The organism is Croceitalea sp. W27 (assembly GCF_055693185.1).
This window is the reverse complement of the sequence record NZ_CM146327.1, coordinates 2860248-2975590: the sequence shown is the minus strand read 5'-3', so window position 1 is coordinate 2975590 and position 115343 is coordinate 2860248. Positions and strand designations below refer to the sequence as shown.

The following is a 115343-nucleotide window of genomic DNA, read 5'->3' as shown; positions in this document are numbered from 1 at the left end:
CCTTGGCTTGCGAACCGAAACCTACAATTACCACTTCATCTAATGCCTGCGCATCAACCTGTAAAACCACATTCATAGAAGTTTTACCAGCAACTTGAGCTTCAAATGTAGTATAGCCAATGTAACTGAACACTAGAATAGCATTATCACCTACAGTTATCGTATAGTTTCCGTCAAAATCTGTAGTAACACCATTTGTGGTTCCTTTTTCAACAATATTAACACCAGGAAGGGGGCCATCGGCGTCAGATACCGTTCCTGTGATAGTGTTCTGTTGTGCAAATGCGCTATTCGCATAAATGAACACCAACAAAACCAGAAGTTTTTTAAGATGGCTTTTTTTCATAAAGATTGAGTTTAGATTAGTTTTTAATATGCTATGATAGTCTATGCTATTAAACAAAAATATAAAAGTTTTGTTAATATCAAAGTTTAAAGGCTAAAAAATACGGTTATCGTAAAATTTAAATTAAAAAAATATGATTTTGATTTTTAAGACCCTTATAAAGAACCTCTATCGATAAGGTTGGTAGGCACCACCGACTTGGAGTAGTTCAACTTTTTAATGTTCTTTGCCGTCAAGGTGGCCATTTCATTAAAATTTGCAGAGATAGAGGTGATACCTCCAAAAACTATTTCCTTTACCACGTGATCATTGAAAGAAAGAACACCAACATCAATACCAACGTTTAAATCTGAATTCTTGCAATCCTTAAGGAGGGACCATAAGTCAGCATCGCCAATAAAAAGATATAAATAGTCTTTTTGCACAGTATTTGAATCATAGCTCTCAACAACTTTCCCATTAAACCCATACTCCTTTATAAATTTTAAATATCCTGATAAGATACCTTTGGGGTAGTCAAAATCATTCCTATAAAAAAGCACGATTTCTTTATACTTCCTTACTTTGGGCAAAAGATTAATTAAATTAGTATAGGTACTTTGCTCAAATTCTTGCGTAACATAAGTATATTCATTGCCCACATTAAGAAATCTATCCACAATCAGTAATTTCTCAGGGCTTAATGTGTTGAGTAAATGCTTTATACCGTCACTTTCAATAGGGGCAACCACATATAGACCATACTTCGCTCTTATATTCATGAAAATAGTCTGAAAAACCTCTTCATTATTATGGTGAAAGAAAACATCGATTTGTACCTTGGCACCTAACTCTTTTCTGAGCGTATTGTAAAATTCTTGTTGAAATCGTTGAAAAGAATACATTAAAAGGGCAATCTTTAAAAAGACTTTAGTCTTATCACTTACTACAAAATAACCCTTGGTTTTTTTTGACTCTACAAGACCTCTATCTTTTAGTTCTTCATAGGCCTTTACAATAGTTTTTCGGGCGAAACCTACTTCATCTACCATTGTATTTATTGATGGCATTTGGTCGCCCACTACAAGATGACCTGAATCAATTGCCTCAATAATACCCAAGACCAGTTGTTCATGCTTGGACAACGAATTAATCTCTTCAAGTTTTTTGATGAATTTGGCTAGTTTCACAAAAATTGATTGGATTGGTTGTTCACAGTTTGAATAATACGAAAAAAATAAGCCTTTCAGAAATTTTTAAAGAAATGATGTAGAAATTAAACGATTAATGTTAATTCTGAGCAAACATGTTAAAGAATTATTACCTGGGGTCTAAACCTAGAATTTCTTCCAAAAACTTGTTGGTTTCAACTCTTACCGATTTTAAGTCTTTTGAGGTAATATGTGAAGTCATTACATGGTCGCCCACCTCAGAAAATGCTTTCTTTCTCTTTTTTTCATTAGTAGTACCAAGCTCATTATACATTTTTAGCATTGCAGGCACCGAGACCACATTATCTTGAATTGAATCATTCTTATAATAATAACCCAAGAAAACAGGCTGCTTAATCTTTTCAAAAGTTTCAGGAACCATGGTATAATCCATCATAGCCTGCAAATGTGTTAACGCTTCTAATCGATATCTAGTAGTCCAATATTGATTTTTTAATTCAATATCTGTATCAAACTCGTGGTAATCAGAATCTTTAATAAACTTTGCCAATTGTAAACCCCACGGCTTAGATAAAAGCTTTGCACTGCCATCATAAATTTCAATATTTGGTGAATAAAGAAGTAATGCAGCAATATCTGAATCATTACCGGCTAAATGTAATGCCAATGTACCACCCGTAGAAGTACCCATTAAAATGACCTTCTCACCCAACTGCTTGCCAATCGCAATAGCTTCTTTTGCAGAGCTTATAACTTTGTCTGCAGTTAAGTCTTTCATTGGTTTTTTTTCATCCAAACCATGCCCTGCCAGTCTTGGTAAATACAAATTACATCCATAACGCTTTGCAGTATCCATATGAATAGGGTCTCCTTCTTCTTGGCTTGCAGACCAACCATGCAGATATACGATACTATATGCTGTTTTTGAAGGAATACTATCATGCCAAATTATCCTTGCTTCATTGTCTGGTCTGATATTCTTATTTTGAGCTTCCGCTCTATTAATTTCATATTCCAAGGCGGCCAAATCTGAAGTAGCTATTGGTAATGCAGTATCTAAATTCGGAGCTTCAACTTTGGGACCTAAAAAATAGGTTAATGCAAGCAAAGCAATAAAAATGAGTAAGGCTTTAAGCATCTTTGAAATTATTCTCATAATCAACTATTTAAATACAAAGAATGCTAATATACCATTTCTTTGATTCTATAAAAGAGCTATTTTAGTTTCTTAGAATCTGATAAAAACTATATGTCTTCATTAAAAATCTTATTAAAAAATCTAGGTCCTGGGCTACTTTTTGCAAGCATGGCTATTGGCACATCTCACTTGGTGCTATCTACAAAAGCAGGAGCGCAATATGGCTGGATCATGATAATACCCATTATTCTTGCGAATGTTCTCAAATATCCATTTTTTGAATTTGGTGTTCGCTACACCAATGTCACCAAAAAAAGCCTTATTGAAGGATATTTAAATATGGGGAGGAAATACCTCTGGCTATATGCCTTAATAACCTTGATCAGTGTATTTACAATCTTAGCTGCCTTGTATGTAGTTACTGCCGGACTACTAATTAACCTTTTTAAAATTTCAAGTGTCAACTTAAGTTTAACAGCATTTGGACTCTTTATTTTTATTAGCACCTTACTAATTATTGGTCGCTATCGTTTTTTAGAGATTTCATTAAAATTAGTTGTCTCCGTTTTATTTATTGCCCTTATTATTACTACAATTTTGGTTATAAACAAAGGCCAAATTACCCCGGTTTACAACTTTCAAAGGCCAACGGTTTTTAATGAAGTAGGAATCCTATTTTTAATTGGCTTGGTTGGCTGGATGCCTACAGCGGTAGAAGCCTCAGGCTGGGTTAGTATGTGGAGTATGGAAAAGCTCAAATCAATGAAAAAGACTCCTAGCTTAAAGGAATCTTTATATGAATTTAATTTAGGTTATATACTTACCGCTTTGCTAGCTGTTTTATTTTTGGTGATTGGCTGCATGACACTTTACGGAACAGGTGCCGAGCTTAGTGGAAATGCGGTGACTTTTGCTGACCAAGTAGTACATCTTTTTACATTGCATATCGGTTCTTGGGCTTATTTTTTAATCGCAATCGCAGCATTTGCAACTATGTTCAGCACATGTATGACAGCACATGATGCAGTATCAAGAGTTAGCTTAGATGTTATTAATAAACTATATCCAACAAACACGCTATTCACTAAAAATCGCTCCTTTGCCTTTATGGTTATTTTTCTTGCCCTAATTAATTGGATAGTTATAAGTTCATTTGGGGCAAATATGGGAACCTTAGTTGCTTTGGCCACCTTTGTTTCTTTTGTAATGGCTCCAATTGTTGGTTGGATGAATTTAAAGACCGTTACCGGCAACGATATAAAAGATGAACACAAACCCAATAAGACTTTAAAGCTTTTGGCCTATATTGGTATGGTCTTTTTAGCGTTTTTCTCTATCTATTATTGTTGGATGGTTCTCTTTTAAATCTGTCTTTCAGTTTATTTTATTCAAAAAGTACATTATCGTTTAACACAACAATTAAAGAACGTTGGTTTTGTTTGTGGAGCATCTCTAAACAAAACACCCCATTGGTACAATTGTTAAGGATTTTATCTTCTCCATAACCGATTGAGTATAAAATATTAGTGCCGGCAACTCCATTGGCTTGCAAGTACTTTTTAATAGCATCAGACCTTGCCTGAGTAAGTCTAAAGTTAGTGCTGCTACCCCCCCTGCTATCGGTATGTGTTTCTATTCTTAGTTGAATATTTGGAAAAGACTTTACGACCTCAACTACTTTATCCAGTTCAATAGCTATTTCAGGTGTTATTGTGGTTTTATTTCTTCCGAAAAAGAACTTGCGCAATTTTACAACTGTTTGACCTTCTTTTTCCTCTACCAAATCATCATATAAAGACAAGGCTATATCTACATCAAATATAGTTTCTTGGTCATCACCAGTTGCCGCAACCATTTCTTTAGTATATCGGGAATATCTTTCTTTAGAAGCCTGTAAAATGACCTCTCTTCGCCATGGAATCTCGAAGCGATACATACCGTCGTCATCGGATATCACCTCACTAATAATACTTCCATCATTATTCGATAATTTGACGGAAACATTCGCAATCGCTTTTTGACTGCCGTAAGGCTCTTGAACCTTACCACGTATTGTCAATGTTTTTAACCCTGGTTTTTCATCTACCAAGAAGCCATAAACATCATCACTGCCTTTACCTCCAGTTCTGTTCGATGAAAAATAGCCTAGCAATCCGTCGCCATTATTTCTAATAATGAATCCAAAATCATCTTTTTCAGAATTGATAGCTTTCCCCAAATTCACAGGGATGCTAAAACTATCCTCAGATTCAAAGTTCGTTTTATACACATCCATTCCGCCTAAACCGTAAAAGATATCCGAAGAAAAATATAGGCTGTTCTCAAAAATATAGGGCGCTATTTCGTTACCGGGAGAATTGACTCGCGGACCAAGATTAATCGGGGCAGACATTATTTGTCCATTATTGGTGTAAACAAAGTAAATATCAGTGCCTCCATAACCATCGTCGAACTTCGCCGAAAAGTATAGCTTACCACTATTAGCATCATAAAATGGGTAATAAAACGAAGTGCTTAAATCCCTTAACAAAAATCGAAACGCCCCATTCGTGGGTTTCATACCAATGGCCAGCGCATTTTTTCCATTATCATCGAACAAAAGTTCTCCATCCGAAGTGTTTGACAACACATAGATAAGACTGTTTAGTTCATTAGAAAAGTATGGGGTTGCCTTATGGAAATTTGAATCTTCAATTTCCATAAATTTAGTGGCCGTCGCCAATTGCCCAGATGCGTCTGGAGTGCCTCCGAAAATATCTAAATAAGCTTGCCCTGACGGAGCAAAATTCTGTTTTTTAGTTTTTGGTCTTCCGCTTGTAAACAGTAGTTTGTTATTGTAAAAAGCAGGCGAAAAATCTTCTTGATTACTATTACTGTTTAAATTGAATATCTTGTAGTTTAAATCACTATTGCCTACCGTATTCAATAATTCTTTATTGAACTTGGCGTTCTCAAAGAGTTCTCTTGAGAAAACATCACGATTATTCTTTAACAAACTATCGATTTTAGCAGTGTTACCCACCTTTATAAGGCTTTGCAACATCTTATTGAAACGATGCTTGCTCATAATCGAGTCTAATTTCTTATCCCCAGAAATAACATCAAGATAAGTCCTTGAAGCTTTTTCGAAATTTCCTGTTTGATAATAAGAATCCGCAAGATTCAGGTATTGTTCGGCATTTAAATAACCTTTCGACAAATCCGCTTCGTATGCTCTTACAGCTTGCTTATAAGCATATTGAAAAAAGAACTGATCTCCCTTAGACTGCTTTTGTTGCGCAAAACAGAGTGAACATAAAAAAAAGAATAAAATTAGCGTTGTTCTCATCTAAATGGGGGTTAAAAAAATCTGGGGGAATCTACTTGTTTTGGTTTTCCTTTCAGCTTATTATTTTTCTGTTTGTTTTTGTTGCGATTTCCACCTTCACGTCCTAGATAAAATTTTAAAATAGCTTCATGCGAGCCATTCGTGTAATCACCCAATCCGTTAGTATTATAATCATATGAATAGCCCAAAAATAGGCTGTTAGACACCTGAAATCCGGCCAGTCCGCTTACAGCATTATCAAAACGGTAAGAGGCTCCAAGCGTAAAAGCATCTAAAAACAGGAAATTAGCGGACATGTTTACCGTTAGCGGGCCCTGAGGAATGTAATTGATGAGTGCCGCAGGTTTGAACTTGGTATTATCAGAGATATCAAAAACATAACCTGCTATAAAATCGACCTGTAAGTCATTATCTATAACAGATTCCAACTCTTCGTCATAAATACCAAGGGTTAGAAAGTTGGGTGTAGATAGACCTGTATACCAATTCTCTCCATACATGAACAATCCACCCCCCAGAATTGGGTAGAACTGATTTAAATTATCTCCTCCTATAATGGGCTCAGAAGGGTTCTCAAAATTACCATCGGAATAATTCAAGTTAAGAAAAGAGCCACCCGCATCTAAACCAAAAGACAACCAAGAATCTGAACTAAGATTAACCTGATACGAATAGGAAACATCTATATATGTTTGAGATGATGGCCCAATTTGATCACTTACCACATTAAAACCTATGCCCATTTTTTCATTGGATAATGGCATGTTAGCTCCAAATCTTAACGTTTTAGGTGCGCCAGGAATGTCGATCCATTGAGCCCTATACAAAGCCGAAAATTCAGTAGATTCTACAGAACCAACATATGCTGGATTAAAACTTCCAATATTATACATATACTGTGTGTATTGGGGTTCTCTTTGCGCCAAGGCGGATGCTCCACATAGAAGCGCAATAATGATAATCTTATATTTTAGAAAACCGTTCATAAACATCTTAGATTATCGAATTATTTGAATCCATCCTTTAGTTACTTCGCTACCATCCCCTAAATCAAGAATATAGAAATAAGTGCCTTTTGGCAGTTCTCCATTTTTATAGGTGCCATCCCATGTACTATCATAAGGTGCAGCTTCAAATACGTTGTTTCCATATCTATCAAAGATTTGCAAAGAGTTATTAGGATAAGTACCAGCACAATTTAGTATCAAAAAGTCGTTTGTGCCGTCTTGATTTGGCGAGAATATATTACAAATTGTGCCGCAATCACTACAAGGACTCACCACTGGCTGCACTGTAACCGTGGCTTCGTTGTTATCTACATTAATGTTATCTAATGGAAAAGAACTAGTTAATATAGCGGTATTTTCTAACAACCCGGAAGCTACCACAGTAACCGTAATTTCTAAATTGACTATTTCTTCTGCTAATAACTCGTCGATAGTCCAAACACCTGTTACTTCGTCATATTCACCACTTGAAGTCGCATCGGAAACGTATAAAAATCCTGTTTGCAACACATCACTGACGGTAATATCTCTAACTCGATCCATTGTCAAGTTGGTAACCGATATCGTAAAAGTAATGTTGTCTCCGATGAGGGGTCTGTCATTATCAACAATTTTTTCTATCAATAAATCTATCGGTTCAGGATTACAATCGGGTGTTAAAAACGGATCGCATGGATCTAAAGGATCGGTCGCACTTTCTGGAACTGCGACGGTAGAGGCGTCATCAATTATTAGAACTTCTTCTCCATCAGTAAGTCCATCACCGTCCGTATCTGCGTTATTAGGATCCGTACCCAAATCAGTTTCCTCATCGGTCGTTAGCCCGTCATTATCACAATCACTGGTTCCTAACGGTGTTCCTCCTACCGAACTACAATCATCCAAAGGGTCGGTTCCGTCTGTATTTACTTCCTGTCCATCTTCTATACCATCTCCATCAGTATCTGGGTTGTTAGGGTCCGTACCAAGCACTCCTTCTTCATTGTCCGATAATCCATCGTTATCGGTATCAAAATCACATTCAAGAACGGTTACGGTCACATCTATAGAAACATTTGTACATGGGGCTGCAGCGGTATTTGTAGTATAGGTAAAAATATAATCTCCAATAGGCAAACCAATAAAATCTACGATATTATCGGTGCCAATTACCGGTGTTGCACCTGCAGGGCCACTTGAAAAAGTCCAGTTACCGGCATCCTGCCCGCTAAGCGTGAAATCTAAATCTACCGTTGTATCGCCCCCATTACCAGAAGCATTGCAAGCAGTTGTACTTGTTGGAGTGCCAGCAGAGGGTTGGTTGTTTATTGTCGCTATAACTTCTGTTCTGGCAGAAGTACATCCATTAGACGTCGCCTCTACAAAAAATGAAGTGGTAGCAGTAATATTTGGAGTCACAAAAGTGCTTCCTGTACCCAAAATTGCACCACCTGTCGGCACGTTGTACCAATTCAACGAAGCTCCGGTTTGATTGCTAGAAGCCGTTAAGGTCAAAGTACCCTCTTCACAACGGACACCACCAACAGAACTGTCGATAGTTGGGGTAATATTTATGGTAAGCGGAATCTCAAGTGTGGGACTAGCGCAATTGTTCGTATCATCATAGAAAAATCCATAATAGGTACCTGGTGCGTTCACAACACTACTTCTATGGGCACTTTCTTGTAATGGATCAGAGTTTGTACTCCAAGTTAAGGTACTTCCTGCAGGAGCTGTATTGGTTACATAATCATTTAAATCAACATTGATACTGTCACAAAAGTCAATCGGTTGCGAGGTATCCAAAGCAGGGGCAATACTACCCGCATTACAAGGCAAAATACATTGTGATACGGTAATGGTAACTTCAGCAATTTGATCGGTACATGGGGCGATCGCCCCTGTAGTGGTATATCTGAAAGTATAAGTTCCATCTGGTTGACCTGCAAAATTTACCTCATTACCAGCATTTATAGTCGTTGAACTGCCTGCGGGAGCACTTACAAAAGACCAGCCACCAGCATCCGCATCGGTTAATTGATCATCTAGATCTATGACAGATATTCCGTTGGCAGGAATACTGCAAGCAGCAGCATTTGCCGGCGTACCCGGAGAAGGAGTTGTACTTGCACTTATTGTTATTTGCAAAGCAGGACTTGCGCAATTATTCACCTCGTCAAAAAAGAAGCCGAAATAGGTGCCAGCAGTATTTACAACACTAGATGATAAATGTGTAGCGCTATTCGCAAGGTCGGTGTTGGTTTCACTCCACCTTAGCACTGCATTTACAGGTGGTGTACTTATCGTATAATCGTCTAAATCTTTATTAAAAGTATCGCAAAACGCCGTCTCCTCTGCTGCATCCAAAGCTGGTGCCGTATTTCCGGCAGCACAAGCATCATCATCAAGAATTGTAATGGTAGCTGTATCGGATATGTCTACGCTAAGCGTAGTTCCCGTTAAGTTTGCCATTGAAATTGTTAAATTCTCATCACCTTCTATCGTACCATCTGCCTGAGGCGCAAAAGTAACCGTTCGAATCTCGTTGGCATTTCCAGAGAAGTTTAAGGCTTGGTTCGTTATTGCAGCATAGTCATTATTGGCAGTAGTTGCCGTGCCATCTGCAGTAGAGACCTCAACCCTAAAGCCACCTACAACAGCATTATCTAGACTTATATTAATACTACCTGGACCACCATCCTCAGGAAAGCTAATATCTGCAATTGTCACCTCGGCCCTATCATCGTCCAATATGGTATTGGTGGCCGTTCGATTTGCGGGAATAGGATCTAAAACCACATCTCCGGAGGTAATTCCGGTTAAGGTTATCGTAACGGTTTCATTGCCTTCAACAATAGCATCTTCTAAAACAGGAATGGTAACATCTGTTGAAAAATCCCCAGCCGTAATAGTTGCAGTATTGCCAAATGCCGTGTAATCAACACCAGAAGCAGCAGTGCCCGTTATATTAAAAACTATATCAGTATCAGTAGTTGTAGCATTTGTCTGAGAAATCGTCAGAATTCCATTGGTTACCGCTCCAGCTCCATTTTCTGAACCATTGGAAGTATTTACAATGCTAACCGTAGGGCTATCATCATTGGTAATGGTTCCTATCGCACTTGCCGTTCCAATTGAAGATCCAGCGCTCGGATTACTTAAGGCTATGGTAAAGGTTTCATCGGGTTCAAAATCTGTATCCCCATTTACTTCAATGGTTACCGTCGTACTTGCTTCGTTAGCTGCAAATGGTATTGTTCCACTTGGAGAAACGCCACCAACAAAGTCAGAACCATCTGTAAGCGAAGTTCCACTTCCGGCAACGGTATAATCAACAGTCGAGGTATTTGTCAAATTACCTGTGCGATTTAGGGTAAATACGAAAGCTGTCGAACCTGAGTCCCCTTCATCTAAAGTAACTCCAGAGCCCAGCGAGATTGTATTATCGTCGTTTGTTATTGTCCCTACCCCCACAGCATCGGATATTGTGGCATTCGTGGCATTTGTAATACGAACCCTAAAAGTTTCATTAGCCTCTTCATCAGAATCCCCAGTAACAGAAACCCTTACCGTAGTACTTGACGCACCAGTGGCTATGGAGCCGCTACCTCCTGTTATCGCCACATAATCAATACCCGGGGTGGCAGTGGTAGACGTCGTTTCGGTCGCCACATCAAAAGCTATCGTGTTAGCGGCAGGTCCTCCACCGTCTATGCTTACTGTGAAGATAAAGTCAGTAGTGCCTGTATCACCTTCTACCTGACTTACATTATCAATACCAATTGTATCACCGTCATTGTTAAGTATTCTCCCTAGACCATTATCATCGGTGATATTAGCATTAACAGCATTACTGATAATTACTCGAAAATCTTCATTGGGTTCAACCACCGTATCATCAAGAACGGTTATGGAAATAGTTGTACTATTTTCCCCATCATTAATAGTACCACTAGCGCCACTTACCGCAACGTAATCATCTCCAGCAGTTGCGGTTACATCTACCGTATCATAGTCGAAATCGATGTCTCCATCTGCATTTCCACCTCCATCAACACTAACTGTAAAAACAAAAGTTGTCGTACCAACATCTCCTTCAAAAGCTACACGATTACCGATACTGATTTGCTGGTCATCGTCTAAATTGGTGACCTCTAAATCTGGCACATCATTATTTCCTAAACTGTTATAATTTGGATCAGCTGAACTTGGGTTTCCTGTTCGTATATCATCTACCACATTACCATCTACTATGGCATCATCAATACCAGTAATAGTTAAAGTAACCCCAGTATCCCATTCTGCGGGTGTGATTACAAGGTTTGCCGGGCCGGATGTTTCCGTATTATCATATTGTTCTATCGGAATAGTTACATCTGCTATAGGCTGACTTCTTAAGGTAAAGATAAAATCTGTTGTACCACCACCTTCTGTCGTTGTTCCGGTTGTGGTATTGATATCTATTCCCGCGGAATCATTATCCACAATTGTTATTGTGGCCGTATTTGCAGCACCATTTATTGGAACAAAAGGGCTAACACTATTTAAGGTTATAATTACTGTTTCATTTCCCTCGATAAAGGGATCATCGACAATTCCGTTTACATCAACTATGACATCATTACTACCAGTAAGTATAATTGCCGAACCTGAAAGAGCAGCATAATCGTCCGTTGAAGTAGCTGTACCTGTAATAGTATAATTAACCGTTACATCGGCTCCAGCACTTAAACCAGTAGTTTCAAAAATTCGAAAACTTCCCGGATTTGACAACTCTTCTTGCACATCTGCATCTAAAACTTCAACAGAAATGTCTTGAGCATAGAGGGTCGCAATACTCGAAAACAAAAAAAAGAATACCAGTATCTTTAGAATTGATAATACCGGGGCATTTTTATTTGAGTGGGACATTTCTACTTTCTTGATTGTCAGAAAAATACTATTATTTTGTTTGGGTAATGAGAACCTCAATATTACTAAAAAAATACCGCTTTTTTTTGCTTTAAAGATTAAATTCAGCTTTGTTAGACCAACTGCATAAATTAACGAATAACATGATTATTCTATCGTTCCGGAACTGGTTTCAACATCACTGGAAATCTTTCTTACCAAGCCTTGAAGTACTTTTCCTGGCCCCACTTCAACAAAGCTACTTGCACCGTCTGCGACCATATTACGAACACTTTGTGTCCATTTTACAGGAGCGGTCAATTGGGCTATCAAATTTTCCTTCACTTCTTTAGACACCGTAACACCTGTTGTAGTCACATTTTGATAAATTGAACAGGTTGGCTCACTAAAAGTTGTATTTTCTAAGGCAGCTGCTAATTCTTCTCTAGCGGGCTCCATAAGTGGTGAATGAAAAGCACCGCCAACAGGCAATAGAAGGGCCCTTCTTGCTCCGGCCTCTTTTAATTTTTCACATGCCAAATTTACTGCTTCAACTTCACCTGAAATAACCAACTGGCCTGGGCAGTTATAATTCGCAGGTACCACAATCCCTTGAACTTCAGCACATATCTTTTCTACTACTTCATCTTCTAAACCCAATACAGCCGCCATCGTACTTTGTTGTACCTCGCAGGCCTTTTGCATTGCCAAGGCTCGTTGAGAAACCAGCTTTAGCCCATCTTCAAAATTCAAAGTTCCATTGGCAACTAAAGCAGAAAATTCACCCAAAGAGTGCCCGGCAACCATATCTGGCTTAAAATTTGCTCCCATTACTTTGCTAAGTATCACCGAATGTAGGAAAATAGCTGGTTGTGTTACTTTGGTCTGTTTTAAATCTTCCGGTGTTCCCTCAAACATAATATCTGTAATAGAAAAACCTAAGATATCGTTCGCTTGCTCAAAAAGTTCTTGAGCGATAGCGTGGTTTTCATATAAATCTAAACCCATACCCACAAATTGGGCACCTTGCCCCGGAAAAATATATGCTTTCATAGTGTTCTCTTCAGTTGGGCAAAAATAAGGATTTATCTTATTTCTATTCAGTGAATATTCTTAGGATTTTTACTTTCAATTATCCTCTTTAAACCAACCAGAATACATAACATAGGCATTCGCTATTCTGTCGATTTCGCCAGAACTTAATTCTGGACTGACATCTTTAATTTTTTTGGCGGGCATGCCGGCAAAAATAGTCCCTGAGGGTATATGGGTGCCCTTGGTAACAACCGCTCCAGCCGCAATTATAGCATTAGACTCTACAACACAATCATCCATAATAATAGCGCCCATGCCTACCAATACATTATCCTTGATTGTACAGCCATGTACAATAGCATTATGGCCAATAGAGACATTATTGCCTATAACCGTAGGCGCTTTTTTATAGGTGCAATGGATTACGGCACCGTCTTGAATATTTACCTTATTTCCAATCTTTATGAAGTGTACATCTCCTCTTAACACTGCATTAAACCAAACGCTGCATTGTTTGCCCATTGTAACCTCGCCAACAATGGTCGCATTTTCGGCAATAAAACAATCTTCTCCTATTTCCGGTGACTTACCATTTACAGTTTTAATTAGCATAACTCGATATTTTATTTAAAATAGGAAAGTAATTCTGATTTCTTTGAGGCCGACACTGATAGTTCTTTTCCATTTGACAAAATAACGCTCCCGCCCTTGCCTTTTTTATATTTCTGAACTTCATTTACGTTTACCAAATACGATTTATGAATTCTTGCAAACGAGAATTCTTTGAGGGCTTCCTCGAAATATTTTAAAGTCTTACTGACAACAATCCGTTTTTCCTGTAAATAAATCTCCGTGTAATTATCATCAGCCTTACAAAAGAAGATATCGTTTACATCTAAAACCTGAAAACCATCTTGTTGCGGCAAGGTAATCTTTCCTTCGGCTTTTTTCAATTTGGTCTGGAGCACCTTGCCCTCAAGTGCATTCTCTCTTTCCTTTATTTCAACAACATAATCAACTGCCTTGACCAACTCATCAATATTAATGGGCTTCATCAAGTAATATGCCGCATGATTGTTCAATGCATCCATCGCGTATTGATTATAAGCCGTAACAAAAACCGTCTCAAAAGTTCTATCGGCAACTTGATCTAGTAAATCAAAAGCATTACCAAAAGGCATTTCAACATCCAGAAAAACCAAATCAGGTTTATGGAGTTCTATTAATTCAAGGCCTTCTTTTATGGTTGCAGCCTCTCCTTGAAGTTGCACATTTTTACAGTACTTACTTAGGTAATTCCTTAGAATTTCTCTACTATTCGCCTCGTCTTCTACAATAATCGCTTTAAGTTGCATTAGTCTTTTTTAAGCTTTAAGATTACTTTTGTACCTGTTTTGTCTTCTTGTAAATCAGAAATCGATACTGCTACCTTATTCTTATACATATCGTTTAAAATGGCAATACGTTTTCTAATATTTCCCATGCCTTTCGACTTTTGCTTTTTCTGATTTTCGGTCTTCAAAGCTGCCGATTTTTTTCTACCGATACCATTATCTAAAATTTCTATTTGAAGCAATTCATTGGTCAATTGCGCGACATTGATTTTTAAAAATCCTTTCTGCTCTTTGTATCGCAATCCATGCCAAATAGCATTTTCAATATAAGGTTGCAATAGCATTGGTGGGATATCAAAAGAATTTATATCAATATCTTTTTCAATATTGACCTCATAATCGAATTTATCAGGAAAACGTGAATGCTCTAGCTTTACATAGAGTTCTAACAACTCCAACTCTTTTGCCAGAGGAATAAAATCTTCTTCTGAATTCTCTAAAACGGTACGCATCAATACCGAAAAATCACTTAAAAATCGATTTGCATTTCGCTCATCACTCTTGGCGATATAATTATTGACCGAGTTTAGGGCATTAAAAATAAAATGCGGATTCATTTGAGATCGTAACGATTTTAAGGCCAGCAAGTTGTTTGCCAATTTCTGCTGCCTGTTACTTCGGTAATAAAAGAATGCCGCTAAAGCAAAGAGTAGCATACCTAGCAAAAGGGAATAGATAATCCACTTTTGTCTTTTGTTGTTCTCTTCGAACAATTGTTGCTCGGTCAAGGCAAGGCTGTATTTACTTTGGGAGAGTTCTCGCTCTTGTTCTAAGCTTGAAATACGGTTTTGTTTTGTCGCAATTTCACGGTTGAGCCTTGCGGCGCGTGCTATCTCTTGTTCTTTTCTTATATATAGGGTATCTACCAAAGCGACATAATTTTGGTAGGTGTTATATGCTTTGGCAAAATCGCCTTTAAATTCGAAAACTTCAGATAACTTTCTAGTTGCATCTTTTTGAACTATTAAATCATCTTCACTATCTGCTTCAACAATACTTTTTTCTAAATAAGGTATGGCCTCATCTAATTTCTCTTGTGCGATATAAGCATTGGCTATTTTATAGTTGATACGTTGCGAGGTTATAGAATCGGCATCTACAAGACCTTTATTTTTTGCTACGGCCTTTTTAGGCAACTGCTGTAACTCATTCAGACTTTTCTTCCGAAGCTGAATCTCATCTCCGTACCGATTTGATCTGTTGTAGAAGTCAGCTACTTTTTCATTCTCTTGAATGGCTCTGGCCGGCGTTTCCTGTTTTGAGAGTTTCAATGAATTATTAAAATACCCTTCTGCCTCAATCTCGCGATTGGCCATAGCATACGTATCGGCAATTTTAGAATTTAAATCCGTAACCTTCGGAGAAACCTGATTCTTCTGGGCAATTTTTAAGCCCTCTTGATAAAACTCCAAGGCCTTACTGGTTTCCCCTAAACCTTTATGGCTATCGCCCAACTCTTCGCACAATTGTATACGTTGGTACGGGACCATCTTGCGAATTTTCAATAGGGGTTGCAACACCTCGTTTGCTTTCTCGAATTCACCTGTTTTAATGTAAGCCTCGGCCAGACCTAAGGATGTCTTGGTATTTTTCTGCGCTTTTTGGGCATCTTTAAAGTTGGTAATCGCCAAGTCATATTGTTTATGATACATGTAGATTTCACCAAGGGAACGTAGCGATTTAGCAAGTGCAGTCTTATTTGGATTATTACCCAAAGTTGAAATAGACTGTGCTACAAAATCAATACTTTTTTCAATATCAATTTTTTTATAATGTTCAGCAGAGTCTAAATATGAGGTGTAATTGGGGCCGGACCTCGAACCCTGAAAAGTACTTTTAGAATTTGATGTATAATCTTCAACCTGAACACTGATGTCTTCATCAGAAGTGATACGGTGACGCACTGTTTCAAACTCAGTGCTTTCAAAAATCAGCAAATCTCCGATACCAGCTTTAATCTTAAATTCACCTAGTGCATTTGTGGTCGCATAACTTCCTTTATCCGTAGATACTTGTACGCCAGATATTGGTGTGAAGTCTTCTTTACCCCTAACGGTTCCTTTTAATTCAAAAGTAGCGTTGGCGCGTTGTTGCACCTGTGCAAGTACACCAGTCGTGGTTAGCACTAAAAATAATATGATATAAGTCTTCTTGAACATTTTTAAATAATCAAGGTAAACTTAGTTGATTTCAATGGCTTAAAAAAATGCCAAATCCTTTAAAACCCTATAAAACAAGGTCTAAAAAAGCACTTTACTAAACTAATGGGCCAACTCACGCATTAAAAAGTCGCGTTTACTCATTCTAGATTTTTCTTTACCTATTACAGGTCTAGTTTTACTGCAGAAATTAAAAAATAAAGCACAATGAAAAAACTAAATCACACATTAGCCATAGGGTTTTTTGCCCTGTCGATGAGCACGATATATGGTTGCAATTTAAAAGTAGAGAATACAAAAAATAAGCCTTTGATAGCCCAAGTCATACCTGCCGAAGATGAGAAACCTGCAAAACAGTATGTAAAAATAGCATTGCTTTTAGATACAAGTAATAGCATGGACGGACTTATAAATCAAGCAAAAGCACAACTTTGGGACATCGTAAATGAGTTTACATATGCCAAATGTGGCAATGAAGCGAGACCAAGTTTACAAATCGCCTTGTACGAATATGGTAATGATGATATTTCGGCACGAGAAGGATATATCAGACAGGTAATCGGTTTTAGTAGTGATTTAGATGAGATATCAGAAAAACTGTTCTCGCTTACCACTAATGGTGGAGAAGAATTTTGTGGACAGGTAATAAACAATTCATTAAAACAATTGGATTGGGGCAAGAACGCAGATGACCTTAAAATGATATTTATTGCCGGTAATGAACCTTTTACACAAGGTAAGCTTGATTATAAAGATGCCACTTCACAAGCTAAAGAAAAAGACGTTATTGTTAATACCATATTTTGTGGAAACTACGATCAAGGCGTGGGCAGTAAATGGAAAAATGGCGCCGAGTTAACTGGAGGTGAATATATGGCAATAGACCATAATCGTCAGGTAGTACACGTTGCTACACCATATGATGATGTCATTATTCAACTAAATTCAAAATTGAACAAAACGTATATTGGTTATGGTTATAGAGGCGCAAGAAAAATGGCAGTACAAGCTGAGCAAGACACTAATGCCTATGAACTTAATGAAGGTGTTGCCCTAAAAAGAGCGGTTAGCAAGAGTTCAAAACTTTACAATAATTCTAGTTGGGATTTGGTCGATGCCGCCGAAGATGAAGAATTTAGGGTATCTGAACTTAGAAAAGAAGATTTGCCGAAAGAACTACAGGCAAAATCGGTAAAAGAAATCGAAAAATACATTGATGATAAAAAAGTAGAACGTGCTAAGATTCAAAGTGAAATTCAAGAATTGAACAAAAAACGAGAAGCTTATATCGCTAAAAATCAGAAAGAAGAAAAGGGTGAGCTTGAAAGTGCTCTTTTAAGAGCCATTAAAACTCAAGCCACCAAGAAAAATTACAAATGGGATAAAAAGTAAGCAGCTTGCAATTAATCAAAAGGCCTATCTGAAAAGATGGGCTTTTTTAGTTGTTAGCAGCCGGGCAGTAACAATCGTAACGTTTTTCATTACTCTGACCTATATCATAGCCAAGTGTAATTTGATGAAAACCGCCACTATCAAATCGTATATCGCCCGATTGATAAGAATAGTTATAAGAGAACATGAAGTTTTTATAGTTTACCCCTACAATCGGTGTAAATAACTGCAAACGCTGTTCTCCAAAAGTACCGTTCTGAATAAACTGAGCGCCGTCAAAACTCCTCCTATAAGAGAGACCGCCCCAAATAACGGTATCGTCACCTATATCGCGATATGCCTTTGCATTGATATCTACCGTTTTTTCTTCTGTAAATTCGGTAAGTTGAAAAAGCACTGAAGGCTCAAGTCTAGTTCTTCCTTTTCCGAATACGTAACCTGCAGATATCAGGTATCTTCTCAGATTATCGATAACGGGTACATTGTCAGGGTCTGCCCTACCTATTCGATACAAATTTCGTTGAGATGCAAGTACATTTTGCACAGCAAAATGAGCGTAAAACTCAAAATAATTATACGACATTCCTAAGTCTACGTTATAATAACTTGCAGTTGTTTTGACCCCTCTAACAGCCGGATCCGGATTCACAGACCTAAATTCGGTTTCATCTAAACTACTAAGTAAGATTGTTCCACTCAAACCAAAAGACAACTGATTTAAAGTTCTAAAATCTCCGCCCAACTGTAAATGATGGGCATAGGTCGCCTTAAAACCTGACTGAGAATGAAAACCATTGGCATCGTTAAAAAGAATGCCCCCTATTCCACTGTTCTGACCTACCCTAAAATTTGCATTAAAAGTTTGCAGGCTCGGTGCGTTCTCAACATCAAACCATTGTTTGCGTGCTGTAAGCCGTATTTTTCCACCCTCGCCAATACCCGCCATTGAAGGATATACCAAATAATAATTATCAGATAGGTAATCGAAGTACACAGGAATACCCTCTTGAGACCACGATTTAGAGCAAAAAAATAAGGTAAAAAGTATAAGCGGTAGCAGACGTTTCATAAAATGTTTGGGGCTAAGTGTTCTGTTGCTAGATGATTAATCATATAAATAACGCTATTAAAACCACATTATTATATATTTTCTGCGTGGTTTTTACTTTGTACTTTTGTTCAAATTTTTGCAATGAAAGAATACAATATTACAGTAATCGAAACGAATAACCCTGCAATTTTAAAGTTTGAGGCCAATCATTTTTTAGTAAAGCAGAATTATGAGTTTAAAAATATAGATGAGGCTAAAAATTCTCCTTTGGCACAGCAACTATTTTATCTTCCTTTTATAAAAACCGTATACATTTCTGGGAATTTTATAGCCATGGAGCGTTTTGACATTGTAGAATGGAACGATGTGAAAGATGAAGTAGCGCAGCAATTGGTAGAATACCTAAACGCTGGCGAACCGGTTGTTCTAGAAGAAGAAACCTCTAAAAAAGCAGCGGTAACGGTATACGCAGAGGTTACGCCAAACCCTGCAGTTATGAAGTATGTTGCCAACAAGGTAATCGTACCGGCAATTTTTGAATTCAAAAATATAGATGAGGCAAAAGATTCAGAGTTGGCAAAACAGCTTTTTCACTTTCCCTATGTAAAAGAAGTTTTTATAGATAAAAATTATGTTTCGATTACCAAATATGAAGTAGCTGATTGGAATGAAATATCTATGGAACTTCGCGAATTTATCCTAGAGTACCTTGCTGACAATAAGGAGGTAGTTTCTGAAGGCGCTTTGGCAAAAGAAGCCGAAAATACATCGGAAACAACCGCGAAAACAACTTATGACAATACCTCGCAGCAAATTATAGATATTCTAGAGGAGTATGTAAAACCCGCCGTAGCAAGTGACGGCGGCAATATTCTTTTTCAATCTTACGAAGAAGAAAGTAAAACCGTAAACGTAATACTTCAAGGAGCCTGTAGTGGTTGCCCATCATCAACATTCACCCTTAAAAATGGCATCGAAACCATGTTAAAAAACATGATGGGCGATAAGGTAAACGAAGTAGTTGCCCTAAATGGATGATTTTTAGTTTTCTTTAAGCAGGTTCTTCTCTTTTATTTATTAAATTGAGGAAAATTAAAAAACATTAACTATGGCAATTTTAAAAGTAATAGAAGTTTTAGCGAATTCTGACAAAGGTTGGGAAGATGCCACAGCAAAAGCTGTAGCGCAGGCATCCAAATCTGTAAAAAATATTCGCTCGGTTTATTTAAACGAACAAAGCGCGACAGTAAATGATGGTAAAATTGATGACTATCGTGTTAATGTCAAAATTACTTTCGAAGTAAAGTAATCGGTCTTAAAAATTAATAGCGTCCGTATTTGGGCGCTTTTTTTATGTCAAAAAGTGAGTATGCAAAGAGTTTCTCTTATAGTTTTAGTTGTTTCATTTTTATTGAACGGGTGCGCCCAAAAAAAAGAAGAAATGAGTCATAAATATACCAATGCCCTAATCAATGAGACTAGTCCTTATTTGCTTCAACATGCGCACAACCCGGTAAATTGGGAAGCTTGGCATCCAGAGGTATTAAAAAGAGCTGAAGAAGAAAACAAGCCTTTGTTGATTAGTATTGGGTATGCCGCCTGCCACTGGTGCCATGTAATGGAACATGAATGCTTTGAAGATGAGGAGGTTGCAAAAATGATGAACGAAAATTTCATTAATATAAAAATCGATAGAGAAGAACGACCAGATGTAGACCAGATATATATGGACGCTATTCAAATGATGACAGGTAACGGAGGTTGGCCACTCAATATCGTAGCACTACCGGATGGAAGGCCGTTTTGGGGCGCAACTTATCTACCTAAGGATAATTGGGTAAAATCATTAGAACAGCTCATAGAACTGTACAAAACAAATCCTGATAAAATATTGGGTTATGCAGATGATCTAGAGAGAGGTATAAAAGCCATAAATCTTGTTGAAAACAAAGAAGAAACTATTTCTTACTCACTCGAACAGCTTGGTAGGGCGGTAGAGAATTGGGCAACTTATTTTGACACCTTTTTAGGGGGTTATAAAAGAGCGCCTAAGTTCATGATGCCCAATAATATTGATTTCTTGTTGCATTATGGCACTTCACAAAAAGATGAAAAGATTCTCAAATATGTGAATACCACACTCACCAGAATGGCCTATGGCGGTATTTTTGACCATGTAGGCGGAGGCTTTTCACGTTATTCCGTTGATACCAAATGGCATGTTCCTCATTTTGAAAAAATGCTCTATGACAATGGACAATTGATTAGCTTGTATTCAAAAGCCTATGCAGTAACAAAAAATGAACTCTATAAGAAAACTGCCGAAGAAAGCATAGCCTTTGCACTAGAAGAATTGGCCGATGAAAATGGCGGGTTTTATTCGTCTTTAGATGCAGACAGTTTAGACGAAAACAATGAATTGGAAGAAGGTGCCTACTATGTTTGGACGGCAGAAGAACTCCAAACCATATTAAAGGTTGATTTTGAAATCTTTAAAGACTATTTCAACATCAATTCATATGGCCAGTGGGAAGAAAATTATGTTTTGATACGAGATAAATCCGATAAGGATATTGCCGAAAAACACAATATTTCTGTTACTGCACTTAAAGAAAAAATTGATAGCAGTTTAAGCATTTTAAAACAAGAACGTTCTAAACGTGAAAAACCACGATTAGATGACAAGATTTTAACCTCTTGGAACGGGTTAATGCTTCATGGTTTGGTAGATGCCTATCGTTATCTTGGTGATAAAAGCTATTTAGAGTTAGCACTCAAAAATGCCACTTTCATTCAAACCAAAATGAAAAAAGCAGACGGGGGACTTTATAGAAACCACAAAAAAGGAAAGAGTAACATTAATGGGTTTTTAGAAGATTACGCTTCGGTAATAGAAGCATACATTTCACTTTATGAAGTCACTTTTGATATTAAATGGCTAAAAGAGGCCCAACAACTTACAAATTATACCATTGTTCATTTTCAAGACACAGATAGTAAGCTGTTTTATTTTACTTCTGATGAAGACGATTCACTAATTAGAAGAAGCATAGAAACCAATGACAATGTTATCTCTGCATCCAATTCTATTATGGGTAAAAACCTTTTAAAGCTTCATAAAGTCTATATGGATAAAGGCTATGGCGATTTAGCGAACGAAATGCTTAAAAATGTACAGGGTAATTTTGATCTAAATGCACAGAGCTATTCCAATTGGTTACATTTAGTGCTTTACAAGCAGCAAAACTTTTATGAAATAGCGATTGTAGGCGATAACTACAAAAGTATCGGTAGAGAAATAGCCCAGAACTACCTACCCAATAGTATTTTGGTAGGTTCGCCTGAAGAAGGGCCCATAGAACTGCTCGAGAACAGGTATAATGAAGGAGAAACCTTGATTTATGTATGTATTGAAGGAACCTGTAAGTTGCCGGTACAGAGTGCGGAAGAAGTGTTAAAACAACTTTAAAATCGTTTGAAACATTAACCAAAGTTTAGACTTATTTTTTTGACTTGATTTTCTCATTTTCTTAGGTTGTCTTGACAATAATAAAAACACTATGAAAGAATTAACAGATTTACAAGCCCATTTAGACAATGCCATAGATTGGATATGGAAGTTACTCCCCAATTTAGTCTTGGCCATTTTATTGCTAATAGTTGGTCTTTGGGTTGTAAAGTTTTTAAACCGGATGGTTCGAAAGTTTTTTGAAAAGAAAGACTACGACCAAACCTTAGAGACATTTTTACAGAGTTTTATCAGCATCACCTTAAAGATTGTACTATTTGTACTTGTGGTAACCCAACTAGGGGTAAAAACCTCCTCTTTGGTCGCGATGTTAGGTGCGGCGGGGCTGGCAATTGGGTTGGCACTTCAAGGATCTTTGGCCAATTTCGCCGGTGGCGTTTTAATATTGTTGTTCAAACCTTTTAAAGTGGGTGATTTTATTTCTGCACAAGGGGTAGATGGCACCGTTAAAGAAATTTCTATTTTCAATACCAAACTTACCACCTTTGGAAATCAATTGGCCATAGTGCCAAACGGACAGCTTTCAAACGGGAATGTTATAAATTATAATGCCGAACCGATTAGACGAGATAACTACACTGTAGGAATTGGCTATGGTTCCAATATAAAAACAGCCAAGGAGATTTTACTACAAATATGCGCCGATAATGATACCATATTAACCGAGCCTGCTCCTGAAGTTTATGTTGGTTCCCTGGGCGATAGTTCAGTTAATCTCTCTTTACGATTTTGGGCAAAGAATGAGGATTTTTGGCAGGCCAAATTCTATGTTCACGAAGAATCTAAATTACGTTTTGACGAAGCAGGAATTGAAATTCCATTTCCACAACGTGTCATGCATAGTATTAAGTAAAACTATTTTTTCTTTGTTTGAAGGATAAAGTCCTTTAAATAATAAGGTTCGAAGTAGGCGACATTTTCAAAGTCGCTTACTTCGAATTTTTTTTGTGCCAATTTTGACATTTCTCTAGACGATGGAAAGGCTTCGTTATAAAATTGAAAATTTGAATGACTCAGAACTTCTTGGCATTTTTCAGCCCCACTCCCAATTATATGAACTTTCTTAAAGCCTGAGTATTCCGCAAATGAATTTTCATCAATAATCTCGGCCTTAGTCTCTCTAATTTCATGATATGCATCATCAAAAACACAAGAGTAGACCTCCATTCTTCGCGCATCCAAAACCGGAATGACAATCTCATTTGGCCCAATATGAAGTTGGTTTGCCATACTTTCCAAAGTTGGAACAGAAATTAACGGCAAGTCCAGTGAAAAACATAGGCCTTTTGCCGCAGATACTCCTATCCTTAATCCTGTGTATGAGCCTGGACCTTTACTTACGGCTATGGCATCAATGTCAGAAAATGAAAAAGAAGCCTCCTCTAAGGCTTCTTTTATGAATATGTGTAATTGCTCTGAATGCGAATAATTAGGCGTATTTTCTTCTTTAACGCTAACTAGCTTACCATCTGCGGAAATACTAACTGAGCAATTCGTAGTTGCAGTTTCTAAGTTTATTATTTTGGCCATAACGACCGCAAAGATAACCCTTAGTTCAACGAAAGTGGTATTCCAAAGTAGAACTCTAATATTTTCAATCTGAAAATATAATCGTATTTCGTTCTAACTACGCTAGCCTCTGCATTATCCAATCGAGATTGTGCCTGACTAAAATCAAAAGCATTCATCAATCCGACATCAAAACGCTCTTTGGCATAATCATAGGCCAATCTTCTTGCTTCTAAGGTCTTTTCAGCGGCTTCATAAGCTTTAAGAAAAGTAGTAACATCAACATATGCCTGCTGTATATTTGTTTCAAGCTGTAGCTTTTGCTGATCTAATTGAATCTTTGAAATATCTACACTAATTTTTGCTCTTTTCACATTATTACGAGCGCTCCAACCATTAAATATTGGCACATTCAGCTGTGCACCATACGAGATTCCATCAAAAATATATAACTGATCAAAAAAGCCTCCAAAAATGTTGTTCTGGTCAGAGTATCGCGTATTATAGTTGAAAAATCCTGTTATGGTAGGGTATCTTGCTCCTTTGGCTATTTCTAAATCTTTAGACGCCAAATCAACATTGGCCTGTGAAAACTTTATGTCATTTCTAAAACTTAAAGCTTTGTCAAAGATTACTTTAGGAGAATTCGATAAAATATCAGATACCGGAATATCAAAAGACTCTTCTGCAATATCAAAGTTTTCGTAATCAGTTATCTGTAATAATTGTGCTAAGCTGATTTTTGAAATTAGCACAAGGCTTTCCCCATTAACCACCTGTTGTTCTTGATTTGCAGCAGTAGCCTCAATTTCCAACAAATCTCCTCTTGGTGACACCCCGGATTCTACTAATTCTTTGGTGCGTTTCAAATCCTGTTCTGTAACGGCAAACTGCGCTTCGGCAACTTTTAAAGCTTCTTTGTTCGACAATACCTGTAAATACGCGTTGGCAACGTTTAATCGAATATCATCTTTAAAATTATCTAATCTATATTGGCTTGCAATTCCACTTAATTTTGCTCTCTGAATTCTTTTAAAATTACGAAGACCGTCAAATAAAGTTAGATTAGAATTTAACCCACCACTTACATTTAAAATAGTATTTGTAGTAGGTTCATTTGTAGCAGGATTAAAAGATAAACCTGTATTTGATGATATCGTAGTTGATCCATTTAAACTCGGTATCAATGCTCCTATGGCATCAGATTCATCAATTTTAGCATTTTCTAAATCTAGCTCTGCCTGTTCTACGGTCAGGTTATTATCAACAGCATATCTAACGCACTCTTCGAGTGTCCATTTCTTCATTTGTCCGTTAACGGAAAATAAAGATCCTATGATTAGTAGTAAGGTTAACGTATGTCTCATTCGTTTTTTGATTTTTCGGTTTGTAAATTGGTTATTCGGCAGTTTCTTCAGAGTCCTCTTCTTCATCTTCCTCTAAACCTTTTTTAATAGGCTCTGTTTTATTCCATTGCTTAACCTTATCGTCTTTTTCAAGGCCAGAAACAATTTCTACGTTCACCCCATCTGAAATTCCTATTTCGATGTCTCTACGCTCAAATTGCTGCTCTCCAGTCGCAATTTCCACATAAGGTTTATTGGTAGATTTATCGAATTGAAGTAAAGCTTCAGGAATAACCAAAATACTATCCTTTTTCTCAAGAATTAAAGAGGCATTGGCACTGTAACCGGCACGTATCATTACACTTTCGTCAACTTTTACATCACCTTCTATCTTAAACTGTACCGCACCAGCTTCTTCAACTCCTTTTGGTGCAATAAACTTAAGGTTCGCGTCAAATTTTTTATCATTAATTGCACCTAAACTTATCTCTAAAGGCATTCCAACTTCCAATTTTCCTACTTCACCCTCATCAACTTTACCTTCAAAAATCATTTTACTCAAATCTGCGATTGATGCAATAGTAGTACCATCATTGAAGTTATTACTTTGTATTACCTGATCACCTTCCTCGACTGGTATTTCTAAAATGGTTCCATCCACTGTAGCCCTAATGTTTGTATTAGCACTAGATGACCCACCTGCTGAACCCCGTCTAATAATCTGGTAATCTGCTCGAGCATTTTTAACCTCTTGCTGTGCCTGATTATAAGTTAAAGCCAAATTATTAAAATCTTGACTCGAAATCACACCTTTATCAAAAAGCGTTTTGTTTCTGTCATATTCAATTTTAGCGTTATTTAAGGCCAGTTCGGCATTTCTTACACGGCCATTAGCTTGGTTTAAGGCTTGCTCATTAGGAACTACTTTAATTACGGCGATTAAATCACCTGCTTTTACCGTAACACCTTCTTCTAAATAAATTTTATCTATGATACCCGAAATTTGAGGTTTTATCTCAATTTCGTCTTCAGGTATGACCTTTCCGGTAGCAACAGTTTTCTTCTCGATACTGGATATAAAAGGATTGTGGGTTTCGTATTCGATAGCGGACTTACCATTGGACTTCACAAAAAAAGCTGCAGCCCATAAAGCACCGAGTATCAATACCCCAAGTCCTACCCATTTTAAAATTTTCTTCATTTTATGTCAATTTAGTTTTATAGTTGTTATTTAGTTATTCTTCTCTTAGAGCATCTATTGGTCTTATGCTTACAGCTCTTTGAGCCGGAATTAATCCTATTAGCACGCCGAGAACGACCATTAATAAAAGTGACCCTATCACATATGGTATTGGCACCGTTGGATTAGCATAGGGGAAGTCTCCACCTTGGGTCAAGGTATCAATTATTTTAAGCGTTAATGCGCCAAATATGATACCTATAATACCTGCTAATAGGGTTAGTGTTAGTGCTTCAATAATAATTTGATTACGCACTTCAGAAGGGGTTGCACCCAATGCTCGTCTAACACCTAATTCTTTGGTGCGCTCTTTAACGGAGATCAATAAAATGTTACCAATACCGATAACCCCTGCAAGAATACAAGCAATACCTACTATCAATGATAAGAAGGTCATACCACTAGAAAAGCCCATAATCTTATTAAAAATTTCACCAAGGTTAAAAGAACCGAAAGCTCTTTCATCTTTTGGGCTTACATTGTGTATACTTCGTAAAGTAGTTTTGATATCTTCCTCTACCTTCACAACATCTGCATCATCATAAGCGGCAATGGTAAGCCAAGAAACATTATCTCCCGTATTATATAATTTTTTAAATGTAGCAAAGGGTATGTAGATATCGCTATCACTTTCGAAACCACCTCCCGGAGTAAACTTGTGCACGCCAACTACCTGAAAATAGATGTTATCGATTCTAATATAACCTCCTATAGGGTCTTCATCTTCTTCAAACAATTCCTTTTGGGTACGCTCACCTATTACACATACTTTTCTTGCCTGCTCAATGTCTTCATCATTGATAAAACGGCCCCCATCATAGATTTTCTTTGTGGCTATATCTGCAAAGTCAGGAAAATCGCCGTATACGGCATAATTTCCAGACTTTAACCCTCTTGTAATAATGCCAGGATTAGAACCAAAAATGCCTTTAACATTGCGAGGGGCGATTGTTTCAATTTCTGGAACTCTATTATAGAGCACTTCAACGTCTCCTAATTTTAGTTGTATTTGACGCCCCGTTTTAAAACCTGCATAAGGTATACTTGTTCGTTGCCCCCAAGCAAATAGGCTATTTTTTGCTATAGTCTCAAACTGACGCTCAAAACCGTTATCCAAACCTTTTGAAGCCCCTGACAAGCCAATATAAATATAGATTCCTACAAAAACCCCTATCATAGTCAAGAAGGTCCGCAATTTATTCTTCCGAATAGACTGAAAAATTTCTTGCCAAGTATTTCCGTCGAATAGTTGTTTCATTTTACTCGTCTCTTAAAGCTACTATAGGTTTAATTTTGGCCGCTCTTCTTGCGGGAAGATATCCTGCAGCTGCTCCAAAAACTATTAATAGTATGGTTACAAAAATGGCATTAGTGATATTAATCTCTGGGTTGGTAATGAAATAGTCATCTTCCAAAGTTTTACCCCCTATTGACCTCAATACAAAAATCCCAATCAGCAATCCAACAAATCCAGAAATCGTGGTAATAAATATGGCTTCAAAAATAACTCCGTTGGTTACCCTTCTTGGGGTAGCTCCTAAAGCTTTGCGAATACCAATTTCCTTAGTACGTTCTTTTACCATAAACACCATGATGTTGCCAATACCAATCATACCAGAGATGATTACGGCAAAAGCAATTATTGAAATTATGGTCTGCAAAACACCTGCGAATTGCTGGTTCTGTTTAAACTGATCAGCTACGTTTCTTATAAAAATACCATTCGGGTCGCTTGGGCTTATAATCTTTTTATTTCGGATGAATTTATCAAGTTTCCCTTCAAAAGCCATCGCCCCCGCATATCCAATTTCTGGCTTAAAAGCCAATATAATCTGGTCTATTTTATCGTTATTTTTTTCTATAAGCTGTCTTGTAGTATATGGAATATAAATATTGCGTTCTTCGTTATCGCCACCATCATCTTGAAAAACACCGATAACTTTAAAGACACTACCACTAACATCTATAAACTTTCCTATTGATTCCTCTCCTTTAAAAAGGTCTTGTTCTACAAGCCTTCCAATAACGGCATACTTCGTTTTTTGAATAATATCGGTCTCATTCAAATAGCGCCCTTTCATAATTATGGTTTTTTCCGCAAAAAGATGTGCAGGGGCCACTGCTCTTGTAGTATAATTATCAGATTCTTCTTTATACGTCACCGATGCCCCTCTAGATATACGAGGTGTTATGTACTCTAAGAACATAGGGAAATTTTCGGCTATATCTACTAGATCATCGTTTTCGAATTCTATTCTTCTATTCGCTTTATATCCCTTAAAAGGAACTGTTGTTCTACCGGGGAATACAAAAAAGACATTTTGGGCATCATCATTAAAAAACTTTGCAAAGGTGTTTTTTAAACCATTGCCCATTCCGAACAGCACCACATATATAAAAATACCCAACGCCACTGTAAACCCCGTTAAAAAGGTTCGCAGTTTATTCTTGCGAATAGTTTCAAATATTTCTTTCCAAGTATCTCTACTGAACATACTCCGCGGCTCTAACCTGTTTCACTTTTTTATCTTCTACAATAACCCCATCTTTTAGATGTACAATACGTTTGCACATATGGGCAATATCTTCTTCATGGGTAACTACCAATATGGTATTACCCTCATCATTAATTTTTTGAATTAAATCCATCACTTCATACGAAGTAGTACTGTCCAAAGCTCCGGTAGGCTCATCTGCCAAAAGCACCTTAGGTTCGGCCGCCATTGCCCTAGCTATGGCAACACGTTGTTTTTGACCCCCAGAAAGTTCACTCGGCAAGTGTGTTGCCCATTCCCTTAATCCTACTCTTTCTAGATATTGTAGCGCCTTTTCTGTGCGTTCTTTTCGAGCAACCCTTTGATAGTATAAAGGAAGTGCTACATTCTCCATTGCACTCTTGTAATTAATAAGATTGAACGATTGAAAAACAAAGCCTAGAAACTTATTGCGGTATTGAGCAGCTTTGGTTTCACTTAAGTTTTTGATAGGAACATTATCAAGGGTATATTCTCCTTCGTCCGCTTCATCTAGCATTCCAAGAATATTTAGCAAGGTTGATTTTCCAGAACCCGAGGATCCCATGATAGCGACCAATTCGCCATCTTCTACTGAAAAATTGATTCCTTTTAAAACATGAAGGGAATTACTCCCCATTTTATAGGATTTGTGAAGATCTTTAATTTCTATCATGATGATTGGTTTGTTAGCTATACAGAACTTTGCAATCCTGTGTCAATAGGACTTACAAGTTGTAGATTTGTTACAAGAAATATTAAAAAGTTTTGTTAAAAGGTTAGTCGTTCTCCTCTTCAGACTCGATTCCGTTCCAAACCTTAATTTTATCTTCAATTGAAATACCAGATTTGACCTCTACGTTAATACCGTCACTAATACCCAGCTCGATATCTTTGCGCTCAAATTGCTGATTTCCGGTTTCAATTTCCACGAAGGGTTTTTTTGTTTCCTCATCGAACTGTACCAGGGCTTCTTTGATAGCTAAGACGCTATCTACTCTGGCCAAGATAATAGATGCATTGGCACTCAAACCAGCTCTAATAAATGTAGTATCCTGTTTTTTAAGTGTTCCTTTAATTTCAAATTGAATGGCGCCGTTTTCTTCTTTGCCTTTAGGTGCAATATAATCCAATACCGCATTGAAAACTTTATTTTCAATTGCACCCACAGTTATTTCGAGAGGAAGATTCTCTTTAATTTTTCCTACTTCCGATTCATCAACTTTACCCTCAAAAATCATTTTTTCGACATCAGCGATGGCGGCGATCGTAGTACCTTCATTAAAATTGTTACTTTCGATGACCTGATTACCTACTTCTACAGGCACCTCTAACACCATTCCGCTTACAGTAGATTTTATCAATGTATTGGCCGAATTGCCAAAACCACGAGTGGTACCCGTATTCACAATATCAAAACGTTTATTTGCCGCGCTATAGGCCTGTTTTGCTTGATCATAAGTGACTTGCGCCCTATCTAAATCAGCTTGAGAAATTACTCCTTTGTTAAAAATTGAGAGCTGCCGATCATAATTACGCTTTTGGTCGGCTAAGTTGATTTTTGCATCTTCTATAGCATTGCGTGCATCAATCAAAGCATTCAAATTTGGCACAACCTTTATTTTCGCCAACAGATCGCCAGACTTTACATAATCACCACCTTCAACGTACACTTCTTCAATAACACCAGAAATATTTGGTTTGATCAATACCTCCTCTAAAGGCAAAATACTTCCTGTAGCTACCGTTTTCTTTATAATATTTTGTTTTTCTGCCTGTTCCGTCTCATATACAACAGGATCTTCAGCGTTCTTTTGATACAAAAAATACATGGCTCCTCCAAAACCTAGAACAATAATTAAAAGGATGATAATGGTTACTGATTTTTTCATTTTTGATTGATTTATTTATTCGGAATTTACACTCCAAGATTTTCAATTTGAAAATCTCTTAATTAGCTATCTTCTATTTTTATTCTGTTCTTAATGCGTCTATAGGCCTTACTTTTATGGCACTCTGAGCTGGTATAAAGCCAGCAAATAAGCCCGAAACAACTAGTATTATTAAGGCCATTGCAACTACACCAACACTTACATTCGGATTTAAAAACATGTCTACCGGGCCTACACTATCCAAAAGGGCGTTAATACCATAGATAAACAAAGACCCCGTTATAATCCCTGTCATGCCAGAGATTATAGTTAGAAATATAGACTCCATAAGAATCTGTTTTTTTATAGACCATGGTGCTTCACCGAGTGCTCTTCTTATCCCTATTTCCTTCGTCCGCTCCTTAACCACTATTAGCATGATATTACTAATACCTATAACTCCCGAGATTAAAACTAATGTTCCAACGATAATAGCTATCCATCGCATTGCGGAAAAAAGAGTTTCTACCCTATTATACTGTCTAAATAAATCAAAAAAGCCAATAGCCCTTTCATCATCAGGGTGTACCCTTCGACTTTTTTTGACGGTATTTATTATTTTATCCGTCAGGTTACTTATTGATTTTCCATCCTTTGCGGTCAAGGCCATCCACCCCACATTATCGGCTCTGTTAAAAGCCTGGGAAAACGATGTAAATGGAGCATAGATCTGCCGCTCACTATCTTGGTTACCACCATTGCTTGTTTTTTCCTTATAGGTGCCAACCACCATAAAATTTACGCCGCTAATCTTAAGATAAGTACCTAAAACCTCCTCGTCTTCTTTATATAAGTCTTTTCTTATTCCATCTCCAATAACAACCACCTTACGCTTTTCTTTTATGTCGTTATAATTTATAAAGCGTCCTTTGGCGACATACATGGGGTTTTGCAGAATTATTTCAGGATAATCTCCAAAAATTCTGTAGGATCCGGTTTCCGTGCCGTAAACCACATTGTCTACACCGCTTGGCCCTCGTTGGGCATTTCTAGGTGAAATGATTTTGAGCTCGGGGACATTCTGCCGTAATAATTCTACGTCTTCAAGTTTAAAATTGAACCTTCTCCCCTCAGGTAGACCTTGATAAGCCATTGTGGTATTCTGTGTCCACATAAACATCGTATTTGTGGCCACCCCGTTAAAGTCTTGCTTAATGCCATTCTCCAGACCTTTACCTGCTGCAAGAAGTATAATCAAAATAAGAATACCCCAAAAGACACCGAAAGCCGTAAGTATCGTTCTGAACCAATTACTGGTCAGCACTTCAATAATTTCTTTCCAACGATCTTTATTAAACATAATGCTATTCGTCTCTTAATGCTTCAATAGTATGTACTCTAGCTGCATGCCAAGCTGGGAAAAAACCTGCAATTGCACCTGCAACTACCAAAACAATCACCGTTGAAAAGGCAACTGTAAAATTCACCGATGGGTTAACCACATAATCTATTTCTACATTAGGGCCCACTACTTCTAAAATGGCCATGCTAAAAATTAGTCCTGAAAACCCAGAAATAGCAGTAACAAAAACAGATTCTTGTAAAATCATGGCTACAATTCCCCATGGCTTGGCACCTAAAGCTTTTCTGATGCCTATTTCCCTCGTTCGTTCTTTAACTACGATCAACATAATGTTACTTACCCCAACTACCCCGGCAATTATGGTACAGACTCCCACAAACCAGAAGAAAAATTTAATGTTACCTGTGAGTCCATAATAGCGTTTTGCCTCTTCAATAGGGTTCCATACGCGGATTGCCCTATCATCTTCGGGAGAAACTCCATGGTATTCGTTCAGGTAAGTTTTCATTTCTTTAATGAATCTATCTGTATTTGCGACAGTTGCATTGAGCGATCCCTGATCTGGCAATAGATAATTTAAGTTATTGAGCTTATCGCTGCCATTAAAAGCAAGTTGAGCAGTGGTGATAGGAATAAATATTCTTTCCTCTTCTCCCTCATCATCACCGTACTCACCGAAAACACCAACAATTTTAAATCCTGCTCCAGAAATGGTCAAATACTCTCCAAGTGGAGAATCTACATGGGCAAAGACTTCTCTTCTGATCTTATTACTGATAACGGCTACCTTGGCATTATTTTCGACATCTGCCTGGTTTATATATCGTCCTTCTGATAAGTATTCATTTTCAATGGGCTGTAAGTCGCCGGTCGTACCAGCAACATTATAGACCAAGAGGTCATTGTTATAAACCACTTTTACACCCCTAGGAAAGTATAGCACAGAACCACTGTCATATTCATCACCCATTTGATTTTCAATGACATCAAAATTTTCATTTCTTAGCTGAATTCTTCTTCCCGGATTAAGACCTTTATATTCAATTGTAGTTCTATTGGGCCATACCCAGATACTGGTTGCGGCATCACCTTTAAATTCGGCCTCAATACCATTTTGCATGCCTTGCCCAAAACCTAATAAAATAACTAGAATAAAAATACCTGAAGCAACAGATAGACCAGTGAGGAAGGTTCGCAATTTGTTCTTGCGAATAGTGTCAAATATCTCTTGCCATCTCTCGATGTCAAACATTGGGTTGGTTTTTTGATGATTGATGAATACGTTACCGTACCTTAATAAGACTGAAGGTAGCCTTATTTGTTACACTTTTTTGTAAAAAAAATGTTAAACCGCTGTACTTCTGGTTTTTAACTTGCGATAAATAAAGAAAAATAACCCCGCAACCAAGATATAAGGAATGGCCATTAGGTATACAATGCCATTATTAATACCCTCTGCTTGGCTATTATCGGCTTCGCTTTCTAAGGCCGCCCGACACATGGCGCACTGTGCCTCAACCATTTCTGGAAAAAGCATCAAAACCAATATTAATACTATTATTATCTTTTTTTTCATTGGTAGTAAGGTGATATCATCAAATAAACTATTACCCCGGTAACAGCAACATACAACCATATTGGAAAAGTAAATCTTGCCCACTTTTTGTGGGCCACAAAATCTTTAAAAAAGTATGACTTACTGTAAGTGATTAGAACTAATGGTATTATAATTATAGAAAGTGCGATATGTGATATTAAAATAAAAAAATAAAAATACCTGCTTATGCCTTCACCACCGTACGAGGTTGATTCAGATGTCATATGGTATGCCACATACATACCCAAAAAGGCCACCGAAAACAAAATACAGGTGGTCATAAGTTTTTGATGTAATTTTCGATTTCCTTTTTTTATGGCTATAACTGCTGCAATTAGAAATAATGCTGTTAACCCATTAATTGTAGCATAAATAGGTGGTAAAAAACGGAGTGGCTCAGCATTTGGTATTTTATACCCAAAAAGAACAGCCACAACCAAGGGTATGGCTATCGACAAAATAGTTATCCAAACCCTTATTTTTTTCTCATTTACTTTTTGCGTCTTCATTTATTCGGCCAACAATTTTTTAATGTCTTCTTTTAATGATGTGATCTGCTGTACCTCTCCCTCATCATTGACTCCTTGCTTTTCTGTTATGGTACCCCGGTAATAAATAATCGGATTACCAAAACGATCATTTCTCGAACGGATATAACCCTCTTTGTCGACCAAGGCAAATGCGCCAGAGTGCTCAAACCCGCCGGGAGCTTCATTCTCTTCATTCGCCATAATGTAAAAGCCTTTATTGGCCAGATCATAGATTTCGCTCTGTTCACCGGTCATTAAATGCCAATCAGGATTCGAAATCCCATGTTTCAGGGCATACTTCTTTAGAACGGTCGGCGTATCGTACCTTGGGTTTATGGTAAACGATGCTACCCCAAAATCTGCTTCATTCTCAAAGGTTTCCTGTAGCGTCACCAAATTTTGCGTCATGATAGGGCAAATGGTCGGGCAGGTGGTAAAGAAAAACTCGACAACATAAACCTTACCCAGATAATCCTTATTGGAAATCAAAACACTGTCTTGATTTAAAAAAGAAAAGTTGGGGACTTTGCGCTTTTTACCATTATTCATAATATAAGACAAATCGCTTATGGTATTTGCATTTGCCAGCCTATCATTAACCACTACAGAATCACTTTTCAAACGGTCAACAATTCTTGGGATAAAAATTATACCAAATACAAGTATCACTAAAGAGACCCATACATAGGTGTATTTTTTATTATTATTTGCTCCTGTCGGCATTGTTCTTTTTTAAGGCTAGTCTATATTCTGCAAGAATGATTTTTACATCATCCTCCATCTTATTATTCAATTCCGCTACAGATATCGTGTTAAAACCGTACTTCACTTTCTCGTCTTCGTCATCATCTCTTCCTCTCAAGCTCAATTTTTTATCTATAATAAATACATTAGGGCTCCCAAGGTTTTTATCAAGTGACAAATCAGTTTTTAAACCATCAAAAAGGTTCTTTATCTCTTTAGGTTCTACAAATACAAAATTCCATTTTTTCGCATCTGCCAGTTGCCCTAATTCTTCTTTTAGATCTACAACTTCTTTTTCAACCCCGATAGGAGCAACCATTATCATTTGAAAATCATTAAACTCGTGAAAACGTTTGTAAATTTTTTGATTTAGATTAAATAAATTCCCCTTAACGAGATCAACATCGTTACCTACAAAACCCAAAATGGTGATTTTATCTTCAAAAGTATAATCTTTGGATATGGTGGAAATATCAGAGACTTTTTCCGTTAGTACCGGTAACCTTCCAAAGTTATTGACTCCTGAAGCAAAAAAGAGATACGCCACTAACGGGAGTATAAACAACACTACTAAAACAAAGACTTTTTTCATAAAACAGCGAATCGAATTATTTTATGTTTTCACAAAATAAATTCAATAAAAATAAGCAGATACCAAAACAAGTTTGGCATAAACAAAAATAAAAAAGACGGTTTTAAAAACCGTCTTTTTAACTATACTTTATCTAGTTCAGCATACTAAAAATCCCAAGCCATAAAGCCATTCTTGAATACATCATAAATATACGTTGCTTCAAAAAGCAATATGGTAATTAAATACACTACCAAGAATATCGGCGTCCAAACAATAGCTCTTCTTAAAGAACTTTTTTCATCTCTAAGGTGCATAAAATCCCAAGCGATATAATACGCTTTTACTAAAGTTAGAATTATGAAAATCCAGTTTAGCAATTTCATTTCCAAGAAAGAAGTCTTGATTAAAAATTCAGGCTTTATGATACCTAAAACAACTTCAATCGTAGTTACCAGCGTTAGAAAAGCCAAAACACCCCAAATCTTCTGAGTGTTCGATTTAAACTTCCAAAGACCTCTAAAAATTTCTAATTTATGTTCGTGCGCCATATCGCGTAAGCTTTATTATAAGTTCCTATTTCTGAAGGATTGACAATTAAATTATACCAAATAAAAGAATGTAAATACAAATACCCACACTAAATCTACAAAGTGCCAGTACAACCCAACTTTTTCAACCATCTCATAGTGCCCTCTCTTTTCGTAGGTACCAAGAATTACATTAAAAAAGATAATGATATTGATAACTACACCCGAAAAAACATGGAAACCGTGAAAACCAGTTATGAAAAAGAAAAAGTCTGCAAACAAACGACTACCATATTCATTTCTAACAAGATTTGCACCCTCAACAACACGCACGGCGTCGGTAAGTTTTAAAAGAGACTCTTCTCTATTTAAAAGTGTCTTCTCACCCTCTTCATTAATCTTCTCAGTTCTTATTAGGATATTCGGATTGGCTTTAAACCCGGTAATTACCTCATTCAACGAAAGCGAAGTCAAAGATGCCTCATCAGCATTAAACCACACACCTTTATCTCTTGTATTGGCCACTCTATCTTCTTCTAAGATAACTGCAAAGTCGGCAATAGCAGCACGTTCACCGGTATCGGCTTTTACAAATTGCAATACGCGACCACCTTTGGTTTCTAAAGCTCCAAAATCGCCTTTGATAAAGGTTGCCCATTCCCAAGCCTGAGAACCAACGAAAATAGCACCCCCAATAATGGTCAAAAACATATATATGATAACCTTCTTCTGCTTCATATGGTGACCAGCGTCAACAGCCAAAACCATTGTCACAGATGACATAATTAAAATAAACGTCATAAAGGCCACATAGATCATCGGATAGTTGCCATGAAAAAACGGAACGTGGGTGAATACCTCATCGGCTATGGGCCAAGTCTCAATAAATTTAAATCTTGAAAATCCATAAGCTACCAAGAAACCCGAAAAGGTCAATGCATCGGAAACGATGAAAAACCACATCATCATTTTACCATAACTAGCTCCTAGGGGTTTGTTACCACCTCCCCAAACGTTTTCTTCAGTACCGGTCGTTGCCGTTGTATCCATAAAAAAGTCGTTTTAATAAAACTTTAGCAAATTTACATCTTTTGCGCTATTGGAAAAAGATATTCTGGGTTGAAAACTTTTTCAAAAGCGATTTATTTTACAAAAAACATAAATACGATTAAATAGACCCATAAAATATCTAGAAAATGCCAAAATGTTGCTCCTAATTCTAGCCCCAACATATTTTCTGGCGTATATTTTTTTCTTAACTGTTGGGTTATCACCACTAATAATGAAATTAGTCCTGCAACTACATGCAATATGTGCACAAATGCGATAAGAAACACATATGACATTTTTATATTACTTGTAGGCCCCGTGAAATAGTAACCGCTCTCTAACATCTGAGAAAACCCAACGAATTGAAGCACTATAAAACTTATTCCTAAAACCAGTGTAATCAACAAAAAGTTGGTCACTTGTTTTTGATAGTTCTTTTTTGCGGCTCTTTTTGCCAGAATATAGGTGATACTGCTAATAATTATCAATACCGTGCTGATAAAGAAAGCCTGCGGTAGTTCTATATTATCTAACCAATCTTCACGCTTACTACTTACTATGTATGCACTGGTCCAGCCGGCAAAGGCCATAACCAGACTAATAATGCCAAACCAGAGCATCATTTTTTTTGACCTCTCATGCTTTTCTTTAGCCGTACCTTGTGTTAAATCCATACCTAAACCTTAAATAAATTTATCAATTACGTATACAATCTGCATTAATGTAATATAGCTGACGCTTGCCAACATTAAACTTCTGGCAGTTTTGTTATCCCTTTTTTCATATAACTTAAAGGCAAAAATGAGCATTACAACACCCATTACTAATACAATTACTGCCGCTGGGATAGAAAGATGGAGCCTACCCGTGAACCCAAATACCGGCATGATGGAAATTACTATCATCCAAATCGTATATAAAATAATTTGTAATACCGTACCCGTATCTTTTTTGCCAGTAGGCAACATTTTAAATCCTCCTTTTTTGTAATCCTCGTCTAACATCCAACCTAGTGCCCAAAAATGGGGAAACTGCCAGAAAAACTGAATCATAAACAGCGTGCCCGGTTCTATACCAAAATCATCGGTTGCCGCTACCCAACCCAACATAAATGGAATTGCCCCAGGTATTGCACCAACAAAGACCGCCAACGGTGTTTTCGTTTTAAGCGGCGTATAAACGCTGGTATATAAAAAGATGGAAATTGCACCGAACATTGCCGTTTTAGGGCTAAGAATATAAAGCGCTACAATGCCCAAAACAGTGAGTATTACTGCCGTTGTCATAGCGCTAGATACTGACATTCTTCCTGAAGGAATAGGTCTATTCTGCGTTCGCTTCATCAACGCATCCAAATCTCGCTCTATCACTTGATTAAAGGCGTTAGAGGCACCTACCATACAATACCCCCCAAAGGCCAAAAGCAAAATAGCGGACCATTGTAACTCATATGCCCCTAGAAAGTATCCTGCTATTGAGGAGAAGACAACACTTACAGCCAATCGAACCTTTGTGATTTCTTTAAAATCAGAAAGAACTGAGGAAAAACCAGAATTGATAAGAGTGCCTGTAGCAGACTTCATTCGCAAACGCTATTGGCCTGCAAAGATACTGCCGAGCATGTTCTTTTGCAACGAATTGGCTGGATTTATAGCAATAAAAAAGGCTCGGAAAACCGAGCCTTTTTTTATGTATTGAAAGCATATCCGCTTACTGCAATTTAAAGTTTATAGGAATACTAAATGGCACTTTTACCGCCCTACCCCTTTGCTTACCAGGAGTCATTTTAGGAAGTTTTTTAATAATACGCAACGCTTCAGCCTCCAAATTTTTATCCGGACCACGCATTCTGATATTACCGATACTACCGTCTTTCTGAATAACAAAAACTACACTAACACGACCTTGCACACCCATTTCTTGAGCAATTTCAGGGTAACGGAAATTTTTACGTATGTGCTTGTTCATTTGCTCTTGAAAACACGCCTTTTTATTACTTGCCTTTTCGCAACCGGGAAAAACAGGTACATCTTCAATAACCGCAAAAGGAACCGAAATGTCTTCATCTACCTCTTCCATCTCAACATCCTCAACTTCCATTACTTCTTCTTCTTGGCTGGTCTCAGTAGATTCTATAACCGTTTCTTCTACCTCTTCTTCATCTTCTACAACCTCGATTACCTCTGGAGCGGCTGGCGGTGGCGGTGGTGGAGGCGTTTTAATCTGCTCCGTCATCGGCACCTCTTCATCTAACTGATCTTCTACATTAAGGCTAATATCATAACCACCATCATCGTCATAGTTCTTATACTCTAAAGCTCCATAAACCAATGCCATAACTGCAGCTAGTCCTATAACGAAATAAAGACTGCTATTTCTACCTACATCAGCTTTTGGATTCTTTTTTGGTTCCATATTAATTTGATTTAGTGTTTGCTAATTTAAATATTAATTCGATAAAATGGCAATTATAATGAGTCATTTTAACTTCTCACTGAGTGAAAAGTACTTTTTAATGAGTAAACAGCCAAAAATTGCACCACCAACATTGGCTAATACATCTGAAATTTCTGCTGCCCTACCAAAAGGCATCATATATTGCAATGCTTCAATTAGCAGCCCATAAACAATAGCTGCCATTACTATTTTAGTTAATGCTTGCCGCTCGTTAAAAACATCTTTGGCACGTTCCTTCAAAAAAAGATACCCCAATACCACAAAACCTAGGTGAAAGATAAAATGGGTGATTTTATCTATATGAGGTATTCTAATGCCACTCTCATTATCAAAACCTGAGAAAGAAAATAAGCTGAGTGATGTTATTAACACCACCCAGCTTAAAAACAAAGTTGTAAATAAATGCTTTTTATGCACCTACCAATTCTTTATAATCGGCATCACTTAACAATTCGGCCACTTGGGAAGAATCACTAATCTTAATCTTAATCATCCAACCATCACCATAAGGGTCAGAATTCACTTTTTCTGGCTCATCTTCCAAAGACTCATTAAATTCTATAATTTCACCTGTAAGCGGCAAAAACAAATCAGAAACTGTCTTTACGGCCTCTACCGTGCCAAAAACCTCATCTTTATCTAGAGTTTCATCTAAAGTCTCTACTTCTACATAAACAATGTCACCAAGTTCTCCTTGGGCAAAGTCGGTAATACCAACAGTTGCAACATCACCATCAATCTTAACCCATTCGTGGTCTTTTGTGTACTTTAATTCGGAAGGAATATTCATTTGAATGCTATTTTGATATGCAAACAAATGTATAAGAATAAATACGAGTTTTCAAAAGAAATCTCAACTAGATCATAGCTACTAAAAACAAGTTAGTTGCCGAAGTTGTATCTAAGTGTAAATCCTGTATTTATGGTAGTTTGTGGGAAAGCCGTGGAAACCGCGAACTTAGAGAAAGAATGATCATAAAAGAACAAGGCGTTCAAGTTCTTGCTTAGCGCATAGTCAGCCGTAAACTTTATGGACCATAAATTTTGACCCGAGGTGATTTGATTATTATCAATATCCAAATTCCTGATAATTGTAATATTATCACGAAGTGATAAATCTGCCTTTAAATTTAAATCACCTTTCAGACGTGTTTTCTGCCCCCCTATATTTGTGACAAATTTCACATCTTTGAAACGATAGCCTAGACCAACAGTGTATTCTTTCCCATTTATTTCAGTTAATAGATTATTGTCAAAACTTAACGACAAGGTTCTATCAGTTCTCACCTCGGCCAAAACACTCAGCGAATTTTTCATTTCAAAATCGACACGCATCAATGGACTAAACTCATCGGTCAATATCACGTTATTAATGATATTTTCGGGTAAGAAATCTCCGGTTTCAGTATCTATTGCCCCGTTTTGTCGCTCTAAATTTGTTTGAAAAGAATTGATGCTATAAGCAGCCCTATAGCCATGACTCAATGAAAAGCGTTTGAATTTTTTCTTGAAGCTTTTGAGCTTCATTAGTCCAGTATATTTTATATTCCAATTCGGAATTGGTATCTGCCTAAAAGCGTCTAGGTTTACCCTATTTACATCTTGCCCTGTATATGCCGCAAAAAATGCAGGAAGTAAAACTTCTTGCTGTGTTTTTCCGTACCGTTCTGGAAATCCTTCTGCATCCACGTTACCCGTATTCTGGTTTCTATCAGACACCAGTCTGTTGGCAACAGTAATTCTATTCGCTTTAAACTCTTCAAAAGTCTCGGAATCAAACTCATCACTTTTACCAAATGCAGTACCGATCATCATGGTAGAAATACTAAAATTACCGAAGTTATTACCCAACAAATTTTCATATTCAAACTGCCCGGAGCCCAAATCATTCACCTGAAAGTTCTCTTGATAATTTGTTGTTAAACGTCTATCAGCGGTCAAGTCAATTGTTAAATCTTGGGTCGGTTGGGCCGTTGCAACAATACTTAATTGTTTGTTCGTGTTTTCTAGATACTGCGAATTGAACTCTGGAAAGGTAGTTAACCACCCGTTTCTAGCTGCCTCAAAACGGACATCTCTTTGACTGCCAAAAACAAAACCTAAAGACGGTCTTCTTGTACCAATAAAACCAATGGATTGCGTATAACCGGGCAGCACTTTACCATTATTTTCACTGTAGTTGACATTGATACGTTTTACCATAGTCAAGATATCTACAAGCGTGTTGAAACCTTTGCCCGATTTCTTTTTGGGTTTTTCATCTTGTGCTTTCGTAGATGGATTACCGGCTTTATCAGTTCTTGCCAATGGATTGGCCCTAGCAGGTGCTATTTTACCATCCCTCTTTTTTAAACCGATCATATCGTAAAAACCTTGCATTTGCATGTTCATGATCAGGTTATGGGTATTGGCATTTTGAACCGTATTAATATCTTCACCGGCCACTTCATTTAAAGCATCACCACCGCGTTGCCAATCGAAATTACTAGTATATGAATATTCAGAATCTATAAAACTTAAAAACGGAATCTTATCAAAAGGTAATTTATAGTTTACCTGCATTTGTTGCGAATGCCTGTTCGGTTCTCCTATATCGAAGAAACCATCCCATAAATCCAAATCTTGGTTAATGCCCGAGTCTGAATCTTCATCGATATTAAAATAGTTACGAACTATATTGTTATTCGAAGCGGTCAAATTCACCCGTAGCGATTTTGTCAAACTATAGTTTAAAGCATACTGCCAATTAAAAAGGTAATTGCGTTGTTGTAATAAAGGCAGGTCTAATGCATCTACACCAGGCTCTAGAACATCTCTAAAACGCTGCTGATTAAAAGACCGGTTATAATTTGCATTAACCGATACACTTGTTGGCAGTAAATTAAGATTTAGTTCTTTTAACCATTGCCAGTATTTACCTGTAAAGAGTGAATCTTTTTTTGCAAAAGGTGCTACCGGTGCCGGTTTAAAATTATGATTGTACACAAAGCCCGTAGTCACGTTTTGATCTTGCAAATCGGCAACTTCAAAATCGCGATGATTTGTTTCGTTATACGAATAGTTAAAGGTAAAGTTTTCAATATCATAGAAATTCTCTTCGGCCTCTTCTCCTCTATTTTTTCGAACACCAATTAAATTGATACTCGTTCTTTTTGTATAATCTTCGGCCTGTTCAAGAATAGTTTCTGCCTCTTCTTGGGTTTGGGCGGCTGCAATTCTATCATCTAACTTTAAATCATCGTAAACAGGATCAAATTCGGGTGTGATTAGGGTTTCAGATATCCCATAGTTAAAAGGTATTTGAAGTCCCCATTTTTTAGGGAAAAGTTGCCCTACATTTACATTGGTAACGACATCATACGACATGGCGTCTTCACGAGCCCTTTCATTGGGCATTTGATCTATGGAACCAAAACCAGAAGTACTGGTACTACCAGTTGCAGTTACATTTGCAAAATCGGCCATATTCGCATCAATAGCCGCTACTGCTGCCCATCCGCCATTATTATCCAATCCGGCTAAACGCAGTTCGTTGAACCATACTTCACCTCTTGCAGGCAAATCATCATCATTTTTTACCCCAATCATCATACCTCGTATACTTCCCAAAGAAGGGTTTCCACGAATACCAATTCTGTTTCTACCTAAAGTTCTAGGTGCGAATTCACTAACCGGAACCACTTCTCCATCTACAACTTCATAATAGTTAATATCATTTAAGGTTCCATTGGATATGCCAAGAGATTTTACTTTGTTCAAATCAGACAAAGCAATATTAAGCTCATTCACTTCTGGCCAGACCGCTTCAGCCGTTCCTGAACCAAAAGGAGTAAACTGTAAGGGCAATTCTATCTGATAAAAATTCTCTGAAAAGTCGGTTCCAATTCTTAGAAACCCTACTAATGGAGTATCGTCATTAGAATAATCGCTATCCACTATTTTTTCAGCATGCATAAACATTTTAATACGCTCATACTGTCGTACATCTATGTTTACATTTTTAAAAACACCTCTCGAATCTTCAGATTCTAAATTTTCGACCACAAAAGATAACGACTGTTCATTTTGATTGATAATCGTGTTGTTATTGTTCAATTGCTCACGAACAACGTCTGGAGGCAATACATAAGGGATTGGGGTACGCTGCTCATTTTCCTCAATATTTACCGCGTTTACATCTGTAATCGTACCATCGTCGCCAGGTATATCATCAACACCTGGTTGCAAGGTGTTGGTATAACTACGCCAATCTCCTCTTACCAAATCTAAGGTTGCAAAACGAAGCACCACATCATCGGTAAAACCGGTTAGGTACATTCTCATAAAACTTATGGAACGAAAATCGGTAATTCCGCCTACTGCATTTGTAAAATCGCTTAAAGGAATTTTATATTGAATCCATCTTCTATTTAACTGGGTATTATTAGGAAGTTCAGGAGTTACTCCTTCTCTGATATCCGTAACGTATTGATCATTAATGGTTGTATTAGGTCTAATCTGAATACGATATTCATAATAGCTATTTACAGTGTTCATTGTTAAATCACGATCAATATCCTCTACATCGGGTAAAGTTGTTGAGCCTCTATTGGTATTGGTCACTGCAACGGGAGAATTACCATCAGGGTTATTAAAATCGATATATCTTTCAAGTATACCACCTTCTCTATTTAAATAATACTGAAAATCATCTAAAGCCGGATCTTCTGCCGGACCATTATATATAGCCGCTTCTTCTGCATTGGCCAAACCATCATATCCTAAATCTTGTAAGCTTCGATTCGTCTCGTCAGCATCAAAAGCATAGACTAATGATTGCGTTGCTGGCACCTCACCCCAAGATGTTGGGGCGACCAAATCGTTGCTACCTACACCTGGTAACCCATTCTCGTACTGTTTTTTACCATCCTTAAGAATATCTTCTGAAATGTTACCCAAATTCAACACCAATTCACCGGCATTCGTATTTGGGGTGATACCATCAACGTAAGGATCTAAAACCCAAAATTGAACGAATTCTACATTCGACTGCTCAAAATTGGTACTGCTCAAAGAACGCATTAAGCCACCCCATTTTTCATTAGGTTGCTCTATTTCAAAGCTTGGGTTTGCATTGTAAGGGCCCTTTTGGTTTGGATAATAGGCTATATCCAATGTTCCCTGTACTGTTGTCTGACCCTGCGCAATATTTACCTGAGGAAATACCTCATCAATGAAAACCCTACGTGTAGGGTTTAAAGAAATATCATTATCCGTAACCCCGGCCGGGCGTTGATTGGTATAAAAAATAGGATCAATAGTGTACCAAGCCATTTTAGCTCTACCATAACCATTTAATAAGTTGTTAGGGTCTTCAGGAGTACTTCCTTCCAACTGTCCACCAGGTGCAAACTCCAATGGTGGACTCGCTAATGACCAGCCAAGTGAAGAACGAATATCAATTAAAGCTTGTGCACCCTCAAAATCATCTAAATATGTAGTGGTTTCCCCCTGAAAATCGGCATTCTTGGGTGAGTTAGGCTGTAAAACCGCCACTTCTCCCCTAATCGACAGATTAGACGGAACATCAGTATCGATATTCGGAAGTTTATTAGCCAGTCGCGTCAGAAAGGGAACTTCTGTACTAAAATTACCATTAAGACCAAATATCGTATTGTTTACTGGCTCTACTCCAAAATTGGACTTTTGGGTCAATGGTCGTTCATTAAGATTCAAAAGCGTTCCGCCCAAGACAAAGTTTTCGTTAAACTTGTGCTCTACATTAATGCCTGTAAAACGCCTTGTCTGTTGCCCAAAAACAGCGTTGTTTTCAACTGAAATATTTATCGGTGTATTCGACGCTTCTAAACTTGGGTCTAACAATTGTACCGTACCGGCCTGATAATTTACCGTATAATCAATACCCTCCTGCAATTGCCGTCCACCGGCGGTAACCCTTACAGAACCTCTTGGAACATTGAATGCGCCGATAGGAATTCCATTATTCCCTTGTGATTTATAGCGTCCTTTTAGTTGAAACCTGTTCTTTTCAGCATCTTGCAATGAAGCTGCCTTAGTTTTCGCATACATGTTTCGAAATACGTAGCGCTGTTGATTCACATTATACCCTTGATCATTTTCAACATCATATGTACCCCCGCCTAATTGTTCAAATAAGAATTCTCCAAACGGCTCTACTTTGGTAAAGATGATACGACCACTTTGGGTATCTACTGTAATACCCGGAACGTAATCAAAGAAACCGTCACCCCCTGCCTGAACGTCATTGTAGATATTTAGTCTGTCGAGATTGAAAATATTGATCAGTATTCTATCTTCAAAACCAGCGGGCCAACCAGCATTAGGGTCTACCGGAGTGATATAGTTTCTTGGTGTAGGATCAGAATATAGAATGTTAAGCTTAAAGTCTTCTTGACTTAGTTGAAAAGCCCCTGTAGCGTAGATGTTTTTCATCATCAAATCCCATATTGGGTCGTCTACATTGGTAATATTACTTTTTAACAGCTTTAATATTAGCGTATTGTTTTCTATTATAGGATTTACACCTCCGGAAACTGTAGTAGCATCTATACCGCCATTGGCAAACTCACCTACTTGAAAAACCTGCCCATTAAAAGTATATTGAAAGGCCACCCCGATCACCTCATCATTGCTCAAGCGTTGATTTAACGAGATATATCCTAACTGTTGATTAAACTGATAATCTCTTCCTTGCTCCAGTTTTCTGGCGTTCTCAAGTATGGCATAATCAAACCCTTGGTTGACCACATATCCAGGAACATTAAATCCTGCATCTACAGTTGCAATATCACGAATCGAATTGGTCAAAGCGCCTCCACCAGCTCCAATCAATTCAGGGTCAAAATCATTTGCATTGTTCTGTGGGAGACCATTCGCGGAAGAGGCATTAAAAAAACCCGCAGGAGCTCCACCTTGGTTTCCTATTCTGGTTTGTTCCGACACTGCCTCTCCTAAATCTTGGATAGCGACTACATTTCTTACGTTTAACGTTTGCTGGTTTCTATTGGTTACCCAAACTTCTAATCGTGTAATCTGAACCTGACTTTGGATAAATGGATAGTTCGCAAGGGCACTATCATAATTATCACGAAAGTATTGTGCCAAGAAAAAGTGCTTGTCTTCGTCATAGTCTAAAGCTGTTAGGGCAAACTCATTTAGTGTTCCCCCACCTTGAGCAACTACCGTATTGTTCTGTGAGCGTTGTTCTGAGAAAACTGCTGTTACCGTAGTTCTACCAAATTGTAATTGTGTCTTAACGCCGAATAAACTTTGTGCCCCGGTAATCAAAGAACTGTTCAGAGGCATGTTTACATTACCGATCTCTATCTTTTGAAGTATATCGTCTTCCGTTGGGGTATAATCAAGTTTGACTAGATTTTGAAAATCGAAAGTAGCCTCAGTATCATAATTAGCTGAAACCTGAAGTCGTTCACCAACCTTACCGAGCATACTCAAACTAATACGTTGATCAAAATCAAACGAAAGGTTTGTTCGGTTTCTAGGGGATAATGCAGGATTATCATTCTTCTGCCATATCACACCTAAATCCATCGCCACAGAACCTTGGGGAATTACCTCGATTGTATTTCCACCAAAGATGGACTCAAAAAAGTTGTTGTTCACGTAAAAATTAGGGAGTAGGTTTTTACGTGCTTCTTCAGAACCTTCTTTTCTGCCCGTAAAAGCGTCTATTTTCTCCTTAAAATAAGACTTCATCGATTCTTTACGGACCAATTCAAAATACTGCTCTGGAGTTAAGAATAACGGGTAGTTGATATTGTATTCGCCAATAGTTTCTTTATACACATAACGATCAATTTTTTCATCGTAGGTATATTTAGAAACTATGCTATCAGGATTTTCTAGGACTAGTTTACCTATTTCAAATCCAGTTTTTACAGAATCCGTTGCCTGTTCGTTGGTATCTTGTGCCATCGCAGTAGTAGCGACACCAAGAAACACAATGCAAAAGAAAAACTGCCTAAATCTTTTAGATTTAAGAAATGATTTTACCCCTATCTTCAAACTACTTACAAATTTTTAAGCGCGGACTTAATAATGCCCTCAACGCTCAGCGAGGAATCTTGAGAAAGTATTCTTTCCACAACTTTTTCAGATTGTCTTCTTGTGTAACCAAGAACCTCTAATGCAGATAACGCTTCTTCTTTCGTTGTATTGTTCGATTGTAGTGAAACTTCATCAATATCGTAGACTTTTAAAATCTTGTCTTTAAGATCTAAAATAACGCGCTGTGCTGTCTTGGCTCCAATCCCCTTTATTCCTTGAATTGTAGCTACATCACCACTTGCGATTGCATCCCTAACTTGAGTAGGGTTCAAGGAAGATAACATCGTTCTGGCAGTGCTGGCTCCAATACCCGAAACCGAAAGTAATAATCTAAAAATTTCGCGCTCTGCTTTATCCGAAAAGCCAAATAGTGTATGGGAATCTTCTTTTACTTGAAGATGCGTATAAAGTGTAATATTTTCATCACTTGGTAATAATGAAAATGTATGTAAAGAAATATTCAAAAAATAACCTACTCCATTGCATTCAACTACAACGTAAGTTGGGTTTTTCTCTACTAATTTTCCTTTAAGGTGATGTATCATTTTATAAAAGTGAATTTTATATACTAGCCTATTTACCCATTTTGGCCTTCTTGCGTTTCTCACGCTCTTGGGCGTCAATAACCGCAACCGCAGCCATATTTACCATTTCATCGACACTAGCCCCAAGCTGTAAGATATGCACAGATTTTTTTAATCCAATCATGATGGGACCAATAGAATCGGAATTGTTCAACCCTTTCAATAACTTATAGGTAATGTTCGCAGCATCAAGATTCGGAAAGATTAAGGTATTTACCTTTCTACCTGCCAGTTTCGAAAATGGAAAATTATTATGACATAGGTCTTGGCTAAGTGCAAAGTCTGTCTGTATCTCGCCATCTACTACTAAATCAGGATTTTTTTCATGCAGAATTTTCACAGCATCCCTAACTTTTTGGGCTCCTTTATGATTTGAAGAACCAAAATTCGTATATGATAACATGGCCACTACCGGATCAAAACCAAATGTAGAAGCCACGTTTGCCGTCATTTGGGCAATTTCTGCCAATTCTTCTGCATTCGGATCAATATTGATAGACGTGTCTGCCAAAAACATTGGACCTCTTTCTGTTATCATAATATTTACCGTAGATGCTTTGGTTACACCATTGGCCCTTCCTAAAACTTCAAAAACGGGCTTCAATACTTTTGGATATGCTCTTGAGTAACCTGAAATCATACCATCGGCATCGCCTTCGACTAGCATCATAGCACCAAAATAGTTGCGTTTGCCCATGTTGACCTTTGCACTATATCGGGTTTCTCCCTTACGTTTACGAAGTTGCCAAAGCTTATCGGCATACATGGTTCTGACCGTTTTTGACTCTTCTGATCTTGGGTCGATTATGGTAACATCGGCATCAAACTCCAGCTCTTTTTTATGTTTATTGATGATATCCTTATCACCTAGAAGAATAGGTATGGCAATGCCTTCTTCATGAACTATTTGCGCAGCTTTCAAAACGTCGAGTAACTCAGCTTCTGCAAAAACAATCCTTTTCGGATTCACCTTAGCCCTATTATGAAGCATACGAACCGTTTTGTTATCATTGCCCGAACGAAGCATCAGTTCTTCTTCATACTTATCCCAATCTGTTATAGGTGCTTTTGCAACCCCACTCTCCATTGCTGCTTTTGCCACCGCAGGAGGAATTTTTGCTATTAACCTTGGATCAAATGGTTTTGGAATTATATAGTTCTTACCAAAAGTAAGTCTCGTCGCATCGTAAGTAATATTCACCTGCTCAGGTACTGGTTCTTTGGTAAGTTCGGCCAAAGCCCTAACCGCAGCCATCTTCATTGCCTCATTTATTTTGGTAGCTCTTACATCTAAAGCCCCACGAAAAATAAAGGGAAAGCCCAAAACATTATTTACCTGATTCGGATGGTCTGAACGCCCCGTCGCCATTAAAATATCATCTCGGGTACTACATGCCAAATCATATTCAATTTCTGGGTCAGGATTTGCCATTGCGAAAACAATAGGGTTCTTGGCCATAGACTTTAACATCTCTGGAGAAACAATATTCGCCATAGACAGACCGATAAAAACATCGGCATCTACCATGGCTTCTTCCAAGGTAGAAATATTTCTATCGGAGGCAAACTCTTCCTTTTGAGAAGAAAGGTTACCTCTATCTTTTCTAATAACACCTTTACTGTCGAGCATTACAATATTCTCGGCCCGAGCACCAAAAGCCTTGTAGAGTCTTGTACAAGAAATTGCCGCGGCCCCCGCGCCACTGACCACAATTCGCACATCTTCCATTTTCTTTTCGGTAAGCTCAAGAGCATTCAATAATGCAGCAGCAGATATGATCGCCGTACCGTGCTGATCATCATGCATTACGGGAATGTCGAGCTCTTCTTTTAATCTTCGTTCAATTTCAAAGGCTTCCGGAGCCTTTATATCCTCTAGATTTATACCTCCAAAAGTCGGCGCTATAATCTTTACCGTTTCAACAAATTTATCTACATCTTCGGTATCGAGTTCTATATCGATACCATCGATATCAGCAAAAATTTTAAAGAGCAAACTTTTACCTTCCATTACGGGTTTTGAGGCCTCAGGGCCAATATTCCCTAAACCTAGAACAGCAGTACCGTTAGATATGACCGCCACCACATTGCCCTTGGCAGTGTATTTATAAACATCTTCCTTGTTTTTGCTAATTTCCAAACATGGTTCTGCCACCCCTGGTGAATAGGCCAGTGCTAAATCTCGTTGTGTTGCGTATGGTTTCGTGGGAACAACTTTAATCTTACCAGGCTGTGGTTTTGCATGATAAACTAAAGCTTCTCGGCGTTGTTTCTCTTTACTCATTTCATATACTGATAAGAAACAAAGGTAATTGTATTCGATTAAGTTTTGCTAAAAAGAGTGTCAGGATCTTCTAATTTATCTAAACTAATAATCAAGTTTTTGGGCAATAAACTTAATCCGTATTGATAGGAAGCATTCATCCAACCGAAACCTGAAGTAGTTATGTAGTCAAACTCGGTACCTACATTGCCATATTCTGCATATACTTTATGCGTACAGGCAACTACATCATATTTTTCAGGAATAGTACCATTATAGTCCACTGCATTTCTGGTTATCATCCACAACCATCTGTATATAAATTCATGCGCTACCTTTTCAAAACCGTAATTTAAAAGCCCTTTCCATATTAACATCTGATGCGGCGCCCAACCATTTGGATAATCCCATTGCTTCTGCTCTTTTCCCATAGCCAGTTTTTCAACCGCTGCCTTGGTGGTTGCAAGAATTCCGCCCTTAGCCTTAAAGGCTTTACATAATTTCTTTACTAACAAATCGGCTTGTTCTTTACTACAAGACTGTACCCAAAGCGGATAAAAATTTGTGGCAGATTCAAAATTGGTTCGTTCTCCGGACACTATACTGTAGTCAAAGAAGGTTTTCTTATCAGGGTCCCACAAGAACGAATTCATTAATTTTTTACGCTCTTCAGCTCTTTTCGACCAAAACCCAGCTGTAGTTTTCACCCCTTTACCATCCACCAACTCTCCATTAAAATAAACTGAAATTAAATGGGCAAAATCTGTTTCATATTTATACAAAAGTGAGTTTAGGTCTACGGTATTTAAATCAGCACAACAATCATCTAAACGCCATGAGGTATCATGACCACTTTCACGCAAGCTTCTGTCGTGTATAAAATAGGTATCTAAATCTTTATCCGTTAACTTACCAGAAGCATATTTTTCTTCAAATTCCATTACAGAAAGCTCGTGTTTTTCAGCATACTCAGCTAGTACCTCATCAAAATGCTCAGGTTCGGTTTCTGGCGGAATACCGATACCTTCAGCCAGATATCTGTTCAGCCCGTTAGATGTAAGCCGTTTTTCAGGAAGCATCCAAACCGAATTGTATTCTAAAATTGCAATTTTCAAAACCGAAGAAAGCCAATCTAATCCGATAGAAGTATCCGTTTCATAGACCTCTCTAATAAAAGAACTTAAAAAAGGAGGTTGCGTTCGAGTTAGATAGTAGGAACGATTTGCATTTAAAATCTTACCGTAGTGCTTAATTTGATAACAGAAATTATCAACCATGGCTTTAGCCAAATCCAACCTGCCATCTAAAAGAAGGCCAACACCCTCAAAGTAACTGTCCCATCCGTACATTTCATTAAATCTTCCACCAGGGACAACAAAGGGAACGCCTTTATCATTTTCTAATTTTAGTGCAAGTATACCCGGTTTTGTATTTATTGATTTTACATATTCTGACGTAATATTCTCAGGTAGAACCTCAACCTGCACATTTCCTTTTTGCTTTTGAATTTTTTTGAAATAAGCTTTCCCGATTTCATCATCATGAGGAACATATAATCGTTGTATGCCGCCGGAGGTCTTATCGTCAGAAAGAATGGCATTAAGGCCTTTTTCATCGATAGTACGCGTTAAATCATCCCAGAAATAATCCTTGATCATTCTAGAAATTCTAGAAGAAGGAGCTTCTTCAATTTTGTGTAATGGGATTATTGCCTCGGACTTCCCCAACTTTTTTTCCAAAGCTAGCTCCTGCAAAAGGTTTGATAAGAAATAGGTTCCTTTTACTTCATAATCCTTTCCATCTTTAGAGCTTATAGTGAATTTTTTTGGCCCTTTATCCTCCTTGGTGATTTTTTTATCCTTATCGGTATCCTCTTGAAGTAATAATTTGTTTAGGGTTTCTTCTATTGGTAATTTAAATATCATGAATCTACTGCCGTTTGTTTCTTAGAAATTCTATCAATCAATAAAACAAATACTATCAATAAGAACATGGGAATCAATAGAAAATAAAACGCGTTCGCCCCGCCAATGCTTTCGAACAATTCACCAACAATTCTTGAACCTAAGGTGCCCCCTAGAGCGGAAAAAATAATTATTAATCCCGACATTGGAGAGTGAAGACTTTTCTTCAGCGAACTTAACACTGTAGAATTCAACAAAGGATATATCGGTGCGATAAAAAGGCCTATTAGCGGCAAAACGAATCCTAAAATCGGTACATCTCCTAAACTTTTAATCTCAACCAAAGTATCACCATCTACTTTTAATTGCGGTAAAACTGCTAAGAGAATACCACCAGAAATAACAACACAAACAATTACCAAAAACACCCAAGACATTCTTTTGGTCAAGTAGCCGGCTATAAACCTTCCAACGGCCAGTGACAAGGCAAATATTACGGCCATTTGCGTTGCTAATACCTCATCGAACCTAAAAATCTTTTCATTAAACCTGGGCAACCAAGTCATAATACCCTGTTCGATCATCACAAAAAAGAAAGCTGAGGCCAAAAAGACCAACACTAAGGGTACAATGATAAGTTTTAATGATTGTGCCAAGTCTTCTTTTAGATTAGAACCAATAGCATCAACAGTGTATTCAACTTTTGAAAATAAAAGAAAAACAAAGGCCAAGGCAATTATAACCAGTAGCACATAGTAAACATTAAGCCAGGCATTTTCATCGGTTTCGGAATAAAAAGCAGGGAACAAAAAATAAGCAAAAGCAATACCTACCATAAAAAAACCCTCAATAGAACTCATTAGAGAAGAGTGTTCCTTTTTAGAATTGGTTATAACTCCAATTAAGGAGTATACGGATAATTTAATCAATGCAAAACTCACACCAATCGACATAAAAAGGATTTTGGTAGAAAAAAAAGTGTTGCCAAAAATCATAAATAAGCAACCCAAGAAGACAATTACCAGCCCCGTGAGCATGGCTTTTTTATAACCGAAACGTGGTAAAAAAGAAGCTACGATAAATGAAATTATGGCAATAGGCAAATCTTTAAACGCCTCTAAAACTGATGCCTGAGATTCACTTACACCATAAACATTTATTGATTTTGCAATAACGATACCTACGCTATTCAGTAAAATGGCAAAAACAAAATAGTTCAGAAACAGTGAAATTTTTATACCTGTATTTTTCATGAAATTACTCTTTAGATACATTTAAGCGCATGGCAAGAACTGCAGAAATTACAAAGAATGCTCCTGCAAAAAGTATTGCATTAACCGCACTACCTCCTAACAGATACTTATAGATGGGTCCGAAAGTTAAGGTCTCAATCCCCATTGGAATTACAATCATCATATTCAATATTCCCATATAAACCCCTCTTCGTTCTTGCGGAACTACTTTGGACACCATAGTATATGGAATACCCATCATTGCAGCCCAGCCAATACCAAATAATACCATTGGAGCAAGAACTAATAGAGAATCGTCTATAAAAGGTATAGCGAACAGAGCTAAAGCAGTGCCCACTAAACTGAGAGCATACACTTTTTTTCCACCATACTTCAAGGTTAATGGCACCAAAGCTAAAGCCACCACCATAGTCACAATATTGTATGTTGTGCTCATTTTGGCAGATTGCGCTGCTGCTTCAGAAGTTGAAAAATCCATTGTAAGCTTAAAAAGAGGCGTGATGTATTGCCAGTAAATAAATAGGGCATACCATTGAAACAAATACACCGCTCCAATTTTCCACATGAAGCGGGGCATATCTTTAATCGCCTGTGCTATTTCTGCAAAGGGTTTGGCTATTCGTTTACCCAGTGGCTGGCTTTTATCATGATTAATTTCCGCCAGTTCTTCATCTGATGGTGGAATCTCTGGTGTTTTAAATACTGACCATAGAATTGTCGTTATAGAAAGAATACCCCCAATGTAAAATGAGTAATATAGCCACTGAGGAATAGAACCTGCAGTTTCTACAGACTCATCGCCAAACAAATATTGAAAAAGAATTATAGATCCATTTGCTAATAATATTCCGGCTCCAACAAAAAGACTTTGCATTTGATACCCCAAACTCAATTGTTTTTCAGGGAGTTTGTCTCCAACAAAAGCTCTATACGGCTCCATGGCCATGTTATTTCCGACATCTAGAATCCAAAGTAGACCCACCGCAAACCATAATACCGGACTGGTTGGAAAAGCAAACAAACACAAACTTCCTATAATAGCGCCAATTAAAAAATAAGGTTTGCGTCTACCCCATTTTGGCGACCATGTTTTATCGGACATTGCCCCTATGATGGGCTGAATCACCAAACCTGTTACGGGACCGGCGATATTGAGAATTGGCAGCATTTCTTCTGGGGCTCCTAAGTATAAGAATATTGGATTAATTGCTGTCTGCTGCAGCCCAAAACTGTACTGGATTCCTAAAAATCCGACATTCATATTAAATATCTGCCAGAAACTTAATTTAGGTTTATTGATTTTCATAGTTGGTTTGGATATTAAATTGAGCGACAATACATTGCTTGCCTTAATTAATATATCCTTTCAATATACTATAATCTTTGATGTTTTGATAGTTTTTTAATCTTAAAAAAGTGAATTTGACAACGAAAACGATTTCGTTAATGCTATTGCTACTTTAGAAATTTGATGTTGCGTTGTAAACCTGAAAACTTAGTGCGTTTTACGGCAGATTTTTGAAAAACCTTTTTAAATACGTCTTCCGTGATTTCCTCCCAGTCTTTTTTTGTCATTGAAAGCAAATCGGGGTTAGGATTAAACAGTGGTTCGTTATGCGGTTTAGAAAACCGGTTCCAAGGGCAGACATCTTGGCAAACGTCACAACCAAACATCCAGTCATCAAATTTTCCCTGAAATTCATTAGGTATCTCGTTCTTCAGCTCTATGGTAAAATACGAAATGCATTTGCTACCATCAACCACATAAGGCGCTACTATTGCATCTGTGGGGCAAGCATCGATACAAGCAGTACATGTGCCACAATGGTCTGTAACTGGGGTATCATACTCCAATTCTAGATCTACGATTAATTCTGCAATAAAATAAAATGAACCTACCTGCTGTGTTAAAAGGTTACTATGTTTACCGATCCAACCCAAACCACTTTTTGCTGCCCATGCCTTATCTAAGACAGGAGCTGAATCAACAAATGCACGACCATGTACATCGCCTATTTCTTCTAAAATAAATTCTTGGAGCTGTCTTAGTTTAGATTTTATAACATGATGATAATCCTGCCCAAATGCATATTTAGAAATCTTATAGGAATCTAGGTTTTGTTTTTCCTCTGGATAATAATTAAGTATTAATGATATGACGGACTTTGAACCTTCGACCAACTTCGTAGGGTCAAGTCTTTTGTCAAAATGGTTTTCCATATACCCCATTTCGCCATGCATATTTTTATTGAGCCATTCTTCGAGTCGTGGCGCTTCTTCTTCTAAAAATTCAGCTTTAGAGATACCACATGACAAAAAACCCAAGCGCTTGGCTTCTTCCTTAATCTTTTTTGAATAGGCTTCTTTTGAGATCATAAATGCCGCATATAGGCATTAGCTAAAATACAATTATCAAAAAGAAGAAATTGCTCATACCCTTATTAAAACTATTGTAAAAGAACATGTAACATTTTTTAGTTTTTGTTACTAACAGGTGTATACTTCTAAACCAACGACATGATACAAATAAATAATCTCACAAAATCTTTCACCACAAAAACAGGTAAAGGTTTTAAAAAAGAGACCGTCACCGTAAATGCGGTAAACAATGTTTCTTTCGAATGTAAACCGGGGCGAATCTTTTCTCTTTTAGGGCCCAATGGCGCGGGCAAGACCACCACACTAAGGATGATTGCCGGAATTATCAACCCAACTTCTGGCAATGCAGTTGTTGACAATGTTGATATTTCTCAAGGCAACGACGAGGTGAAAAAGCGGATTGGTTTTTTAACAGGTTCTACCGGACTTTACGAACGATTGAATCCTGATGAGACTTTAGATTTTTTTGGCAAGCTTTACAAACTGCCAGAGCCAAAGTATACGGAGCGTAAAGAATATCTTTTTGAAAAATTGGGAATCAATGAGTTTCGTAAAAAAAGAATGGGGCAAATGAGCACTGGTATGAAACAAAAGGTTTCTATAGCCCGAACACTTATACATGATCCTGAGGTTTTAATTTTTGACGAACCTACCTCTGGTCTCGATGTAATTACGGCCGACAGCATTATTGAACTTATTAGAGAATCTAAGGAAAATAACAAAACCGTTATTTTCTCATCTCACATTATGAGCGAAGTTGATTTGCTATGCGATGATCTTGCCATTATTAGCAAAGGATCGATAATTTTTAACGACTCTTTTGACAACTTTAAAAAAGAGATGAAAGCAGACAATCTTACCCAAGAATTCATTAACCGAGTAAAAGAAGCATAAAATGAGAGATTTATTTATAATTATAAGAAAAGAACTTACCGAGCTTCTTAGAGATAAAAAGACCATAATAAATTCTATCGTTTTACCTACACTATTAATACCCATACTAATGTTCGGGGGTATTAAGGTCAGCCAAATGATTCAGGAAAGCAATCAACAAAAAACGGTAAAACTTGGCTTGGTCAATGCACCTCAAGATTTCGTAAAACTAGTTGCCAACGACACTTTAAATAAAGTGACGATGTATGATGGCACAGAAGATTTTAAAGCCTTGATCAATGATGGGTCTATACAATCTGCCCTGGTCTTTCCAGAAGATTGGCAACAAAAAATGGATAGTCTTGATGTCGCTGAAGTTTTGGTGCATAGAAATGGCACTAAGGACAATGTAAATGGACGAGTTTCTAAACTTATGGAAGTTTACAATGCACAACTAAAGGAGGAAAGAATTTCAAAACTGCAAATTCCTGTAGAGAAAATGACTCCAATGATTCAAACCTATAAAGAGGTCGGCGAACAAAAAGAACTTATCGGTAAAAGAGTTGGTGGTTTTATTCCCTACATTTTTATATTAACGATGTGGGGTGGATGCCTTTTGGCAGCTATAGACTTGGTTACTGGCGAAAAAGAGCGTAAAACCATAGAAACCACTTTATCACTGCCCGTTTCTAAATTCTCTGTGCTCATGGGCAAGGCGGTGGTAGCTTCTTTATTAGGTTTTATTCCAGCGCTTTTAAACCTAACAGGATTAATTATAGGTCTAAATTTTATAGATGATATTCCCGATACTTTTAAAGTGGCCCTTACTGAAATGTTGAATCCGCAATCTATCATTATGATTTTATTGCTACTGATTCCTTTCTCATTATTCCTTGCAGGACTAATAATTTCTTTAGTAGCCGGAGCTTCAACTTTTAAAGAAGCACAGAGTAAAGCTTCACCCATAATTATCCTTATCATCATTCCATTGGTTATGGCCTTAATGCCAGGTATTGAGTTTACATGGGCTACGGTTTTTATCCCGGTTCTGAATATAGGTCTTGGTGTAAAAGAGATTATGGCCGGCACTATAAATATTGGTATGTATGCGGCCATGCTGCTATCTTTAGTAACCTTTGCTGTTGCCGCAATTTACTTTAGTTACAAGAAATTTTCAGATGAGAGTGCTATATTGAGCTAATAATTTGAATACCCTGAAATTTAAAGCCTAAGTACGTTTACTTAGGCTTTTCTTTTATGAAAACTAAGTTTCACCTCTTTAGGTTTTAAGGTAATCATCGGGTTAATTTCTACGCAGTCCATTTTAGTAGAAATTCTATATTTCTTGATTAGGCTTACCACTACCATAATCATTTCATAAGTAGCAAAGGCATTACCAATGCACATTCTTGGGCCAGCTCCAAAAGGATAGAAATAGTTGGTGTATTCTTTACCTTCTATATCTTTAAAACGAGAGCCTATAAAATCTTCTGGATTTTCCCAATAATTTGCATATCGATGGAGCTCATATATTGAAAGTAATACCAGTGTATCTTTTTTTAATTGGTATCCGTCTATCTCAACTTCTTCGGTTGCCACACGATCAATAAAATAGGCGGGCGGATATAATCGCATTGCTTCATTAATACAAGATTGCGTCAGCATTAATTTTTGTAGATCTTCAATTTCAATTGAATCACTATTCAACATTGCTATTTCTTTAAACAGCTCTTCCTGTAATTCTGCGTTTTGAGCAAGAAAGCATAAGGTAAAAGAAAGTGCATTAGCTGTAGTTTCGTAACCAGCACTAAATAGTATGAACAACTCATCTATAAGTTGTTTTCTGGGCATTTTACTTCCGTCCTCATAAGTAGCTTCCAAGAGCATATCTAGCAAATCAGTACTTCGTTGACCGCTATCAATTCGCTCTTCAATAAGTTCATTTAGAATATTTCGTGCAGTGGATGATTTTCTTAATGCTCCATTGATTTTGCCCGATACCCTAAACCACCATTTTAAATAAGGTTGTCTCATTTCTCGAATGAGCATCATCTGATTTTCTTCGGTTATTGCCTTGAACTTGGCAATTCGATCACTTATCTCAAGTGAACTAAAAAGACTTTTTGCGACTACTTGAAATGCCACATCGCCCATTAACCCAAAAATATCTTGCTCGTTAGCAATTAAAATATGGTCGAGTTCTTTTTCAATAGCCTCGAACATTATCTGTATTAGCGACCTTAAATTCTTTAAATGAAATTTCGGTTGAATCATTCGGCGATGCGTTCGCCAATGTTCTCCCTCAGAAGTCAAAAGGCCATGACCGATATATTTGGCCAAATCACGGGTCTGCAACCTAGATTTTGAAAAAGACTTGTGCTTCTTTTGCAATACCTCTTTAATAAACCGAGGGCTTCTTGAAAAAACCAATTTTCCATCACCAAGTGTTGTAATCTCAAAGGTGTCTCCAAGCTTTTGAAAATTTACTTTATGAAACGGAAGCGGGTTTTTTAAAATTTGCTGACTGTTCCAAAGAACTTTTATCACCGATACTTGGGGCAGTTTTTTCATTTAAAACAATCCTCCTTGTACGTTGCCCTTTATTCTGCCTAAATGTTTATAAGCAAGTTCTGTTACTTCACGACCCCTGGGAGTTCGCATAATAAAACCCTGTTGAATTAAAAAGGGCTCGTAAACTTCTTCTATAGTCTCTGCACTTTCAGAAACGGCAGTTGCCAAGGTAGTAATACCAACAGGGCCTCCTTTAAACTTATCGATAATCGTGGTAAGAATCTTATTGTCCATTTCATCCAAACCATGAGCATCTACATTCAAGGCTTTTAAACTAAACTTTGAAATGGCCATATCAATATTCCCGTTGCCTTTTATCTGTGCAAAATCACGCACCCTTCTCAAGAGCGCATTACATATTCTAGGGGTTCCTCGGCTTCTTCCTGCAATTTCTATAGCTGCATCATTCGTAATGGGCACTTTTAAAATTTCGGCACTTCGTTCTACTATTGTAGATAAGAGTTCTGTATCGTAATATTGAAGTCTGCTTTGTATTCCAAAACGAGCTCGCATTGGGGCAGTCAATAACCCAGATCTTGTGGTTGCCCCTATCAAGGTAAATGGGCTAAGATTTATCTGTACCGTTCGGGCGTTAGGCCCTGTCTCGATCATGATATCAATTTTATAGTCTTCCATAGCGGAGTATAAATACTCTTCTACAATAGGACTTAACCGATGGATCTCATCTATAAATAATACATCACGTTCATCGAGATTTGTGAGTAAACCAGCTAAATCCCCCGGCTTATCTAAAACCGGCCCTGAAGTAATTTTTATTCCTACTCCTAGTTCGTTTGCCAGAATATGGGCAAGCGTAGTCTTTCCTAATCCTGGTGGGCCATGAAATAAAGTATGATCCAATGCCTCTCCTCTTTGGTTCGCAGCCTGCACGAAAATTTTCAAGTTTTCAAGTACTTGCTCTTGGCCCGTAAAGTCATCAAAGGTTATAGGCCTTAAAGCTCTTTCTATATCGAGCTCTTCTTGCGAAAAGTTATCAGGTGTCGGATCAAGATTCTCGTTCATACCTAACAAATATAAAGTAATTAGGCTATAAGATTTTCAAATACAAAACCAATATTCAATAGGAGTAATTATCGTATTTTCATTGTATGGATTTAAACAAGTATAGCAATAGCATTTTACCTTACATTCCTTTCTTCTATGTAATCTGGTCAGACGATTTATTATCTGCCTCAGAAATCGAAGTTGTAAAAACCGCCATAAAAGAAGATGATTCTTTAAATAATGAGGATAAGAAACAACTTGGTGCATGGCTCGATAAATCCAATCCGCCCCAAAATGAAGAAATAAAACAATGGCAACAACTAATTACAAATAGTGGTGTTACCCTTATAGAAAGTGAGGCATTTCCCCTTGAGGCGTTTGCGCGAAAAGTTGCTAATTTCTATTGCAACTCATGTAGCAGCAACGAACTATTGAAGCAAATAGAACTAAATCTCGGTATTCAACCCAATCATTACAACCACCTTTTTAATGTTGAGGTGATACAACAGCCATTCTCCGATTTTTACAATGGGGCTGAAATCGATGCCATTTTAAACAAACCTTTTCTAAAGAAAATCAATACGTTTAGAACATTCTTAAAACAAGACACCTTTAATTGGAATATTGAAACCAATAAGGAAAAAGCACGTGAAAAAGTCTTATCTCAGGTAAAATTGCTCGCGGCCAATGGTTGGGGAGCACTAGCCTATCCAAAAGCCTATGGCGGCGAAGATAATATGGAATGTTACGCTTCTATCTTTGAGCACTTAATGTTTATCGATGGTAGCCTTGCTATTAAGTTTGGAGTACAATTTGGACTCTTTGGCGGCAGCATTCACAATTTAGGAAGCAAACGCCATCATGACCAGTATTTAAAAGCTACAGGTGAAACTAATTTACTGGGTTGCTTCGCTATGACTGAAACTGGCCATGGTAGTAACGTTCGCGGCATTAAGACAACGGCCACCTATATTCATAATGAGAAAGCTTTGGTAATACATACTCCTGGCAAAAATGACAACAAAGAATATATAGGCAACGCATTAGATTCTAAAATGGCCAGTGTTTTTGCACAGCTTATCGTCAATGGAAAAAACAGGGGAGTACACGCTATATTAGTACCACTTCGAAATGACAAACATGAGGTTTTAGAAGGGATAACAGTAAAAGACAATGGTTATAAACTAGGTTTAAATGGGGTTGATAATGGTAAGATTTGGTTCAATCAAGTAAAAGTACCCGTCGCCAACCTTTTGGATAAATATGGCCGTATCGACAGCGATGGTAATTATGAGTCTGAAATAAAAAATCCGAACAAGCGCTTTTTCACCATGTTAGGCACCTTGGTAGGTGGTCGTATCTGCGTTGCTAAAGGAGCTTTAGCAGGATCAAAAATGGCACTTACCGTTGCCATAAAACATGCATTGCAGCGCAGACAGTTCAATGATTCCCTAAAAGTACAAGAAGACTTACTTCTAGACTATCCTACGCATCAGTTACGCTTAATCCCAAAAGTAGCCACTAGCTACGTCTATCACGTAGTATTGCAAAAAGCAATGAAAGAGTATGCACAAAACACTTCTAACGATAAACGAAAAATAGAAACTCAAGTTGCCGGATTAAAAGCCTGTATCACATGGTTCGCCACCGAAACAATTCAAGAATGTAGGGAAGCTTGCGGAGGTAAAGGTTATTTGTTAGAGAACAGAATTGGCGATTTAAAAAACGACACTGATATTTTTACCACTTTTGAAGGTGACAATACCGTATTACTACAACTAGCGGCCAAAGGGGTCTTATCTGATTTTAAATCTGAACTCAATGCCGGTGGTTTTGTGAGCGTTCTTAAATTATTAAGAGACCGATTCTCCGATAAGTTGGCCACTATAAATCCTGCATATAGCAACAAGACGGACAAAGACCATCTATACAATCCAAAATTTCATTTGCATGCCATGGACTATAGGTTACGTAGGCTAACGGATACGGCCGCCATGCGAATTCGTGGCTATATTAAAAAGGGAGTGCCAAGTTATCAGGCGTTTTTAAAGGTTCAGACCCATTTACTAGAAGTTGGTAAAGCCTACAGCGAAGTATTATCGATAAAATGGTACTATGAGTTTATAACCGATTTACCAGAAGGAAAATATAAAAACCTATTGCTGCAAGTTGGCGCCCTACATTCACTAAGTATTATTAGAAAAGATGCCGCCTGGTATCTGGAACAGGGCTACTTAAGCAGCACCAAGTCAAAAGCTATTAGGCAGCGCGTTGAACGTTTAAGCACAGAACTTAGGCCTCATGCCCATGCATTGGTCGAAGGTTTCGGAATACCTGAACATTTAGTTACTGCGCCAATTGCCAACTAATCTTTCTTTTTAATCAATTGGGAGGTATCCATAAATTCTAAAATTGAAATTTTTGGGTCACCATAAAGATAGGTTTTGGAGCTACCTCTAGACTTTAGCTCTATTTCCCTGAAGGCATTAATTCGAGCACTGGCAGATTCTTCAAGCTTAATTTTAGCTGTCCCTGATTCTAATTTTTGGCCGGTAAATTTGGTGTTATTGAACATCTTTAGGTTTAGGGAATCTGTTGTTCCCTCAATATCCAAAGAAGCGGTATTGAGCAATTCAATATTCTTAGCGCTACTTACCGAATACACCGTGGCATCAGATCTATGTTTGAGACTTACATTTAAAGAATCTACATCTAAATTAAAATCTCCTTTACTGGTATCTTCCATATTCAAACTTGCAATAAATGCACTAGCTTTCAAAGACAACCTTGAGGGACCAAAGGCATTTACGTATAGATTATCTGTCGATAATACATCAAGCATTGTTATTTTACCGTCACGTTGGGTAATTGCCTTAAGCTCTTTATAGTTTACGGTGATTTCGAGTTTCTTTTTTGCGGTAATATCATAAAAGGCAGATATTACAAGGGTACTATCTTCCACTTTAAACTTTAATACATCTATTAAGTTATCATCAGCGGTAATCTCATAGCCTTCACCAAAAGACTTCTTTAGTTCAATATCGAGATTAGCATTCAACTCGATTGCATTAAATGCCGGAAGGTCTTCCCTAACCTCAGTTACGGAACGATTTCCTTTAATCTTTGGCTTTCTTTGCGCCTGTAAAAAAATTGGAACGCAGACTATTAAAAGAACAATTAGTTTTTTCATAATTCATAAAGTTTACTTCTCCGATATAAAATTAGAAACACTTTTTTAAAAAAAGTCATCCACTCCATATCAAGAAAAATCTATGCCAAATTAACCAAATAAAAAACCCAACTTCAAAAAGTTGGGTTTTTTATACTATTTAAACGAGATTATCTTAATGATTCATCTCTTCTTCGTTTTCTTGTAATGGCACGTCTTGAGGAACAAAATCCTGTCCTTCTATAATATATTCACCGTTTTCATAGGTTTTGCTATAGTCGTAAGCCCAACGATGTACATGAGGTATTTCACCTGGCCAGTTACCATGAATATGTTCTTGTGGAGCCGTCCATTCTAAAGTATTCGATTTCCAAGGATTTTGAGGTCCTTTCTTTCCGTAGAAAATACTTCTTATAAAATTGTATACAAATACCAACTGGGCAGCACCGGCGATTAACGCGAATACCGTCATTAATACTTGAACATCTGTTAACTCATCGAACATCGGGAAAGCGGTATTCTCATAGTATCTACGAGGAACACCTGCCATACCCACAAAATGCATCGGGAAGAAGACCCCATAGGCACAAATAGCAGTTACCCAGAAATGCACGTAACCTAAATTTTTGTTCATCATTCGCCCAAAGAACATTTTAGGGAACCAATGGTATACCCCGGCAAAAAGTCCATAGAGCGCTGATATACCCATTACCAAGTGGAAATGCGCTACCACAAAATACGTATCGTGCACATTAATATCTAATGCACTATCTCCCAGAATAATTCCGGTTAAACCACCCGTAATAAATGTTGACACCAATGCTATTGAAAAAAGCATCGCAGGATTGAGCTGCAAATTTCCTTTCCATAATGTCGTTATATAATTAAATGCCTTTACCGCAGACGGTATCGCAATCAATAGGGTTGTAAATGTAAATACTGAGCCCAAGAAAGGATTCATCCCCGAAATAAACATATGGTGGCCCCATACTATTGTTGATAGGAATGCTATAGCTAAAATGGAAGCTACCATCGCACGGTACCCAAAAATTGGCTTTCTCGCATTTGTTGACATTACCTCAGATGTAATACCCAAAGCAGGCAACAATACAATATAAACCTCAGGGTGGCCCAAGAACCAAAATAAATGTTCGTACAATACTGGCGAACCACCTTGATAGTGCAATACTTCACCTTGAATAAATATATCCGATAAGAAGAATGACGTTCCAAAACTTCTATCCATAATTAACAATAAGGCTGCCGACAATAATACAGGGAAAGAAATCACCCCAATAATCGCCGTTACGAAAAAAGCCCATATGGTTAATGGAAGTCTTGTCATAGACATCCCCTTGGTTCTCAAATTGATTACGGTTACGATATAATTCAGCGAACCTAAAAGTGACGAGGCGATAAAAATAGCCATAGATACGAGCCATAAGGTCATACCCATACCAGAACCCGGTTGGGCCATTGGCAAGGCACTTAAAGGCGGATAAATCGTCCACCCAGCTGCCGCAGGACCAGCTTCTACAAATAATGAAATCACCATGATAACCGCAGATACAAAGAACATCCAGAAAGAAAGCATATTCAAGAATCCTGAGGCCATATCACGTGCACCAATCTGCAACGGAATTAATAAGTTACTAAACGTACCGCTTAGCCCTGCTGTGAGTACAAAGAATACCATAATGGTACCATGCATCGTAATCAACGCCAAGTACACATCGGCATCCATAACTCCTTCAGGGGCCCATTTACCTAAAAAGGCTTCAAAAACGGAGAAAGATTCTCCTGGCCATGCCAACTGCATTCTAAATAACAATGACATCGCAATACCAATAAAGCCCATAACCAAAACACCGGTAATAAGATATTGCTTAGCAATCATCTTATGGTCTTGACTAAAGATATACTTGGTTATGAAAGTTTCTTTATGATGATGTCCATGATCATCGTGTGCGTGATCGTCAACTTGTGCGTTTGCTACTGCAGACATAATCGAATGATTTTTAATTTATTGTTTTCTTTTTCTAGCCTAAATCTATTGTACCGGTAAAACGGTCTCTGCAAATGTTTTTTGACTTTCCATCCACTTATTGTATTCCTCTTCGGTTTCTACAATAATCTTCATCTGCATATTGTAATGTGATTTTCCACAAATCTTATTACATAATAATACAAAGTCAAATTCCCAAGGATCCTTATTTGGCTCGCCTTGGGCCGCTTTTTCAGCTCTTATAACATTTGTTCTTTTTACTTTATCTACTACTTCAGGATTTAAACGCATCTCTTCTGTAGTTATCGTGGGAGTGAATGAAAATTGTGTCACCATACCTGGCACACAGTTCATTTGGGCTCTAAAGTGAGGCATATACGCTGAATGTAAAACATCTTGCGAACGCATGTAGAAATTAACTTTTCTCCCTACAGGCAAATGCAACTCTTTAACGATTATATCATCGGTAGCATTCGGGTCGGCTTCATCTAGACCCATCACATTTGCTCTATCAATATCTATTAAACGTACACTTGCATCACCTAATACATTATCTTCTCCACCGTAGCGAGCCGTCCAGTTGAACTGTTGTGCATATAACTCAACAATAAGCGGATCATCTTCTTCATTAATATCCATAATATTTGTCCAAGAATATAGACCCCAGATAATTAATCCTGCCAAAACAACTACAGGAATTATTGTCCAAATAAACTCTAAACGGTCATTATCTGCATAGAACAATGCTTTTTTACCTTCTTCGCCGCGATACTTGTAACCGAAATAATGCAATAAAGCTTGTGTTATGGTCTGTACAAAAAAGATAACCGCAAATGAAATCCACATCAAATTATCATAACCCTGCCCGTGTGCCGATGCAGCTTCAGGAAGTAAAAATTTAGAATATTTTGCAAAACTGAATATGGTGATTCCATAAATGAAAATCAAAAATGCAAACAGCAGGTATCCTTGGTTTTTGTTGTCGGTGTCGTTAGCGATCTGTGCCCTAGAAGCGTCCGCTTTCAATTGTGACAATTCAAAGATTTTACCCATTTGCCAGATTGCAATGGCCACTAAAACTAGAACTGTTAATATTAATAATGTCGTCATTCTTTAACTACTTTCTCTTTCGAATTTTAGTAATGGAAATGTCTACTTTCCTCTATAAACGGATTACGTTTTGGTGTTAACTCTTCTTTGGTCAAAGCATTGAAAACCCAATAAATAAATAACCCTGCAAAAAATAATATTCCTCCGATTTCAGGTATTCCTAAATACCAGTTTTCACCTACCGTAGCAGGCATCACCATATTAAAGATATCCATGTAATGGCCGAATAGTATTACGATACCTGCCATAACAACAAACCAATTCACCCTTTTGTAATCACTGTTCATCAATACTAATAATGGGAAAATAAAGTTCATCGCCAACATACCGAAGAATGGTAATTTGTAATCTTCGATACGGGTAACAAAATAAGTAACCTCTTCAGGAATATTTGCATACCAAATCAACATAAATTGGCTAAACCATAAGTATGTCCAGAAAATACTGATACCAAACATAAACTTCGCCAAATCATGAATATGACTATTATTTACTTCAGGTAAATATCCTTTAGATTTTAGATAAATTGTAATCAATGCAATAGTGGTAATACCAGAAACAAACATACTGGCAAAAACATACCAACCAAATAAAGTACTGAACCAATGTGGATCTAAGCTCATAATCCAATCCCAAGACATCATAGACTCAGAAATCAAATAGAATACTAAAAAGGCCGCTGAAATTCTGAAGTTCTTTTTGAAATTAGAATTGTCATCCGCTTTGTCTTGCGCTAAAGATAATTTTCTTGAATACTGTCTATAAGCGATCCAACCCCCTAAGAAGATAGCTGCCCTAATCAAAAAGAAAGTTGGGTTTAAATATCCTTTTTTTCCTTGCAACAGTTTATCATGTTCAACAACACTGGCATCCATCCATGTGAATAGGTGGTTGAAATGCAAAGTTGAAAGTAATAAAATCACAAATACAATTATGCCGCCAGGAACAATGTAAGAGGTGATTCCTTCCATTACCCTAAATAGTAATGGTGACCAGCCTGCTTGCGCAGCTCTTTGTATAGCATAAAAAGCCAATACCCCCAATGAAATCATAAAGAAAAAGAAGGCCGCTACATACAATGCAGACCAAGGTCTGTTCTGCAATTGATGAAAAACATGCTCGTCATGTGCAGCATCGTGTCCTCCGCCATGAGCCTCATCTGCGCCATGGCTATCAGCTTCAGCAGTATGCCCAGATTTTTTCATATAATCGGCTTCATGCTCGGTATCATGAGAGGCTTCTTCACCATGACCACCACCGTGACCATCTCCATGGGCAGCTGCAACCATTTCTTTTGCTTCCTCCACCGTGCTAGGAGCTCCTAAAAATCCTATTACAAGACAAATTGCGCCAACCGCCATTAAGACGTAAGAACCAATTTTTAATTTATTTGAAAACGCGTACTTCATTATAGTTTTCTTATTTTGAAAGGTCTCCTTTTAATTTCATCACGTATTCGGCAACTTGCCAAAGTTCTTCTTCACTGCTCATTTGAGAAGCATAAGAACCCATCGAGTTTAAACCATAATACATGGTGTGATACGTACTGCCTACCGTGATATTTCTTGCGACATCAGCGTAGCTAGGCACACCTAAAATCTTTTCTTGCTTAACCAACCAACCTTGTCCATCTCCTTTAACCCCGTGGCATATGGCACAGTAAACAGCATAGAGCTCTGCACCCTTAGCTAGATTTTCATCTGCGCTTAAAGAATCAAGTGGACTTGCCATTACTCTTGCTAATTCTTTTCCTTCTGGCGAATTATCATATTCAAAAGGCATCCAATTTCTCGAGATAGTGCCTTCTGGTGGAAGCATAGCCTCTGTTCCTTCTGGAAATAAACCATTTTCTACACCAGCATAGGTCTCATAACCTACAGATTCATACATATTAGGCATGTACTGATAGTTTGGCGAATTCTTGTCTGCACAAGAAGCCACACCAGCTACTAGTATTACTACAAAAACTATTTTTACGAATTGCTTCATGCTATTCATCCTTTTCTGTAACTTTTACTTCAATTGCTCCTGTGTTAAGCAATAAATCTTTTAATTCCTCTTCATTACCATGAACTCCAACTTCCATCAAAAAATGGGCGTCCGTAGTTCTTTTATCTGGATTTTCAGCCTTCTTAAATGGCCACATTCTACTTCTTAGGTAAAATGTTATTACCATTAAATGTGCTGCAAAAAATACAGTAAGCTCGAACATGATTGGTACAAAAGCAGGCATATTCTCCAAATAGCTAAAACTTGGTTTACCCCCAATATCTTGAGGCCAATCTTCTATCATGATATAATTCATCATAAGAATAGCTACGGTAAGACCTAAACAACCATACATAAAAGAAGTAATGGCGATACGCGTATCTGCTAAGCCCATAGCCTTGTCTAGACCATGAACAGGGAAAGGCGTATATACCTCTTCTATATGATGATGAGCTGCACGAACTTCCTTGACAGCATGCATCAATATGTCATCGTCGTTGTAAACTGCGTGTATAACTTTTGATGCCATTATTGCTTTTTATTGTTTAATAATTTAGCTTGACCAGCCCAATCGTCACGCTGCGCACGACCTGGGAATTTACCCGTAATAGAATCCAACAAATCATATTCTTTGTTAGTCATTCTTCCTACTTGGGCAAATGTGTATATACCTATTTCGTTTAGAATGCGTTCCATTTCAGGACCTACACCTTTAATTTTCTTCAAATCGTCCGCAGTTTCTGTAGTTGCGTCAAAAGTTCCGATAGAACTTAACAATTCTGAAACTCCTACTTTATCACCTTTTGCAGGAACAACCTCACCCATCAAAACGTCATCCGTAATCGATTCAGAAGCAACTTGTTTTCCGCGCGCTGGCATTTCATATAAAGGCTTACCCGAATCTCTTAAGGTTTTATACTTAGAACCAGAAGCCTTGAGAATCGATTTTACCTCCGCCTGTGCAATTACAGGGAATGTTCTAGAATAGAGCAAGAACAATACAAAGAAGAAACCGATGGTACCTATGAATATTCCAATATCTACGAATGTTGGAGAGAACATGGTCCATGATGATGGCAAATAATCTCTGTGTAATGATGTAACAATAATTACAAAACGCTCAAACCACATTCCGATATTTACTACAATCGAAATAAAGAAGGAGAACATGATACTGGTACGTAACTTTTTAGACCACATAAACTGCGGTGAAAATACATTACAGGTCATCATTGCCCAATACGCCCAAGCATAAGGCCCAGTGGCCCTGTTCAAGAATGCATACTGCTCATACTCTACCCCAGAGTACCATGCAATAAACAGCTCTGTTATATAAGCACAGCCAACTATTGAACCTGTAATCATAATTACGATATTCATTAATTCTATGTGCTGTACCGTGATATAATCTTCTAAGCTACATACTTTACGCATGATGATCAACAGCGTATTTACCATCGCGAAACCAGAGAAAATTGCACCCGCCACAAAGTATGGGGGGAAAATTGTGGTGTGCCAACCTGGTATTACCGAAGTTGCGAAGTCAAAAGATACAATAGTATGTACTGAAAGTACTAGTGGCGTTGCCAAACCGGCCAATACTAAAGAAACTTCTTCAAAGCGTTGCCAGTCTTTTGCGCGACCTGTCCAACCAAAGCTTAATAAGCTATATATTTTCTTTTGGAACGGTTTTACCGCTCTATCTCGAATCATTGCGAAATCAGGCAATAGTCCTGTCCACCAGAATACCAATGAAACGGATAGATACGTAGAAATTGCAAATACATCCCACAGTAGTGGTGAATTAAAGTTTACCCAAAGCGAACCAAATTGGTTAGGAATTGGCAATACCCAATACGCCAACCAAGGACGACCCATATGAATAATTGGAAAAAGCCCCGCCTGAATTACCGAGAAAATTGTCATCGCCTCTGCAGAACGGTTAATTGCCATTCTCCATTTTTGGCGAAACAGTAACAGTACCGCTGAAATCAAGGTCCCTGCGTGACCAATACCTACCCACCAAACGAAGTTGGTAATATCCCAAGCCCAGTTAACGGTCCGGTTTAATCCCCAAACTCCAATACCTGTTGAAATGGTATAAATGATACAACCGATACCCCAAAGAAATGCTACCAAAGCAATGGAAAATACAATCCACCATTGTTTGTTGGCCTTTCCCTCAACCGGGCGAGCAATATCAACGGATACATCGTGATAGCTTTTATCGCCAAGTACTAGGGGTTTTCGTATAGGTGCTTCGTAATGCGACGCCATAATATCTATTCTAGTTTCTTGCTTATTCTTTGGTTATACTTCGTTGGTATTTCTCACTTTCACGTGATAAAAGACATTAGGCTTTGTACCTACATGCTCTAACAAGTGATACATTCTATCATCTTCTTTCAACTCGGCCACTTTACTCTCTTTATCATTAATGTCTCCGAATACAATTGCTCCACTACTACATGCAGAAGAACAAGCTGTTTGGAATTCACCATCCTTAATTTGACGTCCGTCTCTTTTTGCATCCAAAATGGTTTTTTGAGTCATTTGTATACACATAGAACATTTTTCCATCACCCCTCTTGAACGTACATTGACATCAGGATTGATAACCATCTTACCTAAGTCATTGTTCATGTGGTAATCGAACTCGTCATTATTGTTATATAAGAACCAGTTGAATCGTCTTACTTTATATGGACAGTTATTTGCACAATATCTAGTACCCACACATCTATTGTATGCCATGTGGTTTTGACCTTGGCGGCTATGCGCTGTTGCAGCAACCGGACAAACCGTTTCGCAAGGCGCATGGTTACAATGCTGACACATTACAGGCTGGAATGCTACCTGTGGATTAGCAGCTGGGTTCTCCATTTCGCCAAAACCACCTAAAGAGCCATTATCACCCCAAAGGCCATCCATATTATCTTTTTTCTCATTGTCTCCTTCAAAAGTATCTTCTGAAGAATAATACCTGTCAATTCGCAACCAGTGCATATCACGTGAGCGACGAATCTCTTGCTTACCTACTACAGGCACATTATTTTCTGCATGACAAGCAATAACACAAGCACCACAACCCGTGCATGAATTTAAATCTATGGACAAATTAAAGTGATGCCCAATAGAGCGATCAAATTCAGCCCATAAGTCTACCGAAGTTGCAGGAACTTCTTGGTGATCTAAAGACACTTCAGGAACGGGATTCCATTCGTGATGGTCTTTTGTGTTGAAAATCTCTAATGTTGTTTCTTTAATGATATCCCCACGACCCATTAAAGTATTATGCAATTGCACGCAGGCAAATTCATGGATTCCATCAGCTTTAGCTATTGAAACCGACTGCGCGTTATTAAAATCTTTATAGAGTTGAAATGCATTGACACCAGTCTGCATTTCTTCTTTCATTCCAGCACTTTTTCCGTATCCGAAAGATAATCCTACTGTTCCCTTGGCCTGACCTGGCTGAATAATTACAGGCACATTTTTCAAGGCCACACCATCAACAGTAATATTGGCATAGCTACCATCTAATCCACCGTTGGCGACATTATAATTCTCAAGTTCTAATCTTTCGGCATCCGCTTTAGAAACGGTTACATAATTATCCCATGAAACTCTTGAAATAGGATCAGGGAATTCTTGCAACCAAGGGTTGTTGGCCTGCTGACCGTCACCCATACCTACTTTAGAATACAACATCAACTCCATATCATCAGAAGTCGTATTGGCCAGAGTTCTAATTGCAGAAGCAATCGGAACAATAGTGGCGGTATTTTCATCGGCAACCCCTTCTTCACCAGAAGGTTCAAGAAAAGTAACAGATGTATCCTCCGTCAAACCAACGGTATCTGCAAAAACTCCATCTTGTAATGCTTTATTCCAGCTAGCTCCATTTAAAATTGATGAAGACCAATTCTCCTTTATATAATCGTAATAGGTTTTATCACTGTCCATCCATTTCAACAGACACGACTGAAATTTCCTTGTATCAAACAACTCACGTATCGTTGGCTGCATTAGGGCAAAGTGTCCCTTTTTCATTTCAAGGTCGCCCCAAGACTCTAGATAATGCGAAGCGGCAGCAACGTTAGCAACAGCCTGAGCCGTTTCGTCATTATTGAAAGATGAACTAACCGTTAGACCTACTTTTGCCAATCCTTCTACAAAATCAGCAGCATTCGGCAATGAATATACCGGATTAACACCATCTATAAGCAAAGCGCCAACGCGCCCAGCTTTCATATCGGCGATTAGCTTATTTACTTTTGCCGTATTACCACTACGTATATATTTTGGACGCTCTGTATCGAAAGCCTCGCTTTGCAGCATTTTATTGATTGCCAAAACAACCGCTTGTGCGTTAGCATCATTTAAACCACATACTACCACTGCTTTGCTTCCAGCTTTTTTGACCTCTTTGGCCAACTGCGCGACAACAGCATCTATATCTGAACTACCTCCGGCAACATTGCTGCCATTTAATTTACCATAAAGTTTTGCTAGGGCAACTTTTAATTCCGATGGTTTCATAGGAATTCGCCTATCCGCATTGGCTCCGGTAAGAGACATATTAGATTCCAAGTGAATATGACGAGACATCTTACCATGATGAGGCACCTTCATTTTGGCATAACCTCCATCATAACCTCCACCTTGCCAGTCTGCAAGAAAATCGGCAGCAAAAGATACTACCAACTCCGCCTTATCAAAATGATAATCGGCCAATGCCCTTTCACCATATGCGGCCTCAAAAGCGCTCAATGCAGCATCTTCGGATATCGCATCATATATTACATGGTTCACGTTACCGTAGGCTTCGGCAAATTCGCCTATTAATTTATGTGTTGATGGACTAGCATAGGTCTTCGTAAGCAAAGCGATTTGCTTTCCAGAATTTTTGGCAGCGGTCAATCCGCCTTTAATCCTGTTGTCAAAATCATCCCAAGAAATAGCTTCTCCGCCAGCACTTGGACCTTGAATACGGGTACTATCATACAAAGAAAGAACAGATGCATTTACCCTTGCATTTGCACTACCGTTAACTTTTGCCCTATCGTTATTCTCAATCTTTATCGGACGGCCTTCACGGGTTTTGACCAAAATACTTGCAAAATCATAACCATCAGCAATCGCAGTAGCATAATAGTTAGCTACCCCAGGCACAATATTTTCGGGCTGCACCACATAAGGAAGCGACTTATGCACAGGCCCCTCACAAGCTGCCAAAGAAGCAGCTGCAGTACTAAAACCTACATACTTTAAGAAATCTCTTCTATTTGTAGATGAACCAGACAATGTTTCTTTATCGCCCAAAAACTCATCAACAGGTATCTGCTCCGTAAATTCGTTCTGTTTCAGCGTCTCAACAATGGAATCGTTCGGATTCAACTCCGCTTCACTTTTCCAATATTTTTTGTTTGATGCCATATGCTTTATTGAAATAACTTCTTTTTATTAATAGTGACACTTACCACATTCCAATCCACCCATCTGAGCTGCCGTCAGCTTTTCTACACCATATTTCTTCGAAAGCTCCTCATGAATTTTTGAATAGTACTCATTATCCGCCACTTGAACTTCTGTTTCTCTATGACAATTAATACACCAGCCCATGGTAAGTGGTGAATACTGGTACATGATTTCCATTTCTTCAACAGGGCCGTGACAAGTCTGACATTCTATTTTACCAACAGAGACGTGTTGCGAGTGATTGAAATAAGCAAAATCAGGTAGGTTATGTATTCTTACCCATTCTACAGGCTGAGAATCCCCGGTATATTGTTGGTTTTCTTCATCCCATCCAACAGCTTTGTATAATTTTTTGATTTCCTTAGTATAGAACTCATTTGTATACCCATTAGCCAAATCATCAGCACTAGGTCCTTCAGCAGGCCCTTTATACTCATAAATCGACTTATGACAGTTCATACAAACATTTAAAGAAGGAATACCAGAATGTTTCGACACTCTAGCTGAAGAATGGCAATATTGACATTCTATTTTATTGACCCCCGCGTGTATTCTGTGAGAATAGTGAATTGGCTGAACAGGAGCATAACCTTGATCGATACCAATCTGAGACATCCAACTATACGCAAAATAAGCGCTACTTAGTAGAAAAACGATTACCGTACAGAAAATCAAAAACTGATTCTGGGCAAAAGCTTTCCAAATCGGAGTTCTTTTTTCTGCCGCTTCTTTGACCACTTGAACCCCATTTGCTTCGGCAATTTTTCTTAGTGTGTTATTTACCAAGAAAAGCATGACGACCAAAAGACCAAAAACCAAAGCAAGAGCACCTAGAATAATTTCATTGGAAACACCTCCAGAAGTTGCAGCAGATTCTCCGCCACCAGTTGCAGCTACGGCGACCTTTGGAGTAGGAGCAGGCGCAGCAGTATATGCCAAAATATTATCAATATCCTCATTGGATAGCGTCGGAAAAGCAGTCATCGCCGACTGATTGTACTCATTGTAAATTTTGTTTGCATAGGCATCACCAGACGCAATCATACCTGCGCTATTCTTGATCCACTTATACAACCACTCTTTACCTAAACCTTCATTTTCAGAAAGCCTTGTTTCCACATTAGCCAAAGCAGGGCCCGTCATTTTTCTATTCAATGCATGACAAGCAGCACAATTTTGATTGAACAACTGCTTCCCCTTGACAGGGTCACCACCCAAATCAGCAGCAGGTTCCTCACTAGGCGCAGCCTCAGCGGCAACATCTTGAGAAAATGACGAAAATGCGATTAGTTGGGTAACTAATAGTAAAGTAAGGCTTAAAAATCTTGAAAACTGAATGCGGTTCAAAACCTGTTTCATATTATCTTAATTGCTATCAGAATTTTGGCACGATATTTCCTATTGATACTGTGAGAGTTAGGTTTTAGCGTGTTTCAAATTGGGTACAAAAATACGACACAGCTAGCTTTTTTAAAATGTTAAGGGATTTATAATATCTAATTTATAAACATTCTAAATAAGGTCATTCCATTTTGTTTAGAATAGAAAAAATTACATTTGTACTTCAGGTAAGAATTTTATAGTATACAACTCATGAGAACCCCTATATTCACTATACTTTTTTTAAGTGTTTCATTTCTATCCTTTAGTCAAGAAGGCACTATTACCATTGAACAAAACCCAGATATCGACAAGCTTGTTGAAATCTATAAAGATGCCAATACCAACTCAGGATACTACCAAATTCAAGTTGGTTTTAGAAGTAGTGATGATGCAGCACAACGTCTCTTAGAACAAGTTGAAATTGATTTTCCTGGATGGTATTCTACTATTAAATTTAATCAACCTACTTATCGTGTAAGACTAGGTAAATTCAAAACAAAAATGGAAGCCCAACGTAGACTTATTAAGGTAAGAAAAAAATACCCTGATGCTTTTTTGCTACCTCAAAAAATAGGTGCCTAAATCAATAAAAAAAGGTCGAGTTAACTCGACCTTTTTTTAATTATACCTTTTATAAAATCTTTAAAGTTTTTTCTTGACCGCTACCTCTTGGAATGCTTCTACGATATCCAACTCCTTAATATCATTGTAGTTCTTTATCTGCAACCCACAATCATAACCTTTAGCGACCTCTTTAACATCATCTTTAAATCGTTTCAGCGAAGCCAACTCACCTGTATAAATAACCACACCGTCACGAATCAACCTGATCTGTGAATTTCTAAAGATTTTACCTGTGGTAACCATACAACCTGCGATTGTACCAATTTTAGAAATCTTGAAGGTTTCCCTGATTTCAGCGGTACCTGTAATTTCTTCTTTGATTTCCGGAGAAAGCATCCCTTCCATTGCATCCTTCAAATCGTTGATGGCCGCGTAAATAATGGAGTACATTCTGATGTCGATTTCTTCCTTGTCAGCGATTTCACGGGCGTTGCCCATCGGTCGAACATTAAATCCGATAATAATCGCATCGGAAGCACTTGCCAACAAGACATCAGACTCGGTGATAGCACCCACACCTTTGTGTATGATGTTCACCTGAATCTCATCTGTTGAAAGTTTTTGGAAGGAATCCGTCAATGCCTCTACCGAACCATCAACATCACCTTTTAATATGATATTCAACTCTTGGAAATCACCCAGCGCAATACGTCTGCCGATTTCATCAAGTGTAATATGTCGTTGTGTACGAACGGATTGCTCGCGTTGCAGTTGTGAACGTTTGGTAGCTATTTGTTTAGCTTCACGCTCATCATCCAAGACGTTGAACTTATCCCCCGCTTGTGGCGCACCGTCTAAACCTAAAATAGATACAGGAGTAGCCGGCCCAGCTTTTTTAATGGTCTTGCCCCTTTCATCTTGCATAGCCTTTACCTTTCCACTAGTAGTACCAGCTAAAACGTAATCACCTACTTTAAGCGTACCTGCCTGCACTAAAATTGTAGAAACGTATCCGCGACCTTTATCCAAGAAGGCTTCAACGACAGTTCCATTGGCCAATCTATCAGGATTAGCTTTCAGCTCAAGCAATTCAGCTTCTAACAATACTTTTTCAAGAAGCTCTTTTACCCCTTGTCCTGTTTTTGCCGAAATATCATGCGACTGAATTTTACCACCCCAATCTTCAACCAGAAGGTTCATCTGTGCTAATCCTTCTTTAATCTTATCAGGATTCGCAGTTTGCTTATCAACTTTGTTAATAGCAAATACTATTGGCACCCCAGCTGCCTGAGCATGACTAATAGCCTCTTTCGTTTGCGGCATAATGTCATCATCTGCAGCAACAACGATTATAGCGATATCGGTTACTTGAGCACCTCTAGCACGCATGGCGGTAAAAGCCTCGTGACCCGGAGTATCTAAAAACGCGATTTTCTGACCGCTTTCTAGCGTAACCCCATAGGCGCCGATGTGTTGGGTAATTCCACCACTTTCACCAGCAATTACATTTTCTTCTCGTATATAATCAAGCAATGAAGTTTTACCATGATCCACATGCCCCATCACGGTCACAATTGGAGCCCTCGGTTTTAAATCTTCTTCAGAATCTTCATCAACAACAATAGCCTCTTCTATCTCGGCAGTAACGAACTCCACTTCGTAGCCAAATTCTTCTGCAACAATAGTCAATGTTTCAGCATCTAATCGCTGGTTCATCGTCACCATCATACCCAATGACATACATGCCGAAATGATTTCTGTAGTAGAAACATCCATCATGGTAGCCATCTCATTGGCGGTAACGAACTCGGTTACTTTTAAAAGCTTGCTTTCTAACTCTTGTTGTTCAAGATCTTTTTCTGTCTGTTGACGGTGTTGATCTCTTTTGTCCCTTCTATATTTTGCGCCTTTTTTGCCCTTGTTCGATTTACCTTGAAGTTTCTCCAAAGTTTCACGAACCTGTTTTTGCACTTCTTCTTCTGTAGGCTCAACTTTAGGCGTCGCACCTGGTCTTTGCCCTCCTCGACCGCGATTAGCAGCAGGCCCTGTACCTCTCGGTCTTGCACCTCCGCCGGAACCATTATTACTTACAATACGTCTTCTGCGTTTTTTACGATCAGCGGCCGCATCGGACTTCTTAGGTTCTTCCTTCTTTTTCTTGGGCTTTTCAAACTTGGTCAAATCTATCTTATCACCAGTAATTTTTGGCCCAGATAGTTTCTTGTACTGTGTTTCTATGGTTTCAGGAACAGCAGCTTCTTCAGCAGCTTCAGCTTCCGTATCCTTAGCAGGGGCTTCTTTGGTCTCTTCTTTTGCATCCGCTACTTTAGGAGTCTCTTTTTCAGCTGCTTTTTTAGGAGCTGTTTTTTTGACTTCCTTGGGCGCATCTTCAACTTTTGGAGTTTCAGCAACTACCTCTTCAGCAACTTTTTCTTCAACCTTAGGTTTTTTATCCAAATCGATTTTACCGACCGTTTTAGGACCTGATAGCTCAGCCTTAGCCTTTATGACCTCTTCAGAAGCAGCTTGTCTTTTCTCTCTGGCCAGTCTACGCTCTTCTTGCTCGTGCTCTAACCTCAATCGTATCTCTTCCTTCTCTTTCTGCTTCTCTTCGGCCACTTCTTTAGAAGCAACTTTTTTACTCTTATCCGTTTGGAATTCATCCAACAAGACTTGGTATACTTCATCAGTGATTTTAGTTGTTGGCCTAGCTTCAACATCATGCCCTTGCGATGTTAAATAATCAACAGCTCTATCCAATGAAATATTCAATTCCCTTAGAACTTTGTTTAATCGTATTGTTGGATTTCCTCCCATAAATAGTTTCCTATTCCTTTATAATTCGTGCAAATATAATCTAATCTTCAAACTCTGATTTAAGAATACGCACCACTTCTGCCACGGTCTCTTCTTCTAAATCAGTACGTTTTACCAAATCACCTGCATCTTGTTCTAAAACACTACGTGCCGTATCAAGACCAATTTTCTTAAATTCTTCGATAATCCACGCATCGATTTCATCAGAGAATTCCGTCAACTCAACATCTTCTTCAACCCCTTCTCTAAATACATCTATCTCATAACCAGTTAATTGACCCGCAAGCCTGATATTATGACCCCCACGACCAATAGCCTTGGATACTTCTTCTGGCTTAAGGTATACTTGAGCGGTCATTTTCTCATCGTTTAACTTCACCGATGATACACGAGCAGGACTCAAAGCTCTTGTAACCATAAGCTGCGGATTACCCGTCCAGTTAATAACATCGATATTTTCGTTACCCAATTCACGAACAATACCGTGTATTCTAGACCCTTTCATACCAACACAAGCGCCTACAGGGTCAATTCTGTCATCGTAAGAATCAACAGCAACCTTAGCTTTTTCACCTGGTATTCTAACTGCTTTTTTGATGGTAATCAAACCATCGAAAACTTCCGGTATTTCTTGGAAGAACAATTGCTCCAAGAATTTAGGTGAAGTTCTTGACATTATGATTGCCGGCTTATTACCTTTTAACTCTACACTTTCAATAATACCGCGAACGTTATCCCCTTTTCTAAAGAAATCTGAAGGAATCTGCTTTTCCTTAGGCATTATAATCTCGTTGCCCTCGTCATCTAACAAAATAATCGCTTTATGACGTATATGATGCACCTCAGCAGTATATATTTCGCCTTCTAAGTCTTTAAATTGCTTATATATCGTAGTGTTATCGTGTTCATGAATTTTAGAAATCAAATTCTGGCGTAAGGCCAAAATGGCACGTCTACCCAAATCCATTAACTTCACTTCTTCAGAAACATCTTCACCAACCTCAAAATCTGGCTCGATCTTTCTGGCCTCGGTCAATGAAATTTCTTCATTAGGTTCTTCTACCTCACCGTCTTCTACAACAATACGGTTTCTCCAAATCTCTAAATCTCCTTTATCAGGATTAATAATGATATCGAAGTTATCATCAGATCCAAATTTCTTCTTTAAAGCATTTCGGAATACATCTTCCAAAATTGCCATTAGAGTTACCCTATCAATAAACTTATCATCCTTAAATTCTGAAAAGGATTCAATAAGCGCCATGTTTTCCATTCTGGTCTACATTTAAAATTTTAATACAACTTTTGCCTCTTTTATATCAGAAAAAACAATTTCTTCTTTCTTCTGAACCGTATGCTTACCCTTACCTACCGGTTTCGGTTCTCGAGTCTTCCACTCTAATGTTATCGACTCCTCAGAAGTAGCGGTTAAATTACCTTCAAAAGTTTCCTCGGAGGTTCTAACTTCTAACTTTCTACCTATATTTTTTTTATACTGACGAGGAAGTACTAAAGGCGATGTCGCCCCTGCCGAAGTTACTTCCAAAGAAAAATCTTCTTCTTCTCGATCTAAATTATGCTCAATAGCCCTGCTAACGGCCATACAATCACTAAGACTTACACCTTCATCCCCATCTAGAATAACCCTTATTTTATTACCTCCATCTATAGTGAAGTCTATTAAAAAAAGTGACCTATTCTCTTCCAATGCTTTATTCAAAAGCTCCGTTACTTTGTCCTTAAACATAAATCTTAGTACTAAAAGAGGGGACTCGAAGTCCCCTCATGAATACCTAATATCCGCTCAGTGGTGCAAATATACAATGAATTCTAATAGTTTGCAAAATGGAACTTTAAAACAAAAAAATCGGCATATAAGTTAAGATTTTGCCTTACATAGTATTGACCAACTAGGAATCCTTCTACAAGCTAAGGGTAAACTTCTCGCCCATCAGCGATTCAAAAACAAAAAATCCCGACCTCTTTCGAAATCGGGATTGTATCTTATTTTGTTGGCCTACTAGGACTCGAACCTAGAACGACTGGACCAAAACCAGCTGTGTTGCCAATTACACCATAGGCCATTATCAATAAGAGCGTGCAAATTTAAAACAAACTTTTGTTTCGGCAAACAAATTCGACACAATTAGAAACAAAACTAAGCGATATTCATGTTAAAGGTTTTTGAAAATTGCCCATACATCTCTTTTTTATTTGGTAATTTCGCCCCAATTCGTAAAGTACGCACTACATGTTTGCAAAAAAATTTGAGAAATGGGACACCATTTTGGGCTGGGTTGCTTTTTCAATTGCATTTATTACATATTGCTTAACCGTTGAACCCACTGGAAGCTTTTGGGATGCCGGGGAATACATTACTACTTCGGCAAAACTTCAAGTAGGACACCCACCAGGGGCCCCGCTTTTGCAAATGATAGGCGCTTTTTTCTCCATTTTTGCCTTTGGCGATACCAGTAAAATAGCCTTGATGGTTAATGCGGTATCTATAGTTTCAAGTGCTTTCACCGTACTTTTTATGTTCTGGACCATTACGAATTTGACCAGAAAATTAATCGTTAAAAAATCAAACTTATCCAATAGCAACGCCATTGCAGTTTTAGGAAGCGGACTCGTAGGTTCATTAGCCTTTACCTTTTCAGATAGTTTTTGGTTCAATGCCGTAGAAACTGAGGTATATGCCATGGCAAGCTTGATAATGGCTTTGCTATTATGGCTTGGTCTAAAATGGACCGATAATTTAGAGGATACCAGGGGCAATAGATGGCTACTTCTAATCTGTTTTGTTGTCGGACTTACTTTCGGAATTCAATTCATGGGCTTTTTGGCTATTCCATCCATAGGTCTATTATATTTTTTCAAAAAATACAAGAAGACTACCGTAAAAAACTTTTTACTGGCGAATATTATCGTAGTAGCTATTTTGATGTTGGTTTATAAGTTCTCTCTAACCTATGTCCTTAAAGTATTCGGATGGAGCGAAGTATTCTTTATTAACGATGTGGGGCTACCTTTTAATTCTGGCTCCATCATCATGGGAATCGTATTTATAGCCGTTTTTTACTTTGCACTACGATATACTCGAAAAAACAATTATCAAACTGCAAATACGATTGTACTTTGCTTTATGTTCTTGATTCTTGGTTTTTCTTCTTGGTTAATGCTTCCGATAAGGGCTAATTCGCAAACCGTGGTTAATGAAAACAATCCTGAAGATGCACGTTCGCTCTTAGCTTATTATAATCGCGAGCAATATCCCGGTGTTGAAAGTCCTTTTTACGGTGCATATTACTCCGATACTTTTGCGCCAGCGGGCGAAGACAAAGATGACAAACCCAAATACGAAAAAGATAGAAAGCTCGGCAAATACGTTATCGTCAATAAGTACAAAAATGCATTACAAGGCCCAAATGACAAACATGTAGGCTTTTTACCTCGTTTATGGAGCGATCAGCATGCAGAAAACTATATGCGATACTTTGACCGTTTGGAATTTAAAATAAAACCACGATATATTTCTGACAACCAATTGCGTGACGCCGTTAAGCAATTCAGAGAATTAGAGGCACAGGGTGAAATTGATACAGAACAATACATTCAATTCTTGCGAAGCTTTGGTGAATATATTGAGGTCTTACCCCCTACACTATGGCAAAACGTCAAATACATGTTCGAATTTCAATTTGGCTACATGTATATGCGTTATTTTATGTGGAATTTTGTCGGTAGGCAAAATGATGTTCAAGGGCGTTATGATGAAAATGGACATTGGCTAAGTGGAATTCCTTTTGTTGACAGTCTACGATTAGGAAGTCAAGATAACCTACCTAGTGATGTTTTAGACAATAAAGCGCGCAACACTTACTTCTTTTTGCCATTGCTACTAGGAATCATCGGACTGGTTTTTCAAATATCGCGAAACCCTAAGCAATTCTGGGCTTTCTTCGTCTTCTTTATGTTTACGGGAATAGCCATTCAGTTTTATACAAACCCATATGTATTTCAACCAAGGGAAAGAGACTACTCGTTGGTAGGATCGTTTTATATTTTTGCGCTTTGGATTGGATTAGGGGTCTTTGGACTCTATGAAGAAGTTAAAAAACTATTGAAGCCTAAATTATGCGCTCCGATAGTAAGCGTTCTATGCATATTGGCAGTTCCCTTGTTGATGGCTTATCAAAATTGGGACGACCACGACCGTTCTGGCAGATATACAGCCAATTCAACCGCAAAGGCGTATTTGGCCTCTTGCCAAGAAGATGCTGGCGCTATTCTCTTTACCATTGGCGACAATGACACATTTCCCTTATGGTATGTTCAAGAGATTGAAGAATACCGAACCGATGTTCGGGTAGTAAATACCAGCCTTTTTGCTACGGATTGGTACATTGATCAAATGAAGCGTAAGGCCTATGAAAGTGACCCAATACCTTCTCAACTTACGCATGACAAATACAGTTATGGAACCCGTGATGCCGTCTATTATCAAAAAGTTGATGAAGTTTTTGGCAAAGAAATTTCAGAAAGTAGATGGAGCGTTAAGGATTTTATGAACTGGATCGAAAGTGATAATCCACAAACCAAATTCAGGTTTATTGTAGAGAAAGGTGGAGGTGATTTAAGCGCATATTCAGAAAGCAATTTGGATATTGTGTATTACCCAACGAGTAAAATCCGGATTCCTGTAAATAAGCAAAATGTATTAGAGAGTGGATTGGTAAAGCAGGAAGATGCCGATTTAATTTTAGATTATATTGATATAGATCTTCCAAAAAGCGCATTACCAAAGAACCGTATTTTAATGCTAGATGTTATAGCCAACAACGATTGGAAAAGACCTATTTATTTCTCTGGCGGTAGTTTCGACAATGCGGAATATATTTGGATGAAAGAATACCTGCAGTTAGATGGTTTGGTCTACAAACTGGTTCCTATTAAAACGACAAATGAAAGCCCTTATGAAATGGGAAGAATCGATAGCAATTTAATGGCAGACATTGTTGATGGTTGGGAATGGGGCAACGCTTCAAGCTCAGATATCTATCATGACCCTCAAACACGTTCGCAAGGTCTTTCTTTTAGAAGCAACCTTGCTCGTTTAATGGAAACACAAATAGCGGAAGGTAAAATCGATGAAGCCAAAAAAACCATAGAAACCGCAATGACCAACGTACCATTTGAGCACTTCGGGTTTTATGCCTTTGTAGAGCCCTATGTAGATGGTTACTATCAAGTAGGCAGTCAGCAAAAAGCGCGCGAACTTTTCGCAAAGCTCAAAAAGGTTTACCAAGAACGCCTGGAATATTATGCTGGTATTCCGCTTGATGAGCAGTACAATAAGATTGATGACATTCTTTCGGACATGGAAGCTTATCGAAGAAATATAGACATCCTAATAAGAAACAGGGATCGAGATTTTGCAGAAAAAGAGACTTTAATCTTTAATGAATATATCGACAAATTCACCCAATTTATTGGTGAAGAAGATCAAGAATATTTAAATGACCCCAGTAGAGGAGAAGACCCAGATATGCAAGATACAATTCCTCTGGATACGATTCCTTCGGTTGAAGACAGCACTCTGATTGGGCAGTAGGCAGTAGGCAGTAGGCAGTAGGCAGTAGGCAGTAGGCAGTAGGCAAAAATATTTGATGTAGTTAACTAGCCGCCTAATTGATAAAAAACTCTTTTTTTATGAAAAGCGATAGTAGTATTAAAAAAGTACGCACAAAGAAAATATTGCTTGGTGTAGCTATTGGTTTTTTTCTAGGATACCTGATTTTTGATGTCCTTTGGGGGTATTTTCAGAATTAAAAAGAAAACTAGTTAGTATACTCACTAAGGATACCGATCAGGGTATTGGCATCTTGCTCACCACTTTGTCTCCAGACCATTTCACCCTTTTTGTAAATCATTAAGGTAGGCAGGCCTTTTATACGAAGTGCTTGTGAAAGCTCTTTGTTTTTGTCAACATCTATTTTTATCACTTTGCCCTTGTCACCAAGTGCGGCAGCTACATCACGAAGTACAGGATGCATTGAAGTTGATTGTTCGTTCCAGTCAGCGTAAAAATCTAACAACACTGGAATATGTAAGTCAATAAGTTCACCAAATTTAGACATGGCAAATAGGTTATGTTTCTGCCCAAAAGTAAGAAAAAATGTTAAAGTTATACGTGAAGTGAAACCTTTAGCGCCTTGATATGCGTTAAATTCACGTTAAACCTTTCTTTTTAAGGGTTATCACAGATATTTCTGGCCAGATTCCGAAGCGTCCGGGGTAACCGATAAAACCAAAGCCCCTGTTCACATTAATAAATTGGCCAAGCTCTTTATATACGCCTGCCCAGTACTTGTAGCGCCATTTTACCGGGCTCCATTTAATGAATCCTGGTATTTCAACACCAAACTGCATGCCGTGGGTATGCCCGCTCAAGGTCAAATGAAAATGATACTCATCATTTATTACAACATCTTCCCAATGAGATGGATCATGACTCATCAAAATTTTGAAGTCATCTTTATGAATTCCCTTTTTAGCACGTTCTAAATCTCCTGCTTTCTTGAACCTTCCCCTACCCCAGTTCTCAACACCTACAAGCGCTATTCTTTCACCATCTCTTTCCAGATATCTGTGAGAATCTAACAATAGGTCAAAGCCCATATTTTTTTGCAAATCTTTCAATTCTTGTAAGTTCTTTGCTTTTGCCTCATCGCTTTCCCAAGCTACGTAATCACCATAATCGTGATTTCCCAGAACAGAATATACCCCATCTTTTGCGCTAAGTGTAGCGAACAAATCTGCCCAAGACTCCATTTCTTCGGTTTTATTGTTGACCATGTCACCCGTGAATAGAATAACATCGCTTTTTTGAGAATTGATCAAGTCAATACCATAGGCAACTTTATCTCGATTATCAAAACTACCACTATGCACATCAGAAATTTGGGTAATTTGATAACCATCAAAGGCATCGGGTAAGTCATCAAATTCTAATTCGTACTTAAGCACCTTATAGTTGTACTTTCCCTTGTACATTCCATACAACAAAGCGCCAAAAGGCAAGGCTGCTAGACCGACACCAAGCATACTCACAAACTTTCTTCGCGAAGGCAAATAATTGGTCTTACCTTCAGCCAACCCGTTTATCTTGTTGTAAGCGAATGAAAAAACACGAACGATATCCTCAACCAAAAGAAAGAAGCCAAGAACCAGCCCAAACATTAAAAAGGAAAAGAAAACTCCACCTGCAATGGCTGTCCCAGGAGATAATGCCTTGCCAGGCACATACCCCAAAACCTTGATTACAAAAAAACACAGGGCTGCCAAAAACAATACCCCATATAAAATTTGAATCCATTGATTCTTAAACAAAGTCTTAAATCCTTGAAAACCATAAACGGCAAGAATAACATAGATGACACATAAGACAATAAGAAATCGAGACATGAATATTTTTTTACAAAGCTATTTTTTCTAGAAAAAGTAAAGGTAGTTTTTGCGTTTTATTTAACGTGCTGAACTATTTGACGAATAAGCTCCATATTAGTTACAGCTACCTGGTGTTCTACCAGATGAGTTTCAGAATTCATTGAAATTTTATTAGCAACGGAAACAGTATTATGAAAAGTAGTACCCGAGAGATGTATCGCTTTTAGGCCAATTGCTTTAAAAACATCAATATTGGTTTTATTAATACCCGACCCGGCCATAATCGTGATTTTTTTTGCAATGGAATTTAAATCAGCCAACAAATCAATGCCCTTCTCTGCCGATATTTGTTTGCCAGAAGTCAAAACGGTATCTACCTCAAAGGACTCCAATTGACACAGAGCTTCTAGCGGATTCGGAATCCAATCAAAGGCTCTATGAAAAGTAAAATGCAAGTGGCCTGCCACCTCGACCAAAGACTTTGTGCGTTCAACATCAAGCGTACCGTCGGTGTTTAGTACACCTGAAACGATTCCGTCTACGCCCAGTTCTTTACACAGCTCAATATCATTCAATAAAACCTCATACTCACTATCAGAATAAGTGAAGTGACCACTTCGCGGTCTTACCAATACATGAACAGGAATGGACAGTTTTTTTTTTACTGTGGTGATTAAACCATATGAAGGTGTAACACCGCCAATGCCCAGTTCTGAACAGAGCTCGATACGGTCTGCCCCGGCCTTTTCGGCATTCAAGGCCGATTCTAAAGAATTGGCACAAACTTCAACAAGCATATTGTTATATTTATTGAGCATTAAAAATAAACAACCCAAGCATGCAAAGACGTAAATTCCTAAAAAAATCAAGCTTAAGTACTGCTGGCATTCTTTCCGCGCCGATTTTAGCTTCTTGCAAAACAGAGCCCAAAACAAAAAATATAGTTACCACTGACTCGACCATAAAACCCATTGTTATTGCCACATGGAATGTGCCGAATGCAACTGCCGAAGCTTGGGAAGTTCTACAAAAATCTGGCAGCGCCTTAGATGCAGTAGAAGCTGGCGTAAAAATGGAAGAAGCCGATATAAATAACCAATCTGTCGGTAAAGGTGGTAGACCAGATAGGGATGGCAACGTAACATTAGACGCCTGCATTATGGACCAGAATGGAAATTGTGGCGCGGTCGTCTACATGCAAAATGTAACCCATGCCATTTCAGTAGCACGAAAAGTAATGGAAGACACTCCACATGTCATGTTAGCTGGTTCGGGAGCTGAAAAATTTGCCTACGAAAAAGGATTTCCAAAGGAAAATCTGCTCACTGAAAAATCTAAGGCAGAATGGTTGGAGTGGAAAAAGGAGTCAAAATATGCGCCTGTAATCAATATTGAAAATCACGATACTATTGGCATGTTGGCTATTGATGCAAAGGGTGATATATCTGGAGCTTGTACCACAAGTGGAATGGCCTATAAAATGGCCGGGCGCGTAGGAGATTCGCCTGTTATCGGTTCAGGCTTGTTTGTGGATAACGAAATTGGAGGAGCAACAGCCACAGGTCAAGGAGAGGAAATTGTAAAAACTGTTGGCAGCTTTTTGGTGGTGGAACTCATGCGACAAGGCCGTTCCCCACAAGAAGCTTGTGAAGAAGCGGTCAACCGAATCATTAAAAACGACCCGAATTATAAGGATATTCAGGTTGGCTACATTGCCGTTAACAAAAAAGGCGAAACAGGAGGCTATTGCATTCATCCCGGTTTTAGTTATCGCGTTTATTCAGAAGAAGGGCATGAAAATATTACATCAAAGAGTTATTTGTGATTGTTCAAAAGTCTTAATTCTTACCTCATTTTATCTAAGGTCTTTTTTCTACTTTTAAAGACTTTGAACTTTTAACTTAGTACTTAAATTTTTCAAACATGTCTGACCAAAAAAGACTCTTTTTATTAGATGCCTATGCGCTAATTTTTCGTGGGTATTACGCCCTTATAAAGAACCCAAGAATCAATTCCAAGGGTATGGATACCTCAGCCATCATGGGTTTTATGAATTCACTATTTGATGTCATCAAGCGGGAACAACCCGACCACTTGGCCGTTGCTTTCGATAAAGGAGGAAGTGTAGAACGAACAGAAATGTTCGAAGCGTACAAAGCAAATAGGGATGAAACCCCCGATGCCATAAAAATAGCCGTACCCTATATTCAGAATATCTTAAAAGCAATGAAAATTCCGATTGTGGAATTGGAGGGTTATGAGGCCGATGACCTCATTGGAACCATTGCCAAACAGGCCGAAAAAGAAAACTATAAAGTCTTTATGGTTACTCCTGATAAGGATTTTGGGCAATTGGTCTCCGAAAATATTTTTATGTATCGCCCGGCTAGAATGGGTAATGGCATTGAAATCTGGGGTATCCCCGAAATTCAAAAGCGTTTTGGCGTACAACGTCCAGAACAGGTTATCGACTATCTAGGAATGATGGGTGATGCAAGTGATAATATTCCTGGATTACCTGGTGTTGGAGATAAAACGGCAAAGAAATTTCTTGAGCAATTTGGCGATATGGAGGGTCTTTTGGCCAATACCAATCAGCTAAAAGGCAAAATGAAGGAGAAAGTAGAAGAAAATGCCGAGCTCGGTCGTCTTTCACGAAAACTGGCCGAGATAAAGATTGACTGTGAGGTTACTTTCAATGCCAAAGATTATGAAATGTGTGAACCTGATAGCGCTCAGGTACAAGAAATTTTTGAAGAATTAGAATTCAGAAGACTAAAAGACCAGTTTATAAAGATATTCTTTGAAGAAGCCCAAGCAGATGCTAATCAAGAATCTGGCGATACGATTTCAAATAAAGTACGCTCCGAAGGCAGTCGCGTAGAAGCCAAGGCAGCGGGCAGTGGTCAATTTTCACTTTTTGGGGGTAATCCTTCCGATGCTCCCGCTACCATCAAAGATGTAAGCAGCAGAAATAAAATTGAGGATATTTCACACTTTTATCAACTTGTGCAGTCAGGCTTGGCCATGGATTTGTTCTTGAAACAACTCATGCAACAAATTTCTGTTTGTTTTGATACCGAAACGACTTCTTTAAATCCTTTAGAGGCAGAACTAGTGGGTATCGCTTTTAGTTGGAATACGGGCACAGGGTTCTATGTTCCATTTCCTGAGGAGAAAGAACAGGCAAATCGACTTATTGAACAGCTGCGCCCATTCTTTGAATCGGAAAGCATCGAAAAAGTAGGACAAAACCTAAAGTATGACATTAAGGTGATGCAAAACTATGGCGTTCAGGTAAAAGGGAAACTTTTTGACACCATGCTAGCGCATTACCTTATCAATCCTGATATGCGTCATAATATGGATGTGCTAGCGGAAACCTACCTCAACTACACGCCAGTCTCAATAACCGAACTTATTGGTAAAAAGGGAAAGAACCAACTTTCTATGCGTGATGTTCCTTTGGAAAAACAAACCGAATATGCTGTTGAAGATGCTGATATTACGCTACAATTGGCGCATCATTTTAGACCCGAATTGACCGAGGCAAAAACCGAAAAGCTTTTTAACGAAATTGAAATTCCGCTGTTACGTGTTTTAGCGGATATGGAAAGTGAAGGTATCAACCTGGATAAAGACTTTTTAGGCTCCTTATCCGCAGACTTAAATACAGATATTCAAAATTTAGAACAAAGTATTTACGAAGCGGCCGGGCAAGAATTCAATATAGGTTCTCCGAAACAACTAGGGGAAATTTTATTCGACAAGATGAAGTTGGTCGATAAACCCAAAAAGACCAAAACAGGTCAATATTCCACTGCCGAAGATGTGCTTTCTTATTTGGCAAAAGACCATGAAATAATTCAGAATGTTTTAGACTATCGTGGGCTTGCCAAACTAAAAAGCACCTATGTTGATGCGCTCCCTGAGCAGGTAGAAGCAAAAACAAAACGGGTACATACAGATTACATGCAAACCGTGGCTGCTACCGGCAGACTTAGTAGTAACAATCCTAATTTACAGAATATCCCTATACGTACGGAACGCGGACGTGAAGTACGGAAAGCATTCGTACCTAGAGATAAAGACTATGTTCTATTAGCTGCAGATTACTCACAAATAGAGCTTCGCATTATCGCTGCTTTAAGCGAGGAAGACACCATGATCGAAGCCTTTAAAAATGGTGAGGACATTCATGCGTCTACAGCTTCAAAAGTGTTCAATGTACCTTTAGAAGAGGTAACACGTGAGCAACGTAGCAATGCTAAAACTGTCAACTTTGGGATAATCTACGGTGTTTCTGCCTTCGGCTTGAGCAACCAAACGGATTTAACCAGGGCAGAATCCAAAGAGCTTATTGAAACCTATTATAAGACCTATCCTAAATTACGCAATTACATGGGTGAGCAGGTAGACTTTGCCCGAGACAATGGTTATGTACAAACGGTATTGGGGCGCAGAAGGTATTTAAAAGATATCAATGCGGGCAATCAAGTAGTGCGTGGTGCTGCGGAGCGAAATGCCGTTAATGCCCCCATACAGGGAAGCGCTGCAGACATTATCAAGATTGCGATGATCAATATCCATAAAAAACTTACTGACGGAAAGTATAAAACCAAAATGCTACTCCAGGTGCATGATGAACTGGTTTTTGACTGCTATAAACCAGAGCTTGAAGAAATGAAAACCTTAATTAAATCTGAAATGGAAAATGCCTACACCATGGCAGTACCTTTAGATGTTGAAGTTGGTATTGGCGAAAATTGGTTGGAAGCGCATTAAAATTTAAAAAACACCCTGCGGGTGTTTTTTTCTTTACCAACGAAAGCTAGTTTAAACTTTGGTTTCTTTTCTTTTTTAGGGGTCTGTCGCTCTTTTTCTGCTTCCTTATTTCGCAATCGAGCTTCTTGCTCAAAATGTGCAAACATTTCCATTGAAAATGGGGCTGCTTGCCAAACACTTGGGTAATGCTTTAACTTTTTCATATTGAAACAATTTTCAATTAATAGCTGCAAAATTCAAACAAACAGCATTAAATCAAAACAACGTGTTTTTCCAATTTATATGCTATTTTAACCCAAAGCTTTTAAAGGTCAAATGAAGTCAACGCTATCCGACAAACTCCAATTCACTAAAACCTCGCTACAAAAAAATAGCGGGCCCTTACTAATTATGCTGCTGTTCGTAGTATTGGGAATATTTTTAGTTTACTTGGGACTTCGCACCGAAACTACCTTTCTATGGATTTTTGGAGCTGTTTTTGGTGGCTTACCGCTATTGGGAATTCTATTTACCATACCCTCTAGCTTTTTGTACTATTATGAGCAGGCCCAAATCAAAAAATATGGAACTTATGGTACGGCCAATATTGTTGAAAAAGAGGAAAAAGATGTTTCATATATCGATAAAGTGGGTAATCGGCGCGTTAATGTAAAAGCGTTTCAATATTTTCTGACCTACGCTTTTGAGCACAACGGCCAAAGCGTTCAAAATACATTTTTAGTAGCGGGTAAAAATTGTTTTGATGCCTTAGAAATTGGTGAAAAAATTCCTATCCGCTTTTTACGCACCAATCCGAAAAAGTCAACTATTAGAAGACGCAAGTTGGCAAATGAACTTGGTCTGCCAATAGAAGATTGCCAATAATTATTCTTCGTAGTTATCGCCAATCTGATCTAATACTTTTAGAAAAGTTTCAAACTCCAGCACATCCAAACCTTTAATGGCTTGCCTACGCAACTGTTTTGCATGGGGCTCGATGAGTGCAATAACCTCTTGCCCACGCTTTGTAAGCTCCAGTTTAAAACGTTTGAAATCCCCTTCAAAACGTGTTTTTTTTATCCACTTTTTTCCCTCTAGCTTTCCTATTACCCTAGACGTTGTAGCCCGATTGCGAAAATTAGATTTTACAATATCAGATTGTGAAGCCTCCTCACCCAACTGATAAATTCGATACAGAATTACCCATTGCTCAATAGTAAGATCTAGTTGTAGCTCTTGAAAAGTTCTCAAATAGGCATCTTGCACTTTTCTAAGCACTAAATCTAAGTGCAATCCAATACCAGAAATTTCATCTATTTGATTGAGCATAATTCACTCTTTTGTCATTCCGCACTTGATGCTGAATCCATTAAACAAAATAGATTCCTGCTTTCGCAGGAATGACAGTTAAAATTATTAAACTAAAACCTTTTCGTATTCCAAAAATACGTATTTTTGTTGCATTAGCAACAATTATAATAAAACACATCAAAATATACAGCATATGGAAACTACAACTTTACCAAAATTGCACGAAGACGCTCAAGACTTTATGCCTATCAATGGCACAGATTATATTGAACTTTACGTAGGTAACTCTAAGCAAGCGGCCCATTTCTATAAATCAGCCTTTGGCTTTCAATCATATGCTTATGCTGGCTTACAAACAGGTTTAAAAGACCGAGAAAGCTATGTAGTTATACAAGATAAAATACGATTGGTATTAACTTCGCCCCTAAAGAGTGGTACCGAAATTGGAAAGCATATTGACACACATGGTGATGGTGTAAAAGTAGTCGCCTTGTGGGTAGACGATGCCACTTACGCCTATAACACAGCCATGAGCAAAGGAGCCAAATCTTATATGGAGCCGGTGACAGAAGAAGATGAAAACGGAAAAGTAGTTCGTGCAGGAATCTATACCTACGGTGAAACAGTTCATATTTTTGTAGAACGTAAAGATTATAAGGGAACATTCTTACCAGGTTACACCGCTTGGGAAACTCCAGACTTTAACCCTGCCCCTACAGGATTAAAATATGTTGACCATATGGTAGGCAATGTGGATTGGAATCGTATGAACCACTGGGTAGAATTCTACGAAAAAGTGATGGGCTTTGTCAATATACTTTCATTTGACGATAATGATATTTCTACAGAATACACGGCTCTAATGAGTAAGGTGATGAGCAACGGAAACGGTAGGATTAAATTTCCTATTAATGAGCCTGCTGAAGGCGCCAAAAGATCCCAAGTTGAAGAGTACTTAGATTTCTACGAAGGTGAAGGAGTGCAACATATTGCGGTAGCCACTGACGATATTATAAAAACTGTTCGTGATCTAAGAAGTCGCGGTATAGAATTCTTGAATATTCCTGATACTTATTACGATGCAGTAACCGATCGTGTAGGTAAAATTGACGAAGACATTGCCCCATTAAAAGAGCTTGGTATTTTGGTAGACCGTGATGATGAAGGCTATCTTTTACAAATTTTCACCAGACCAATTGAACCAAGACCGACAATGTTTTTTGAAATCATTCAAAGAAAAGGTGCACAGTCATTTGGAAAAGGTAACTTTAAGGCACTCTTTGAAGCTATCGAGCTTGAGCAACAATTGAGAGGTACTTTGCACTAAGGTGTGGTTTAAAGTTTCAGGTTTAAGATGCTATTTTTTAAGCTTGAATCTGAAACTTGTATTTGAACTTTAAAACAACGTTATGCCTATTTATCATAAACTCGGGCAGTTTCCTCAGAAGCGACACACGCAGTTCACAAAACCTGACGGAAGCCTATACTATGAACAACTATTCGGGACCATTGGGTTTGATGGCATGTCATCACTACTCTACCATGTTCATCGCCCAACACAGGTAAAAGAGGTCGGTGAGGCAATTGATGTGAGCCCAAAAATTGCGGAAGCGAAGCACATTAAATCTAGAAAGTTAATTGGGTTTGATGTATTGCCAAAAGCCGATTTTTTGGAATCTCGAGAACCTATGTTAGTGAATAACGATGTTCATATTGGTTTGGCCGCTCCAAAGAAATCGATGACTTCTTATTTTTATAAGAATTCCGATGCCGATGAAATGTTATTTATTCATAGAGGCACCGGAACCTTAAAAACTTTTTTAGGGGATATTCCTTTTGAATATGGAGATTATCTTATCATTCCACGCGGAATGATATATCAAATTGAGTTTGATACTGAAGACAATCGCATTTTATATGCAGAGTCTTTTCACCCTATTTATACGCCAAAACGATATCGCAATTGGTTTGGGCAGTTGTTAGAGCATTCCCCTTTTTGCGAAAGGGATTACAAACTGCCTGAAAATTTACAAACACACGATGAAAAAGGTGAGTTCGTGATGAAAATTAAAAAGCAAGGCATGCTGCATAGCTTAGTCTATGCAACGCACCCTTTTGATGTCGTTGGCTGGGATGGTTATAATTATCCATACGGATTTTCCATTCACAATTTTGAGCCTATTACCGGTCGTGTTCATCAACCGCCACCAGTGCATCAAACTTTTGAGACCAGTGCTTTTGTCATATGCTCTTTCTGCCCACGGTTGTACGATTATCACCCGAAGTCTATTCCTGCACCATATAACCATAGCAATATAGATTCTGATGAAATGCTGTATTATGTTGATGGCGATTTTATGAGTAGAACAGGTATTGGTCCTGGTTATATTTCGTTGCACCCTGCCGGCATCCCTCATGGACCGCATCCGGGAACTTACGAAGCGAGTATCGGTAAAAAAGAAACAGAAGAATTAGCAGTAATGATCGATACTTTTAAACCATTACAATTGACAGAAAATGCCATGAAAATTGATGATGGCAAGTATTACAAATCTTGGATAGAATAAAAATTAGACTTGAGACGATAGATTTGAGAATCGAGAAAAAATCTCATTAAGCACTCACATCTAAAATCTCAATACTCACATCTATATAAAAATGATAATAAACATACCTGAAAACTCAGATTTTTCCATACACAACATTCCTTTCGGAATTTTCTCCACTGCCGATAGAAGCCCTAGGGCCGGTGTTGCTATTGGTGAGCACATTCTAGATTTAGCCGCCCTTGCAGAACTTGATGTTTTTGAATTTAATACGGCCGTATTCGAGAAAGATACCTTGAACGACTTTATCTCTCTTGGAAAACAGATAACCAAAAAAGTTCGTAAAGACATTCAGGTTTGGCTACAAGATGACAATTCCATTTTGGCCGGAAAACCAGAACTTTTTGTAAAACAAGTGGACGCAGAAATGCATATGCCCGTGGCCATAGGAGACTACACCGACTTCTATTCTAGTATTGAACATGCTACCAATGTGGGTAAGATGTTCCGCGACCCAGAAAATGCATTATTGCCTAACTGGAAACATATTCCTGTAGGTTATCATGGTCGTGCAAGTTCAATTGTAGTTAGTGGAGTACCGGTTCATAGACCAAAAGGACAAACCATTCCTAATGATTCCAAACAGCCGGTTTTCGGACCATCTCAGCGCGTAGATTTTGAATTGGAAATGGGCTTTATTACTGGAAAAAACACAAAACTCGGAGAATCCATTTCTACCGATGAAGCTGACAATTATATTTTTGGACTGGTTTTATTAAATGACTGGTCGGCACGTGACATTCAAAAATGGGAATATGTACCGTTAGGACCGTTCTTGGCCAAGAACTTCGCATCGCATATCTCACCTTGGATAGTTACATTAGAAGCGCTAGAGCCTTTTAAAGTTTCAGGGCCTGAACAAAAACCTGAAGTATTACCCTATTTAAAATATCAAGGTGAGAAAAATTATGATATTCACCTAGAAGTGGGGATTACACCTGAACAAAGCGAGGAACAGACCGTATGCCGTTCCAACTTTAAATACATGTATTGGAATATGGAGCAGCAACTTGCCCACCACACCGTAAATGGATGTAATATCAATGTAGGAGACCTATACGGCTCAGGTACTATCTCGGGAAAAGATGAAAAATCTTATGGCTCAATGTTAGAATTAGCCTGGATGGGAACCAAACCCGTAAAAATGAAGGACGGTACCGAACGTAAATTCATTAACGATGGCGACACGGTTACCATGAGAGGATTCGCTGAAAAAGATGGCAAACGAGTTGGTTTTGGAGAGGTATCTGCCAAGATTTTACCAGCTAAATAAAAACATCGATGACAAAAACCATAGACCCTATCGCTATTCCACAACCCGAGTTGCACGCCTACTTACTTTCAGCGGTAGCACCGAGACCCATTTGCTTTGCCAGCACTATCGATAAGGAAGGTAATGTGAATTTGAGTCCGTTTAGTTTTTTCAATGTTTTTAGTTCTAATCCGCCCATCATGATTTTTTCTCCTGCACGAAGTGGTAGGGACAATTCTTTAAAGCATACGCACATCAATGTCAAGGAAGTACCTGAAGTAGTTATCAATATTGTAAACTATCCTATTGTTGAGCAGATGTCTTTATCTAGCACTGCTTATGACAAAGGGGTGAACGAATTTGTAAAGGCCGGTCTTACCCAAGTTGCTAGTGAAAAAGTGAAACCCCCAAGAGTTGGCGAAGCTCCGGTAGCTTTTGAATGTTCCGTAACTGAAGTCATCGAGCTTGCAGATACCCCGGGCTCTGGAAACCTCATACTTGCAAAGGTAGAACTCATCCATATCAATGAAAAATACCTAACGGACGATAAGCTAGACACCACAAAATTAGATTTAGTTGGCCGTATGGGAGGTAGTTGGTATACCCGTTCAAGTGGAGATTCACTCTTTGAGATTCCGAAACCAATACGTACTAAAGGAATAGGTGTTAATGCATTACCTGAAAATATTCGTAACAGTTCTGTACTCACAGGTAACAATCTTGGGCGTTTGGGCAATGTGGAAGAGTTACCAACCCTTACAGAAATCGAAAAAGTTGCTGATCACGAAGACATTAAAGACCTGACCAAAAAATCGGAATTACATAAAATAGCGAAAGAAGTTTTAGAGGCGGGCCATACAAAACAAGCTTTGAGCATATTAATGCATGCAGAAAAATTTAATGGATGAGCAAGACAATTGAGTCGATATTCAAAACACACTTAAAACCAAAAGAAGTTTATCAAGGGGGTAAAAATCCGCCCACTTCCAATGGAAAAAAAATATATAAACTATCTTCTAACGAAAATCCCCTAGGGCAGTCTCCAAAGGCAACTGAAGCTTTGTTAAAGGCAGCTAAACATATTGATGTTTATCCAGACCAAACGGATATTCGATTGCGTGAGGCGCTTGTAAAAGATTTTGATGGACAATTAAATGCAAATCAATTTATCTGCGGAAACAGTGGTTCAGAAATTATTGATATGCTTCTTAGGGCTTTTGTCAATGAAGGTGATGAAGTGATTTACTCCAACCCATGTTTTTTACCCTATGCCGTATTTTCTAGATGGTACGGTGCAAAACAGGTAGATGTTCCTTTATTGAATACCACTTATGATTTAGATATAGAAGGCATTTTAAATGCAGTTACGGACAAAACAAAAATCATTTTTCTGACTAGTCCTAATAACCCTACTGGAACCTATATTCCAAAATCGGTTCTAGATGATTTCTTTACTCGAATTCCTAAAGATATTGTTATCGTTTTTGATGAAGTTTATCGTCATTTTGCCGATGCTGAAGATTATATTTCGGGTTTACCTTACGTAACGGAAGGACATAATGTGGTCGCTGTAAATAGCTTTTCCAAGACCTACGGTTTGGCGGGCCAGCGAATAGGTTATTGCTATACCACGGAAACCATTGCCAATTACGTTCGGCAAATTCATAAACCTTTTCTTTTACCTATTACTTCAATTGAAGCAGCAATAGGCGCTTTAAATGATACCGACTTTATCGCAGAAACCGTAAAAACCGTTCAAGTCGGTAGAAAGTATTTGACCGCTGAATTTGATAAACTGAGAATTAAATACTGGCCAACACAAGGAAACTTCTTTATAATTGACCCGCCCTTACCAGAATTTGAATTTACCGATATGCTTATGGAGCAAGGTATAATGGTAAGGCCTGTTTCTCAATTTGGAGCTCCAGGAAAAATTAGAATTACCATTGGAACGCAAGAGGCCAATGAGGCCTTGGTAAAGGCTTTAAAAAAATAAAGCCCATTGTTTCCAATAGGCTGTGTTTTTCTTAATTATCTTAAAACTATTGCCTCGTAAAAACTACCTCAGCACCAGCGTAATTCTCTGCATTGATAGCCTCACCCAATATAATTAAGGTATTTCCGTCTAATTCTATAGTTATGGTCTCTTCTTCTTGATTTTCATTGATGAAAGTCAATTGATCTCCCACTAAAGTCCATACTGTGGTTTCAGTATCACTTTGCGCTGGACAAGGAACATCCAAGCCCATAGTACCAACATTGACCTCAATGTAATTTACCTTATTATCGGCAGAAGCTGTTCCATCAGCATTAAAAGTAAAACTTACCAAAACGCAGCCTTCTTCCACTAATCGATCTACAATTTCATCAGCTAAATTCAACGAGGTATCATTGGGGTCTTCTGGAAAACGTACATCCGTCATATTCCAGGTTCCCACTAAGGCCGAACCCTCCAACATCTCATTATCTTCACCATCCGTAGAGCAGCTGGCTAAAGTGAATACAGTTAAAATTGCAATTATACCTTTTTTCATGTCTGTTGTTTTAATTCGTACTGTTCAGAACGAAAAAAAGAAAACAATAGTGTATCGTAAGTAAATTACTGATTATAAGATAAATCGGTAAGTGGCTTTAAGCAAAAAGGTGTTGTCTCTTTTCTGACCTAAAATTTGATTATCCAGACTACGACCTAAAGAATCGGAAGGGTCACCAAATCCCGTAACACCCTGAGACCAGACTAAAAATACTTCGGAACCTGGAATGTATTCCCAACGAACCACCAAATTGGAACGAAACTGGACAAATGAAAAATCTGGGTCATTAAACTCATAATCCGTAACGGAGTCCAAATCTTCGTCAATTAGAAAAGTATTGTCTGTCGATTGTGAAATTTGGTTAGCGTTATAAAGACTTATTCGTTCATTAAGGTCTTCGGCAGCAGCATTATTTACAAAATTAAAATTGGTGTATGTTCCTCTTGAAATAAAAGGCTGCCCATAATACTGAATACTTAAATTTGGATTGATACTATAATTAAAACGCAAGGTTGTACTGAAGGTCCGTTGATCTATTTCGCCTAAAATATAGCGTGGTGTACCTAGAAAATCTCTTTCAGTGATATACTGTGTTTTGCTTGGGTTCTCTTCGTATTCAAAATTAAGTGAAAGACTAAAAGCATCAAAAGGCTGGTATCGCGTTCTTAAAACATATCTCACCAAAGAAAAATTATCTTGTTGAGCTTGACTATTAACATAACCGACGGTAGCATTAAATTTTTTACTTCTATCCGTTCCAGCAAAAACAAAAAAGAAATTTTCTTCATTAAAACGCCAGCGTGGGCCACCGCGTAAAATCGTATTCAAGAAAATACGAGGTTTGTGTGTTGCGCCACCTTCGGTAAACCAATTATTTGCATAGTTTATAAAGCCTCGAAAATCATATTGAACTCTATTATAGTTGCCTTCAAAATCAAAGGCGCTACTCTGACCTAATGTCAAACTAGCCGTGCGCAGTAATTTTGTCGGTTTTAAAAAAAGATACTGAAGATTGGCGAACTGCCTAATATCATCGGCCTGCCTTAAAAAACCAACATCGTTTAATTCTAGCTCTGGAGAGCGCCAGAAACCACCAGTTTCAAATCGCCAGTTTCCGCCACCCGATTTGCCAAAATTTAGCTTCCCTCCAGTTCCGGTAAGCGAAGTTCTTGTTGGGTCAACTTCAACATGAGTGGCATCTGTTCTCTGAAACAGATGAGCCAGACTTTGTTGCGTTCTTAATATTGCTTCTGGGCTTCCGGTGACATGACTTGTAACAATATTACCCTCTATATAGTAATTTCTATTCTGCCAACTGTGTCTAAAATCCAATCCTCCGGTATATGCCGCTTCGTGCAAAAAGTCTAAATTACCTTCTAACTTGCGGTTGGTTGCGGTAAAAATTCCTCCAACAAAAGAATTTCTCTCATTAAAATCTTTTTGAAGTCTGCCTACCAAATAATTGGTAAAAGGTTCAACCAATTCCTCTCGACGGTCGCCGTTTGAATCCACTTCTGCAAAAACTTTACCGGTCACGCTTTCCAATAAACCAATGGACCAGCCGTTTTTGGTCTTTCCTGAGAATTTAGCTGCACCTAGAATTGCTGTATTATTAGGCACATTGGCAAATTCCCCCGCATCCAAATTTGGAAAACCTTGTGGACTTCTGCCTATACGACGGCTGTAAAAAACATTGTCATTTCCATTTGCAAATTCATAATCAAAAATATTCTTGTTTTCTACAAAAAAAGGGCGTTGTTCTCGAAAGAATATCTGAAAACCATCAAGCGCAATCGCTCCAGGGTCTGCCTCTACCTGACCAAAATCTGGATTAACCGTTAGGTCTAAGGTCAAGTCGTTGGTGATTCCGATTTTGGCATCTAGACCGCCATTTAATCTAAAGTCAGATCCATCTCTAAAAGGGTTTCCTTCTTCTGCCGGGTAAGTATCATATTGTTTCACAACAAAAGGCTGAATTTCCAATTGTTTCTGAGGCTCAATATCTATTAACCCATGCAGCTCACCAAATTCACTAACAAAGCCCGATAAATCTTGGGGTACGCGCTGCCATACAGAGCGTTCTTGAGCCCTGAAAAATAACCGGGTAACCTGTAGCCCCCAGATTTGCTCCTTAGCTTTTCCGAACTTTAACTGGCTGAACGGAATTTTAGCTTCCGCCGTCCAACCCTGGCTATCAATGTTTGAAGCGGTATACCAAATCGGGTTCCAACTATCATCAAAGTTGTTTCCATTTTCAGATACAAACTCATCACCTTTAACCCCCGCGGCCGTTGTTGTAAAAGAAAATGCCGTTCTCTTATCATGATAACTATCGATAATTATGGCTATTCTATCACCAGCAAAATCATCGCGTCGTGACAATCTTCGCTCTATTTTATCGGGTTCTGAATCGTAACATCTGTATGCAACATAGAGGAATTTATCGTCATAAAGAATCTTAAACTTTGATTGTTCGCTTGGCGGGGTATTTTCATCTGGTTCTCTTTCGACAAACGCTTCGGACCAATCTACCAAACCCCAGGCTTGGTCATTTAAAGTGCCATCTATTATTGGTGCATTATTACCTTTTATGGGCTTTGTGGTATAAACGAATTTGGGAACGGGGGCAATCGAATCTTGTGCTTTTGTGCTAAAAAAAGCGCACATAGCAAAAAGTGTAAAGAGCGTTTTTTGCATGATGAAATTGGTCTGGCTTGATGAATACCCAAAAATAAAGGGCTTCAATGATAGAAGCCCTTAGTTTAATTTTTAATTAACAGTATTACTGTCATAAAACAAATCGATAGGTTGCCTTTAACAGAAAGATGTTTTGTGGTTTTTGTCCGAAAATATTGTCGCCCAAGCCTGTAAATAAACCTTGACTTGGATCACCTGATTGCGATACATCTTGAGACCATACTAGAAAAATTTCTGAGCCAGGTATATACTCCCAACGAACGACTAAATTTGAACGAAACTGTACAAAAGAAAAATCTGGATTACCAAAACTGAAATCGGTTACTCCATTCAAATCTTCATCAACACTGTAAGTGCCATCTGCTAAAGAAACTTGATTGTTGTCATATTGCACAAAACGATTTTCAAAACGTTTTGCCGTAGCATCATTTACATGCTTAAAATTAGAATACCTGCCTCTAGAAATAAAAGGCTGCCCCCAATATTGAATAGTTAGATTAGGATTAATGGTATAATTTAACCTAAAGGACATGCTTAAAGTGCGTTGTTCAATTTCTCCATTTAGATATCTGGGCGCCCCATTTACATCAAGATTACTTACAAATTGCAACTTATCATTATTGATATTATATGAAGGAAAAGCGGAAACCCGAATAGCATCTACGGGCTGATAGGTTACACCTGCCCTAATAAAATATGAGTTAAAAGAATTATCTACCGCTTTACGACCATTATGAAAAACATTAAAGCGCACTTTTTTTCTATTGTCCGTATTGATTCCATTCCAAAAACTACCCCATGGCGATTGCCTTAACCGGGGACCTCCTCTGAGTGCAAAGTTTGAATATTGAACAGGAGCATAGTTAAATCCAGCATTAGTGAACCAGTTATTTTTCCAGTTTTGCCAACTGTTGGTATTAAATTGAAGGTAATTGTGGTTACCCTCAAAATCCCAAGCGGTCCAATGGTTGTAATTAATACCAACCCGTCTAAAAGTGCTATCCGGCTTTAAAGTTTGATATCCTACCCAAGTGTAATGTCTAATATCATCTGCCTGTCGTTGAAAACCTAAATCATTCAACTCAAGTTCTGGTGAGCGCCATGTGCCCCCAGATTCAAAACGCCAATGTCCATTACCAATCTTGCCGATTTTTACATCTCCTCCTGTTCCTGTTAGTGTTGTTTTAGTCTCATCAACTTCAACATGATCAGCGCCTACTCGCTGAAACAATCTAGTTATTGATCTCTGCGTATTTTCAATGGCTTCTTCACTTCCTTGAACGTGGCTCAAAATAATATTCCCACCAAAATACCAATCACGATTGTTCCATTGGTGTTTAAAATCCAAACCTCCGGTATAAGCGGATTTATGCAAAAAATTCAACCCTTCAGTAAGGTTATCACGATTGGTTGCAGTAAAAACTCCCCCAACAAAAGAATTTCTATCATTAAAATCTTTTTGAACTCGCCCAACGAAGTAATTGGTTAAAGGTTCTACGACTTCTCTTCTTCGTTCTCCATTATTATCTATCGTAGCATACTTTTTGGCCGTGACACTTTCTAAAACACCCAAAGCCCAACCATCTTTAGTTTTTCCGCTAAATTTTGCGGCACCTATTATTTGGGTATTATCTGGAATTTCAACAAATTCTCCATCAGAGGTATTAGGAAAGCCCTGAGGACTACGTCCTATTCGACGCGAGTAAAACACATTATCCGAACCAAATGTGTTTCCCGCTTCAGATTGAGAAATATTAAAGTCAAAAATGTTCTTGTTCTCTACAAAAAATGGACGTTGCTCACGAAAGAAAATTTGAAATCCATCTAATGCAATAGCAGAAGGATCTGCCTCAACCTGACCAAAATCGGGGTTTACCGTTAAATCTAAAGTCAGGTCGTTTGTAATACCAATTTTTGCATCAAGCCCAACCGTAAGATTGGTTTCATTTCCATCTCGAAATGGGTTTCCTTCCTCAGCTTCATACGTCTCACCACTCGCAACAGTGTATGGCTGAATTTCCAACTGTTTTTGGGGCTCAATATTTTTCAATCCATGTAATTCTCCAAATTCACTCACCCAACCCGGCTGATCAACTGGCTTGCGCTGCCATAAAGAACGTTCTTCTCCCCTAAAAAATCGTCGTGTTGATTGTAACCCCCAAACTTGATTGTCAGAACTACCAAATTTTAATTGACTTAGCGGAATCTTTAATTCGGCAGTCCAACCTTCACCATCTATATTAGTTTTGGTATACCAAATTGGGTTCCAGCTGCCATCCCAATTATTACCATTGTTAGAAATAAATTCATCTCCCTTTACCCCTGCCGCCGTAACTGTAAAAGAAAATGCAGTACGCTTGTCATGATAACTATCAATATTAAATTCTACCCAATCTCCCTCAAAACCATCTCTTCTAGAAAGTCTTTTTACGATTTCATCAGGTTCATCATCATAACATCGTACACCTATATATAGGTATTTGCTATCATATAAAATTTTAAATTTTGTCTGATAACTAGGAGGTGTATTTTCATCAGGCTGATTTTCAATGTAATCACTTGTCCACTCCACAATATTCCATGCGTTGTCATCTAAAAGACCATCAACAATCGGAGTCTTTTCTGAACCTAATGGTTTTGTCAAATAAATTCTTTTGGGAATAACTTCTGTAGTATCTTGCGTTTGTTCGTTCTCTTGAGCGTTTAGCCAGCAAGAAGACAGAACAAGGGCAAGAAAAAAGGTTGGATTTCTCACGACGTTCGTTTTTTGATTAGATGTGTAGTAAAGACTTACCTAATCTCGAAGAGTTACAGTAAAAAGGAGTTTTAATGTTTTTTTAACAAAAATCTTTTCAATCCTTTTTGATGACATTTTAATTATTCTAAAAATTAAAAAATATTCTTTCCCAACCATTTGCAATTCAATCTAATAATTGTACATTTGCAGCCCGTTATTCGGGAACGATTACAAAATTTAATACTATTTCGAGAAGTGGATACATTAAGTTACAAAACGATTTCTGCCAATAAGTCTACCGTTGATAAGCAATGGGTATTGGTTGATGCTGAAGGACAGACATTAGGTAGATTGGCGTCTAAAGTTGCCAAAATATTAAGAGGAAAGTACAAGCCAAACTTTACTCCTCACGTAGATTGTGGTGACAATGTAGTTGTTATCAATGCTGAGAAAGTTCAAATGAGCGGAAATAAGTGGAACGATAAAACCTATTTAAGATATACAGGTTACCCAGGTGGTCAACGTTCAACAAGTGCTTCTGAATTGTTGGAAAAGCATCCTGAAAGAATTATAGAGAAATCCGTAAAGGGAATGCTTCCTAAAAATAAATTGGGTGCTGATTTATTCAGAAACCTAAAAGTATATGCTGGAGCTGAGCATGGTCAAGAAGCTCAAAAACCTAAAGCAATTAACCTAAACGACTACAAATAATGGACGTTATTCATAAAATTGGGAGAAGAAAAACAGCCGTAGCTCGTGTATACGTTTCTGAAGGAAAAGGAAACATTACCGTTAACAAAAGAACGCTAGAGGAATATTTTTCTACTGCAACATTACAATACAAGGTAAAACAACCTTTTACACTTACTGAAACTGATGGAAACTACGACGTTAAAGTAAATGTATACGGCGGTGGAATAACTGGGCAGGCAGAAGCGGTTCGTTTAGCATTGTCTAGAGCAATGTGCGAAATAGATGCTGAAAACAGAGCTGTTTTAAAACCAGAAGGTTTGCTTACTAGAGATCCAAGAATGGTAGAGCGTAAGAAATTCGGACAGAAGAAAGCTCGTAAGAAATTCCAGTTCTCTAAACGTTAATACAAGATTACAAGGCATCCTTTTTGGGTGCCTCTATTATATTTTCTAACAAAGTTCATTGAAAGTTTTTGCCTGTTGGCAAAAGCAATTAAAAAATCCCAAAAGCCAATACCAATGGCAGCTTACTATAAGCTTTGGGTAAATTAGTTTAGCATCTAAATGATAAAGGCTTCCTTAACTCCGGTTTTTGGATACCACTTTTTCATTGCTAATTCAAAAGAACGTAAACTAAATTTAAAAATGGCGAAAGTCGAAGTAAAACAATTATTAGAAGCAGGTGTGCATTTTGGGCACCTAACAAGAAAGTGGAATCCAAACATGGCTCCTTACATCTACATGGAGCGCAACGGTATTCACGTTATCAATCTTTACAAAACGGTTGCAAAATTAGATGAGGCCAATGAGGCTTTAAGGAAAATTGCGGCATCTGGAAGAAAAATCCTTTTTGTAGCTACCAAAAAACAAGCGAAAGACATCGTTGCCGAAAAGGTTTCTAATGTAAACATGCCTTTCATTACAGAAAGATGGCCCGGCGGTATGTTGACCAATTTTGTTACTATCAGAAAAGCTGTTAAAAAAATGGCCTCTATTGATAGAATGAAGAAAGACGGAACATTTCTTACCCTTTCAAAGAAAGAGCGTTTACAGGTTGATCGTTTAAGAGCTAAGCTAGAGAAAAACTTAGGTTCTATCTCTGAGATGACACGTCTACCTGGAGCAATTTTTATTGTTGATACCATGCGTGAACATATTGCCGTGAAAGAAGCTCAAAAATTGAATATTCCAATTTTTGCCATGGTGGATACCAATTCTGACCCAAGACCTATCGATTTTATTATTCCTGCAAATGACGATGCCGGTAAATCTATCGAGGTTATCATGGGTGCTGTTACCGAAGCTGTAGCAGAAGGTCTAGCAGAAAGAAAAGCCGAAAAACAAGGAGATAAAGAAGGTAAGGAAGAAGCCAAGCCAAAAGAAAAGGCTGCAGCGCCAAAAGCTGAAAAAGAAGTAAAAGAAAAAGTTGAAGCTGCCCCAGCAAAAGAAGAGCCAAAAAAGAAGGCTCCAGCGAAAGTCAAAGCCGACGACCTAACGAAGGTTGAAGGTATAGGCCCAAAAGCAGCCGAGGCACTAGTTGCAGCAAGTATCGCTACATACGCTGATTTAGCAAAAGCCAAACCAGAGGCTATAAAAACTATTCTTACAGATGCTAGCCCAAGGTTAGCCCACTTAGAACCTGCATCTTGGCCAAAACAAGCCAAAATGGCGGCCGATGGAAAATGGGACGAACTTAAAGAGTGGCAAGACAACACCAAAGGTGGTGTTGAAGATTCTGAAGAGTAGTTCAACAATTACGAATAACAAGATGGCCAATGTGGCCTCTTACAATACATAAATTTTAAAAAAGTATACAAATGGCAAAGATTACAGCCGCTGAAGTAAATAAATTAAGAAAGACTACCGGAGCTGGTATGATGGATTGTAAAAATGCATTAGTTGAAGCTGACGGTGATTTTGACAAAGCAATTGAAATTCTTCGCAAGAAGGGTCAAAAAGTTGCTGCGAAAAGAGCCGATAGAGATTCTTCGGAGGGAGCAGCAATTGCAAAGGTTGATGCTAACAATAGTAACGGTGTCATAATTTCATTGAATTGTGAAACCGATTTCGTAGCAAAGAATGAAACTTTTGTAACCTTAGCTAACGAACTAGCCGATTTAGCCTTAGGTTTTGACAATAAAGATGATTTCATGAACGCTTCTTACAACGGAATGACCGTTTCTGAAAAATTAACGGAACAAACTGGAGTAATTGGTGAGAAAATTGAAATTGGAAGTTTTGAAAAATTAAGTGCTCCCTTTGTTGGGTCGTACATTCATGCAGGAAACAAAATTGCAACATTAGTAGGCCTATCTGCTGCAGTTGATGGGGCCGCTGAAGCTGCAAAAGATGTTGCTATGCAAGCAGCTGCAATGAACCCCGTTGCTTTAAATGAAGAAGGTGTTGATCAATCTGTTATTGATAAAGAAATTGAAATTGCAAAAGATCAATTACGTCAAGAAGGAAAACCAGAAGCAATGTTGGAAAATATTGCAAAAGGTAAATTGAAGCGTTTCTTTAAAGACAACACTTTAATAAATCAGGCCTTCATTAAAGATAATAAGCAAAGCGTTGCTCAATATGTAAAATCTGTTGATTCTAGTTTAGAAGTAACAGGTTTTTCTAGGGTCGCTCTAGGATAATTTCCTTTTATTTATAGAATAAAAACCCTGACCAGTAGGTCAGGGTTTTTTGTTTTACAATCTTCCATTTATCTCGAAATAGCGTAATTTTTTTTGATTATTTTTGTTCCGATTTCATAAAAACGATAGATGCAATACAAAAGAATTCTTTTAAAGTTAAGTGGCGAAGCCTTAATGGGAGACCAGCAATATGGCATTGACCCAAAAAGAATTGCAGAATATGCAGAAGACATCAAAGCTGTAATGGCAAAAGGGGTAGAGCTAGCTATCGTTATAGGGGGTGGAAATATTTTTAGAGGATTGGCCGGCGCAAGTCAAGGTATGGACCGTGTTCAAGGCGATCATATGGGCATGTTGGCAACCGTAATCAACAGTTTGGCTTTGCAAAGTGCTCTTGAAATTCAAGGGGTAGAGACAAGGGTACAAACTGCTATAAAAATCAATGAGGTTGCAGAACCCTTTATTCGCAGAAGAGCAATGCGACACCTTGAAAAAGGTCGCGTTGTAATTTTTGGTGGTGGAACTGGAAATCCTTATTTCACAACGGATTCTGCAGCAGTACTCAGGGCAATAGAAATTAAGGCCGACGTTATTCTAAAGGGCACACGTGTAGATGGAATTTACACTTCAGACCCAGAAAAAGATAAAAATGCCACTAAATTTGACAATCTATCCTTTAAAGAAGTACTTAGCAAGGGGCTAAAAGTTATGGATACCACAGCATTTACGCTAAGTCAAGAAAATGAACTACCAATAATTGTTTTCGATATGAATACTAGGGGTAATTTGATGAAAATTGTTTCAGGAGAAAGTATTGGAACACTTGTAAACGTGTAGTGCTGGCACAATAATTGGTTGATGAATTAAAAAGAATACGATTATGAACGAAGACGTAACATTTATAATTGACACCACTAAAGAGGGTATGGAAGCTGCCATGACCCATCTTGAAAAAGCTTTTATAAAAATTAGAGCCGGTAAGGCTAGCCCTGTAATGCTCTCAACTGTTATGGTTGAATATTATGGCTCCCCTACTCCGTTAGGTCAAGTTTCAAATGTAAATACCCCAGATGCCAGAACCATTTCGGTACAGCCATGGGAAAAAAGTCTGCTTCAAGACATAGAGACGGCAATCATGAATGCCAATTTAGGATTCAACCCTATGAACAATGGCGAAATGATTATTATCAATGTTCCGCCATTAACCGAAGAGAGAAGACGCGATTTGGTAAAGCAGGCCAAAAGCGAAGCTGAAGATGCTAAAGTCAGTGTTCGCAGTGCTCGCCAAGAAGCCAATAAAGAGCTTAAAAAGTTGGATATTTCTGAAGACCTCTTAGCCAACGCCGAGGTTGATGTGCAAGCCTTAACCGATAACTATATCAAAAAAATAGATAGTGTATTTGAAGTTAAGGAAGCGGAGATAATGAAAGTATAATTTCTTCGTCTTTAGATCCCTAGCCTTTCCTTAGGTACACAAGCAATGATTTTCTACCTTTGCCAACAATTAAATTGAAATGCTAAAAAAGCTTTTTCAAGGATTTTGGGCGGGTCTTGCACGACTAATCCTTCGCAATAGAATATTAATTTTACTGGGTATTGTAGCCGCCACAGTTTTTTTGGGGCTACAATGGAAAAACATGCGCTTCTCTAATACAGAAGCGAATATTCTGCCCGATGACCATCCTGAAACTGTACAATACGAAGCTTTTGTCAAACTATTTGGTCAAGAAGACAATGCCATTGTTCTTGCTATCAAAGACAGCTTACTGTTTTTACCTGAAAATTTCAATCGCTGGAACAAGCTTAGCAAGCAATTTGAAGCTATCCCAGAAACTGATTTTGTTATATCTACGGAAAATTTAAAGGAATTGGTCAAAGACAACGAAAAACAAGAGTTTTTCCTAAAGCCATTTCTTGATTCGCCAGCAAAAACAAAAGAGGAAGTTATTGCTTTAAAGGAACATCTCTTTAATGACTTGCCATTTTATGAAAACTTGCTTTTTAACAAGGAAAGTGGCTCTGTTAGAATGGTTGTCTACATGGACAAAGACATACTAAACGAACCTGTTAGAAACGAATTTATTCTAAACGATTTAGAAGGTCTTGTGGACGACTTTGAGAAAGAAACCGGATTAGACGTACGAGTTTCGGGCATGCCTTACATTAGAACCTGGAATTCAAAAATCATAATAGATGAAATCGGAATTTTCATTCTAGGAGCCTTATTAGTTACATCCATCATATTTTTCTTCTTTTTTAGAAGCTTTAGAGCCACCTTTATTTCAATGTTCGTTGTAATTATAGGGGTAATGTGGGCCTTCGGCATACTCGGTTTATTTAAATATGAAATTACCATTCTTACGGCGCTCATTCCGCCTTTAATAATCGTAATTGGTATTCCCAACTGTATTTTCTTAATCAATAAATACCAGCAAGAAGTAAAAAAGCATGGCAATCAAGCGCTTTCGTTACAACGAGTAATTTCCAAAATTGGAAATGCTACTCTAATGACCAATGTCACAACGGCATCAGGATTTGCAACCTTTATCATATTAGATAGTGACCTACTTAAGGAATTTGGAATTGTAGCTTCCATAAATATCCTTTGCATTTTTATGTTGTCATTACTGATAATACCCATACTTTATAGCTTTATGCCTTTACCAAAGACAAAGCATTTAAAGCACTTGAACAAAAAATGGATTGATTTGTTTGTGAATTGGATGGAGCGCATAGTTAGAAACCATCGTATAGCGGTCTACATAACTTCCGTCATCGTTTTGGTATTGAGTATTGTTGGTATATATCAAATCGAAATCACTGGCAGCAGAATCGAAGACCTGCCAAAAAATACAAAATTTGTGAACGATGTTCGCTTTTTTGAAGAGGAGTTCGATGGCATCATGCCGGTCGAAGTTGTAGTGGATACCAAACAAAAAAACGGTATTTTAAAACCTGCCACACTGCGTAGAATGGACCAATTGGCAACGGAAATTAGTGAGACCCCCGAACTCTCTAAATCTGTCTCGGTGGTTAATTTGGTTAAGTATTCCAAACAAGCATTCTACAATGGCATTCCGAAATACTATCAGCTTCCAACCTCTCAAGAGAATACCTTTATCATGGATGTGGCACGAAAATCTGCCGATAATGGAAACTTACTTGAAAGCTTTGTAGATAGTACTGGGCAAACAGCAAGAATGACCACTTTTATGCGCGACGTAAAAACAGAGCGCATGGAAGAAATCGAATCCGATTTAATTAAATCCATAGCCAAAATATTTCCCAAAGAGCGCTACAATGTTTTTATTACAGGTAAAGCTCTTTTATTCTTAAAAGGGACAAAGTATTTGGTCAAAAATTTGTTGTTATCCCTAGCCTTGGCCATTGGCTTGATTTCATTATTTATGGCCTATCTATTTCGTTCGTTTAGAATGATATTGATTTCACTGGTGCCGAATCTATTGCCCCTGGTTATTACAGCGGGCCTTATGGGTTATTTAGGAGTACCTATAAAACCCTCAACTATCCTAGTATTTAGTATTGCTTTTGGCATTTCTGTAGATGATACGATTCACTTTTTGGCAAAATACCGACAAGAGTTGATAGCCAATCGTTGGCAAATTAAAAAATCGGTTTATAATGCATTGCGCGAAACCGGGGTTAGTATGTTCTACACCTCGATTGTCTTATTTTTCGGTTTTTCGGTTTTTATCGTTTCTAGTTTTGGAGGAACCAAAGCTTTGGGAGGCTTAGTTTCGGCTACTTTACTCTTTGCAATGTTGTCTAACCTAATTCTACTTCCATCTCTTTTACTCTCTTTAGAGAAAAACATCGCCAACAAAAAAGTATTCAAAAAGCCTCAGATAAATATTTTACCAAAAGAAGACGAAAGTCCTAAAAGTAAATAGAAGCTTTCAACTTCACTTTCTTTAGGCAAAAACCTATCTTTGAACCCTAATTTATACGCTTAAGAATGAAACTCATTTCTGTCAAAGAATTGCTTGAAACACAACCTACTTCACAAGAAGTAGAAATTAACGGATGGGTAAAAACCTTTAGGAGTAATCGCTTTATTGCCCTAAACGATGGTTCTACCATAAATAACATCCAATGCGTAATCGATTTTGAAAATTTTGATGAAGAATTAATCAAAGGAATCTCAACTGGCGCTGCTATTAGAGTAAAAGGAGCGCTTGTAGAAAGTCAGGGTAAGGGACAAAATGTAGAAATTCAGGTATCATCATTATTTATTCATGGAAAAGCAGATGCAGATAGCTACCCGATACAACCTAAAAAGCATTCTCTCGAGTTTTTACGTGAAAAAGCACATTTAAGAGTTCGCACGAATACGTTTTCGGCTGTAATGCGGGTTCGTTCGGCACTATCTTATGCTGTACACACCTATTTTCAACAAAACGGATTCTATTACTTTCATGCTCCAATTGTAACCGGTTCAGATGCCGAAGGCGCAGGAGAAATGTTTAGGGTGACTACCTTAGATGCTAAAAACCCTCCCCTAAATGATGATGGCGCCGTAAACTACAAAGAGGATTTCTTCGGCAAAGAAACCAACCTAACTGTTTCAGGTCAATTAGAAGCAGAAGCTTATGCTATGGGGCTAGGTAAAGTATATACCTTCGGTCCGACTTTTAGAGCAGAAAATTCGAATACTTCACGTCATTTAGCTGAATTCTGGATGATAGAGCCAGAAATGGCTTTCTATGATTTGGATATGAATATGGACTTGGCCGAAGATTTTATAAAATGGGTCATCAACTATGTTTTAGACAATTGCCAAGACGATCTACAGTTCTTGGAAAAACGTCTGTTAGATGAAGAAAAATCAAAACCTCAGGCAGAGCGAAGTGAGATGCCTTTGATTGAAAAATTAAGATTTGTAGTAGACAATAATTTTAAGCGTGTATCTTACACTGAGGCCATTGAAATATTGAGAAACTCAAAGCCGAATAAAAAGAAAAAATTCGACTATATTATTAATCAATGGGGTGCAGATTTGCAAAGTGAGCATGAACGTTTTTTAGTAGAAAAACACTTTAAATGTCCTGTTATTCTATTTGATTACCCTGCTAAAATTAAGGCTTTTTATATGCGTTTAAATGAAGATGAGAAGACAGTTCGGGCAATGGATGTTCTTTTTCCAGGAATTGGGGAAATTGTCGGTGGCTCGCAACGAGAAGAACGCCTTGAAGTACTACAACAAAAAATGGCAGACCTAGGTATTGAGGAAGAAGAACTCTGGTGGTATCTAGATTTACGTAAGTTTGGTACAGCAGAACATAGTGGCTTTGGTCTTGGTTTTGAGCGTCTAGTGCAATTCTCAACGGGAATGGGCAATATTAGAGATGTTATTCCTTTTCCAAGGACACCGCAGAACGCGTCTTTTTAAATTGAATTCTTTAACTTTATAAGTAAGGAAAATCACATATGCTCAAACAACATTTACAGTTTAAGCTTTCACAAAAATTATCGCCTCAACAAATTCAGTTGATGAAGCTGATTCAACTGCCTACACAGGCTTTTGAACAGCGATTAAAACAAGAATTGGAAGAGAATCCGGCGTTGGAAAGTGGTAAAGCTGAAAATGAAGACATAGAAGACCCTTATGACGATACCTTTGATGATACTACCGACAGTGAATCTATAAGCGCAGAAGACATCAACATAGACGATTATCTCAGTGATGATGAAGTACCTGATTACCGCACCCAGACGAGTAATTACAGTGCTGATGACGATGAAAAGAGTATTCCCTACGCTGCGGGCACATCATTCAATCAATATCTATTAAGCCAACTCAATACAGTTTATTTATCAGATGAAGAATGGGCAATAGCTGAATTTCTTGTGGGTAGTGTTGATGAAAGCGGGTATATAAGAAGGCCCTTAACGGATATTATGGATGATCTGGCCTTCACACAAAATATTTATACTGAAGAAGATAAAATAGAAAAGGTTTTAAAAATAGTTCAAGAGCTAGACCCGCCCGGGGTAGCGGCCAGAACTTTGGACGAATGCCTGATCATTCAATTAAAAAGGAAAGAACCGACTCCTTCAATCGAATTGGCCATTTCAATTCTTGAAAGGTCTTTTGAACAGTTTACCAAGAAACATTACAGCAAACTTCTTTTAAAATACGACATCAAAGAAGAGCAACTAAAAGATGCCATTGGCGAAATTGAAAAACTCAATCCAAAACCAGGAGGTTCTTATTCGGGCAATAATAGAATGGTAGAGCATGTTGTACCTGACTTTTCTATCAAAATTGTAGATGGTGAATTAGAACTGACCTTAAATGGACGTAATGCACCAGAGTTACATGTCTCAAGAGATTATAGCAATATGCTACAAGGCTATAAAGACGCCAAAGAGAAGTCTAAATCACAAAAAGATACTGTTGTCTTTATCAAGCAGAAGTTAGACGCTGCAAAATGGTTTATAGACGCAATTAAACAGCGACAGCAGACCTTATTTGTTACCATGAATACTATTATGGAATATCAGAAAGAGTATTTTTTAACTGGTGATGAACGCAAACTAAGGCCCATGATACTAAAAGATATCGCCGATAAAATCCATATGGATGTATCTACGGTATCACGTGTGGCCAATAGCAAATATGTTGACACTCCTTACGGAACAAAATTGATTAAAGAATTTTTCTCTGAATCAATGAAAAATGAGCAGGGAGAAGATGTTTCTACAAGAGAAATAAAAAAGATTTTAGAAACGGTTATTGGTGAGGAAGAAAAAAAGAAACCATTGACCGATGACAAATTAGCTAAAATTCTCAAAGAAAAAGGCTATCCAATTGCAAGGCGAACGGTCGCCAAGTACCGCGAGCAACTAGGCATACCTGTGGCTAGGCTTAGAAAACAAATCTAATGACACGTTTTCTAAAAGTTATCTCTTACATTTTTCATCCTCTTTTCATACCTATCGGCGGAACCCTTGCCTATTTTGCTATTGCTCCATATAGTTCTTTAGCGCAACAAAGCGGAAATATTTTACCAATTTTCATCTTAACCGTAATTATTCCGATAATCTTTTTTCTGATTCTTAAGAATTTAAAGCTCGTAACCTCAGTTTTTGCGCCTACAATTCAAGAAAGAAAATATCCATTACTCATTAGCATTGCTCTATATCTGATGATCTTATATAAAGTAATACCCCAGAATTACATTAGCGAGCTTTATTTTTTCTTTGTAGGATTGCTCACCGCTTCTGTTTCGTTGTTCGTATTACTACTTTTAAAGTTTAAAACAAGCATTCATCTTCTTGGCATGGGAAGTTTGCTTTTATTTTTGGTTGGGTTAAGTATTCATTTCGAAGTTAATATTACTATAGCTATAGGAATGGCTACACTCTTAAGTGGTCTAGTAGCAACATCTAGGCTCTATTTAAAAGCACACACTACACCCGAATTGGTCATAGGCTTTATTGTTGGGGCGTGCTCTCAATTGTTTCTATTTAAATTTTG

89 protein-coding genes and 1 tRNA gene (2 of these 90 cut by a window edge) are annotated in these 115343 nt (G+C 38.0%); 29 read left to right on the top strand and 61 right to left on the bottom strand.

Features of this window, described 5'->3' with window-relative positions; genetic code table 11:
• From ACZ1GR_RS13435 to ACZ1GR_RS13425, 3 genes are all read right to left on the bottom strand, one after another.
• Positions 1-346 carry the 5' end (the start) of a SusC/RagA family TonB-linked outer membrane protein gene (locus ACZ1GR_RS13435; RefSeq protein WP_472609451.1) on the bottom strand. It extends 2726 nt beyond the left edge of the window, so only the first 346 of its 3072 coding nucleotides appear in the window; the start codon lies at positions 344-346; the stop codon falls past the left edge of the window.
• Between the two features lie 155 nt (positions 347-501).
• A complete protein-coding gene (locus tag ACZ1GR_RS13430) occupies positions 502-1515 on the bottom strand; it encodes a GntR family transcriptional regulator (RefSeq protein ID WP_472609450.1) in 1014 nt (337 codons plus the stop codon).
• Between the two features lie 130 nt (positions 1516-1645).
• Positions 1646-2653, bottom strand: a complete 1008-nt coding sequence (locus ACZ1GR_RS13425) for an alpha/beta hydrolase (protein WP_472609449.1) — start codon at positions 2651-2653, stop codon at positions 1646-1648.
• Between the two features lie 93 nt (positions 2654-2746).
• Here ACZ1GR_RS13425 and ACZ1GR_RS13420 point away from each other — a divergent pair, with 93 nt between their 5' ends.
• A complete protein-coding gene (locus tag ACZ1GR_RS13420) occupies positions 2747-4000 on the top strand; it encodes an NRAMP family divalent metal transporter (protein ID WP_472609448.1) in 1254 nt (417 codons plus the stop codon).
• 19 nt (positions 4001-4019) lie between these two features.
• On the opposite strand, the gene ACZ1GR_RS13415 is transcribed toward ACZ1GR_RS13420, so the two are convergent.
• From ACZ1GR_RS13415 to ACZ1GR_RS13385, 7 genes are all read right to left on the bottom strand, one after another.
• Positions 4020-5963, bottom strand: coding sequence for an OmpA family protein (locus ACZ1GR_RS13415; protein WP_472609447.1), 1944 nt, complete (start codon positions 5961-5963; stop codon positions 4020-4022).
• An 11-nt stretch (positions 5964-5974) separates the two neighbouring features.
• Positions 5975-6949, bottom strand: a complete 975-nt coding sequence (locus ACZ1GR_RS13410) for a PorP/SprF family type IX secretion system membrane protein (protein ID WP_472609446.1) — start codon at positions 6947-6949, stop codon at positions 5975-5977.
• A gap of 12 nt (positions 6950-6961) precedes the next feature.
• Positions 6962-11860, bottom strand: coding sequence for a Calx-beta domain-containing protein (locus ACZ1GR_RS13405; protein WP_472609445.1), 4899 nt, complete (start codon positions 11858-11860; stop codon positions 6962-6964).
• Between the two features lie 147 nt (positions 11861-12007).
• Positions 12008-12892: an ACP S-malonyltransferase gene (gene fabD, locus ACZ1GR_RS13400; protein WP_472609444.1), complete on the bottom strand. Its 885-nt coding sequence runs from the start codon at positions 12890-12892 to the stop codon at positions 12008-12010.
• 75 nt (positions 12893-12967) lie between these two features.
• Positions 12968-13486, bottom strand: coding sequence for a gamma carbonic anhydrase family protein (locus tag ACZ1GR_RS13395; RefSeq protein WP_472609443.1), 519 nt, complete (start codon positions 13484-13486; stop codon positions 12968-12970).
• An 11-nt stretch (positions 13487-13497) separates the two neighbouring features.
• Complete coding sequence (locus tag ACZ1GR_RS13390) at positions 13498-14229, bottom strand: LytR/AlgR family response regulator transcription factor (RefSeq protein WP_472609442.1); 732 nt, start codon at positions 14227-14229, stop codon at positions 13498-13500.
• A complete protein-coding gene (locus ACZ1GR_RS13385; protein ID WP_472609441.1) occupies positions 14229-16427 on the bottom strand; it encodes a tetratricopeptide repeat-containing sensor histidine kinase in 2199 nt (732 codons plus the stop codon). Before ACZ1GR_RS13385 ends, ACZ1GR_RS13390 begins: the two co-directional genes overlap by 1 nt.
• Positions 16428-16634: 207 nt before the next feature.
• On the opposite strand from ACZ1GR_RS13385, the gene ACZ1GR_RS13380 reads away from it, so the two are divergent.
• Positions 16635-17819, top strand: a complete 1185-nt coding sequence (locus tag ACZ1GR_RS13380; RefSeq protein WP_472609440.1) for a vWA domain-containing protein — start codon at positions 16635-16637, stop codon at positions 17817-17819.
• 46 nt (positions 17820-17865) lie between these two features.
• Here ACZ1GR_RS13380 and ACZ1GR_RS13375 read toward each other — a convergent pair whose 3' ends face one another.
• A complete protein-coding gene (locus ACZ1GR_RS13375; RefSeq protein ID WP_472609439.1) occupies positions 17866-18888 on the bottom strand; it encodes a PorP/SprF family type IX secretion system membrane protein in 1023 nt (340 codons plus the stop codon).
• A 123-nt stretch (positions 18889-19011) separates the two neighbouring features.
• Here ACZ1GR_RS13375 and ACZ1GR_RS13370 point away from each other — a divergent pair, with 123 nt between their 5' ends.
• The 4 genes from ACZ1GR_RS13370 to ACZ1GR_RS13355 all read left to right on the top strand — a co-directional run bounded on the left by ACZ1GR_RS13370 (position 19012) and on the right by ACZ1GR_RS13355 (position 23252).
• On the top strand, positions 19012-19908 hold the full coding sequence (locus ACZ1GR_RS13370; RefSeq protein ID WP_472609438.1) for a NifU family protein: 897 nt from the start codon (positions 19012-19014) through the stop codon (positions 19906-19908).
• Positions 19909-19978: 70 nt separating this feature from the next.
• Positions 19979-20179, top strand: a complete 201-nt coding sequence (locus ACZ1GR_RS13365; protein WP_377768012.1) for a dodecin family protein — start codon at positions 19979-19981, stop codon at positions 20177-20179.
• A 60-nt stretch (positions 20180-20239) separates the two neighbouring features.
• Complete coding sequence (locus ACZ1GR_RS13360) at positions 20240-22339, top strand: thioredoxin domain-containing protein (RefSeq protein ID WP_472609437.1); 2100 nt, start codon at positions 20240-20242, stop codon at positions 22337-22339.
• 91 nt (positions 22340-22430) lie between these two features.
• Positions 22431-23252, top strand: coding sequence for a mechanosensitive ion channel family protein (locus ACZ1GR_RS13355; RefSeq protein WP_472609436.1), 822 nt, complete (start codon positions 22431-22433; stop codon positions 23250-23252).
• A 2-nt stretch (positions 23253-23254) separates the two neighbouring features.
• On the opposite strand, the gene tsaB is transcribed toward ACZ1GR_RS13355, so the two are convergent.
• The 27 genes from tsaB to queG all read right to left on the bottom strand — a co-directional run bounded on the left by tsaB (position 23255) and on the right by queG (position 56188).
• Positions 23255-23929 carry a tRNA (adenosine(37)-N6)-threonylcarbamoyltransferase complex dimerization subunit type 1 TsaB gene (tsaB, locus tag ACZ1GR_RS13350; RefSeq protein ID WP_472609435.1) on the bottom strand — a complete coding sequence of 225 codons (675 nt, stop codon included), beginning with the start codon at positions 23927-23929 and terminating at the stop codon, positions 23255-23257.
• A 20-nt stretch (positions 23930-23949) separates the two neighbouring features.
• Positions 23950-25275 carry a TolC family protein gene (locus ACZ1GR_RS13345; RefSeq protein ID WP_472609434.1) on the bottom strand — a complete coding sequence of 442 codons (1326 nt, stop codon included), beginning with the start codon at positions 25273-25275 and terminating at the stop codon, positions 23950-23952.
• A 31-nt stretch (positions 25276-25306) separates the two neighbouring features.
• Positions 25307-26455 (bottom strand): efflux RND transporter periplasmic adaptor subunit, encoded by a 1149-nt coding sequence (locus tag ACZ1GR_RS13340; RefSeq protein ID WP_472609433.1) that lies wholly within the window; start codon positions 26453-26455, stop codon positions 25307-25309.
• Positions 26456-26489: 34 nt separating this feature from the next.
• A complete protein-coding gene (locus ACZ1GR_RS13335; protein ID WP_472609432.1) occupies positions 26490-27752 on the bottom strand; it encodes an ABC transporter permease in 1263 nt (420 codons plus the stop codon).
• Position 27753: 1 nt separating this feature from the next.
• A complete protein-coding gene (locus ACZ1GR_RS13330) occupies positions 27754-28989 on the bottom strand; it encodes an ABC transporter permease (RefSeq protein ID WP_377768005.1) in 1236 nt (411 codons plus the stop codon).
• On the bottom strand, positions 28979-29683 hold the full coding sequence (locus ACZ1GR_RS13325; RefSeq protein ID WP_377768004.1) for an ABC transporter ATP-binding protein: 705 nt from the start codon (positions 29681-29683) through the stop codon (positions 28979-28981). The genes ACZ1GR_RS13330 and ACZ1GR_RS13325 overlap by 11 nt, the downstream gene beginning before the upstream one ends.
• A 103-nt stretch (positions 29684-29786) precedes the next feature.
• Positions 29787-30899 carry an efflux RND transporter periplasmic adaptor subunit gene (locus ACZ1GR_RS13320; protein ID WP_472609431.1) on the bottom strand — a complete coding sequence of 371 codons (1113 nt, stop codon included), beginning with the start codon at positions 30897-30899 and terminating at the stop codon, positions 29787-29789.
• A gap of 79 nt (positions 30900-30978) precedes the next feature.
• Positions 30979-32238: an ABC transporter permease gene (locus ACZ1GR_RS13315; RefSeq protein WP_472609430.1), complete on the bottom strand. Its 1260-nt coding sequence runs from the start codon at positions 32236-32238 to the stop codon at positions 30979-30981.
• Between the two features lie 4 nt (positions 32239-32242).
• Complete coding sequence (locus ACZ1GR_RS13310; RefSeq protein ID WP_377768001.1) at positions 32243-33493, bottom strand: ABC transporter permease; 1251 nt, start codon at positions 33491-33493, stop codon at positions 32243-32245.
• A gap of 93 nt (positions 33494-33586) precedes the next feature.
• On the bottom strand, positions 33587-33817 hold the full coding sequence (locus ACZ1GR_RS13305) for a hypothetical protein (protein WP_377768000.1): 231 nt from the start codon (positions 33815-33817) through the stop codon (positions 33587-33589).
• Positions 33814-34347 (bottom strand): DUF420 domain-containing protein, encoded by a 534-nt coding sequence (locus ACZ1GR_RS13300; RefSeq protein ID WP_472609429.1) that lies wholly within the window; start codon positions 34345-34347, stop codon positions 33814-33816. The genes ACZ1GR_RS13305 and ACZ1GR_RS13300 overlap by 4 nt, the downstream gene beginning before the upstream one ends.
• The gene (locus ACZ1GR_RS13295) at positions 34348-35091 is read right to left on the bottom strand and encodes an SCO family protein (protein ID WP_472609428.1); all 744 of its coding nucleotides are present in this window, start codon (positions 35089-35091) and stop codon (positions 34348-34350) included.
• Positions 35072-35704, bottom strand: coding sequence for a hypothetical protein (locus ACZ1GR_RS13290; protein ID WP_472609427.1), 633 nt, complete (start codon positions 35702-35704; stop codon positions 35072-35074). Before ACZ1GR_RS13290 ends, ACZ1GR_RS13295 begins: the two co-directional genes overlap by 20 nt.
• Positions 35705-35850: 146 nt before the next feature.
• Positions 35851-36234 (bottom strand): cytochrome C oxidase subunit IV family protein, encoded by a 384-nt coding sequence (locus tag ACZ1GR_RS13285; RefSeq protein ID WP_377767996.1) that lies wholly within the window; start codon positions 36232-36234, stop codon positions 35851-35853.
• A gap of 51 nt (positions 36235-36285) precedes the next feature.
• Entirely contained in the window at positions 36286-37263 is a 978-nt protein-coding gene (locus ACZ1GR_RS13280) for a cytochrome c oxidase subunit 3 (protein ID WP_377767995.1), read from the bottom strand.
• Between the two features lie 92 nt (positions 37264-37355).
• Positions 37356-37937 carry a cytochrome c oxidase subunit 3 gene (locus ACZ1GR_RS13275; protein WP_377767994.1) on the bottom strand — a complete coding sequence of 194 codons (582 nt, stop codon included), beginning with the start codon at positions 37935-37937 and terminating at the stop codon, positions 37356-37358.
• A gap of 9 nt (positions 37938-37946) precedes the next feature.
• Positions 37947-38846 carry a heme o synthase gene (cyoE, locus tag ACZ1GR_RS13270; RefSeq protein WP_472609426.1) on the bottom strand — a complete coding sequence of 300 codons (900 nt, stop codon included), beginning with the start codon at positions 38844-38846 and terminating at the stop codon, positions 37947-37949.
• Positions 38847-38973: 127 nt separating this feature from the next.
• Positions 38974-39678 carry an energy transducer TonB gene (locus tag ACZ1GR_RS13265; RefSeq protein ID WP_377767992.1) on the bottom strand — a complete coding sequence of 235 codons (705 nt, stop codon included), beginning with the start codon at positions 39676-39678 and terminating at the stop codon, positions 38974-38976.
• A gap of 63 nt (positions 39679-39741) precedes the next feature.
• Positions 39742-40137 carry a VanZ family protein gene (locus ACZ1GR_RS13260; protein ID WP_472609425.1) on the bottom strand — a complete coding sequence of 132 codons (396 nt, stop codon included), beginning with the start codon at positions 40135-40137 and terminating at the stop codon, positions 39742-39744.
• Entirely contained in the window at positions 40130-40510 is a 381-nt protein-coding gene (gcvH, locus tag ACZ1GR_RS13255; protein ID WP_377767990.1) for a glycine cleavage system protein GcvH, read from the bottom strand. The genes ACZ1GR_RS13260 and gcvH overlap by 8 nt, the downstream gene beginning before the upstream one ends.
• Positions 40511-40602: 92 nt before the next feature.
• The gene (gene sov, locus ACZ1GR_RS13250) at positions 40603-47766 is read right to left on the bottom strand and encodes a T9SS outer membrane translocon Sov/SprA (protein WP_472609424.1); all 7164 of its coding nucleotides are present in this window, start codon (positions 47764-47766) and stop codon (positions 40603-40605) included.
• Between the two features lie 5 nt (positions 47767-47771).
• Complete coding sequence (ruvA, locus tag ACZ1GR_RS13245; protein WP_472609423.1) at positions 47772-48353, bottom strand: Holliday junction branch migration protein RuvA; 582 nt, start codon at positions 48351-48353, stop codon at positions 47772-47774.
• 28 nt (positions 48354-48381) lie between these two features.
• Positions 48382-50676, bottom strand: a complete 2295-nt coding sequence (locus ACZ1GR_RS13240; RefSeq protein ID WP_472609422.1) for an NADP-dependent malic enzyme — start codon at positions 50674-50676, stop codon at positions 48382-48384.
• A 38-nt stretch (positions 50677-50714) separates the two neighbouring features.
• Positions 50715-52580: a trehalase family glycosidase gene (locus tag ACZ1GR_RS13235; RefSeq protein WP_472609421.1), complete on the bottom strand. Its 1866-nt coding sequence runs from the start codon at positions 52578-52580 to the stop codon at positions 50715-50717.
• Positions 52577-53812 carry an MFS transporter gene (locus ACZ1GR_RS13230; protein ID WP_472609420.1) on the bottom strand — a complete coding sequence of 412 codons (1236 nt, stop codon included), beginning with the start codon at positions 53810-53812 and terminating at the stop codon, positions 52577-52579. The genes ACZ1GR_RS13235 and ACZ1GR_RS13230 overlap by 4 nt, the downstream gene beginning before the upstream one ends.
• Positions 53813-53816: 4 nt before the next feature.
• Positions 53817-55118 (bottom strand): MFS transporter, encoded by a 1302-nt coding sequence (locus ACZ1GR_RS13225; RefSeq protein WP_472609419.1) that lies wholly within the window; start codon positions 55116-55118, stop codon positions 53817-53819.
• Between the two features lie 149 nt (positions 55119-55267).
• Positions 55268-56188 carry a tRNA epoxyqueuosine(34) reductase QueG gene (gene queG, locus ACZ1GR_RS13220; RefSeq protein ID WP_472609418.1) on the bottom strand — a complete coding sequence of 307 codons (921 nt, stop codon included), beginning with the start codon at positions 56186-56188 and terminating at the stop codon, positions 55268-55270.
• A gap of 141 nt (positions 56189-56329) precedes the next feature.
• Between queG and ACZ1GR_RS13215 the strand changes: the two genes are divergently transcribed.
• Positions 56330-57085, top strand: a complete 756-nt coding sequence (locus ACZ1GR_RS13215; RefSeq protein ID WP_472609417.1) for an ABC transporter ATP-binding protein — start codon at positions 56330-56332, stop codon at positions 57083-57085.
• A gap of 1 nt (position 57086) precedes the next feature.
• On the top strand, positions 57087-58265 hold the full coding sequence (locus ACZ1GR_RS13210) for an ABC transporter permease (protein WP_472609416.1): 1179 nt from the start codon (positions 57087-57089) through the stop codon (positions 58263-58265).
• A 41-nt stretch (positions 58266-58306) separates the two neighbouring features.
• Here ACZ1GR_RS13210 and ACZ1GR_RS13205 read toward each other — a convergent pair whose 3' ends face one another.
• Positions 58307-59635, bottom strand: a complete 1329-nt coding sequence (locus ACZ1GR_RS13205; RefSeq protein WP_472609415.1) for a cytochrome P450 — start codon at positions 59633-59635, stop codon at positions 58307-58309.
• Positions 59636-60658: a Holliday junction branch migration DNA helicase RuvB gene (gene ruvB / locus ACZ1GR_RS13200; protein ID WP_377767979.1), complete on the bottom strand. Its 1023-nt coding sequence runs from the start codon at positions 60656-60658 to the stop codon at positions 59636-59638.
• 86 nt (positions 60659-60744) lie between these two features.
• Here ruvB and ACZ1GR_RS13195 point away from each other — a divergent pair, with 86 nt between their 5' ends.
• Positions 60745-63009, top strand: coding sequence for an acyl-CoA dehydrogenase family protein (locus tag ACZ1GR_RS13195; RefSeq protein ID WP_472609414.1), 2265 nt, complete (start codon positions 60745-60747; stop codon positions 63007-63009).
• On the opposite strand, the gene ACZ1GR_RS13190 is transcribed toward ACZ1GR_RS13195, so the two are convergent.
• The 9 genes from ACZ1GR_RS13190 to ACZ1GR_RS13150 form a co-directional block, all read right to left on the bottom strand.
• Positions 63006-63830, bottom strand: a complete 825-nt coding sequence (locus ACZ1GR_RS13190; RefSeq protein WP_472609413.1) for a GIN domain-containing protein — start codon at positions 63828-63830, stop codon at positions 63006-63008. The two genes, ACZ1GR_RS13195 and ACZ1GR_RS13190, sit on opposite strands and share 4 nt — an antisense overlap.
• Before the next feature lie 154 nt (positions 63831-63984).
• Positions 63985-65814 (bottom strand): cytochrome c oxidase subunit I, encoded by a 1830-nt coding sequence (locus ACZ1GR_RS13185; RefSeq protein WP_377767976.1) that lies wholly within the window; start codon positions 65812-65814, stop codon positions 63985-63987.
• 45 nt (positions 65815-65859) lie between these two features.
• The gene (locus tag ACZ1GR_RS13180) at positions 65860-66924 is read right to left on the bottom strand and encodes a cytochrome c oxidase subunit II (RefSeq protein WP_472609412.1); all 1065 of its coding nucleotides are present in this window, start codon (positions 66922-66924) and stop codon (positions 65860-65862) included.
• A 26-nt stretch (positions 66925-66950) separates the two neighbouring features.
• A complete protein-coding gene (locus ACZ1GR_RS13175; protein ID WP_472609411.1) occupies positions 66951-68333 on the bottom strand; it encodes a quinol:cytochrome C oxidoreductase in 1383 nt (460 codons plus the stop codon).
• A gap of 10 nt (positions 68334-68343) precedes the next feature.
• The gene (locus ACZ1GR_RS13170) at positions 68344-68913 is read right to left on the bottom strand and encodes a c-type cytochrome (protein ID WP_472609410.1); all 570 of its coding nucleotides are present in this window, start codon (positions 68911-68913) and stop codon (positions 68344-68346) included.
• A 1-nt stretch (position 68914) separates the two neighbouring features.
• Positions 68915-69442 (bottom strand): DUF3341 domain-containing protein, encoded by a 528-nt coding sequence (locus ACZ1GR_RS13165; RefSeq protein WP_377767972.1) that lies wholly within the window; start codon positions 69440-69442, stop codon positions 68915-68917.
• On the bottom strand, positions 69442-71190 hold the full coding sequence (gene nrfD / locus ACZ1GR_RS13160) for an NrfD/PsrC family molybdoenzyme membrane anchor subunit (RefSeq protein ID WP_472609409.1): 1749 nt from the start codon (positions 71188-71190) through the stop codon (positions 69442-69444). The genes ACZ1GR_RS13165 and nrfD overlap by 1 nt, the downstream gene beginning before the upstream one ends.
• A gap of 33 nt (positions 71191-71223) precedes the next feature.
• A complete protein-coding gene (locus tag ACZ1GR_RS13155; protein ID WP_472609408.1) occupies positions 71224-74352 on the bottom strand; it encodes a TAT-variant-translocated molybdopterin oxidoreductase in 3129 nt (1042 codons plus the stop codon).
• A gap of 27 nt (positions 74353-74379) precedes the next feature.
• A complete protein-coding gene (locus tag ACZ1GR_RS13150) occupies positions 74380-75753 on the bottom strand; it encodes a c-type cytochrome (RefSeq protein WP_472609407.1) in 1374 nt (457 codons plus the stop codon).
• A gap of 234 nt (positions 75754-75987) precedes the next feature.
• Between ACZ1GR_RS13150 and ACZ1GR_RS13145 the strand changes: the two genes are divergently transcribed.
• Positions 75988-76359 carry an SPOR domain-containing protein gene (locus ACZ1GR_RS13145; RefSeq protein ID WP_472609406.1) on the top strand — a complete coding sequence of 124 codons (372 nt, stop codon included), beginning with the start codon at positions 75988-75990 and terminating at the stop codon, positions 76357-76359.
• A gap of 60 nt (positions 76360-76419) precedes the next feature.
• Here the strand turns inward: ACZ1GR_RS13145 and infB are convergent, their stop codons facing one another.
• The 4 genes from infB to ACZ1GR_RS13125 form a co-directional block, all read right to left on the bottom strand.
• Entirely contained in the window at positions 76420-79158 is a 2739-nt protein-coding gene (infB, locus tag ACZ1GR_RS13140) for a translation initiation factor IF-2 (RefSeq protein ID WP_472609405.1), read from the bottom strand.
• Positions 79159-79198: 40 nt separating this feature from the next.
• A complete protein-coding gene (gene nusA / locus ACZ1GR_RS13135) occupies positions 79199-80431 on the bottom strand; it encodes a transcription termination factor NusA (protein WP_377767966.1) in 1233 nt (410 codons plus the stop codon).
• Between the two features lie 12 nt (positions 80432-80443).
• The gene (gene rimP / locus ACZ1GR_RS13130; RefSeq protein WP_472609404.1) at positions 80444-80905 is read right to left on the bottom strand and encodes a ribosome assembly cofactor RimP; all 462 of its coding nucleotides are present in this window, start codon (positions 80903-80905) and stop codon (positions 80444-80446) included.
• Positions 80906-81170: 265 nt separating this feature from the next.
• A tRNA-Gln gene (locus ACZ1GR_RS13125) sits at positions 81171-81242 on the bottom strand.
• 167 nt (positions 81243-81409) lie between these two features.
• Here ACZ1GR_RS13125 and ACZ1GR_RS13120 point away from each other — a divergent pair.
• Positions 81410-84772 carry a glycosyltransferase family 117 protein gene (locus tag ACZ1GR_RS13120; protein WP_472609403.1) on the top strand — a complete coding sequence of 1121 codons (3363 nt, stop codon included), beginning with the start codon at positions 81410-81412 and terminating at the stop codon, positions 84770-84772.
• 226 nt (positions 84773-84998) lie between these two features.
• Here the strand turns inward: ACZ1GR_RS13120 and ACZ1GR_RS13115 are convergent, their stop codons facing one another.
• From ACZ1GR_RS13115 to ACZ1GR_RS13105, 3 genes are all read right to left on the bottom strand, one after another.
• Positions 84999-85298 carry a thioredoxin family protein gene (locus tag ACZ1GR_RS13115; RefSeq protein WP_377768125.1) on the bottom strand — a complete coding sequence of 100 codons (300 nt, stop codon included), beginning with the start codon at positions 85296-85298 and terminating at the stop codon, positions 84999-85001.
• Between the two features lie 91 nt (positions 85299-85389).
• The gene (locus tag ACZ1GR_RS13110) at positions 85390-86625 is read right to left on the bottom strand and encodes a metallophosphoesterase (RefSeq protein ID WP_472609402.1); all 1236 of its coding nucleotides are present in this window, start codon (positions 86623-86625) and stop codon (positions 85390-85392) included.
• 56 nt (positions 86626-86681) lie between these two features.
• Positions 86682-87404 carry a copper homeostasis protein CutC gene (locus tag ACZ1GR_RS13105; RefSeq protein ID WP_472609401.1) on the bottom strand — a complete coding sequence of 241 codons (723 nt, stop codon included), beginning with the start codon at positions 87402-87404 and terminating at the stop codon, positions 86682-86684.
• Between the two features lie 41 nt (positions 87405-87445).
• On the opposite strand from ACZ1GR_RS13105, the gene ACZ1GR_RS13100 reads away from it, so the two are divergent.
• Both ACZ1GR_RS13100 and polA read left to right on the top strand, forming a co-directional pair.
• On the top strand, positions 87446-88432 hold the full coding sequence (locus tag ACZ1GR_RS13100) for an isoaspartyl peptidase/L-asparaginase family protein (protein WP_472609400.1): 987 nt from the start codon (positions 87446-87448) through the stop codon (positions 88430-88432).
• Positions 88433-88530: 98 nt separating this feature from the next.
• Positions 88531-91392 carry a DNA polymerase I gene (gene polA, locus ACZ1GR_RS13095; protein WP_472609399.1) on the top strand — a complete coding sequence of 954 codons (2862 nt, stop codon included), beginning with the start codon at positions 88531-88533 and terminating at the stop codon, positions 91390-91392.
• Here the strand turns inward: polA and ACZ1GR_RS13090 are convergent.
• A complete protein-coding gene (locus ACZ1GR_RS13090) occupies positions 91389-91595 on the bottom strand; it encodes a hypothetical protein (RefSeq protein WP_472609398.1) in 207 nt (68 codons plus the stop codon). The genes polA and ACZ1GR_RS13090 overlap by 4 nt on opposite strands.
• A gap of 112 nt (positions 91596-91707) precedes the next feature.
• Here ACZ1GR_RS13090 and ACZ1GR_RS13085 point away from each other — a divergent pair, with 112 nt between their 5' ends.
• Entirely contained in the window at positions 91708-92256 is a 549-nt protein-coding gene (locus tag ACZ1GR_RS13085) for a hypothetical protein (RefSeq protein WP_472609397.1), read from the top strand.
• Here the strand turns inward: ACZ1GR_RS13085 and ACZ1GR_RS13080 are convergent, their stop codons facing one another.
• Positions 92257-92700, bottom strand: coding sequence for a MarR family winged helix-turn-helix transcriptional regulator (locus ACZ1GR_RS13080; RefSeq protein ID WP_472609396.1), 444 nt, complete (start codon positions 92698-92700; stop codon positions 92257-92259). It lies immediately after the preceding gene.
• 175 nt (positions 92701-92875) lie between these two features.
• Here ACZ1GR_RS13080 and hppD point away from each other — a divergent pair, with 175 nt between their 5' ends.
• The 5 genes from hppD (at position 92876) to hisC (ending at position 98536) form a co-directional block, all read left to right on the top strand.
• The gene (hppD, locus tag ACZ1GR_RS13075) at positions 92876-94009 is read left to right on the top strand and encodes a 4-hydroxyphenylpyruvate dioxygenase (RefSeq protein WP_472609395.1); all 1134 of its coding nucleotides are present in this window, start codon (positions 92876-92878) and stop codon (positions 94007-94009) included.
• Between the two features lie 82 nt (positions 94010-94091).
• Positions 94092-95249: a homogentisate 1,2-dioxygenase gene (locus tag ACZ1GR_RS13070; protein WP_472609394.1), complete on the top strand. Its 1158-nt coding sequence runs from the start codon at positions 94092-94094 to the stop codon at positions 95247-95249.
• Positions 95250-95334: 85 nt separating this feature from the next.
• On the top strand, positions 95335-96561 hold the full coding sequence (gene fahA, locus ACZ1GR_RS13065; RefSeq protein WP_472611818.1) for a fumarylacetoacetase: 1227 nt from the start codon (positions 95335-95337) through the stop codon (positions 96559-96561).
• A gap of 8 nt (positions 96562-96569) precedes the next feature.
• Positions 96570-97448, top strand: coding sequence for a flavin reductase family protein (locus ACZ1GR_RS13060; RefSeq protein WP_472609393.1), 879 nt, complete (start codon positions 96570-96572; stop codon positions 97446-97448).
• A complete protein-coding gene (gene hisC, locus ACZ1GR_RS13055; RefSeq protein WP_472609392.1) occupies positions 97445-98536 on the top strand; it encodes a histidinol-phosphate transaminase in 1092 nt (363 codons plus the stop codon). Before ACZ1GR_RS13060 ends, hisC begins: the two co-directional genes overlap by 4 nt.
• 46 nt (positions 98537-98582) lie before the next feature.
• Here the strand turns inward: hisC and ACZ1GR_RS13050 are convergent, their stop codons facing one another.
• From ACZ1GR_RS13050 to ACZ1GR_RS13040, 3 genes are all read right to left on the bottom strand, one after another.
• Complete coding sequence (locus ACZ1GR_RS13050) at positions 98583-99074, bottom strand: lipocalin-like domain-containing protein (RefSeq protein WP_472609391.1); 492 nt, start codon at positions 99072-99074, stop codon at positions 98583-98585.
• Positions 99075-99146: 72 nt separating this feature from the next.
• Positions 99147-101771: a DUF5916 domain-containing protein gene (locus tag ACZ1GR_RS13045; RefSeq protein WP_472609390.1), complete on the bottom strand. Its 2625-nt coding sequence runs from the start codon at positions 101769-101771 to the stop codon at positions 99147-99149.
• A gap of 91 nt (positions 101772-101862) precedes the next feature.
• A complete protein-coding gene (locus ACZ1GR_RS13040; protein WP_472611817.1) occupies positions 101863-104493 on the bottom strand; it encodes a DUF5916 domain-containing protein in 2631 nt (876 codons plus the stop codon).
• Positions 104494-104763: 270 nt separating this feature from the next.
• Here ACZ1GR_RS13040 and rplM point away from each other — a divergent pair, with 270 nt between their 5' ends.
• The 10 genes from rplM to ACZ1GR_RS12990 form a co-directional block, all read left to right on the top strand.
• Positions 104764-105219, top strand: coding sequence for a 50S ribosomal protein L13 (gene rplM / locus ACZ1GR_RS13035; RefSeq protein ID WP_377768110.1), 456 nt, complete (start codon positions 104764-104766; stop codon positions 105217-105219).
• A complete protein-coding gene (gene rpsI, locus ACZ1GR_RS13030) occupies positions 105219-105605 on the top strand; it encodes a 30S ribosomal protein S9 (protein WP_377768109.1) in 387 nt (128 codons plus the stop codon). Before rplM ends, rpsI begins: the two co-directional genes overlap by 1 nt.
• A gap of 240 nt (positions 105606-105845) precedes the next feature.
• Entirely contained in the window at positions 105846-106946 is a 1101-nt protein-coding gene (rpsB, locus tag ACZ1GR_RS13025; protein WP_377768108.1) for a 30S ribosomal protein S2, read from the top strand.
• Positions 106947-107017: 71 nt separating this feature from the next.
• On the top strand, positions 107018-107842 hold the full coding sequence (gene tsf, locus ACZ1GR_RS13020; RefSeq protein ID WP_472609389.1) for a translation elongation factor Ts: 825 nt from the start codon (positions 107018-107020) through the stop codon (positions 107840-107842).
• A 129-nt stretch (positions 107843-107971) separates the two neighbouring features.
• Complete coding sequence (gene pyrH / locus ACZ1GR_RS13015) at positions 107972-108679, top strand: UMP kinase (protein ID WP_472609388.1); 708 nt, start codon at positions 107972-107974, stop codon at positions 108677-108679.
• A 43-nt stretch (positions 108680-108722) separates the two neighbouring features.
• Positions 108723-109277, top strand: coding sequence for a ribosome recycling factor (frr, locus tag ACZ1GR_RS13010; protein WP_377768101.1), 555 nt, complete (start codon positions 108723-108725; stop codon positions 109275-109277).
• A gap of 79 nt (positions 109278-109356) precedes the next feature.
• Positions 109357-111753, top strand: a complete 2397-nt coding sequence (locus ACZ1GR_RS13005; protein WP_472609387.1) for an efflux RND transporter permease subunit — start codon at positions 109357-109359, stop codon at positions 111751-111753.
• A 65-nt stretch (positions 111754-111818) separates the two neighbouring features.
• Complete coding sequence (asnS, locus tag ACZ1GR_RS13000; protein ID WP_472609386.1) at positions 111819-113252, top strand: asparagine--tRNA ligase; 1434 nt, start codon at positions 111819-111821, stop codon at positions 113250-113252.
• A 38-nt stretch (positions 113253-113290) separates the two neighbouring features.
• A complete protein-coding gene (rpoN, locus tag ACZ1GR_RS12995; RefSeq protein WP_377768098.1) occupies positions 113291-114748 on the top strand; it encodes an RNA polymerase factor sigma-54 in 1458 nt (485 codons plus the stop codon).
• A protein-coding gene (locus tag ACZ1GR_RS12990) for a hypothetical protein (RefSeq protein ID WP_472609385.1) crosses the window boundary here: on the top strand, positions 114748-115343 show its 5' portion. Its footprint extends 7 nt past the window's final position; only the first 596 of its 603 coding nucleotides appear in the window; the start codon lies at positions 114748-114750; its stop codon lies off the right edge, out of view. The genes rpoN and ACZ1GR_RS12990 overlap by 1 nt, the downstream gene beginning before the upstream one ends.

What these genes read in the sequence shown, in the direction of transcription:
- ACZ1GR_RS13425 (WP_472609449.1), bottom strand. Translation starts at nt 2,653, where the DNA reads ATGAGAATAATTTCAAAGATGCTTAAAGCCTTACTCATTTTTATTGCT.
- ACZ1GR_RS13420 (WP_472609448.1), top strand. Translation starts at nt 2,747, where the DNA reads ATGTCTTCATTAAAAATCTTATTAAAAAATCTAGGTCCTGGGCTACTT.
- ACZ1GR_RS13415 (WP_472609447.1), bottom strand. Translation starts at nt 5,963, where the DNA reads ATGAGAACAACGCTAATTTTATTCTTTTTTTTATGTTCACTCTGTTTT.
- ACZ1GR_RS13410 (WP_472609446.1), bottom strand. Translation starts at nt 6,949, where the DNA reads ATGAACGGTTTTCTAAAATATAAGATTATCATTATTGCGCTTCTATGT.
- ACZ1GR_RS13405 (WP_472609445.1), bottom strand. Translation starts at nt 11,860, where the DNA reads ATGTCCCACTCAAATAAAAATGCCCCGGTATTATCAATTCTAAAGATA.
- fabD (WP_472609444.1), bottom strand. Translation starts at nt 12,892, where the DNA reads ATGAAAGCATATATTTTTCCGGGGCAAGGTGCCCAATTTGTGGGTATG.
- ACZ1GR_RS13395 (WP_472609443.1), bottom strand. Translation starts at nt 13,486, where the DNA reads ATGCTAATTAAAACTGTAAATGGTAAGTCACCGGAAATAGGAGAAGAT.
- ACZ1GR_RS13390 (WP_472609442.1), bottom strand. Translation starts at nt 14,229, where the DNA reads ATGCAACTTAAAGCGATTATTGTAGAAGACGAGGCGAATAGTAGAGAA.
- ACZ1GR_RS13385 (WP_472609441.1), bottom strand. Translation starts at nt 16,427, where the DNA reads ATGTTCAAGAAGACTTATATCATATTATTTTTAGTGCTAACCACGACT.
- ACZ1GR_RS13380 (WP_472609440.1), top strand. Translation starts at nt 16,635, where the DNA reads ATGAAAAAACTAAATCACACATTAGCCATAGGGTTTTTTGCCCTGTCG.
- ACZ1GR_RS13375 (WP_472609439.1), bottom strand. Translation starts at nt 18,888, where the DNA reads ATGAAACGTCTGCTACCGCTTATACTTTTTACCTTATTTTTTTGCTCT.
- ACZ1GR_RS13370 (WP_472609438.1), top strand. Translation starts at nt 19,012, where the DNA reads ATGAAAGAATACAATATTACAGTAATCGAAACGAATAACCCTGCAATT.
- ACZ1GR_RS13365 (WP_377768012.1), top strand. Translation starts at nt 19,979, where the DNA reads ATGGCAATTTTAAAAGTAATAGAAGTTTTAGCGAATTCTGACAAAGGT.
- ACZ1GR_RS13360 (WP_472609437.1), top strand. Translation starts at nt 20,240, where the DNA reads ATGCAAAGAGTTTCTCTTATAGTTTTAGTTGTTTCATTTTTATTGAAC.
- ACZ1GR_RS13355 (WP_472609436.1), top strand. Translation starts at nt 22,431, where the DNA reads ATGAAAGAATTAACAGATTTACAAGCCCATTTAGACAATGCCATAGAT.
- tsaB (WP_472609435.1), bottom strand. Translation starts at nt 23,929, where the DNA reads ATGGCCAAAATAATAAACTTAGAAACTGCAACTACGAATTGCTCAGTT.
- ACZ1GR_RS13345 (WP_472609434.1), bottom strand. Translation starts at nt 25,275, where the DNA reads ATGAGACATACGTTAACCTTACTACTAATCATAGGATCTTTATTTTCC.
- ACZ1GR_RS13340 (WP_472609433.1), bottom strand. Translation starts at nt 26,455, where the DNA reads ATGAAGAAAATTTTAAAATGGGTAGGACTTGGGGTATTGATACTCGGT.
- ACZ1GR_RS13335 (WP_472609432.1), bottom strand. Translation starts at nt 27,752, where the DNA reads ATGAAACAACTATTCGACGGAAATACTTGGCAAGAAATTTTTCAGTCT.
- ACZ1GR_RS13330 (WP_377768005.1), bottom strand. Translation starts at nt 28,989, where the DNA reads ATGTTCAGTAGAGATACTTGGAAAGAAATATTTGAAACTATTCGCAAG.
- ACZ1GR_RS13325 (WP_377768004.1), bottom strand. Translation starts at nt 29,683, where the DNA reads ATGATAGAAATTAAAGATCTTCACAAATCCTATAAAATGGGGAGTAAT.
- ACZ1GR_RS13320 (WP_472609431.1), bottom strand. Translation starts at nt 30,899, where the DNA reads ATGAAAAAATCAGTAACCATTATCATCCTTTTAATTATTGTTCTAGGT.
- ACZ1GR_RS13315 (WP_472609430.1), bottom strand. Translation starts at nt 32,238, where the DNA reads ATGTTTAATAAAGATCGTTGGAAAGAAATTATTGAAGTGCTGACCAGT.
- ACZ1GR_RS13310 (WP_377768001.1), bottom strand. Translation starts at nt 33,493, where the DNA reads ATGTTTGACATCGAGAGATGGCAAGAGATATTTGACACTATTCGCAAG.
- ACZ1GR_RS13305 (WP_377768000.1), bottom strand. Translation starts at nt 33,817, where the DNA reads ATGAAAAAAAAGATAATAATAGTATTAATATTGGTTTTGATGCTTTTT.
- ACZ1GR_RS13300 (WP_472609429.1), bottom strand. Translation starts at nt 34,347, where the DNA reads ATGAAGACGCAAAAAGTAAATGAGAAAAAAATAAGGGTTTGGATAACT.
- ACZ1GR_RS13295 (WP_472609428.1), bottom strand. Translation starts at nt 35,091, where the DNA reads ATGCCGACAGGAGCAAATAATAATAAAAAATACACCTATGTATGGGTC.
- ACZ1GR_RS13290 (WP_472609427.1), bottom strand. Translation starts at nt 35,704, where the DNA reads ATGAAAAAAGTCTTTGTTTTAGTAGTGTTGTTTATACTCCCGTTAGTG.
- ACZ1GR_RS13285 (WP_377767996.1), bottom strand. Translation starts at nt 36,234, where the DNA reads ATGGCGCACGAACATAAATTAGAAATTTTTAGAGGTCTTTGGAAGTTT.
- ACZ1GR_RS13280 (WP_377767995.1), bottom strand. Translation starts at nt 37,263, where the DNA reads ATGGATACAACGGCAACGACCGGTACTGAAGAAAACGTTTGGGGAGGT.
- ACZ1GR_RS13275 (WP_377767994.1), bottom strand. Translation starts at nt 37,937, where the DNA reads ATGGATTTAACACAAGGTACGGCTAAAGAAAAGCATGAGAGGTCAAAA.
- cyoE (WP_472609426.1), bottom strand. Translation starts at nt 38,846, where the DNA reads ATGAAGTCTGCTACAGGCACTCTTATCAATTCTGGTTTTTCCTCAGTT.
- ACZ1GR_RS13265 (WP_377767992.1), bottom strand. Translation starts at nt 39,678, where the DNA reads ATGGAACCAAAAAAGAATCCAAAAGCTGATGTAGGTAGAAATAGCAGT.
- gcvH (WP_377767990.1), bottom strand. Translation starts at nt 40,510, where the DNA reads ATGAATATTCCTTCCGAATTAAAGTACACAAAAGACCACGAATGGGTT.
- ruvA (WP_472609423.1), bottom strand. Translation starts at nt 48,353, where the DNA reads ATGATACATCACCTTAAAGGAAAATTAGTAGAGAAAAACCCAACTTAC.
- ACZ1GR_RS13240 (WP_472609422.1), bottom strand. Translation starts at nt 50,676, where the DNA reads ATGAGTAAAGAGAAACAACGCCGAGAAGCTTTAGTTTATCATGCAAAA.
- ACZ1GR_RS13235 (WP_472609421.1), bottom strand. Translation starts at nt 52,580, where the DNA reads ATGATATTTAAATTACCAATAGAAGAAACCCTAAACAAATTATTACTT.
- ACZ1GR_RS13230 (WP_472609420.1), bottom strand. Translation starts at nt 53,812, where the DNA reads ATGAAAAATACAGGTATAAAAATTTCACTGTTTCTGAACTATTTTGTT.
- ACZ1GR_RS13225 (WP_472609419.1), bottom strand. Translation starts at nt 55,118, where the DNA reads ATGAAAATCAATAAACCTAAATTAAGTTTCTGGCAGATATTTAATATG.
- queG (WP_472609418.1), bottom strand. Translation starts at nt 56,188, where the DNA reads ATGATCTCAAAAGAAGCCTATTCAAAAAAGATTAAGGAAGAAGCCAAG.
- ACZ1GR_RS13215 (WP_472609417.1), top strand. Translation starts at nt 56,330, where the DNA reads ATGATACAAATAAATAATCTCACAAAATCTTTCACCACAAAAACAGGT.
- ACZ1GR_RS13210 (WP_472609416.1), top strand. Translation starts at nt 57,087, where the DNA reads ATGAGAGATTTATTTATAATTATAAGAAAAGAACTTACCGAGCTTCTT.
- ACZ1GR_RS13205 (WP_472609415.1), bottom strand. Translation starts at nt 59,635, where the DNA reads ATGAAAAAACTGCCCCAAGTATCGGTGATAAAAGTTCTTTGGAACAGT.
- ruvB (WP_377767979.1), bottom strand. Translation starts at nt 60,658, where the DNA reads ATGAACGAGAATCTTGATCCGACACCTGATAACTTTTCGCAAGAAGAG.
- ACZ1GR_RS13195 (WP_472609414.1), top strand. Translation starts at nt 60,745, where the DNA reads ATGGATTTAAACAAGTATAGCAATAGCATTTTACCTTACATTCCTTTC.
- ACZ1GR_RS13190 (WP_472609413.1), bottom strand. Translation starts at nt 63,830, where the DNA reads ATGAAAAAACTAATTGTTCTTTTAATAGTCTGCGTTCCAATTTTTTTA.
- ACZ1GR_RS13185 (WP_377767976.1), bottom strand. Translation starts at nt 65,814, where the DNA reads ATGTCTGCAGTAGCAAACGCACAAGTTGACGATCACGCACACGATGAT.
- ACZ1GR_RS13180 (WP_472609412.1), bottom strand. Translation starts at nt 66,924, where the DNA reads ATGACGACATTATTAATATTAACAGTTCTAGTTTTAGTGGCCATTGCA.
- ACZ1GR_RS13175 (WP_472609411.1), bottom strand. Translation starts at nt 68,333, where the DNA reads ATGAAGTACGCGTTTTCAAATAAATTAAAAATTGGTTCTTACGTCTTA.
- ACZ1GR_RS13170 (WP_472609410.1), bottom strand. Translation starts at nt 68,913, where the DNA reads ATGAAGCAATTCGTAAAAATAGTTTTTGTAGTAATACTAGTAGCTGGT.
- ACZ1GR_RS13165 (WP_377767972.1), bottom strand. Translation starts at nt 69,442, where the DNA reads ATGGCATCAAAAGTTATACACGCAGTTTACAACGACGATGACATATTG.
- nrfD (WP_472609409.1), bottom strand. Translation starts at nt 71,190, where the DNA reads ATGGCGTCGCATTACGAAGCACCTATACGAAAACCCCTAGTACTTGGC.
- ACZ1GR_RS13155 (WP_472609408.1), bottom strand. Translation starts at nt 74,352, where the DNA reads ATGGCATCAAACAAAAAATATTGGAAAAGTGAAGCGGAGTTGAATCCG.
- ACZ1GR_RS13150 (WP_472609407.1), bottom strand. Translation starts at nt 75,753, where the DNA reads ATGAAACAGGTTTTGAACCGCATTCAGTTTTCAAGATTTTTAAGCCTT.
- ACZ1GR_RS13145 (WP_472609406.1), top strand. Translation starts at nt 75,988, where the DNA reads ATGAGAACCCCTATATTCACTATACTTTTTTTAAGTGTTTCATTTCTA.
- infB (WP_472609405.1), bottom strand. Translation starts at nt 79,158, where the DNA reads ATGGGAGGAAATCCAACAATACGATTAAACAAAGTTCTAAGGGAATTG.
- nusA (WP_377767966.1), bottom strand. Translation starts at nt 80,431, where the DNA reads ATGGAAAACATGGCGCTTATTGAATCCTTTTCAGAATTTAAGGATGAT.
- rimP (WP_472609404.1), bottom strand. Translation starts at nt 80,905, where the DNA reads ATGTTTAAGGACAAAGTAACGGAGCTTTTGAATAAAGCATTGGAAGAG.
- ACZ1GR_RS13120 (WP_472609403.1), top strand. Translation starts at nt 81,410, where the DNA reads ATGTTTGCAAAAAAATTTGAGAAATGGGACACCATTTTGGGCTGGGTT.
- ACZ1GR_RS13115 (WP_377768125.1), bottom strand. Translation starts at nt 85,298, where the DNA reads ATGTCTAAATTTGGTGAACTTATTGACTTACATATTCCAGTGTTGTTA.
- ACZ1GR_RS13110 (WP_472609402.1), bottom strand. Translation starts at nt 86,625, where the DNA reads ATGTCTCGATTTCTTATTGTCTTATGTGTCATCTATGTTATTCTTGCC.
- ACZ1GR_RS13105 (WP_472609401.1), bottom strand. Translation starts at nt 87,404, where the DNA reads ATGCTTGTTGAAGTTTGTGCCAATTCTTTAGAATCGGCCTTGAATGCC.
- ACZ1GR_RS13100 (WP_472609400.1), top strand. Translation starts at nt 87,446, where the DNA reads ATGCAAAGACGTAAATTCCTAAAAAAATCAAGCTTAAGTACTGCTGGC.
- polA (WP_472609399.1), top strand. Translation starts at nt 88,531, where the DNA reads ATGTCTGACCAAAAAAGACTCTTTTTATTAGATGCCTATGCGCTAATT.
- ACZ1GR_RS13090 (WP_472609398.1), bottom strand. Translation starts at nt 91,595, where the DNA reads ATGAAAAAGTTAAAGCATTACCCAAGTGTTTGGCAAGCAGCCCCATTT.
- ACZ1GR_RS13085 (WP_472609397.1), top strand. Translation starts at nt 91,708, where the DNA reads ATGAAGTCAACGCTATCCGACAAACTCCAATTCACTAAAACCTCGCTA.
- ACZ1GR_RS13080 (WP_472609396.1), bottom strand. Translation starts at nt 92,700, where the DNA reads ATGCTCAATCAAATAGATGAAATTTCTGGTATTGGATTGCACTTAGAT.
- hppD (WP_472609395.1), top strand. Translation starts at nt 92,876, where the DNA reads ATGGAAACTACAACTTTACCAAAATTGCACGAAGACGCTCAAGACTTT.
- ACZ1GR_RS13070 (WP_472609394.1), top strand. Translation starts at nt 94,092, where the DNA reads ATGCCTATTTATCATAAACTCGGGCAGTTTCCTCAGAAGCGACACACG.
- ACZ1GR_RS13060 (WP_472609393.1), top strand. Translation starts at nt 96,570, where the DNA reads ATGACAAAAACCATAGACCCTATCGCTATTCCACAACCCGAGTTGCAC.
- hisC (WP_472609392.1), top strand. Translation starts at nt 97,445, where the DNA reads ATGAGCAAGACAATTGAGTCGATATTCAAAACACACTTAAAACCAAAA.
- ACZ1GR_RS13050 (WP_472609391.1), bottom strand. Translation starts at nt 99,074, where the DNA reads ATGAAAAAAGGTATAATTGCAATTTTAACTGTATTCACTTTAGCCAGC.
- ACZ1GR_RS13045 (WP_472609390.1), bottom strand. Translation starts at nt 101,771, where the DNA reads ATGCAAAAAACGCTCTTTACACTTTTTGCTATGTGCGCTTTTTTTAGC.
- rpsI (WP_377768109.1), top strand. Translation starts at nt 105,219, where the DNA reads ATGGACGTTATTCATAAAATTGGGAGAAGAAAAACAGCCGTAGCTCGT.
- rpsB (WP_377768108.1), top strand. Translation starts at nt 105,846, where the DNA reads ATGGCGAAAGTCGAAGTAAAACAATTATTAGAAGCAGGTGTGCATTTT.
- tsf (WP_472609389.1), top strand. Translation starts at nt 107,018, where the DNA reads ATGGCAAAGATTACAGCCGCTGAAGTAAATAAATTAAGAAAGACTACC.
- pyrH (WP_472609388.1), top strand. Translation starts at nt 107,972, where the DNA reads ATGCAATACAAAAGAATTCTTTTAAAGTTAAGTGGCGAAGCCTTAATG.
- frr (WP_377768101.1), top strand. Translation starts at nt 108,723, where the DNA reads ATGAACGAAGACGTAACATTTATAATTGACACCACTAAAGAGGGTATG.
- ACZ1GR_RS13005 (WP_472609387.1), top strand. Translation starts at nt 109,357, where the DNA reads ATGCTAAAAAAGCTTTTTCAAGGATTTTGGGCGGGTCTTGCACGACTA.
- asnS (WP_472609386.1), top strand. Translation starts at nt 111,819, where the DNA reads ATGAAACTCATTTCTGTCAAAGAATTGCTTGAAACACAACCTACTTCA.
- rpoN (WP_377768098.1), top strand. Translation starts at nt 113,291, where the DNA reads ATGCTCAAACAACATTTACAGTTTAAGCTTTCACAAAAATTATCGCCT.